Genomic DNA, 115,343 nt, shown 5'->3' with positions numbered 1-115,343 from the left:
GACTTTTTCTTTTTATAGAAGGAATTTTATATGCCTTATTTCCATCAAAAATGAAAAGTATGTTAAAAAAAATGGAGATGATAAAAGACTCACAATTAAGAAGTGGTGGGTTAATTTTTGCAGTTATAGGTTTTATAATTATTTGGTATATAAAAAGTTAAAATGAACAGAATTAAAGAATTATTTATTATATTTTTTGCAATAAGTTTTGCATCACAAGTATTAGCAAAAGACGCACCAGCATCATTTGCAGATCTGGCAGAAAAATTGATGCCCTCTGTTGTAAACATTTCTACAACGACAACAGTTACTACAAATTCTAATCCATTTCCTGGTTTTCAGTTTCCCCCAGGTTCACCTTTTGAAGATATGTTCAAAGAATTTGGAACACCTCAAACAAGGAAGTCTGCAGCATTAGGTTCAGGATTTATAATAGAAGAGAGTGGAATTGTAATCACTAACAATCATGTTATTCTAAATGCAGAAGATATTTTAGTTCGAGTTGATGGTGATAAAGAATATAAAGCAACGGTTGTTGGTGCTGATCCCTTATCTGATATTGCAGTCCTTCAAATAGATTCAAAAGAAAAATTTACACCAGTTAAATTTGGAAACTCTGATCAAGCGAGAATTGGTGATTGGGTTATCGCAATTGGTAATCCCTTTGGTTTAGGAGGAACGGTTACTGCAGGAATAATATCAGCAAGAAATAGATCAATCGGTCTGTCTCGTTATGAAGATTACATTCAAACTGATGCATCAATAAACTCAGGAAACTCAGGCGGACCCTTATTTGATATGAATGGTGATGTAATTGGAATTAACACAGCAATTTTGGGTAAAGGTGGCTCTATTGGGATAGGTTTTTCGATACCATCGAACGATGCAAAAAGAGTTGTAAATCAATTAATAGAATTTGGTGAAACTAAAAGAGGATGGCTGGGTGTTAGAATTCAGGTAGTTTCTGAAGAAATTGCTGAAGTTGAAAAATTAGATGAACCTAGAGGAGCATTAGTTGCTAGTGTTGCAGAAAATAGCCCATCTGACAAAGCAGGAATTAAAGCAGGAGACATTATATTAGAGTTTAATAATACTAAAATTAAAGAGATGAAAGAATTACCAATAATTGTTGCGCAAACAGAAGTTGGTAAAACTGTAGATGTTAAAATCTGGAGAAATAAAAGAGAGATTACTAAAAAAATTAAACTAGGAAGACTTGAAACTTCAGAGGATTTTAAAGTAGAAAAAAAAGAAACCAAAGAAGAAACACCTGAAATTTCTGAAATTAAATCTTTAAAAATAATTGTAAGACCATTGAATGATGAAGATATTGAGCAAAGAAAATTACCCAATCAAACAACAGGTTTAGTTATAACAAATATTGGAAAAAATAGCCCAATAGATTACTTAAATGTTGGAGATGTTATTGTTGAAGCTCAAAAGAAAAAAATAAAATCTACTAAAGATCTTGAAGATATTGTAGGCACTGTTTTAAAATCTAATCAAAAAACTATTTTGATTGTAATTTACAATAATCAAAACCAAAGAAGATATATTGGTGTTAAGCTAGATTAATAATGGACAAACAGTCCAAAATTATCTTAATTTCAGGACCGACTGCATCAGGTAAATCAAATTTTGCTGTTAAGATTGCAAAAAAAATTGAAGGAGAAATCATCAATGCTGACAGCATGCAGGTTTACAAAAAATTAAAAATATTAACTGCAAGACCCAACAAGCAAGAACAAAAAAATATTAAACATCATCTATATGGATTTGTTGATTTAAATGAAAAATTTTCAACTGGACAATGGTTAGAACTAACAATTAAAAAAATTAAAAATATTCAAAAAAAGAAAAAAATTCCAATTTTAGTTGGTGGAACAGGTCTATATTTTCAATCATTAATCGATGGATTAGTTAAAATTCCAGAGATACCTCTCAAGTTTAGAAACAAAGTTAGACTAATGTCTAAAAAAGAAGGACAAAAAAAATTTTATAAAAAACTTTTAAAACTTGATCCTAAAATCAAAGACAAATTTGATCCAAATGATACTCAAAGATCCATAAGAGCTTATGAGATTAAATCTTATACAAATATATCTATGTATGATTGGTTAGCTAAGACTAAATCTGAATTTAATGATAGTGATTTTTTAAAACTACATATTGATACAAAAAGAGAAAAGCTTATTGAAAAAATTAATTTAAGAACTTCTAGCATGCTAAATAATGGAGCCATTTCTGAAGTTAAAAAATTTCTTAAACTAAAAATTAAAAAAGATCAGAGTGTAAACAAGGTAATTGGGATTGCCGAATTGACACAGTATCTAAATGATAAAATTACCTTGGATGAAGCAGAAGAGTTAATATCAATTAAAACAAGACAATACGCTAAAAGACAAGCGACTTGGGCAAGAACTAGGATGACATCGTGGATTAAAATTGATCCAATCAAATTAGATGGTTATATAAAAAAATTAAAAAAATCTTCTCTTAAACTTGACCAATTAACATAAAGTCCGATAGATTGCCTGGATGCTAAAATTATATTCAGGAGCAGAGATAGTATTTAAGTGTCTTGAAGACCAAAAAGTTGAACATATTTTTGGATATCCAGGTGGAGCAGTTCTTCCTATCTATGATGAACTAAAAAATCATCCAACTATAAAACATATTTTAGTTAGGCATGAACAAGGAGCAGGTCATGCTGCAGAAGGTTATGCAAGATCAACTGGAAAACCAGGTGTTGTATTGGTTACTTCAGGACCAGGTGCAACAAATGTTGTAACTGCATTAACCGATGCATATATGGATTCAGTTCCTCTAGTTTGTATTTCAGGACAAGTACCTACACACTTAATTGGAACAGATGCTTTTCAAGAATGCGATACTACAGGAATTACAAGACCTTGCACCAAACATAACTGGTTAGTTAAAGATATAAATGATTTGCCAAGAATTATGCATGAAGCCTTTGAGGTTGCAACAACAGGAAGACCAGGGCCAGTATTAGTTGATATTCCAAAAGATATTCAATTTGCAAAAACAAAATACTCAAAACCAAATAAAGATAAAAAAGTTGTTACTAAAAATTTAAATAGATTTAATCAAAAAGACATAGATCAACTTATTGATTTAATGAGTAAGTCTAAAAAACCAATATTTTATACTGGTGGTGGAGTAATTAACTCAGGACCCAAAGCAAGTGAATTGTTAAGAGAACTAGTTTCTTTAACAGGATTTCCTATAACCTCAACTTTACAAGGCCTAGGTGCTTATCCTGGAAATGATAATCAATTTTTAGGAATGCTTGGAATGCACGGAACATATGAAGCTAATAATGCAATGCATGACTGTGACTTATTAATTAATATTGGTGCAAGGTTTGATGATAGGATTACAGGAAAAATAGATGAGTTCTCCCCTAAATCAAAAAAGGTTCATATTGATATAGATCCATCTTCAATCAATAAGATAGTTAAAGTTGATTTATCAATAGTTGGTGATGTATCGGATGTAATCAGTTCAACGACTAAAACATTAAAAAAGAAAAAATTAAATCTAGAAAAATCTAATAAACAAAAAATTTCAAACTGGTGGCTACAAATTGAAAAATGGCGTACTAAACAATCTTTAAGTTTTGTGAACAGCAATACAATTATTAAACCTCAGTATGCAGTTCAACGATTGTACGAATTAACAAAAAATAGTGACACTTATATTACAACTGAAGTCGGACAGCATCAAATGTGGGCAGCACAACATTATAAATTTGATAAACCTAATAGATGGATGACATCTGGGGGTCTTGGAACAATGGGCTATGGATTACCAGCAGCTATTGGTGTTCAGGTAGCTCATCCAAAAAAACTAGTGGTAGATATAGCAGGTGAAGCCTCAATTCTTATGAATATGCAGGAGATATCAACGGCAGTTCAGTATAATTTGCCAATAAAGATATTTATTTTAAATAACCAATATATGGGAATGGTTAGACAGTGGCAGGAGCTACTACATGAAAAAAATTATTCTGAAAGTTATTCAAAAGCTTTACCAGATTTCGTTAAATTAGCAGAAGCTTATGGATGTGTTGGTATTAGAGCAAAAGATCCAAGTGAATTAGATGAAAAAATTGAAGAAATGATTAACACAGATAGACCTGTTATTTTTGACTGTCTTGTAGACCAAGGAGAGAATTGTTTTCCAATGATCCCATCGGGAAAACCTCACAACCAAATGCTTTTAGGTCCAAAGGATCAGGATGCAAATAAAATTACAGGAAAAGGAAAAGCGTTAGTTTAAATGGTAAAATCTAAATCCGCATATAGCACACCGAGTAAATCTGGAAAAATTGATACACACATTATTGTTGTATGGGTTGATAACGAAGCAAGTGTTTTATCAAGAGTGGTAGGGCTATTTTCAGGTAGAGGATATAATATTGAATCCTTAGCAGTTGCTGAAATTGACCATAAAAAAAATCTTTCTAGAATTACTATTGTAACAACAGGGACACCACAAGTTATAGAACAAATTGTATTGCAGCTCAAAAAATTAGTTCCAGTGCATAATGTTGCTAATTTTAAAAGAGAAGATAAAAAAGTGATATTTAAAGAAATGGCCCTATTAAAAATTGTTGCAAATTCTATCAAAATTAAGAAAGCTTTAAATGCTTGTAAAAAGTATAATCCAGTTATATTAGATCACACAAATAAATCTGCTGTAATTCAAATAACAGCTTTAAGAAGAGAAATAGATAGTATGATAAAGAATTTAAAACCACTTGGTCTTGTCAGTGCCTCAAGAACGGGAGCGGTAGCAATGACCAGAGGTGCAGAAATTTTAAATTAATTACCAATAGGAGAAAAAAAATGAAAATGTTTTATGAAAAAGATGCAGATGTAGATTTAATTAAAAGTAAAAAAATAGCAATTTTTGGTTATGGAAGCCAAGGTCATGCGCATGCACTAAATTTAAAAGATAGTGGAGCCAAAGAAGTTGTTGTAGCCCTTAGAGATGGATCAGCAAGTAAAGCAAAAGCTGAGTCAAAAGGATTAAGAGTTATGAATATGTCAGATGCTGCTGAATGGGCAGAAGTTGCAATGATCTTAACACCTGATGAATTACAAGCTTCAATTTATAAAAATCATATTGAGCAAAGAATTAAACAAGGAACAAGTTTAGCTTTCGCTCATGGATTAAATATTCATTACAAGCTGATTGATGCTAGAAAAGATTTAGATGTATTTATGGTTGCTCCCAAAGGACCGGGCCACCTGGTTAGAAGTGAGTTTGAAAGAGGTGGTGGAGTTCCATGTTTATTTGCAGTTCATCAAAATGGAACAGGTAAAGCAAGAGACCTTGCATTATCATATGCCTCGGCAATAGGTGGAGGGAAATCTGGTATTATTGAAACTACCTTTAAAGATGAGTGTGAAACAGATTTATTTGGTGAACAATCAGTTTTATGTGGTGGATTAGTTGAGCTTATTAAAAATGGCTTTGAAACCCTAACTGAAGCTGGCTATGAACCAGAAATGGCATACTTTGAATGTCTACATGAAGTAAAGTTGATAGTAGACTTAATTTACGAAGGAGGAATTGCTAATATGAATTACTCAATTTCCAATACAGCAGAGTATGGAGAGTATGTATCTGGTAAAAAGGTTGTTGATAGTGAGAGCAAGAAAAGAATGAAAGAAGTTCTAGCTGATATTCAATCTGGTAAGTTCACAAAAGACTGGATGAAAGAGTGTGAAGGCGGCCAAAAGAACTTTTTAAAAATGAGAAAAGATCTTGCGGATCATCCAATTGAAAAGGTTGGTGCAGAACTTAGAGCCATGATGCCTTGGATTGGTAAGAAAAAATTAATAGATAGTGATAAGAGTTAATTTTTACTAAAAACCTAAATCGATCATAAATTATAACCAAAATATAACATTTATTTTGCAATCTCTATTATAGATTGTATTATAGATTTTCTAAAATTATTGGTTATGAGCGATAAAGATAAAGTTATTATATTTGATACTACGATGCGAGATGGTGAACAGTCACCTGGTGCATCAATGAGTATTGAAGAAAAAATTCAAATTGCAAGAATTTTTGATGAATTAGGCATAGATGTAATTGAAGCTGGTTTTCCAATTGCATCCCCTGGTGACTTTGAGGCTGTAACTGCAATAAGTAAAATTCTAAAAAATTCTATTCCATGTGGATTATCAAGAGCTAGTAAAAAGGATATAGATGCATGTCATGAAGCATTAAAAGCTTCACCAAGATTTAGAATTCATACTTTTATTTCCACAAGTCCACTACACATGAAGCACAAATTAAATAAAACTCCAGAACAAGTTTTGGATGCAATAAAAGAAAGTGTAACTTATGCAAGAAATTTAACAGATGATGTTGAGTGGTCTTGTGAAGATGGAACTAGAACAGACATGGATTTTATGTGTAAGATAGTTGAGACAGCAATCAGCAGTGGAGCCAAAACAATAAATATTCCTGACACTGTTGGTTATACAATTCCATCAGAATTTACTAAAATTATCACAACTTTGAAAAACAAAGTTCCAAATATAGATAAAGCTATTTTATCTGTTCACTGTCATAACGATTTAGGATTAGCAGTTGCAAATTCTTTGGCTGGAGTTCAGGCTGGTGCAAGACAAGTTGAATGTACAATTAATGGTATTGGTGAAAGAGCAGGTAATGCTGCACTTGAAGAAATTGTAATGGCGATAAGAACAAGAAATGATTTAATGCCTTTTACAACAGGAATTAAAACTGAATTATTAAGCAAAGCTTCAAAAGTTGTCTCTAATGCAACGTTTCCAGTTCAATTTAATAAGGCAATTGTTGGAAAAAATGCTTTTGCTCATGAAGCAGGTATTCATCAAGATGGAATGCTTAAAAATAGAGAAACCTATGAAATTATGACTCCTGAAAGTGTAGGAGTTAAAAAAACATCTCTTGTTATGGGTAAACATTCGGGGCGACATGCTTTTAAAGAAAAATTAAATGATCTTGGTTATGCAGATGTAACTGATGACGTAATCCAATCTGCTTTTGGTAAATTTAAAGTTTTAGCTGACAAGAAAAAACATGTTTATGATGATGATATTATGGCCTTAGTTGATGATAGTTTAATTTCAGACAATAAAATTAATGCAATAAATTTAAAGTCTTTAAAAGTTTTTGCAGGAACAGGTGAACCTCAAAAAGCAGAAATGACACTTGACGTTTATGGAGAAGTAAAATCAACATCAGAAACAGGTGATGGTCCTGTAGATGCTATTTTTAAATGTATAAAAGTTTTATATCCACACGACGTTAAATTACAACTTTATCAAGTACATGCGGTTACTGAGGGAACAGACGCTCAAGCTACAGTAAGTGTTAGAATTGAAGAAGAAGGCAAAACTACAGTTGGACAAGCTGCGGATACTGACACATTAGTAGCGTCAGCTAATGCTTATTTAAGTGCTTTAAATAAAATGATTATTAAAAGAAAAAAAACTGTTCCAATGGAGCATGAAACTCAGAAAGTGAAGGGAATATAAGATGGCTAATTGGTTTAAAAGTATAACTAACGTTTGGAGTCAAGATATGGCGATTGATCTTGGAACCGCTAATACACTTGTTGTTTTAAAAGGACAAGGAGTAGTTTTAAATGAACCCTCTGTAGTAGCCATTGCTGAGAATATGGGAAAAAAAACTGTGTTAGCTGTAGGTGATGAAGCAAAGACGATGCTTGGAAGAACACCTGGTAACATTAGTGCTATTAGACCTTTGAGAGACGGAGTGATTGCAGACTTTATAGTTACCGAGGAAATGATTAAACATTTTATAAAAAAAGTTCACAAAAATAAAACTTTTGCAAACCCAAGAATTTTAATTTGTGTTCCAACAGGGTCAACACCCGTTGAAAGAAAAGCCATTCAAGATAGTGCGTTAGCGGCGGGGGCCAGAAGAGTTCAGTTAATTGAAGAACCTATTGCTGCAGCAATTGGTGCAGGTCTACCAATCTCAGAAGCAACTGGATCAATGGTTGTTGATATTGGTGGAGGTACTACGGAAATAGCTGTTATGTCACTGGGAGGTCTTGTTTATTCTAAATCTTTAAGAGTTGCTGGAGATGCAATGGATACGGCTTTAGTAAATTATATGAGAAAAGAATACAATTTAATGATTGGAGATAGTACTGCTGAAAAAATAAAAAAAGAAATTGGTACTGCTATTCCGTCAAACAGTAATACTTATGCAGTTAAAGGTAGAGATTTAAGATCAGGAACACCTAAAGAAGTAAATATTACTGAAGAAGATACAGCAGAAGCTTTAAATGATATTTTAAAAGAAATGGTAAATGGGATAAAAGATGCTCTGGAAAATACTCCTCCTGAATTATCTGCTGATTTAGTGGATATGGGTTTAACGTTAACAGGTGGTGGGGCTTTATTAAAAAATATTGATAAAAGATTCTCAAAAGAAACTGGATTGCCAGTTTTTATAGCAGATGATCCTTTAGCATGTGTTGCAATTGGGACAGGAAAAGCGCTAGATCAAGAAGAAACATTCTCTACTATGTTATCTGAGTATTAGAAATAATGGAAACAAGCAGAGATGATTTTGTAATTGCATTAAGATCTGCTTTTTTAAAAAAAGGAACACAGCAAAGGTTCTCATTATTAAGTTTAATATTCTTTTCTATAGTTTTTTTAATTTTGGGCAGTTTTAACTTTAAAATTATAAACTATGTAAAAATAGGCATTAAGGAAGTAGTTTATAGATCGTCTTTTATAGTTTCTGTGCCAGAAAATTTATTAAAAGATAGTTATCTTACAATCCAAAATCACAAAAAACTTTATAAGGAAAATGAAAAAATTAAGTCTGAACTAGAGATTTTAAAAGCCAAAGATTTATTAAATGAATTTATAATTTCAGAAAACCAAAGATTAAAAAATATTGTTGATGATTATTTGGTTAAATCAGACACTATAATTGCTAAAGTTTTAAGTGATAAAAGTAGTCCATACTTAAGATCAATCATCATTAACAAAGGCAGTAAACATAAAATAAACCTTGGAATGGTTGTAATAGATGGTGAATATCTTGTTGGAAAAATTGTTGAGGTTAACTATTCATCATCTAGGGTATTATTACTTTCAGATTTGAATAGTAAAATTCCAGTCATAGTAGAGCCGAACACAGTATTTTCTATACTTTCAGGGACGGGTAAAGATTATGGGAAAATTCAGTATAGCAAAAAATATGAGGATATCAAAAATGAGTCCGTTATTTACACTTCGGGAGCAGGTAGTTTATTCAAGGCTGGAATACCTATAGGAAGAATGAATATTAATAACTTGAGTGATGAAAAAAAAGTAGATTTTTTTTCAGATTTTTCTCAATTAAAATTTGTAAAAGTTGTTTCATTTAAAAAAAGTGAGAACAAATGACAGGGTTAAGAAATAAAAATTTTATTAGAATAATATTATTAAATGTACCCTTAATTTTACTTTTCGTATCTGTTTTAAATGATTATGATTTTAATTATTTAGGTTTAAAATATTTTTCATTTAATTTTTCTTACATTTTAATTTTTTACTACAGTCTAAAAAAAACTGAAAGTTTAGGATATACCTATATTTTTATTGCAGGTTTGTTTAACGATGTTGTGATAGGAACTCCAATTGGATTAAGCAGTTTAATGTATTTAATACTTTGTGGAGCAGCATCCTATCTTAGAAATATTACTTTAAGACCAAGTTTACTAAAAGATGGTATATTTTTTCTTTTAACAATTTTAATTATAAATTCATTATTGTTTTTATCTTTAAAATTTATTTTTAATTATGAGTTAAATTATTTTGAACAAATAATAAATATTACATTTACTTTTTTGTTTTATTTTTTATTTTCAAATTTATTTAATTTTTTTGAAAATTATGTAGTGAGAAATAATAATGCTGGGTGAAGATTTTGGTGTAAAAAAAGTTCAAACTATTAATAGAAGAATGTTCATTATTGGTGTTGCCAAGTTAGTTGTATTTACTGGAATAATTACTCGATTATTTTCATTACAAATTACAGAGAATAAAAAATATTTAACTCTATCTGACAAAAATAGGTTACGTGAGTGGAGATTACCTCCAATTAGAGGTGAGTTTTTAGATTATTTTGGAAATATTATTGCTGGAAATTTAAAAGTGTATCAATTGCACGTAATTCCAGAGGAAGTAGAAAACTTTAAATATTTGATGGTAAGGTTAAAAGATATTTTATCAATAACTAATAGTGATTTTAAAAAAATAATAGACCAAAAAAATAAACAAAAACCCTGGGAAACTATAATCATTTCTAAAAATTTAACATGGGAGCAGTTTACAAAAATAAATTATTACTTACACGATTTAGTAGGAGCCAAACCAGTTCTATCTGTATCACGAAACTATCCCTTTAATGAAAGTTATACACATGTTTTGGGCTATGTTAGTGAAGCAAGTGAAAAAGATATTCTAAATAATGAAATTATAAGAAGCACACATGTACCAGGACTCAAAGTAGGAAAAAATGGTTTAGAAAAAACTTTTGAAGATGAATTAATTGGTACGAATGGTATCCAAAGGTATGAAGTTAATGCCTATGGAAAAAGAATTAGCCAACTTGATTATACCGATGGATTAAATGGCAAAACAATTAAACTCACTGTAGATACAGAAATTCAAAAGTTTTGTAATGAGCTTTTAAAAGGTGTAGCTGGCTCAATAAGTGTAATGGATATCTATACGGGTGAAATAGTTGCTATGCAATCTTCACCGTCATTTGACCCTAATTTATTTCTTTTTGGAATTAATCAAGATGATTGGCAGTTAATTAGAAATAATCCATTAAAACCATTAGTTAATAAAACTTTATCTGGTTTGTATTCACCAGGCTCAACATTCAAACCAATGGTAGCTTTATCAGCACTAGAAAATAAAATTATTGATGAAAATTTCAAAGTTAACTGTACAGGAAAAATTGAAATGTATGGTCAAACTTATCATTGTTGGAAAAAAAAAGGACATGGCATTGTAGATTTAAAGAGCGCAATGAAACAGTCTTGTGATACATATTTTTATGAGATTGCGAGAAAACTTGGTGTGGATCGATTAAAAGAAACATCTATAAAATTTGGCCTTGGTGAAAAAGTTTTAAATGAAACATTTAGTATTGAGAAAAAAGGGTTAATTCCTGACACTAAATGGAAAAAAAATAATTTAGGAAAAGGTTGGGTTATAGGTGAAACATTAATCACAGGTATTGGACAGGGCTATACTCAAACAACACCTCTACAATTATGCCAAATGACAGCTCAGCTTGCAAATGGAGGATTTAAGATTTATCCAAAAATAATAGTAGATGAGGATAGTAAAACTGCAGAAGAAATTAGATTCATAATGAATAAAAACAAAAAACAATTAAATAAAAAAGACAGTGGATTAAAAAATACAACAGAAGAACTTTTAGAGTTTTTAGATAAAAAAGAACATGAAACTTTATTTAAAAGTTCTAAAAATATAAACTTAGTTCGTGAAGCGATGTTTGCATCTACAAATGAGGTCAGAGGGACTTCTTATAATTCACGTATCGAAGATCCCAAATACCAATTTGCTGGAAAGACAGGAACATCACAGGTTAAAAGAATAACTGAAGCTGCAAGAGAACTAGATTTAAGTACTTCTGAAATTCCATATAATGAGAGGGATCACGCTTTATACATAGCTTTTGGTCCATATAAGAATCCAAGATACGCATTAAGTATTGTTATAGAGCATGGTGGATCAGGAAGCTCGACCGCTGCACCGATTGCAAAAAAACTATTTAAATTAATTGTAGATAGACATGAGCTAAGAGAGAAACAAACTAAACAAAATGATTTAAAAATATAAATGCAATACAACTCATTTAGTACACAAACCACTTTTTTTCAAAAATTAAGAAATTTTGATTACATTTTGTTAATTTGTATTTTATTGCTTGGGTTAATTAGTGCTTTGTCCATGTACTCAACAGATGGGGGGCAAATCTTATTTCATAGTAAAAGTCATATTTCAAAATTTTTAATTTTTTTCACAATGATGATTTTTATGTCATTTTTTAATATTAAATTTTGGCATTACTTTGCTTACTTTTTTTATATTGTAGTTTTATTTTTTCTAGTCTGGGCTTCTTTATATGGCATTAAAGCTTCAGGATCACAAAGATGGATCAATTTATATTTTATCAATTTACAGCCATCTGAATTAATGAAAATTGCAATAATAGTATGCCTTGCTAAATATTATCACCGTATACAATTGAATAAAGTTAATAGTTTTCAAGTTATGTTTGTTGCTTTGGTAATTTTAATTTTACCAATCATGCTTGTTATTACTCAACCTGATTTGGGAACTTCAATTTTAATTGCTTTAAGTGGATTAGTTGTCATATGGCTTGCAGGAATTAATATTAAATATTTTGTTTATTCATTTATAACTTTATTAATTTCAATGCCTTTTGCCATTGCTTTTTTACAACCTTATCAAAAGCTTAGAATTTTGACTTTTCTTAATCCAGATAGGGATCCTCTAGGTGCAGGTTACCAAATTATTCAATCTAAAATAGCAGTTGGATCTGGAGGTTTAATTGGTAAAGGTTTTTTAAAAGGAACTCAAAGTTATTTAGAATTTTTACCAGAAAAACATACAGATTTCATTTTCACTTTATTTGCTGAGGAGCATGGTTTTTTAGGTTCTCTAGTTTTATTGTTAATTTATATAATCATTATTTATAGAGTATTAAGAATTGGTGCAATCTCGAGGAGTTATTTCGCTAAACTTTTTTGCTACGGCTATGGGTCTGCAATATTTTTTTATGTAACAGTAAATATGTCAATGGTTTTAGGTTTACTTCCTATCGTTGGGTCTCCTTTGCCAATTATGTCATATGGAGGGTCTTCAATGCTTGCAACCATGATTGGATTTGCAATTGTCATGAGTGCTAAAATTAATCATAAACAGCTAATAGCGTAAGTATTTTAATGTTTTACTTGTCGAATTTGTCGCGAGAATATTTAATTTTAAGAATTATATAAAGTGTCATGGAAAAAAATTTAAAAATTGGAATTGTTGGTGCTGGTATACAAGGTATTTCGAATGCTTTATTTTTACAAAAAAAAGGTTTTAGTGTAACAATTTTTGATAGAGATGAACCAGGAAGTCCTGCTGCATCCTACGGTAATGCAGGTCACTTTTCTCCATATGCATCTGTTCCTATAAATAGACCTGATGTATTAACTGATGTCCCTGCAATGCTTTTAAGTTCTACAGGTCCACTTGCTTTAAAATGGAACTATGTTCCAAAAATGATGCCTTGGTTTTTACAATTTATAAGAAACTGTACTACAAAAAGAATGATGCATACCGCTAAAAATATGCATCAAATTTTAGATTTAGCATTACCTGCTTATGATGAATTATTTGATGAAGTAGAGCTTGGAGGATTGGTTGAAAAAAAAGGTATTTTATATATTTGGAACGATCAAAGTTTAAAAAGCAGAGAACTAGAGATTAAAGTTAGAAATGAACTGGGGGTTGATCAACAAGTAATTACTCCAAAAGAAATTCATGACTTAGAACCGAATATAAAACCTATCTATCATGGAGGTGTTTATTATCAATATGGTAGACATGCGAGAAACCCTAAGAAAATTCTTTTAAAACTCTATGATCTGTTTTTGAAAAAAGGTGGCAAGTTTTTAAAAATGAATATCAAAGACATAAATTTTAATGATGAAAAGCCAGTTATAAAAGCTGAAATGCAAAGCTTTTTATTTGATAAAATTGTTATTGCCTGTGGTTCATTTTCAAAAAAATTAACAGATAATTTAGATGAAAAAATACCTCTAGATACTGAAAGAGGGTATCATGTGCATTTTAAAAATTGCGATCATCTTTTAAGTAGACCGGTAATTTTCCAAAATAGAGGATTTGGTATTACACCCATGGAACAGGGACTTAGAGTTGTAGGTACAGTTGAATTTGGTGGATTAGACAACCCATTATCAAAATCAAGAGTTAAAAATTTAATTAATAATGCAAAATACATGATGGGTGATTTACCCGAACATGAAGATGAGTGGCTTGGTTTTAGACCTACATTACCAGACTACTTGCCTGTAATAGGACCTTCAAAAAAATATAAAAATGTTTTTTATTGCTTTGGTCATCATCATTTAGGATGGACATTAGGACCTATTTCAGGGAAAATAATCTCTGGAATGATTGCTGAAGAAAATACAAACTTAGATTTAAAGCCATATAGCTCTCTTAGGTTTAGCTAAGTGATAAATAAAAATAATGTTGCTTATATTTTTTTATTTTTAGCAGCTTTATTTTGGTCAGGAAATTTTTTAGTTGGAAAATTTGCTAGTCAATATCAAGTACCTCCATTTTCATTAAATTTTTATAGATGGCTTTTTGCTTGGTTGATCTTAGCTCCATTTACAATTCAAGAACTATTTAACAAAAGAAGTTATATTTTAGAAAATTATAAATATTATACAATTCTTGGAATAACGAGCGTCACCATCTTTAATTCAATTGTCTATTATTCTTTAAACTTTACGCAAGTAATCAGTGGAGTGTTGATGATATCAACAATACCAGTGATGATCATTTTCATTTCTTCAATTTTAAAAATTGAAAAAACTAATACTTTTCAAATAATGGGCGTTACATGTTCTTTTATTGGAGTTGTTTTAATTATAACCAAAGCAAATCTTGGAATATTAATGAATTTAGACTTTAACAAGGGTGATATCACGATGGTTTTTGGAATGCTTTCTTGGGCTACTTATTCAGCTCTTTTAAAGAAAAAAAAACACGAACTATCTCAACTAGGTTTACTAGAAGTAGTAATTTCATTTGGCTTTATTTTTTTAATACCAATTTACTTTATAGAGTATCAAATGGGCTTTAGAATTGTTTTAAATCAAAACTTTTACATGATTTTATTTTATGTAGTTCTATTTCCAGGTCTTGCTTCTTTTATTTTTTGGATAAAGGGAGTTGCTTTAATTGGTGCTAACAGAGCAGGTGTTTTTTTACATATGATGCCTATTTTAAGTGCAATTATGGCAATGATTATTTTTAATGAAAAATTTATGTTTTATCATATGTTGGGCGCAATATTTATTTTAACAGGAATTCTTTTATCAAACAGAAAGATTAAAAATGCTTAAAGTTGCTATCTTAGATGATTACCAAAACGTGTCTCACGAATTTGTTGATTTAAAAAAATTATCTGGCAAATATGAATTTAAAATATTCAGTGAACCCTTTGAAGATGAAGCAGATGCCATAGAGCAATTATCAGACTTTGAAGCATTATTGATAATGAGAGAGCGAACTCCTATTACTAAAAATTTAATCGATAATTTAAACGACCTTAAATATATCATCACAAGTGGTTCAAGAAATAAAGCAATAGACTTAGCTGCTGCTAAAAAGAGAAAAGTTACTGTGTGTGGAACAGACATTGATTTTGCAGGCACAACAGAATTAACCTGGGGTTTAATCTTAGGGTTAGCTAGAAATTTTAAAGAAGAAATTGACAATATGTACCAAGGTTACTGGCAAACCACTATTGGGTTTGAGCTTAAAGGAAAGATTTTGGGGTTAGTTGGACTTGGAAGAGTTGGTTCACAAGTTGCTAAAATTGCTAAAGCTTTTGGCATGGAAGTTATGGCTTGGAGTGAAAATTTAAACTTGGATACTTGTAAAGAACTTGGTGTTCTTCCATGTAGTAAAGAAGATTTATTTCAAAATTCTGATTTTTTATCAATCCATGTTCAAGGTGGAGAAAGATATAAAGAGTTAATAAAACTAAAAGAGTTAGATTCAATGAAAAAAACTGCTTTTTTAATTAATACATCTAGAGGATCAATTATTAATGAAGATGATTTAATTATAGCATTATCAACCAATGTTATTGCTGGAGCAGGACTTGATGTTTATGAAAAAGAACCTCTGCCAGAAGGTAACAAACTAAGATTTTTACCAAATGCATTATTAATGCCACATGTTGGCTATGTAACAGCAGAAAATTATAGTATATTTTATACACAGATGATTGAAGGATTAGAGGCATGTGTTGCAGGTAAACCCTTAAGAATATTAGAATAAACCATGACAAAAAAAATTAACAAAGACCTTACAGCTGAACAAAAATTAGTTCTATTTGAAGATGGTACAGAAGCGCCTGGTACAAGTGAATTAAATCACGAGAAGAGAGAAGGAAGCTATCATTGTGCTAATTGTGGTGAAAAATTATTTGACTCAAATGCCAAATATGAAAGTGGTTCAGGTTGGCCTTCATTTTATCAACCGTTACCGGATGCATTTGAAACTAAAACAGATACTCTATTAGGTTATGAGCGGGTAGAATATCATTGTAAAAAATGTGGTGGACATCATGGTCATATCTTTGAAGATGGACCTAAACCAACTGGTAAAAGATATTGTAATAATGGTGTTTGTCTGACTTTTAAACCTAAAAACTAGTTTATTTTAAAAGTTCTAGTAATTTATTTTCTTTTTCAAGAGCTCTAACATCATCGTAACCACCAATATGATTATCATCAAAAAAGATTTGTGGAATAGTTCTTTTTCCATTAGCTTTAGTAATCATTTCATCCATTGCTCCATCTACTGTTGCAATATTAATTTCTTTATATTCAACGTTGTTTCTAGCTAATAATCTTTTTGCTGCATCACAAAAATTACAAAGTGGACCTGTATAAATAGTTACATTTTTCATATCTTATAAATAATCATTCTTTTTAATTTTACTAGTAATTTCTTTTCTAGAGTATTCAAATTTTTTTCTATGTTTAATACTTTTTTGATTAACTCTTTTTCTCCACAATCTAAAAGAAACAGGCTTTATAGAACGCCTCATAATCTTGATTACTTCACCTTCTGTCTTTCCAGTTTTTTGCTCTATTTCTTCAAAGGTAATCCGGTCAGCCCAAGCAGCCCAGATGATCCATTCAGGATCTGATACATGAGGCTCTGGATTTTTAACCCTAGTTATAGGGGTGTGACCTTTTTTTTTCATAAATACCTTATATTTGAAAAAAATGGTTAATGCATTTTATTTCAGCTCATGATATTATCATTTCTAAGATAGTCCTATTTAGCCATCTTTAGCTCCCGGTTTTATTTAGGACTATCCAAACAACAAAATGCTTCCCTTAAATTATTTTCTTTTTTTACAGATTATTTTATTTTTATTTATCACTCCTGGCACACCTAGAATTGTAATCATTTCGTATTCCATGAATTATGGTGTTCAAAAATGTATCTGGACAGCTCTTGGAGATGTTACAGCAAATATTATTCAAGCCACTTTAGTAATTTTTGTTTTAGGATCTTTTTTTGTCGATAATCCAAACTTTCTAAATACTTTTAAGTGGATTGGTATAGCTTACTTACTTTATCTTGCTTATGATATTTATAATTCAAGACCAAAAGATATAAATTCAAATAATATTTCGTCAAAAAGCTTTTTTTCTTTTTTTAAAGATGGTTTTTTAGTTGCAGGAACAAGTCCAAAAGCTTGGATGTTTTTTCCTTTAATATTCCCACAGTTTATAGATTTTAATTCAAATTATATTGTCCAATTTATAATTTTAATTACAACATATGCAGTTTTAGATTTTTTATCTTTAATTGCTTATGCTGTTCTTGCTAGAAAATTAATTGTTTGGATAAAAGCAAACCCAAAAGTTATTAATACAATTTCAGCGTGTGTATTGATATTAATCGCTTTAATCATAGCATTTATTCAAAACTATTAGGTCACACTTTTGTCTTAAGGACTTGCGTGTAATTACATTTAAGGGTTAAATATTTATTTAAATTTAAAAACTAATAGAGGGAAATAAAAATGAAAATCAGAAATATAATTATTACTTTAGTTTCTGCAATTGCTCTTTTAATTTCAACTTCAACAATATCTTTCGCGAAGGTTGTTGGGGATAAAATTATTTTAGGTGCAGCTATTTCATTGACTGGAAAATACTCATCAAATGGTGTTCATACTCAAAACGGCTATAACTTAGCAGTTGACAGAATAAATGACATGGGTGGTATTAAGGTTGGTGGAAAAACTTACAAGTTTGAAATCATTTATTACGATGACGAGTCAAACTCTGGAAGGGCAGCACAACTTGCAGAAAGATTAATCCAACAAGATGGTGTTCAATACATGCTTGGACCTTATAGTTCAGGTTTGACTAAAGCTATGGCTCCTGTAACTGAAAAATATGGTATTCCTATGGTTGAAGCAAACGGCGCGTCTAGATCGTTATTCACTAAGGGTTATAAATATTTATTTGCAGTACTAGCTCCTGCGAACTTATATCTTGATGTAGCAATTGATCTTGCAGTTGAAAAAAACGGTGGAAAACCAGTTAAGATTGCAATGGCATTTGAACAAGATGCTTTCTCTCAAGATGTGAGATTAGGTATTCTTGATGCTGCTAAAAGAACAGGTTCTAAAATCATCATTGATGATAAGTTACCGAAAGAACTTAATGATATGGCTGCTACTTTATCTAAAGTAAAAGCTGTAAAACCAGATGTTCTTGTAGTTTCAGGTCACACAAAAGGAGCTTTAACAGCTGTTAGACAAATTTCAGAAATGAAAGTTGATGTTCCTATGTTAGCAATGACTCACTGTGATGCTGCTAAATTATCTAAGATGCATGGTAAAGCTTCTGAGTATGCACTTTGTGCTTCTCAATGGCACAAATCTCTATCTTACAAAGATAACTTCTTTAAAGATGGTTTGACTTATGATGCAGACTTTACTAAAGCATTTGGTTATGCACCGCCATACCAAGCTGCAGAGTCGTCAGCTGCTTTATTAGTATTTAAAGATGCATTCGAAAGAGCACAATCATTTGACACTAAAAAAGTTAGAGACGCATTAGCTGCAACTGATATGCAAACTTTTTATGGGAACATAAAATTTGCAGAAGGTGGGCAGAACGTATCAAAACCAATGGTACTTTTCCAAGTATCATGTAACGATGATGGTAGTAAGTGTGAAAACAAAGTTGTTGCTCCTACAAAATGGGCATCAGCTGAGTTGGTACACCCAATTCCATCTTGGTCAAAAAGATAATACCTAATATGTAAAATGCTCCCTAGAAATAGGGGGCATTTTTTTATAAACATTTAAATAATTTATGGATTTTCTAATTTTTCAAGCACCAATACTAATGGTCCAAGCCTCAATGGATGGAATACTTCTAGGTATTTTATTTGCATTAATTGCTTATGGAATGGCTCTGCAGTGGGGAGTAATGAATATAATAAACATTGCTCAAGGAGAATTAGTAATTATGGGTGGTTACATTGCTTACTTTATGTATCTCTCAGGAATTCATCCAGCCTTTGGTATAATTGTATCTCCAATTGTAATGTATTGTGTTGGATGGGGAATGTACAAGCTGGTTATTAATAAAGTGGTAGATAAAGATTTATTTACATCAATTCTTGCAACTTTTGGAATTAGTATTTTAGCACAACAGTTAATGAATTTTGCATTTGGTGCAGACGTAGTTGTTGCTCAATCAGATTTTGGAACAACAATGTTATTTAACGATATGGTTACAATTCCTAATGCTAAGTTATTTTCAGGAGCTGTTTGTGTCATATCTGCATTTATTTTGGTGATTTATATGAGAAAATCAAAATTAGGTAGAGCAATTAGAGCAACCGCACAAAATGCAAGAGCTGCTAAAATTTTAGGTGTAGATACAGAAAAAGTTTATGCTGCAACATTTGGAATAAATGCAGCACTATGTGGAATAGCAGGAGCTTGTGTTGCGATCACATTTACACTTCATCCATACACAGGATTGCCTTACACGGTAAGATCATTCATGATTGTAATCATTGCTGGACTTGGAAATTTACCAGCTGTTGCAATATCTGGTATGGGTCTTGGTATATTTGAAGAATGGGCAGATTATCTGCTTGGAACAGAATTTAGAATAGCAGCTGTATTCTCGTTACTCGTATTAATTCTTGTTTACAGAAGATTTAAATTATCAAGAAAAAGAGAATATCTAAAATAATGAATAAAAATACTCTTTTATACGCGGGTCTAATAATTTTTGGCTTAGCTGGTGCGTTTATATTTCCTGCTTACAAACTTCAGATGTCGTTTCTTTATATTTTAATCGTTCTTGCGATGACTTGGGACGTTCAAGGTGGGCAAATGGGATACAATACATTTGGAAATATTTTATTTTTTGGAGTTGGAATGTATGTTGCTTCAAGTACACAAATAGCAATGTTTTTTTCATTAGCTGAGTGGACGGATGCTGGTGGAGAAAAAACTTTTGTTCATACAGTTCCACAATTTTTTCAAGGGTTTGGAGTTGGAATATTGTTAGCAGGAATTATTCCAACAATAATTGCAGGAGTAATTGGTTATGGAATTTTAGGTTTAAGAGGGCATTACTTTGCAATTTGTACTTTAGCTTTAGGAATTGCTGCTGGCGAAATTGCAGGTGGAATTGAAATTATTGGAGCAGGACAAGGTATGACGGTTCCTGTTTGGCCAAAAGATTTAGGATCTAACGCATCATCATCACAGTTTATGTACTATTTAAGTTTTGGTTTAGCAGTTATAACTTTTATTACTTTAAAGTGGGCCTACAGTACAAGATTTGGATTAGTTTTAAATGCAATAAGAGATAACGAAGATAAAGCTGAAGCAATGGGCATTCACACTATGAGGTATAAAATTATAGGTTGGATGGTATCAGCGTTCTTTGTTGGAATTGCAGGAGGACTAATGGGTCATATTAATGGTTACATTGAACCTAATGAAATTGCATTTGCTGGACCTACATTTGGAGTGTTTATGGTGTTAATGGCAATTCTTGGTGGTAAAGGAACTTTATGGGGACCACTAGTTGGTGCTGTTTTATTTCATTTATTTAAAGAAGGATTTTGGACTTACTTTTTAGGATGGCAGTATGTAGCTCTTGGAGTTTTAATTATTGTAATCGTTGTTTATTTTCCTGAAGGTTTAATGGGATGGTTAAGAGAGAAATATCCTGAAAGATTTGGAGAAGTAATTGATGAAGCTGACCGAAAAGCACAGGTAGAATTAAAATAATGGCTATATTAGATATATCAAATGTAAGTAAATCTTTTGGCGGTGTTAAAGCCAACGTAGATATCTCTATGTCAGTTGAGCAAGGTTCAATAGTTGGATTAATTGGGCCAAATGGTTCTGGAAAAACTACTTTATTTAACTCAATAGTTGGAACTTATCCAATTGATGGGGGTTCAATTAAATTTAACAACAGAGAAGTCTCTGAGTTACCAGTACCTGTTATTGCTAAACTTGGATTACTTAGAACTTTTCAACAAACCCGAATTTATGGAAAATTAAACTGTATTCAAAATATGCTAATCAGCCACAAACCTGAAAATGATGGAATTTTAACAGTTTTCCAAAAAATACCTTCAGGTTTAACTGATAAAGCAGAAACATTATTAAAGTTTGTAGGACTTCATCAAAAAAGAAAACTTAGAGCAGGAGATCTTTCTTTTGGTCAGCAAAAATTATTAGAACTAGCAATGGCATTAATGAATGAGCCCAAAATGCTCTTGTTAGATGAGCCAACAGCTGGAATTAATCCAACATTAATTAATGGAATTATTGATCGTTTAATTAGTGTTAATAAAGATTATGGGATTACCCTGTTAGTTATAGAGCATAATATGAAAGTAGTTATGAATTTAGCACAAAGAGTTTTTTGTTTAGCACATGGTCAAATGTTGGCAAACGGAACTCCAGATGAAATTAAAAATGATAAGCGTGTGCTAGACGCTTACTTGGGAGCACAATAATGTCAAATCAATATGATGTATTAGGAAAAGCACCAGGACCTGAAGAATTAAAAAAACTATCTCCAGACAATAACCATGTAACGATTAAAAATTTATCTGCTGGTTATGGTAAGATGGAAATTCTACATGATTTTGATTTGTGTGTAAGTAAAGCTCAATCTCTATGTTTAATTGGTCCAAATGGTGCTGGAAAATCTACAATTCTTCACTCTATTTATGGATTTACAAATATCTTTTCAGGGCAAATAGAAATTGATGGTAAAGAAATTACGCATCTAACCCCAGCAGAAAAACTTAAGTCGTGTGGAATAGCATATATCTTACAAGATAATTCAGTCTTTCCAGATATGACGGTTGAAGAAAATTTACTAATGGGTGGTTATACTAAAGAAAACACAGACGAATCTTATCAAGAAGCTGAAAGAATTTTTGAAAAATATGAAAGATTAAGAAACAGAAGAAACCAACCAGCAAAAGTTTTATCTGGTGGTGAAAGAAGACTATTAGAAATTTCTAGAGCACTAGTTATGAAACCTTCTGTATTACTTGTTGATGAACCTTCAATTGGTTTAGAACCGAGATATATAGATATGGTTTTTGAAATATTAAGAGACCTTCAACAAACAGAAAAGAAAACTATTATCCTAGTGGAACAAAATGCTAAAAAAGGATTAGAGTTTGCTGATATAGGTTATGTTTTAGTATCAGGACAAACTGCTATTGCTGGCAAAGGGGACGATTTATTAAAAAATCCTGACGTTGGTAGATTATTCCTTGGTGGTTAATGATTAATAAAGAATTTTTCTTTAAAGGTTTCAAATCTATTTTAGCTCCAGATAGCCCAGCCCTTGCACTTGGATGCTGTTTTATAGCAATTGGGGCACTTCTTAAAAATTTAGGATTTAATATTCAAGAAAGTATTTTTTCAACGATGCTTACTTATGCTTTGCCTGGATCATTAGTTATGGCAGAGTCGTTATTAGTTGGAGCTTCATTATTAAATATTTTTTTAGCTGTTTGGTTTGTTAATGCTCGTCTTTATCCAATGGCTGTTTCTTTATTTCCATTAATGATGCACAAAAGCCAACCAAAATGGAAATATTACTTTTCATGTCATTTTATAGCAGTATCTGCATGGCTAATTATGAAAAGTAATTACAAAAGTATTGAAAAAAAACATAGAATTGATTTTTGGATTGGAATTGGTTGTGCTACGTGGACTACAGCAGTAATAGGAACTTTTATAGGATTTTATGCATCTGATTATTTGGATAAGAATATGATGATGGGCTTAGCAATTTTAAACCCAATTTATTTTTTATGCATGATGGTTGGGGCAATGAAAACTATTCAAATTACAGTTGCAGTAATTTTAGGTCTGATATTAGGACCAATTTTTTATTTTCTATCTCCCGAGTGGTCAATTTTATTGGGAGGACTTGTTGGTGGAACAATTGCTTATTTTATAGGAGAGCTAAATGTCAACTAGTGTATTTCTTGCAATCTTAGTCACGTCCCTTGCAACTTTCTCTTCAAGGTTTTTAGGTGCAATTTCTTCACAAGGAATAAAAGAAACTTCAAAATTATTTAAATGGTTTAATTGTCTTGCTTATTCAACTCTAGCCGCATTAATAGCAAGAACAATTATTTTTCCAGTAGGCGTTTTGTCTGATGCTAGTTATTTAAGTAGAGTTGCTGTAGTTTTATTTTGTTTATTCATATTTTTTATTTCAAAAAAAAATTTTGTTTATCCAACTGTTATTTCTGCTATTATGATGGCACTACTGGGTAATTATCTCTAATGGAAAATATCTCTGGAATATCAATAACCGAACATCAAAATTCAAAAAGAATAATTGATATTAGAATTGAAGATGAAATTTTAGATAAATTAATATTTCCATTCAATAAGTTTGATATTACTGCTTTAGAGTACAAACCATTTACTCGATTTACTATTGCTAAAAGTTTAGATGATTTAACTTCTAATAAATTAAGTAAACTACTTAATTCAATAATAAGAGATAGAGAAACAGGTTGTTTTATAATTGGACCAAAAAATGTAAGTGCAAAAATTAATGATATCTTTTTAGTAAAGCTATCAACGGCAATTGCCTATTTAATTGGCAATCCAAACTATGATGCCATGGCTGGAAAATATTATGCAAGATTTTTTGTAAAGCATGAAGATAAAAGTGACTCGTACTTAAGAAAAGCTTACACAAATATGGATCTCCATACAGATGGGACATATGTTAAAGAGATCACAGATTGGCTTTTGATGACTAAAATTGAAGAACAAAATGTCCAAGGAGGAGAAACAGCAATGTTGCATCTTGATGACTGGGAACATTGCGAGGATTTATTTAATGACCCCATTGGACAACAAAACTTTGTATGGGGATCTCCTAAAAGTAAAAATATAGAATATAAAGTTGAACATCCAGTTTTCACAACAGATGATAACGGTAAGCCAAATATTTCTTATATTGATCAATTTCCTGAACCAAAAAATATGGATCAAGGAATTTTTTTACAAAAATTATCAGACGCTTTAGAGGAGAGTAAGAATAAGGTAATCACTAAATTAGCACCGGGATCAACCATTGTGGCTAATAATTATTTTTGGCTACATGGAAGAAAACCTTTTAAGGAAAACAAAGAACTAAGTAGAGAGTTATTAAGAATCAGGGGCTCTTTTTTCAGTTAAAATTGAAAATTGCATGTAATTTGTTCAATTAATGATTGAATATTAACTTTATCTATTCAAATTAATTTTATTTATTAATAAGGCTTAATTTATAAGAGTTTTTTGTTGTAAAAATACAACATAATATTAATTTTTTTTTTATTTATAAAAAAAATTCCTAATTAAATAGAATTATTGTATATGTACAGTCTTATTAGCTAATATTAAAATTAAAAGAAGGAAATAAAATGAAAAAATTTACGATTATTGCAACAAGCATTATGCTTTTAGCATTTGCAAATGTTAATGCAGTTGAAAAAAGAATTGGACTAGCAGCTGGTCTTACAAATGTTGAGGGTGATGGTACTGAAACATTGAAAGACTCAGGCAAAAAAGCCTCAAAAACTGTTGATGATACTACTGTTATCCCATCAATCTTTTTGGAATTAGCAGGAGACAATGGATTTGGATTGGGTATAGAGCATGTTCCTGGGTCAGCAGATATTGGAACTGGATCAAGATCAGATGATGATGCGGAAACAAGTGGTGGTAACAAAGCATCAGCTGAAATTGATGGTCTTACTTCTTTGTATGCGATTAAAACATTTGATAATGGATTATTCTTAAAAGCAGGAATAACTCAAACTGATGTTGTAACAAAAGAAACGTTAAATACTGGATCAACTTACGGAAATAAATCAGTAGACGGCAAACTTATTGGAGTTGGTATTCACAAGGTTCGTGATACTGGAGTTTTCTTTAGAGCATCTGCAGAGTACACAGCTTATGACACAATTACATTGACTTCAGGCGTTGCTGATGCAGTTACTGGAACAACAAACAAAGTTGATGCTGATGTAGACACAATGGCGTTAAAAATTTCTATTGGTAAAGCATTTTAATTATTTACGAATAAAAAATAAAATTATAAAGCCCCATTAATGGGGCTTTTTTTTTGCACGTTATATAAAAAATTACTGCTATATTTACAAAATGAAATTAGGTTTTATTGGAAGTGGAAAAATAGCATCATCAGTAATTAATGGTATTTGTAGTTCAAAAATATCATTCACTAAAATTCATATATCTGCTCGAAATAAAAAAATAGCAAATCAGCTTCAGAAAAAATTCAAAAAAGTAGTAATTACAAAAGATAATCAAAAAATAGTGGACAATTGTGATTGGGTTTTTTTATCCATTACTCCAACAGTAGGAGAGAGAATTATTAAAGATCTTAATTTTAGACCTACTCAAACAATCATTAGTTTTATATCAACAATCACTTTATCAGAATTAAAAAAAGCAATTAAAGTAAAAGCAAAAATAGTTAGAGCCATACCATTACCGCCCATATCTTTAAAAAAAGGACCTGTTCCCATTTGTCCACCCAATAAAAAAGTAAAAAATTTTTTCAATAAAATTGGCACAACAATTGAAATTAAAAATGAAAAATCTTCAATAAATTTTTGGTCAACTTCTGGAATGATGGCACCCTTTTATGAATTACTAAGAGTAATGACAGACTGGTTAGTGAAAAGAGGAGTTAAACGAGATAATGCTCAAAAATATATAACATCTTTATTTTTAGCATTATCAGAAGATGCGGTTGCAAACTCTAAAAAAGATTTAAAATATTTAGTGAAAGAATCTCAAACACCAAAAGGATTGAATGAGCAAGGAGTTAAAGAGTTAACAAAAGCAGGTTTTTACAAATCTTTAGAAAAGACACTCAACAGTATACACAAAAGATTAAATAAATAAATTTCATGGATCAAGAACAGAATATTTTACAAATTGAAAATCTATCTAAATATTTTGGAGGGTTGGCAGCAGTTTCAGATTGTTCTTTAAAGATTAAAAAAGGATCTATTACAGGTATCATAGGACCTAACGGCTCGGGTAAAACTACCTTATTTAATTTAATTGCTGGCAATTTAAAATCTTCACAAGGAAAAGTATTATTTAATAATGAAGACGTGACCGATGTCCCTTCATATGAATTATTTTCTAAAGGAATTTTAAGAACTTTTCAAATAGCACATGAGTTCACAAATCTTTCAGTGCTTGAAAATTTAATGATGGTTCCTGCGAATCAGTCAGGTGAAAATTTAATGACAGCCTTACTGAAACCAAGTTTAGTTAGAACTGAAGAACTTAAAGTTAAACAAAAAGCTCAAGACGTAGTTGATTTTTTAAATCTGACGCATTTATCAAATGAATTAGCTGGTAACTTATCAGGTGGCCAAAAAAAATTATTAGAACTTGGAAGAACCATGATGGTTGATGCAAAACTAGTATTGCTTGATGAAGTAGGAGCTGGGGTTAATAGAACACTCCTTAAAGATCTAGGGACTGCAATTCTTAAGCTAAATAAGGAAGAAGGTTATACATTCTGTATGATTGAGCATGATATGGAATTTATAAGTAGATTATGTAACCCTGTTATTGTTATGGCAGAAGGTTCAGTTTTATTTGAAGGAACTGCTGAAGAAGCCAAGAAAGATGAAAAAGTTATAGAAAGCTATTTAGGTAGAGGATCAAAATTAAAGGATGAGAACTAATGGCTTTTTTTGAAGGTTTAAAAATGACGGGTGGCTATGGTACTGGACCCGATATCATCAACTCTTGTTCAGTTAATGTAAACAAAGGTGAAATAGTTTCAATTCTTGGACCTAATGGAGCTGGCAAATCAACGGCTATGAAAGCAATGCTAGGACTTTTAAATCTAAAATCAGGCTCAGTTATAATTGATGGTAAAGATATTTCAAAACTTTCACCACAAGATAGGGTGAGAGAAGGTATTTCATTTGTACCACAAACAAAAAATGTATTTTCTGGAATGAGCGTTGAAGAAAATTTAGAGATGGGTGCTTATTTAAGAGATGACAATTATCAAAATATTATAGAAGAAATTTATGAACTATTTCCAATACTTAAAGAAAAAAGAAATCAATTAGTTGGTGAATTATCTGGAGGTCAAAGACAACAAGTAGCTCTTGGAAGGGCATTAATGATAAAACCATCTGTGTTAATGTTAGATGAGCCTACTGCTGGAGTTTCTCCAATAGTAATGGATGAATTATTTGATCATATCATCAAAGTGAAAAGAACTAATGTGGCAATTTTAATGGTTGAGCAAAATGCTAAACAAGCTCTTAATATTTCTGATCGAGGATATGTGTTAGTTACAGGTGAAAATAAATATTCAGGAACAGGTCAAGAATTATTAAATGACCCAAGAGTAAGAAGTTCTTTTTTAGGTGGATAGTATGGAATTTTTAAACGCAATTATATTATTATTAAATTATATTTTTATGCCAGCACTTACGTATGGCTCTCAGTTAGCACTAGGTGCAATATTTGTAACTTTAATTTATGGAATTTTAAGGTTTGCTAATTTTGCAACTGGAGACATGATGGCTTTTGGTACGATGGTCACCATATTATTCACTTGGTATTTTCAATCACTTGGAATTTCATTAGGAGTTTTACCAACAGCATTACTTGCCATCCCTTTTGCAATTGTTTTAACAATTGGATACATGCTCTTAGTTGATAAATTTGTTTTTAGATATTATAGAGTAAGTAAAAGTCCTCCTGTTCAACTTGCAATGGTTAGTATTGGTGTGATGTTTGTAACTCAAGCTGTGGTTAGAATAATAATTGGTCCATCAGATCAGAGATTTTTTGATGGGGAAAAATTTATTATAAAAGCAGGTGAGTTTAAAGAAATGACAGGACTTAATGAAGGTTTAGCAATTAAATCTAGTCAGGTATTAACTATATTTGTGACAATTGTATTGGTTTCTATTTTATTTTGGTTTTTAAACAAAACTAAAACAGGAAAAAGCATGCGTGCTTATTCTGATAATGAGGATTTAGCTTTATTGTCAGGAATTGATCCTAAAAGAGTAGTTATGATTACTTGGATCATTGCAGGTATTTTAGCGACAATTGGAGGGGCTTTATATGGATTAGACAAAAGTTTTAAGCCATTTACCTACTTTAATAACATGCTGCCAATTTTTGCTGCAGCAATTGTTGGAGGTATTGGAAACCCGTTTGGAGCATTTTTAGGAGGATATGTCATAGCATTTTCTGAAATATTCCTAACTTATGCTTATAAAAAATTCTTTATGTATATTTTGCCAGCAAGCATGGAGCCAGAAACCTTAGTTCAGTTATTATCAACAGATTATAAATTTGCTGTCTCATTTTCTATACTGGTGATTGTCTTACTTTATAGACCTAATGGAATATTCAAAGGTAAGGTACTGTGAGAAAGCACTTAAATGTAATTATAGCTTACGCAATTATGTTGGGGCTTATTATTTTAGTTGGAATATTTCAATCTTGGAATGTAGCTCTATCAATTTTTAACATGTGTTTAATTTCTGCAGTAATGACAATGGGTGCAAATATTCAATGGGGGTATGCAGGGTTAATCAATTTTGGTCTAATGGGTTATGCAGCATTAGGTGGATTAGCTGCAGTTTTAATTTCTGTTGAGCCTGTACAAGAAGCATGGGTTGCGGGAGGTTTTAGTATTCTAATGTCTTTATGGTTAATAGTTGCAATGGTCCTTGCAATACGTTTTGTATTAAAAAATTTTGAAAAATCTAAAATTAGAACTTATGGTATTGCTACAATTATTATTGCTGGAATTATTATTATAAGAGTTACATCAGAGACAAGTATTGAGGCTATTGAAAATGTTAATCCTGCAACAACAGGGTTTCTTGGTGGATTAGGATTGCCAATTATGTTTTCTTGGATCGTAGGTGCATTTTTTGCGGCAGGTCTAGCATTTATAGTTGGTAAAGTTGCGTTAGGTTTACGTGCAGACTATTTAGCTATTGCCACACTATTAATATCAGAAATAGTTATAGCCATAATCAAGCATGAAGATTGGTTAACAAGAGGTGTTAAAAATGTAATTGGACTGGATCGACCAGTACCTTATGAAATTGAGCTCCAAACTAAAGAATGGTTTATAAATTTAGTTGCAAAATTTAATTCTGGGAAATTAGATTTAATCTCTAGTATTACCGATAAACAAGCTGCTCTTAACCAATTAGTAATTGAGGGATCATCAGTTTTTGTAAAACTTTGTTATTCAGGTTTATTTTTAATTGTTGTTATAGTCCTGTTAATAGTAACTCAAAAAGCCCTTTACTCTCCATGGGGAAGAATGATGCGTGCGATAAGAGACAATGAAGAAGCTGCTAATGCAATGGGAAAAAATGTCGTCAAGCAACATTTATTAATCTTTATTTTAGGCTCAGCTATAGTTGGAATTGCTGGCGCTATGTTAGTTACTCAAGATGGTTTATTTACTCCAGGTAGTTACCAGCCTATGAGGTATACTTTTTTAATCTGGGTTATGGTTATTGTTGGAGGAAGTGGGAATAATTTTGGAGCAATTTTAGGAGGTTTTGCAGTCTGGTTTTTATGGATCGAGGCGGCGCCAATTGCATTATTCTTAATTAATCTATTTACAGCAGGTTTAGCAGATACACATTCATTAAAAATTCATTTAACTGAAAGCGTTCCATACTTTAGATATTTAATGATGGGGATGGGGCTTCTGCTGATCATGAGGTATAGACCTAAAGGTATACTTCCTGAAAAAATCGAAATAAAATAAAGATATTATGAAATATATTATACTCGGAGCTGCAATAGCTTGGGCTATGTACATTGGTGATAAATATTTTTTTTAATGAATAAAAATTTATGGTTGCTGATTTTAAGCCAAATTTTTGCTTTTACAGCAGCACCTGTAACAGTTTTCTTAAGTGGAATAATTGGCTCTCAATTTAGTCCAGTAAAATCTTTAGCAACTTTACCGATGGCTTTATCAATTGTTGGTATTGCAATTTTTGCAATCTTTGCAGCAAAGGTTATGAGTATAATTGGTAGAAGAGCAGGCTTTATGTTTGCTTCTGTAGTGAGTTCCTTATCATCTGTTCTAGCTGCTTACTCAATAATTATTGAAAGTTTTATCCTTTTTAATTTTTCATGTTTTTTACTTGGTGCAGGAGTAGCCTTTAGTCATCAATATCGTTTTGCAGCAGTTGAGACTGTTAAAAAAGATATGGCACCAAAAGCTATTTCAATAATATTATTAGCAGGAATAGGTTCAGCGTTTATAGGACCAAATGTTGCTAATATAACAAAAGGTTTTATAGTCGAACATTTATATGCCGGATCTTATATTGCGCTTGCTGCTTTAACTCTTACTTCAACAATTTTTCTATTATTTTATGAAGATGGACATAAACCCAATCATGTTAACAAGAAAATTAAACGTAGTTATTTGGAGTTAATTTCTCAACCAAGATTTTTACAGGCATTAGTGGCTTCGGCATTTGCTTATGCGGTGATGTCATTTTTAATGACAGCCACACCAATAAGTATGCATGTAATGGAAAAAATAAGTTTAACTAAAACTGGTTTTGTAATTCAACTTCATATTGCAGCTATGTTTTTACCTTCATTGATAACAGGTAATTTGATAAAAAAATTTGGACATAGTAAAATAATGTATGCTGGTGTCTTTTTATTTTTAATAACAATTTTGACTAGTTTATTTGAGCAAAATTTTATTAATTATTTAATTGCATTAATATTTTTAGGATTTGGTTGGAACTTTTTATTTATATCTGGAACAAGTTTACTAGTTTTATCTTATAGAGAGGATGAAAAATTTAAGGCACAAGGCTTTAATGATTTAATTGTTTATTCTATTCAGGCAGTAGCAAGCTTATCGGCTGGAGTTTTTTTAACCTTAACAAGTTGGAAAACAATGAATTTAGTTTGTGTAATATTTTTAGTAATAATTGTTTTATCAACATTAAGAGCAGACTTTAAAGAAAGAAAATAGAGTGGATTTTTTATCTAATCTTCAACTGAGTTTAATTGAAATCTATTTTGTAATATTTACCGTATTTATTGCATCTATTATAAGAGGTTTTAATGGCTTTGGCTTTTCTGCAACATGTATTTCTAGCTTTTCTTTTATTCTTCCAGCAATAGAGATAGTCCCAATTATTCTAATACTTGAGGTTATTATTAGTATTTTTATGGTTCCATATATATGGAACAAAATAGACTGGAATTTTGTTTTAAAATTATTGATAGGAATACTCATTGGGTCACCTATTGGGCTTTATTTATTAAAATATTTATCTCCAGATACAACGCACCTGTCAGTTTGCGCATTAATTATATTTTTTTCATTTTTATTAATGAAAGGATATGAGAATAAAAAAATTAATAATAATTATGGAAAGCTTATTACTGGAATAGTCTCTGGAACATTAAATGGATTAACCACATTAGGTGGAATGCCTGTGGCACTTTTTTTATTAGTTACAAGTATTCAACCAGCAGTAATTAGAGGTTCATTAGCAGCCTTATTCTTTTTAACAGATATTTATGCATTTACTCTTAGTTTTTTTGCAGGAATTGTAGACCTGACAACTATTTATAGAACTATTCCATTGATTATTATTTTGCCAATAGGTGTTTATATTGGTGATAAATTTTTCGTTAAAAGCAAAGAGGAAACTTATAGAAAAGTTGTTTTTTATTTTCTTATATTAATTTCGATATTTGGTTTTTTTAGGATTATTAGTAATTTTTAAATAAAAAAAACCCCCAGCAATTTTCACTGCTGAGGGTTTTAAAATTAAGATTTTAATTATCTTTGTTTTTTATTTTTGAATTTTCCACCTTTGATTTCTTTTTCTAGGAAAGAACCTTCGGCTTCACCTACGTTAGTAAAAGTAACACCAGTTGCACCTTCGTAGTCAACTTTTTTACCTTTAGCTAGTAAGTCTAAACCTTTTTTAAGTTCACCTGGGTAAATCTTAGTACCAGGAGCATTAGCAACATCCATTACATTTTTTGCAATAGAAGCTCTATCTGCTGATCCACCTGCTTGCATCGCAAGAACGATCAAAGCTGCTGCATCATAAGATTCACCAGTGTATGGTCCAGAAGAATCAATTCCTGCTGCTTTAGCAACAGAGGCAAAAGTACCTGCTGTTTTTTTATTCATTGAACCAGGTATTGAACCAAAAGATTTATTTAAATCTTTTCCAAAAGCTTCAGTTAACGAGTCACCGATCATACCATCAGATAAAATAAATTTATCAAATGCGCCAGAGTCTAAAGAACCTTGAATAATTCCTTTTCCACCTTGGTCTAGGTAACCAATTACAGCTACGGCATCACCACCTGCTGAAGCTAAAGTTGCTACTTCAGATGAGTAATCTGCTTTACCATCTTCGTGTGCAGATACAGTTGTTACTTTAATACCATGAGCTTTTACAGCTGCTTCATAAACATCAGCCAAACCTTTTCCATAGTCATTGTTAGTGTAAGTAATTGCTACACTTTTGATTTTTCTGTCTTTAGTAATATCAGCTAAAATCTGACCACCTCTAGCATCTGATGGGGCTGTTCTAAAAAAGAAGCCTTTATCATCTAAAGCTGTAAGTCCTGGAGAAGTTGCTGAAGGTGAAATCATTACTACACCATTTGGTACAGCAACATTAGATGCGATAGCACCAGTCACACCTGAACAGTCAGCACCCATAATTGCTGCAACACCTTGTGCAATAACACCTTCTGCTGCTGCTGTTGCTGCTGCTGAATCAACACAAGTTGAATCTGCTCTTACTACTGAAATAGTTTCTCCACCTAATAGCGAACCTGAGTCAGAAGCTTCTTTAAATGCAAGCTCTGCAGATGCAGCCATAGCTGGTGTTAGAGATTCAATAGGTCCAGTAAATCCTAAAATGATCCCCATTTTAACTTCTGCGAATGTATTCGTTGTAAAAGTAGAAACGAATATAAAAGCAGCAATAAATAGTTTTTTCATTATTTTCCTCTTTGATTGTTAACAATTTATAAAAATCAAATTAAAGACTATTTAAATTAATTTTCAATAGAAGAATTATCTAATTTTTTGAAGCCTATATACCGAAAATATTATAATTAAACCGCCAATCGTACTAAGTAGAGTTGGAATTTCTCCAAATATAAAGAACGTTAGGATTAGGCCAAATACAGGAAATAAAGAATAAAAGGGCATAATTTTGTTTACTGAATAAAATTTATATAAATAAAATAATGAGGTGTGTGCAATTACAGAAACCATCACCCCATTATGGAGTAATAAAAGCCAAGTATAAAAATCAATATTTAGTAATTGATAAACTGTGTTTCCTTCAAAAAAAATAGAAAAAAGAAAAAGTAGTATAAAACCAGTAAAGCCCATAACTGTGTTTGTTAATTTCACATCTATATCTTTAATATATCTAGAAAACACATTCGCCACACCATAGAAAAAAGCAGATATTGCACAAAGAAAAATTGCAAAAATTTCACTTTTTAAATTTGGATCATAACCAATTAAAAAAATTCCAAAAAAAGAAATAAATATTAATCCCCACATTTTAGGAGTTACCTTTTCACCTAAAAATAAAGAGCTTGCAAGAACTGCAAAAGGTATTGCCAGTTGTGCTCCAATAATTATAGGAGCAACCATAGTTGCTTTTTGCAGAGATAAATTTAAAAAAATAAAAACGCCAAAGCCCATTGATAAAGAAAAACCTGCTAAAGGCAGATAGTATTTTTTGTTTGGGATTTTAAATTTACAAAAAGGAACAAGGCAAACAAAAAGTATAAACATTCTCAATGAGGCTGCCAATACAGGGGTGAGGGATGTATTTAATGCAAGTTTATTAATTGGATAAGAACTTCCAAAAAGAAACATGATAAATAAAACTAAAAAATAATGTCTGACAGTCAAAAAATTAACCCATTGTAAATGGATCAGTCATTGGTTTATCCGATGAATTTAACCATGTGGTTTTTATTCTTGTGTATTCTTTAATTGACTCAATTCCTGCTTCTTTTCCATATCCACTATCTTTAATTCCCCCAAATGGAGCCATGGGTGAAATTAACCTATAGGTATTTACAAAAGTAATTCCAGCTCTAATTGCTTTTGATACTCTCAAGCCTCTTCCAAAGTTAGAGGTATAAACTCCAGAAGATAAGCCATATTTATTATCATTCATTAATTTAATCACATCTTCTTCTGTTTCAAATTTCATAACAGATAAAACTGGACCAAATAATTCATTTTCTGCTGTAGGCAAATTATGATTTTCACACTCAATAATTGTAGCTGGAAAATAATAAGCTTTACTAGATATATTAGACCTTTTTCCACCGCATCTAATTTTCCCACCTTGCTCAACTGTTGCTTTGATATTTTTTTCTATATTTTCTAGTTGTTTATAGCTATTTAAAGGTCCCATTTGAGTTTCTTTATCCATAGGAGCTCCTAATTTTATTTTTTCTGCTTTAGCTATTAGCTTATTTAAAAAGTCATCATAAATTTTAGATTGTATGTAAAGTCGTGATCCTGCAATACAGCTTTGACCGCTTGCACCAAAGATACCAGCAGTAATTCCATTTAGTGCGTTCTCTTGCTCAGCATCATCGAATACGACAACAGGACTTTTTCCACCAAGTTCTAAGCTTACTTGCGATAAATTTTCTGCAGAATTTTTAACAATATGTTTTGCAGTTTCAGGACCACCTGTAAAAGCAATTCTTTCTACAAGGTCATGTGTAGTTAGAGCTTTACCACAAGGCTCACCTAGACCAGTAATTATATTTACAACACCTTTGGGTATACCTGATTTTTCAACTAGTTTTGCAAACTCTAATAATGTTACAGGAGCTAGTTCAGAAGCTTTTATTACTACTGTATTACCCATTGCTAATGCGGGTGCTAGTTTTACCGCAGTTAATAACATTTGGGAGTTCCAAGGAATTATTGCAGCAACAACACCAATAGGTATTCTAGTAGTTGTTACTTGCATGTCTGGTTTATCAATTGGTACAACTGTTCCTTCAACTTTATCGGCTAGTCCTGCAAAATAATCATAATATTCAGCAATATAGTTAGCTTGTGTCTTTGTTTCTCTAAAAATTTTTCCTGTATCAATTGTTTCTATAGTACCAAGATGTTCAGCATTTTGTCTTAATTGATCTGCAAGAGATCTTAAGTATTTAGCTCTTTCTCTTGGGTGTAAATTTGACCAAGATTTTTCAAAAGCATTTTGTGCAGCCTTAACTGCTTTATCTACATCCTTCTCGTTAGCTTCAGGAACAGTTGCCCAAACTTCGTTGTTTTCTGGGTTTACAGTTTCTATTGTTTTTCCAGACTCTGAATTAACCCACAGTCCATTTATATACATTTTAAAGTTTTGAATTTTTGTCATCTATCTATTAATAAAATTTTTAAGATTGATATTAACATCATCTGCACACTCTATACTACAAAGATGTTTTCCATTATTTATCTCAATAAAACTTGAGTTTATTAAATCATTAGATAAGGATTTTGACATCTCGACAGTAGATCCTGAGTCATTTGAACCTGTCATCACAAGGGTCCTAGTTTTAATATTTTTAATTATATCTTTATTATCCTCATGATAAGCAAATAACTTGTAAGCTTTTAAAAAGTTTAAATGATCTTTTTTATTTTTTGTCAAAATTTTTATAAATTGATTATAAGTTTCTGGATGGTCATTTAAGTATTGATCAGTAAACCATCTTTTTAGGGCTTGTTTTGAAATAGGTTTGTTTAATTTAGCCTGTTCAAATCTTTCTATAACTAAGGACCTTTGTTCTGAAGTTCTTTTATATGTTGTGCCCATTACAACAAGACTGTTTAGTTTGTCTTGAAATTTAGAGGCAAAATTTAGTGCAATTAAAGAGCCTAAAGAAAAACCGACAAGATTAATCTTACCCACTTTTAAATATTCTAATATTGATTTTAGTTGGTTTGAAAAATCATCTAATGTTACATCTTCTTTATCAAGAATAGTTTTTCCATGCCCCAATAAATCATATGTAATTATTGAATATTCTTTGAAAGCTTCAATTTGAGGTTCCCACATCCGCTGATCAAGTCCAACTCCATGAATAAAAACTATAGGAACTGTATTATTATCAATAAATGAATAATAATTTTGATTTGGATCAAAATTTTGAAACATTAATTTATTTGGGATCTATTCCCATTTCTTTCATGTCTTGATAACGATCACCTGTTCTAGCATGAGCTCTACCTGTGGAGGCTCCACCAATTGCTATAACAATTTCATCATCAAAAGGAGCATCATGAATTGTGAATTCATGAGTTAAATAATAAGGCCTTAGACCTGAATCTGTTTTATGCATCATTGGAATAGACATTTTTGATCCAGCAGGACCTCTGGTATTGGTAAAACTCAAATAAGATGTCCCCCCAACAGCATCTCTAAATTTATTACCAAATCTTAATGTATGAATAAATGCGGATGCATGTTCAATTTCACCATTTAAGCCAACAGTTCCAGCTTTTCCATATGCTAAAATTTTTTCAGGTGAGCCAATCTCTTTTATAAGCTCTGGAACTAAAATATCACCTAACTTAGGTGCTAAATCTAAAATGATTGGTTTAAGATCATCGACAAAACCTTTTCCACTCCATGGATTTTTAAATACAGCAGCAACAGAAACCATTAAAACTGGTTCTTTAGCTTCTTTACCGCCTTCAATAAAAGTCTTATCTACAAATTTTGTAAACTTTCTAAGTTCTAGTTTCATTAACTCGCTTTCTCTATATTTGAATTATCTAAATTAATCTTTGGTATAACCTCATCATTAAACAACTTTATACTTCTCATGCAAGCTTCATGATCTATTCCAGGAAAATTTGACCAAACTTGAAGATTTTGTAAATTTAATTCAGACTTTAATTCATTTATTTTATTAACAACATACTCTGGTGTCCCAAATAATAAATTTCTTTTATGTAGAAAGTCATAATTAAGCAAATCTAATTTGTGTTTTGTTTCTGGTAATTCTTCTCCTGGATCCATATGATTACCCAAGCCTCTCCAATGACAAACCCACTTCATGTAATTAATAATATGTTCGCTAGCTAATTTTTCAGCTTCTTCCATAGTTTCTGCAACAAACATATCTCTAACTAAAGATATACCTTCTCCAAGCGGCACTTCTCTATTTTCAGTTTTTGATTTTGCATCTCTATAAATTTCAAATCTAGTTTTTAAAGCTTTTACAGTTGGTATCCACATTATGGTGTTTAATCCATTTTGTGCTGCCCATTCAATTGATCTCGCACCATCAACAACCTGCCATATAGGTGGATGAGGTAGTTGTTTTGGTTTTGGTACTATACTAATTTTTTTTATTTCATTAGTTTTTGTATCAAGAAATTCTTCACTAGGTGGACTCATGTCGTGTTGCCAATTAAATCCAGGTGTAGGATAGTTATAAAATTCACCTTGGTGACTAAAAAATTTTTCAGTCCATGCTTTTTTCATTATGGTTAATGATTCATCAAACAATCTAAAATTTTTTGCCTGATCTTTTAAATCAGCCTCTTTGTTCATGTTGATAGCTTCTCTTCCATATATTCCTCTACCAATACCAACATCAACTCTTCCACCTGATAACTGGTCTAGTAAAGCAATGTCTTCTGCAAGACGGATAGGGTTATGAAATGTAATTACATTACAAGCTTGACCAATTCTGATTTGTTTAGTTCTTGCGGCTGCATCCACACCCATCATTAAAGGATTTGTACAAGATTCCATTCCTTCATGATTAAAGTGATGTTCGGTATACCAAATAGAGTCCCAATTATTTTCATCACAGTAAGTAGTGATTTCTTGGGTTTCATTTAATAATTGATCGTATGGTTTATGGTTCCAGTTAGTAGTATTACAAAAATATCCAAATTTCATTCAAACCCCCTTAAATAGTTAAATTTAAAGACGACTGATCCCACTTTCGCTAATGAATTATCTTTAGTCGACGAGTTATGTCACTCTCTTTATTAAAGAAACACTAGCACAATTTAAGACTTCTAGGAATACAGAAAATTCTCTAGCGATCTTGACGATGTTCAAAGATGATTATCTCCAAATTGTTAGCAAATTGTCAGCAAATAAAAACCCCCAGGTCTTTCAAAGTTATGGCAATGACACACCTGAGGGTTAAACGAAATGTTACTAATGATGGTTTAAATATAGTGGAATACTCTAGTAATTCAAAAGGTATCTATTTTAAGTGAATGGGTTATTGAAGAATTTAAAGAAATGGTTATGAAATCATTTAATTAATTGTGAAAATGTTTTTATATGAATAGAATTTCTTCAGTAGAACTACTAAGATTCATAAGCTCATTTATGATCTTAATTTGGCACTATCAACATTTTTTTTATCCATATAATAAATTTTCATCAATAAATATTTTTGATGATATTAAAGTTCAACCGCTATTTAACAATCTTTCTATTTTTTATGAATATGGTGACTTAGGTGTTCAAATTTTCTTTACAATATCTGGATTTGTTTTTTCATATATCTACCTACAACGTTCCGACAAACCATTACTAAAAGAATTTGCTGTTAATAGATTTGCAAGATTATACCCATTGCATTTTGTAACATTAATTGTTGTTTTGTTAGCTCAGATATATTCAATGAATAAATTTGGTAATTATCAAATTTATTCAGTCAACGATACTTATCATTTTATTTTAAATCTTTTTTTTATTAGTGGGTGGGGTTTTGAAAAGACTAGTTCTTTTAATGGTCCAATTTGGAGTGTTTCTATTGAATTAATTATTTATGTTTTTTTTATAATTAATATTCGAAGAAATAAATTTTATCATATATTTATAATTTTTATAACTTTTTTAATTTTAAGAAAAGCTAATATCCTTGATCAAATAAATCTTTTGAATTTTAATTCGATAATTGACTGTGGTACTTTATTTTATTCAGGTGTTTTGATAAATTTCTTCATTGATAAATATAAAAATAATAAAATACATTTAATTGCGGGTATTTTTTTAATCTTTTTATCTTTTATTGGAAATTTTAAAACCTTTTTATTCTGTCCAGGTTTATTATTATTATTTTTAAGCTTTGAAAAATATATAAATAACTACCTAAAAAAGATATTTAATATACTTGGAAATCTAACCTATGGTATGTATCTCTGTCACGTTCCATTACAAATTATTTGTATAATGCTGATATATAATTTTGATATAGATGCTAAAATATATTTGAATGTAAAATTCTTATTATCGTATCTAATTTTAGTTTCTTTTGTAGCGCTAATAAGTTTTATTTTTTTTGAGAAAAAATTTAATATTTTAATAAGAAAAAAACTTTTAAAATAACCAATTCAAGTCTCATTTCTTAAATAAATAATATTATTCTATATTTTTAGAAATTTACATTCAGATTGACCGAACTTAATGTTTAAATTTAATTTAGCAAAATAATTAGTGTAGATTTTATTGAGTAATGGTGCCCCTGCACGAAATCGAAATCCGCACCTATTGATTAAGAATCTTGTATCATTTCTCAAATAAATGTTGTTAAAAAATGATAAAAAGATTGTATGATTAATGCAGAAATTTCAAATAATATTGATGAGAGAATGTTAATAGCAATAAATTTAATTAACCATGGTTAAAATGAGTTTTTAAAAATAACAACTTTTTTAATATGAATAATCAAAAATTATATCAATCTATATTTGTGATTTTATTTTTTTTTGTAATAATTTATTTATTACATTCAGACATAGTGGGAAAATTTATTTGGAAGGGGGAAACTTTATTTGGAGATTTTAAGACTATTATAAGTTGGTTGGAATGTAATTATTTAGGATTTGATGTTTATAATCTAGAAGATACGAAAAATTGTCCCAGTTATGTTTCGGTACTTTTCTATGGTCACTTATGGCTTAACATTCCATTTAATGAAAATTTAAAATTTTTTTATTTAGATTATCTCCCATACATAACAATATTTTTATTTTTCATTAGTATTACATTTATAATTAATCCAAAATCTTTATTGGAATATTTTGTTTTAATATTAGCATTGTTAAATCCTTCGACAGTTTTATTATTTGAGAGATTAGGTTTTGATATTTTTGTATTTTTGTCAATAGTATTTATAACTTTTAACAGTTTTTATATTATAAATTGGTTTACAATATTTTGTTTAACATTTATTAAAATCTATCCAGCAATACTAGGGATAAATATTTTTATAGAAAATATTGATCGAAGTTTTAAAAAAAACTTATTAATAATTTTTTTATTAATCATGATTTCCGCAGTTTATAGCTATGTTAATTATGACAAGTATATGATTTCAATAATTGATGGAGGTTTAAATTCAGGCAAAGCAGGATACCATTACTTATTTTCTCTTAATTCACTTCCAAAAATATTCAAATATATCTTAAATTTTAATTATATATTATTATTAATAATATTCTATTCCTCATTTGTCCTACTGACAAAATTTTTTTATAAAAAAATAGATATAGATGATTTAAAAATTACAAAAAATTCTTTTTTAATAAGTGGCAAACTGTTTACACTTGGCGCAGGTATTACTTTATTTTGTTATGTAGCATTTTCAAATTATGCTTACAGAGAAGTTTTTATATTATTGCTACTTCCTCATATTATTTTTTTAAAAAAAGAAAATATAAATAACTTATTAAATATTTTATTTTTTTTAATAATTATTAGGTTTTTATTTTTGTTTCCATATTCTTATATAAATATTCATGATGGAATAAAACATATTGATAACGTAAGAATATTTTCAGAAAAATTCATAATAGCGATAACAATTAAAAGTATTTTAGATTTTGTAGTTATTTCACTTTCTACATCTATCTTATTTTTGCATATTAAAAATTTTTTTAGGTATAGAAAAATTATTGCTAATAAATAAACCTACTCTTTAGTAGTTAAATTAACCTTTAAGTGAAGCGCAATAAATATTAATATCAAAAAGTGAAAACTTAACTTTAAAATTTTTAAGGAAATTAAACTTAATTATAAATCTATGTAAGTACTTAAACATAGATATTTTGTGAGAGAGCTTTAAAAATAAGTAGTCCAAACTAACTATTCTTACATCATTTACAGTTTTATCTAGCTGAAAGTTGTTTTTTTCTAAATATTTTTTCATTGAATAATTTGTAAAATAGAACTTATGCATTGGTATTATCCATGGGTAGTATTTGCCTGTAATTTTTGCAAAAAAAGAGTCCATGTTCATAGTCGTAATTATCAATCTTCCATTCTGATTTAAATTTTTGGAACATATATTCATAACTGAAATAGGGTCATCTAAATGCTCTATTACATCGAACATGAATATAATATCAAATTTTTTTTCATTCAAATTTAAAAAATCAAAAATATTTTGATTACTAATATTTAAGTTAAAACTTTCTATTGCATATTTTGTTGCATAGGAGGAAAGTTCCAAGCCATTATAGTTATTTATTTTATTTATAATTTGCGACCCAAAAGCACCATAATAAGCTCCAATCTCTAAAACATTATCAGTTTTTTTAATTTTATCAGATATTTTGTTAATTAAATGATTAAAATATTGTTTTTTATTTTCTATTTGATCGACATATAATTGATCTTTTATATCATAATATTCTTCAAATTTAGTATCACATAATTCCGAAAATATAATTTCACATTTTTTACAATAAAAGAGATTTGGTTTTATTTCTTTATGAGCATCTGTTTCGGTTGATGTAAAGTTAAAATTACTATTTTTATTTTTGGTAGAGGACTTTAAATATAGGTCACTGGGATTTTTGCAGTAATAACAATTTTTTTTCATAATAGTCTAATTATATAATATCAATATCAGGTAAAGGAAATATTAATTTTCCCTTATTTTTGGAAAATTTTCTCTCCTTTCTAACTATATGATTTTTAAAATGCCAAGGTAAAACTAGGAAATAATCTGGATTTAAAGCTCTAGCCTTTCTTTCAGAGATTATCTTTATTTTTGATCCTGGAGTATATTTATTATATTTAAATTTATTTACCTCACCAATAAATGGAACTAAATTTGAATCGATGCCACAATATTGTAAAATTATATTACCTTTAGTTGAAGCTCCATAACCAATAACAGATTTTTTCATATCGTTTAAATTAAGTAATAATTCTTTAAATATTGTTCTATGTTTTTTTGTATTTTCAAAAAAATTTTTAAATGATTTCATTGAGTTATAGTTAAATAAATCTTCTTTTTTTAAAAGCCAATCTATTAAATATTTAACTTCTTTGAATTTTATATTTTTTTTCTTAGCAACAGTCAAAGCAAAGCTGCCACCATTTATTTCATTAAACTCTAAATCTACTATTTTAAATCCAACTTTATCAAAAATATATTTAATTGATCTTAACGAATAATATTCAAGATGTTCATGACAAATAGTGTCATAGGAGTTATTTTTTAACATCATAGGCATATAGCTTTGTTCTAAATGCCATAAGCCATTTTCATCTAAAATATCATAAATATCTTCAGCAAACTTTATAGTATCTTCTAAATCATAAAACATTGATATTGAAGTAATCAGTTTAACTTTTTTTGAAAAATTTCTTGTAATTAATTCTTTTGTAAAAAAATTAGGAAATTTATTTATATCTTTTCTATAAAGAGCACCTAATTTTTTAATTGTTGGGTCTATCCCAATCAAGTTAAATTTATTAGAAAAAAAACTTAAAAAAGTTCCATCATTACTACCTATATCTAACACTAAATCACCTTGTATAAGGTTAGTAATTTTTTTAAGATTAAATGCTTTTTTTTTTAAGTGCTGGATCATTGAATTATTTAATGCGGACATATAGCCATAATTGTTGCCATACATTGTGTTTGCATCAAATGAATTTTCTAATTGTAATAGCTTACAATTGTCGCAAAAAACCATTGCTAAGCTTCCTTCAGGGACATTTTTTTGAGTTTTATTATTAGGAAAAATTCCTGAAAGCTTTTGAGACCCCATATCAAAAGCAGCCTTTAAATTTTTATTGGAACATGATCTGCATTTTTTTCTTTTCATATTAGAAATGTATAGCATATAAATTTATAATATATATCTAATGCATAATAATAGAATAATTATTACGGGAGCACTTGGACAAGATGGTAGAATTTTATCAAAAATACTTGTTAGTTTTAAATATAAAGTATTTGGTTTTATTAAACCAAAAAATAATAAACTAAAGATAAAAAAAGTTATTTATAAAAAGATTGATCTACAAAATAAAAAAAAATTGTTGGATTTAATAAAAAATATAAATCCAAGTACTATTGTACATTTCGGATCAGATAATCCATCATATTTAGATCTAAAAACAAAAGATTTCTCAACAAATAATATACTATCAGCAAAAAATTTGATAGATGCCATAATTAAAACTAATTTAAAAATAAATTTTATATTTGCAAATACATCTCAAATTTATCTTAATAAAAAAAATAAAATAATCAATGAAAGTAGTAAAATATCCACACCAAATATTTACACAAAATTTAGAGTAAAAATAATTAATTATTTAAAAGAAAAAAAAAAATAAAAATTTTAAATATTCAAATTTAATACTTTTTAATCATGACTCTATTTATAGAAATAAGAAATTTCTTTTACCTAGACTAACCAAAGCTATAATTAATAATAATGAAAAATTTATAAATGAAATTTATGAAAGTAATATCCAGGGAGATTTTTCTCATGCTGAGGATATTTGTAATGCAATTTATTTATTGATAAAAAAAGAAATTAATTTTGATAATTTAATATTATCATCTTCAAAAAAAACTAAAATTAATTCAATTATAAACCATCTTATCAAAAAATATAATAAATCTATTAAAATTACAAAAAAACCAAAAAAAAATAAATTTTATATAATAGGTAATAACAAACTTGCCAAAAAGAAACTTAATTGGAAAATAAAAAAAAATATTTTTATTGCAGCTGATGAAATATTTAATATTAATAAAAAAAACTCATTATGACATCTTTCAAAAAAAATTGTTTAATAATAATACCCACTTATAATGAAAAAAATAATATTTATTTTATTTTAAATAAAATTTCAAAATATATTAAATTTAAACATGATATATTATTTGTAGATGATAATTCTTATGATGGAACCCTTGATCTTATTAAAAATATTAACTCTAAAAAAATTTTTCTTTTAAAAAGAAAAAAAAAATTAGGAATTGGATCTGCACATAAAGATGGAATAAAGTATGGATATAAAAATAAATATAGATATATAATTACAATGGACTGTGATGGCACTCATGATCCAAAATATATTAATAAAATGCTTAAATTAGCAAATACTGAAGACTTAATAATTACCAATCGTTTTGGTGTAAAAAATTCCTTGTCTGAATGGAACATTTTAAGGAAAATAATAACAAGTTTTCGATACTTTCTTGTTGCTTTTCTTTTTAATACAAAATTAGATTCATCTGGTGCTTATCGGCTCTACAATTGTAAGAGAATTAGACTTAAAGACATCCTTTTAGCTAAAAATGATGGTTACATTTTTTTTACTGAAAGTACTATAATTATTAATAAAATTTATAATGTTTCACAAATACCTGTTCTTTTGCCAAAAAGATATGCTGGTTCTTCAAAGATGACCTTTACAAATATTATTTTTGGTTTTTTTAATATTTTTTACATTTATTTAAGAATTCATTTGTTTAATCAAAAATAAATTCATATGTGCAAATTTAAAAAAATTATCTCAATTTTTTTTTAGATGAGTGTGATGTACCATATTCGTTGATAGTTTGTCAGTAGGTTTTTTCATTAATAGTCCTTAATCTTTAAAACATTTCTTAGGTGATTAGGAAAATTAGGTAGGAATAAGTAGTGTCAGGGGATGTTGAAGTAAGATGGGAGATTGCTATTTAGGGGAGACTGATCCCACTTTCGTATTTTTTAGTGTTTAAACCTTAGTAACGATGAGTTATGTTTGCTTTTTCAAACTTTATTTTAACTAGACTCCTAATTTAATATATATTTAATCCAAATATTACAGGTAATTTATGAAATTAAACAAGGTTGAGCCAAAATACATTTCAAAATCGAACCCAAGAATTGGTCTTATAACGCTGGGTAGTGATTTCAGAATTGAAAAGGATTTTAATAACGTGATCTATGGAAGAGATATAGATCTCTATGTTAACCGGATTCATTGTTATAACCCTCTAACCAATGAAACATTAGCTAAAATGGCTGATGACATTACCGATGTTACGAAAGATATTTTGCCAGATCAAAAAATAGATTGTGTAGCATATGGTTGTACGTCAGGGACAGTTGCTGCTGGATATGATGTGATAAAAGATAAAGTAAATTTAGCTAAGCCTGAAGCAAAAGTGACAACTCCCATAACTTCTGCAATTAAAGCTTTAAATGTAATGGGTATTAATAAAATTTCTATCTTTACACCTTATACAAAGACAATAAACGACTCTGTGGTTAGTTACTTTGAAAAAGAAAACGTATGCGTTAATTCTTTAACTTATTTTGATATTGCATCTGATTTAGATATTGGAAAAGTTGATGAAGACTATTTATTTGAAGTTTTATCCAAAATAGATCTAGAAGATAGTGATGCATTATTTGTGTCTTGCACTGCATTGCCAGTCTTATCAATAATAGATCAGCTTGAAAAAAAATTGAATAAGATAGTTTTATCAAGTAATCAAACATTAATTTGGGATGCTTTAAACCTAATTGGAAATAAAGGTCCAGTTGTTGGGTTTGGAAAAATTTTTGAAGTTAATTAGAAATATTGTTTAAAAGTTTCATTAATCGATAAGACACCATAATCATTTAATCCACCAATAATTAACTGAAGTGCTACTATTAAAATAAAACCTAACCCTACATAGGCTATCCATAAGTTTTTTTGAATATAATTAGCTAAATAAGTAGCTAATGCTCCAGTTAATACTACAGATAAAACAAGGCCAAATATCATGAAGCCAAAATGACCTTTTGCAGCACCAACTACCCCGATAACGTTATCAAAACTTATTGTAATATCTGCAAATAAAACTTTATAAATACTTTTTACAAATGAAGGTTCTGTTGATTTTTTTACTGGTGATTTAATCTTATTTTTCATTTCAACTAAATCTTTCCTTAAATCATTAACAATCCAAATTAGAAGTAGTCCACCTAAAATTTTAATATAATAAAATTCAAATAAGTAAGTAGCAAAAAGAGCAAAAATAATTTTAAAAACTAAAGCTCCAGCTACACCCCAGAGAATTATTTGCTTTCTATTTTTTGGTACAAAGTTAGCAGCAATTAATCCAATAATAATAGCATTATCAGCAGCTAAGATGATATCAATAAAGATGATTTGGGTTAAAATTATGAATTCTTCGATCAAGATTTTTTTATAATATTAAATAATTATTTTAATTCAATGTTTTAATATTTAGACTTCTTTGAACCGTCGATAATTTCTTTTAGCTCCTCATATTCTTCACAATTACAAGTTTTTAAAACTTCTAACCTTTCTTTAGCCATATCTATTCGGTTTGTAACCACATAAAGCTCACCAAGGTATTCATTTATTCCATTATGATTAGGTTCAATTTCTAGGCCTTGTAAGTAAAATTTTTCACCTCCTTCAAAATCTCCAAGTTTTCTAGTAGTAAAACCTAAATAATTTAAAGTATCTGCCTGCAGTGGTTTTTCATCATTAGATTTTAAAAGAAGCTTTTGTGCTTTAGCATATCTTTCTTGTGCTTTGTCAATTTTTCCTTTTTTTTCATATTTTTTAGCGTCGTTAATTAAATTTTTTGCTTTTGTGTAGTCTGAAGCTTTAGGTGTAGAATCGCTATCACTGCTACTTCCTGCTGCAAATAAATTATTAGTGAGTGCTATAATTATTAGTAAAGTATAAATAAGTTTTTTCATATTTTAATTAAATTTATCCATTTTATTTAAAGGTTTTAGTTCTAAGCCATTATCAACTAAATTATCTCTGATAGATTTTGCAGTTGCCAATGAGCTTTCATTATCACCATGTATACAAACCGAGTCAATCTCACAAGGTATCTGTTTACCACTGAGACAATTTATTGCCTGATTTTTAACCATGTTCAACACATGGTTTTTTGCTAATTGAGGGTCAGTGATTAAAGCGTTTGGTTTACTTCTAGAAATTAAATTTCCATTATCTTCATAATTTCTATCTGCAAAAATTTCACAAGCTATTTTCAAACCATTTTTCTTAGCAGCAACTTCCATTTGTGAACCCGTTGGTACCAGATAAATAATATCTTTATTAATCTCTTTAATGGCCACAGCTAGAGTTGTGGCTAATTCCAGGTCTTCACAAGCCATATTATTAAGAGCCCCATGGGGTTTAATATGAGTAACATTTTCATTATATTTCTGAGCAATTTTTTGTAATATTTCATATTGGTCGAAAATTAGTTTTTTTATTTCTAAGGAACTTAAATTCATTCTTTTTCTTCCAAAGTTTTCAGGATCTTTAAATGATGGATGGGCACCCAAGCTAACACCATTTTTTTTTGAAATTTGAATAACCATCTCCATTGTTTGTTCATCACCTGCATGGTAACCACATGCAATGTTGGCAGAATTTACAATATTGAGTAATTCTGGATCATTCTCGATAGAATGAAACTTAGATTTTTCTCCTAAATCACAATTGATATTAATTTCCATACTCTTTACTCTCTAGTATAACATGGCATGGTTAAAAATATATCAAATCTTGGTGATGCGGCAGTATATTGTGATTTTGGCTCAGAGGTTAATGAAAAAATAAATGCAAATGTCATAGATTATTTTCACCATATATCAAAATTAATAAAAGATAAAAAAATTGAAGGAATAATTAATTTAACACCTTCTTATAATAAATTAATCATTAATTTTGATTTATCTATAACCAACTATAAAAAAATCAAAAATTTTATAGAAGGTTTAACTATTATTAGAGATATTAAAGATAATAATCAAAAAATTAGAATACCAGTTTGTTGTGATGATGAGTATGGACTAGATTTTTTGAGGCTAACTAAAAAATTGAATATAGATAAAGATAAAATATTAGAACTATATTTTGGTAAGGAATATTTTTGCTACATGACAGGATTTATTGCTGGCATGCCTTTTCTAGGAGATATTAATAAAGGTATCAGATGCGATAGATTGGAAACGCCAAGAGTAAAAGTTCCAAAAGGCTCTGTGGCCATAACCGAACAATTTACAAATATTTACACTTTTGAAAGCCCTGGTGGCTGGAATATTATCGGCAACACACCAAAAAAGGTTTTTGATAAATCAAATTTATTAGATCCAACCTTAATTAAACCAGGTAACAAAGTGATCTTTTATCAAATTTCTAAGGAGGAGTATCTAGACTGGAATGAGTAATTCATATTTTGAAATTATAAGATCAGGAGTTAACACAACCATTCAGGATAGAGGAAGAAATCACATGTATTATGTGGGTATTACTGTAAGTGGGGCAATTGATCAAAGAAATTATAAACTAAGCAATAAGTTAGTTGGTAATAATTTAGATGAAGCTGTTATTGAATTTGCTTATCAGGGTCCACTTCTAAAATTAAAAAATGGGAAAATTAATCTTAGTGTTACTGGGGATGTGCTTTTCAAGATAATTAGAAAAAATTCAAACATTGAAAATGGTGTTTGTTATAAAAACTATATTTTAGAAGACGAAGATCAAATTGATTTAATATCAACAAAAAATACTGCTTATGGATATTTATCAATTAGTGGGGGTTTAGAATTGAACAAAACATGGAATAGTTATTCTATAAATACCAAGGCAAATGTTGGTCCAAATAATGGAAAAAAATATTCTATAAAAGATAAAATTTTTATAAAAAATTCAGATTTTAAAAAAATTGAAGAAACAGAAATTAATTATAAAGAAGTTCCAGATTATATAATTAGAGTTATTAAGGGTACTAATTTTGATTATTTTTCAACAGAGGCTCAAAATAATTTTTTTAACAAAGAATTTTCAGTTACTAAATTAGCAGATAGAATGGGTATTAGACTAAGTGGTCCCAAGTTAGAAAACATTGTTAGCTCTAATATAAAATCTGAAGGTCTTGTAAAAGGAGTAATACAAGTACCTGCTGATGGAAACCCTATTGTTATGTTGTCTGATCACGGAACTATAGGTGGATATCCCAAAATAGGTGTTGTTATTTCAGCAGACTTAGATCGAGTAGGTCAATTGACACCAGGCACTATTATAAATTTTAAGGAAGTAAGTCTTGAAGAAGCTCAGAATATATTTAAAGCATACATAGAAGATACAAATAAATATTTAAATGAATGTAATTAATAAAATTCCAGGTCCTATATTAGTTTTTATGGGAGCTTGCTGCTTAAGCTTTGGAGGCTTAATTGTTAAATCATTTGAAGGATCAACCTTATGGCAAATATTATTTTGGAGATCTTTATTTTTCTCGCTTACAGTCTTACTTTTTTTAATAATTACTTATAAAAAAAAATTATTTAAAGCGTTTTACGATTCAGGTTTACCAGGACTTATTGGCGGAGTTATTTTATCATTTGGTTTTTGTGGGTACGTCTTTGCGATGTATAATACAACTGTTGCCAATACTAATTTTATTATTTCGACGCAAATACTCTTTTTAGCAATATTTGGTTATTTATTTTTAAAAGAAACAATTTCATCTATTACTTTAGCTTCAATTATTTTAGCAATTACGGGTGTCCTATTAATGGTAGGTAATTCTTTATCACCAGGAGAGATGTCTGGAAACTTAGCGGCTTTTAGCATGCCAATTACATTTGCAGTCTTAATTATAATTGTTAGAAAATTTCCTACAGTTGACATGGTGCCAGCTCAATTTATAGCTGGTGTGAGTTCATGCTTTATTGGATTTTTATTATCTGAGAAGCTTATGATTTCTTCACATGATATATTTTTAGGTTTTACAGCAGGTTTTTTTCAAGTAGGATTTGGTTTTATATTTATAACTATGGGTGCACGTAGTACACCATCTGCAATGGTTGGTATAATCATGTTATCCGAATCTGTGTTGGGGCCAATGTGGGCCTTTTTATTTGCAGCTGAACGACCTTCTTTATTTACTTTAATCGGAGGAGGAGTAATTCTTTTTGCAGTATTATTGCAATTTTACTCACTACTTTTTTCAAATAAAAAAGAAAAAATTATTAATTGACTCTGTTACATATCTGGTAGATTATTCTTATATACGGGAGAGACTACAAACAATCGTAGCGCCGAAGGAGCAACCACCCAGGAATCTCTCAGGCAAAAGGACCGTAACATATTAACTCTGGAAAGAGATTAAGTTCTCGCCGACGGAATAAAACTCTCAGGCAAACATACAGATGGGTACAGTAAGTTAATATGGATATTTTAAAAACCGCACTTTACAGTTTACATCAAAAGCATGGAGCTAAGTTTGTTCCATTTGCTGGGTATCAAATGCCAATTCAATATTCTAAAGGAATTATTGAGGAACACAAAAGTACAAGAGAAAATGCAGGTATTTTTGATGTGTCCCATATGGGTCAGTTATTCATTAAAGGAGATGATAAGTTGGCAAAAGATCTTGAAAAAATTTTTCCAGCTGAATTGAGTAAGGCTAAATTAAATCAATCCAAATATAGTTTTTTAATGAATGATGAAGCAGGAATTTATGATGATTTGATTATCACAAAAGTTGAAGGTGGTTTTAACATTGTATTAAATGCTGCTTGTAAGAATACAGATTTTAAACTTTTAACTAAATTGTTAGAAGATAAGTATGAAATGATTTTAAGTGAAGAGCTATCGCTTATAGCAATTCAAGGTCCTAAAGCAGTCCAAATACTAGAAAAGATAATCAATGGAGTATCAGATCTAAAATTTATGAATGGCGATACGTTTAATTATCTTAAAGAAGATGTTTATATCACAAGATCAGGGTATACCGGTGAAGATGGATTTGAGATATCGATCAAAAATGAGAACGCAGAAGTGTTTGTGCAAAAACTCATAGATGAAGGGGCTAATTTAATTGGATTAGGTGCCAGAGATACCTTGAGACTGGAGGCGGGACTTTGTTTGTATGGTCATGACATGGATATTAATAAAAGCCCAGTAGAAGCAAATTTAAAATGGGCGATATCAAAAAATAGAATTCTTGAGGGTGGGTTTATTGGATGTGAAAAAATTAAATCTCAAATTGAGAAAGGAGTAAGCAAAATCCGCGTAGGTATTAAGCCAGAAGGAAGAATTATAGCCCGTGAAAAAACTTCAATATTTAGTGAGGATGATAAAAATATTGGGGAAATTACAAGTGGAACTTTTGGACCCAGCGTTCAGGCCCCAGTTGCAATGGGTTATGTAGAAAATTCATTTTCTAAAATTGATACTAAGGTTTTTTTAGAAGTGAGAGGAAAAAAATATCCGGCAATTATAAGTAATTTGCCATTTTATAAAAAAAGTTATGTGAAAGGAGCTAGCAAATGAGTGAAGTAAAATATTCTAAAGAACACGAGTGGATAAAGTTAGATGGAGACACTGCTATTGTAGGAATTACACAACATGCAACCGAAATGCTAGGAGATATTGTTTTCGTAGAGTTACCAGAAATAGGATCTTCTGTGGTTAAAGATGGCAATGCTGGAGTTGTAGAATCTACAAAGGCTGCAAGTGATATTTATACTCCTGTATCTGGAGAAATTATCGAAAATAACCAAGCCATTGTTGACGATCCTGCAAAAGTTAATTCTGATCCAGAAAATGAAGCATGGTTTTTTAAATTAAAAATTACTGATAAGTCTGAAATGGATTCATTAATGAATAAAGAAGAATACGAAAAATTTTCAAAAGAAAGTGGTAGTTAAATGTTAAAGAATGCTCAAAAAGATTTTATACAAAGACATATAGGTCCATCTATTGATGAACAAAATGTTATGCTTAAAGAGTTGGGATACCAAAATCTTGATGATTTAATAAAAGATACTGTACCAGAAAAAATTCTTCTTAAAGATGATTTGGATATTGGTGATCCAAATTCTGAATATAAAGCACTTAGAAAATTAAAAGATATTTCTAAAAAAAATAAGATTTATTCTAGCTTTATAGGAATGGGTTATTATGGAACTTATACTCCCTATGTAATACTTAGAAATATTTTAGAAAATCCAGGATGGTATACTTCTTATACCCCTTATCAGCCAGAAGTAGCACAAGGCAGATTGGAAATGTTATTAAATTTTCAACAAATGATAATTGACTTTACTGGAATGGATATCGCTAATGCCTCTCTTTTAGATGAAGGAACAGCTGCAGCGGAAGCTATGGGATTGAGTTATAGAATATCTAAGTCTGAATCTAAAAAAGTTTTTGTTTCAAAAAATTGTCATCCTCAAACAATTGATGTGATTAAAACAAGAGCTGAACCTTTAGGCCTAGAAATAATAGTTGGTGACGAAGATAAAGATATTAAAGAAAATATTATATGTGGTATCATTCAATATCCAGGAACTCTTGGAGATATTAAAGACCCAAGTGAGGCTATTAGTAAAATACATAAATTTAATGGAAAAGCAGTTTTAGCATGTGATTTGTTAGCACTCGCTAAACTAAAAACACCTGCTGAGTTAGGTGCCGATATTGCTGTCGGTAGCTCTCAACGTTTCGGAATTCCAATGGGTTATGGTGGTCCCCATGCAGCATTTTTTGCTACAAAAGATGAATATAAAAGATCAATGCCAGGCAGAATAGTAGGTGTGTCAGTAGATAGACATGGGAAAAAAGCATATAGACTTGCCCTTCAAACAAGAGAGCAACATATAAGAAGAGACAAAGCTACAAGTAATATTTGTACTGCACAAGCATTATTGGCAATAGTTTCTGCAGCATATGCGGTCTATCATGGTCCACAAGGAATTAAAAAAATTGCAGAAAGTGTCTCTCAATTAACTAAAAATTTTGCAGATAAACTAAAGCAATCTGGTTATGAACTTTATTCAAATGAATTTTTTGATACGGTAACAATAAAAACTCTAGATAAAACAGAGAAGATATACAAAAATGCTTTAGATCAAGGAGTGAACATCAGAAAAGTGAATTCTGAAATGTTAGCAGTATCTTTTGATGAGAGAAAAAATCTTTATAGAGCAAATCAGTTACTAAAAATCTTTAATTGTTCAGAAACAATTAAAGAAAATATGAATGAAAGTTTATCTAATATTCCAAAAAACCTATTAAGAACTTCAACTTATTTAGATCATCCAGTTTTTAATAGTTATCATTCGGAAACAGAAATGCTTAGATATTTAAAAAAATTAGAAGACTCTGACATTGCTTTAAATAAATCTATGATTGCCTTAGGCTCGTGCACTATGAAACTTAATGCAGTTGCAGAAATGATACCAGTTACCTGGAAAGAATTTTCACAGCCACATCCTTTTTCTCCTGTAGAGCAAATGGATGGTTATAGAGAATTATTTACAGATTTGAAAAACTGGTTGAGATCAATTACTGGATTTTATGGAGTTTCATTGCAACCAAATGCTGGTGCTCAAGGAGAGTTTGCTGGTCTAATGGTAATACGTAAATTTCATGAAAAAAATGGTGAAACGAATCGTAATGTTTGTTTAATTCCAAGTTCAGCGCATGGCACAAACCCGGCTAGTGCTCAAATGGTTGGTATGAAAGTAGTTGTTGTTAAATGTGATCAATATGGAAACGTAGACTATGAAGATTTAAAAAATAAAGCTGAAGAACATTCAGAAAATTTAGCTGCCCTTATGGTCACTTATCCATCAACACATGGTGTATTTGAAGAGAAAATAACTGACATATGTGAGTTAATTCATAATCATGGTGGGCAAGTTTACATGGATGGAGCTAACTTAAATGCATTAGTAGGTATTGCTAAACCAGGAAATTTTGGACCAGATGTTTGTCATATAAATTTGCATAAAACATTTTGTATACCTCATGGCGGTGGTGGACCTGGTATGGGACCAATAGCGTGTAAAAAACATTTAGAAATATTTTTGCCAAAACATTCTGTGATAAAAGATTGTGGTCCAGTGACTGGAATGGGAGCGGTATCTGCAGCTCCTTGGGGTAGCTCAAGTATCTTATCGATTTCATGGATGTATATAAAGATGATGGGTTCTGAAGGCTTAAGAAAAGCATCACAAGTTGCAATACTAAATGCAAATTATATTGCCCACAAATTAAAAGACTCTTTTCCAATTTTATATAAGGGTAAAAGTGGCAATGTAGCTCATGAATGTATCATTGATATTAGAACGATAAAAAGTGAAACAGGGATCACTGAAGAAGATATTGCAAAGCGATTGATTGATTTTGGCTACCATGCTCCAACAATGTCTTGGCCTGTTGCTGGTACAATGATGATTGAACCTACAGAAAGTGAAAGTTTGAGTGAAATTGATAAATTTTGTTCTACTCTTATAAAAATAAAACAAGAAATAGATAAAATTCAGTCGGGTGAATATGACAAGACTGACAACCCATTGAAGAATGCGCCACATACTCACGTTGAATTAACATCCAATAAGTGGGATCATAAGTATGAAAGAGAAGAGGCCGCTTATCCTTCAGAGTTTTTAAGAACAAATAAATATTGGCCTCCAGTTGGTAGAGTAGATAATGTTTATGGAGATAAAAACTTGTTTTGCACATGTCCATCTATGGAAGAGTACGAAGACACAGCTGCTTAGATATTTACTAAGATGAAAATTGCTGTAGTAGGTGCTGGTATATCAGGATTAAGTGCTGCTTATTACCTATCTAAAAAACATAAAGTTGATTTATTTGAAAAAGAAAATCAATTTGGGGGTCACGCAAATACAATAAAGGTTGCTTACAACCCTAACAAAGAAATTCCAATAGATATTGGATTTATGGTTTTTAATAAGCAAACATATCCAAATTTAATTAATTTTTTTTTAGAAAATAAAATAGAGATTGAAAAAAGTGATATGTCATTTTCTGTTACTGTAGAAAATAGTGGATTAGAATATTGTGGAAAAGGATTAGGTGGAATTTTTTCTAATAAAAAAAATTTATTTAATCCAAAATTCTTAAAAATGTTTTTTGAAATTTTAAGCTTTTATAAAAACTGTGAAAAAATAGAAATTAAAAAAATTAGTTCGATAACATTAGGGGAGTATTTAACAGAAATAAAAATTTCAGAATATTTTATTAATTATCATATTATACCAATGGTATCTGCTATATGGTCGATGCCTCCATATGAAGCAAAACAAATGCCATTATCTTTTTTTCTAAGCTTTTTCAAGAATCATGGACTGTTTAAAATTAAAGATAGACCTCAATGGTTTACGGTTACAAATCGAAGCAAAACTTATGTCGATAAGATAATAGGTCAAGTTAGTGGAGAACATTTTAAGAATTACAATATAAATAAAATCACTAGAAATGATTTAGGTGCTAAAATTTTTTATGGGGAGGAAAATGAGTTCTTTGAATATGATAAAGTTGTAATAGCAACTCATGCAGACGAAGCATTAAAGATAATTGATAATCCAACACTAGACGAGAAGTCAATATTAAGAAAATTTAAATATAGAGCAAACACTGCAGTAATACATTTTGATGAAAGTGTTATGCCTAAAAATAAAAAAGCATGGTGTGCTTGGAATTCTTCAATGGACTCAAATAATAATGAAAAGACAGCTGTAACATATTGGATAAATCAGTTACAAAATTTAAAGATAGATAGAAATATTTTTTTAACAATTAATCCATTTAAAGAAATTCCAAATGATAAGATATTTAAAAAAGTAGCATTTACTCACCCTTATTACGATACAGAAGCATTAACCAATCAAAGTAACCTGCATAAAATTCAAAATAAAAAACATATTTTATTTTGTGGTAGTTATTTTGGTTATGGTTTTCACGAGGATGGAATAAAGTCCTCTATTGATATGCTAAAAACACTTAATGATTAAAAATTCTTATATTTATACAGGAAATGTAATTCATAAAAGATTTAAGCCCAAAATTCATAGTTTTAATTACAATGTATTTTCACTTCTTATAGATTTATCGGAAATAGATTTACTACACAAAACTTTAAAGATATTTTCATACAATAAACTAAATATTATTAGTTTCTTTGATAAAGACCATGGAGCAAGAGATGGGAGCTCTCTTAAGGAATGGGTTTTAGATAATCTTAGAAAAAATAATATTGATACTAACGATGTTCATATTAAACTTTTATGTTACCCAAGAATATTTGGATATGTATTTAATCCATTAAGTGTTTTTTATGTCTACGACAAAAATTTTGATCTAATATCTATATTATATGAGGTAAAAAACACATTTGGCGAGCAACATGTTTATGTTTTTAAAACTGAAAAAGACCAAAATCTGATTCAACATATGTGTAAGAAGAAATTTCATGTATCTCCATTTATAGAAATGAATTGTATTTATTTTTTTAGACTATTGAAACCTGGTAATAAAATATCTGTAATAATTGATCTGAATGATCCAGTTGGCAAAGTATTATATGCTTCACAAGATGGTATTAAAAGTGAATTGACCAATAGAAACCTACTTAAAGCTTATTTAAAACATCCATTAATGACATTCAAAATCATTATAGCGATACATTATGAGGCATTTAAATTATGGACAAAAGGAATTAAATTTATAAAAAAAAAATTAAATATTAAGAATAATATTACTATCGAAAACTAATGTTAATTTACAAAATTTCAGATTTGATTGTGTTTAGTGCATTAAAAAATATTAAGCATGGTTTTCTTGAAATTAAAAAAGTAAATGGTGAAGTTTTAAAGTTTGGCAACCCTGATGAAAATTTAAAAGTTTTTTTAGAAATTAAAGATGAAAGCCTAAATTATAATTTGATTAAAAGTGGAAGTATTGGTTTGGGAGAGTCTTATATGAAAGATCTTTTTATAACAAATAATCTTTCTGATTTGATTGAGTTAACAGCAAAGAATATAAAAACTATTTATAAATTTTCTGGAATCTTCGATTTGCCTTTTATCAATTTTATTAAAAATAAAATTATAAAAAATACTAAAAATAGAAGTAAAGAAAATATTGCCAAACATTATGATTTAGGAAATGATTTTTTTTCATTATGGCTTGATAAAACTTTAACCTATTCCAGTGCTATATTTGAAAGCCCCAAACAAGAACTTTTTGAAGCTCAGAACAATAAATATCAAAAACTAATTGATCTTATAAGACCCTCAAGTGGTAATAAAATTTTAGAAATTGGTTGTGGTTGGGGTGGTTTTGCTGAGTATTTAGGTACTAATTATGATGTTAAATTAGATTGTATTACTATTTCCAAAAAACAATATGAATTTGCTAAAGAGAGAATTCATCGATGTGGACTTAATGAAAAAGTAAATATTCAAATTAAAGATTATAGAGATTTAAAGGATAAATATGATCATATTGCATCAATAGAAATGATTGAGGCTGTAGGTCAAAACTATTTAGACAGTTATTTTAATACGATTAAAAATAATCTAACACCCTCGGGTACGGTAGGTATTCAAGCCATAACTATCGATGATAGTTTATTTAATAGATATAAAAATAAAAAAGATTTTATACAACAATATATTTTCCCAGGTGGTTTTTTACCCTCAAAAAGTGAACTACAAAATTATGTTGATAAAAATGGATTAAAATTTGGTGAGTATAATTCATATGCCAATCATTACTCCGAGACTTTGATTATTTGGAGAGAAATATTTAATAAAAAATGGGACTTAATTAAAAAACAAGGCTTTGATTTAAAATTTAAAAAAATGTGGGAATTTTACCTTTCATATTGTGAAGCTGGTTTTAAATCAAAAAACATAGACTTAATTCAATTTTCACTACAAAATAAATAACTATAGGAGCTACATGATAAACTTAAAGATAATTAGATTAACAGTATTAATATTTGCTTTATTCTTTACAGCAAGTTGTATAAACAATAACTCTATGAAACCGACAGATTTTAAAAACACTGAACCAACTATGACTATAGAGCAATATTTTAATGGTCCGGTTAAAGCATGGGGTCTACTACAAGACCGTAGTGGTAAAGTTACTAGACAGTTTAAAGCTGATATGACAGGTAGTTTTGAGGGAGATATTTTAACTCTTAAAGAAGATTTTTATTGGACAGACGGAGAAAAACAAAATCGTATATGGAAAATCAAAAAGATTGATCAAAATTATTACGAAGGAACGGCACCCGATGTCGTGGGTACAGCTAAAGGTTATCAATATGGATCAGCTTTTAAATTTGAGTACGATTTAATGGTCCCATTTAAAGGAAAGAATATTAAAGTTTCTTTTGATGATTGGATTTTTAAACAGGATGAAGATGTTGCAATTAATCGAGCTACACTTACAAAGTTTGGATTTAAAGTTGGTGAATTGACAGTTTTCTTTAAAAAAAATTAATAATCAATCTTCTTCATACCTCTAGCAACTAGTTTAAAATATAAACTACTAGGTAGCATTTGAAGGAATTTTAAAAAATAGGTAAAGGCTTTGGGGAAATGTATTTCAAAACTTTTTTTGATTACTAATCCTTTATAAATTTCATCTGCAGCAAATTCTGGAGTTTTGATCATGGGCATTGGAAAATCATTTTGATCAGTCATAGGCGTTTTTATGAAACCAGGGCTGATTAACGAAACACGCACATTCTTCATTCTCATATCAAAGTTTAAGCTTTCAGCAAAGCTGGTAAGTGCTGATTTTGAAGCACAATATGCACCAGCTGCAGGCAATCCTCTATAGCCCGCAACAGAAGAAATTATAGATATTTGGCCATTTTTTTTCTCAGAAAAATAATCATAGATTGAATTAATTGAATTCATGGTTCCAAAAAAATTAACTTCCATTATTTCTCTTATCTTGTCTAAATTAAATTTTTTCTCTGATTTTGGATCATGCATGCCAGTACCGAACACACATATATCAATATTATTAAATTGTTTGATTATGTCTTTTGCGACTAATTTACATGCATCGACTTCAGTAACATCCAAGGGAAAAGGAAATATATTTTGATTAATTTTTTTAAGTTCATTTAATAAATTTTCACGTCTTGCAGATGCAGCAACCATCCACCCATTTTCTGCAAATTTGATTGCAAGAGCTTTACCAATTCCACTACTTGCACCCGTTATCCAAATAACTTTTTTATCTTCCATATTCTATTGTATAATAGAAATATGTTAAAAAACAAATTCTTATCTTTTTTATTATTTGCTCTTGTAACTTTTTCTGCATCGGCAATAGGAGGTTTAGCTACTGTAGGTTTTAAAGAGCCTTGGTATTCTTTAATCATCAAACCTTCATTTAATCCACCAGATTGGATTTTTGCACCAGTTTGGACAACACTCTATTTTTTTATGACAATTGCTATCTGGAAATTTTGGCATAGTAAAAATAGAGACATGAACACTATTTACCTTTATTTCATTCATTTAATTTTTAATACAACTTGGAGTATAGTTTTTTTTGTTTTTCATAAAATAGTTTTAGCTATGATTGTATTAGTAATTTTAATCTTATTGATAATTATTCTCATAATTAGATTTAAGCGTGTCAACTTGTATAGTTATTATTTAATGATTCCTTATTTACTTTGGTGTCTCTTTGCTTTACTTCTTAATATAAGTTTAATCATATTAAATTAAAATAAATTATGGATGATGTAGTAATAGTAGGTGGTGGAATAATTGGAACTGCTACAGCTTATTTTTTATCTAAAGAAGGTAGAAAAGTAAAAGTTATAGAAAGAGACCCAACTTATAAAACAGCTTCATTTCCATTGTCCCTTGGTGGATTTAGAAGACAGTTTTTTCAAAAAGAAAACATATTACTTGGAAAGTTTGCTAGAGAATTTATTTTTCAAATACCAGAATTACTTAAAACTGAAAAAAATCCAAATCCTACAGCAAGCATGGTTACAAATGGATACTTGTTAATGTTTGGTCCAGAGCATGCTGAGGAACAATATGAAGCCTTAAAAAATCATGAAGCTTGTGAAGCTGGAACTAAAAATATCAAAGGTTCTGAACTATCAAAAATATTTCCTTATATAAATAGTGAAGGTATTGAAACAGCAACTTATACTGACAACCAAAGTGAGGGATGGATTGATCCTTTCATGTTTCATAGCGCCTTAAAAAGTAAGGCAATTGAATTAGGCGCTGAATTTATTAAAGGCGAAGTAAAAAATATTTCTGATATCAAAGCTAAAACAATTATATCGGCAGCAGGATGTTGGACTAAAGAATTATTAAAAGATATTCCGGTAGTTCCACAAAAACACACAGTTTTTAGAGTTAAATGTCCTAAATATATTAAAGAAATGCCATTAACAGGAGATTTAACAACGGGCGTTTACTGGAGACCTGAGGGTGGAGAGTATTTAGCAGGTTCACCTAATTCAGTATTTGATGCTACTGATCTAGAACCAGCTTGGAATGATTTTGAAGAATTAGTATGGCCTGCATTAGCACAAAGAATTCCTGCTTTTGAAGAATTAAAATTAACTGGTGGATGGGCTGGTTATTATGATTGTAATAAATTAGACAACAATGCCGTAGTTGGTAAACACCCTAAATACGAAAATGTATATATGGCTTCAGGTTTTACCGGTAGAGGATTAATGCAAGCCCCTGGAATAGGAAGAGCATTAACCGAATTAATTTCTACAGGATCTTATCAAACGATTGATATTAGTGATTTTTCTGTTGAAAGAGTTCTTGATAACAATGCTAGACCAGAACCTTACGTTTTATAAATAATTTAAGTTCCACAAAAAGTTTGATACTTCACATGACTATGAGGAGCAGGGGACATTAATTCTAAATCATTTTCTTTAACCTGATATGGATTTTTCAAAATTTCAGTCAATTTATTAAACAAGGTTAAATCACCATTATTAGCTAACATTAAAGCCTCTTCAATTTTGTGATTACGAGGTATTACCATCGGGTTACAAGAACTCATTAAGTCCATAGATTTATTATGAGTGTTACCAAACATTACTAATCTTTTCATCCATTTAGTTTTCCATAAATTAAAGTCTGCATTATCATAAATTTCAGAATTTTTAATTGTCTTATTCATCAAAAAAATAAAAGTATTTGTATAATCTGCTTTTTTTTCATACATCCAATTTAATAACTCCATAATTAAATTTTTATCTTCTTTATCTTCACCATATAACCCAAGTTTATCTCTCATCATATTTAACCATTTTGTTTCATAATTTTGTTCAAATTTATCTAAAGCTTCTGTGGCTAATTTAATCGCTTCATCTTCATTGGCACTAATAAGAGGAATTAGACATTCAGCAAACCTTGTTAAATTCCATTTGGTAATTTTTGGTTGATTTTCATAGGCATACCTACCTAGTTGATCTATTGAACTAAAAACTGTTTTAGGATCATAAACATCCATAAAGGCGCAAGGACCATAATCTATTGTTTCACCAGAGATAGACATATTGTCAGTATTCATAACCCCATGAATAAAACCAACACGCATCCAATCAATTACAAGTTGGGTTTGTTTTTCGATTAAAACATTTAGTAAGTCTAATGCTTTATTCTTTGATGATTTTATATTGGGGTAGTACTTTTCAATTGTGTAATTAATTAAGATTTCTAAATCACTAATATTTTGTTTTGCAGCAATGTATTGAAATGTTCCAACTCTTAGATGGCCTAAGGCCACCCTTGTTAGAATTGCACCTTGTGAAATTTGTTCCCTAACCACATCTTCACCAGTTTTAACTACCGCTAAACTTCTAGTAGTAGGTATTTTTAAAAAATGCATTGCTTCACTAATTATATATTCTCTCAACATTGGGCCTAAAACAGCCCTACCGTCACCACTTCGTGAGAATGGAGTTCTACCAGAACCTTTGAATTGTATATCAAATCGTTCATTGTTTTTGGTCAGGTGTTCGCCGATTAAAACAGCTCTTCCATCACCAAGCATTGTAAAATGACCAAATTGGTGACCAGCATAAGCTTGCGCTATAGAGTTAGACCCTTCAGGCAATATATTTCCTGAAAAAATTTTTGATAAGTCGTCATCATTAATATTTGAAAAATCTAGATCTAATTTATTTGCCAGATCTTTATTTAATATTAATATTTCTGGTGCGTTTACTGCAACAGGATTGATATTTTCTTTGAATGTTTTTGGTAATCTTGAATAACTATTGTCGAAATGCCAACCAATTGTCATTTTATCGATTAGTTAACTTCTGCTTGATTTTCTTTTGGCTTGATTTCAGTTTTAAATTGGTTTGAGATTTTTTGAACTTCAACTGCTGACACTTTATATTCTGCACACATTGTTTCTTCATCTTTACCATGACCGGTTACCATATTAACCATGTGTTCTGGAAAATGGAATGTTGTGAATACTATGCCTTCTTTAACTTTATCTGTAACCTCTACTTTTAGAGCAACTTCTCCTCGTCCAGAATAAAGTCTTGCTATGTCACCTGTATTTAACTCTCTTTTGTTAGCATCATTTGGGTGAACTAATAATAAGTCTTCAGAAACTATATTGATGTTACTTGTACGTCTTGTCATTGTTGCAGCATTGTAATGTTGTAGAACTCTACTAGTTGTTAAAATTAATGGATATTCTTTTTTATTAGTTTCAATTTCTGTAGACTCTTTCCAATCAAAGTTTTTAAGACGTCCTTTTCCAAGTTTGAAAGTTTCTTGGTGTAAAATTTGAGTGTCTGTTCCATCTTCTTGAACTGGCCACTGTAATCCCATTTTACCAAGTCTTTCTCTTGTTACCCCTTTAAAGAAAGGAACAATATCTGCTATTTCTGCTAGAACTTGATCAGCGTCATATGTAGGTTGGTCAAAGCCTAATTTTTGCATCATGTCTGTTACAATTGTTCCATCAGTTTTAGTACCAGGTAGAGGAGGCACGGCTTGGTTAACTCTTTGAATTCTTCTTTCGGTATTAGTAAAAGTTCCATTTTTTTCTAAAAAAGTTGTTCCAGGCAATACTACTGTTGCAAGTTTTGCTGTTTCACTCATAAAAATTTCTTGAACTACTAATAATTCTAATGAGTTCATTGCCTGAACTACATGTGCACTATTTGGATCTGTTTGAACAATATCTTCTCCAATAATCCAGACTGCTTTAACTTCTTTATTAATAGCACCATCAAACATTTCTGGAATTTTTAATCCTGCTTTGGTTGGGTGAACCACTCCATATTTTTCAGTGTAGAAATTTTGAACTTTTTCATCAGCTACTTCAAAGTAACCAGCTCCTTGATGAGGTTGACAACCCATGTCAGCTGCACCTTGGACATTATTTTGTCCTCTTAATGGGTTAACTCCAACACCTTTTCTACCAATATTTCCAGTAATCATTGCAAGATCAGCAATTAACATCACCGTCTTAGATCCTTGTTCTTGTTCAGTAACTCCTAAACCGTGGAATTCCATAGAGTTTTTAGCTGTCGCATAAGCAATTGCTGCTTCTTTAACTAACTGTTTATCAACACCAGCGACTTTCGCTAGATGATCCATATCTTGTCTCTCAATTTCTTTAATAAAATTCGCAAAACCTTCAGTTCTATCTCTAACAAAATCTTTATCATAAAGGTTTGCTTTTAATATAAAATGTAACATCATATTTAAAACAGCCACATTTGTTCCTGGTCTAAGTTTAATATGATAATCAGCAAGTTTTGCTAATTCAGTAGTAATAGGATCTAAAACTATTAGTTTTTTTCCTTTCATTACTTGTTGTTTAATTTTTGCTCCAGTAACAGGGTGAGCATTTGTAGGATTTGCTCCTATAACCATAAATAAATCTGCGTGATAAATATCTTCTGTAGAATTAGTTGCAGCACCAGTTCCAAAAGTTTGTTGCATTCCCCAAGCTGTTGGTGAGTGACAAATTCTTGCACAACAATCAATATTATTAGTTCCAATTGCAGCTCTAATCATTTTTTGAAATACATAATTTTCTTCATTAGTACATCTTGCAGAAGAAATTCCAGCTACAGCATCAGGGCCACTTTCTTTTGTAATTCTATTTAATTCTTTTTTAATAAAGTCATATGCTTCATCCCATGATGCTTCTTCAAATTTTCCATTTTTTTTAATTAAAGGAGTTTTTAACCTATCTGGATGATCGTAAAATCCAAATGCATATCTTCCTTTAATACAAGTGTGACCTGCATTAACTTCAGATTCTTTAGGCGTAGATATTGCAACAACTTTATTATCTTTAATTGATGCTTCTAAATTACATCCAACACCACAGTAAGAGCAAGTTGTTCTAACTTTTTTATCTACTGCAACAGATTTTGATTGGTAAACATCAGAGATAGCATCTGTCGGACATGTGTGTGCACAAGCACCACAAGATACACAAGACGAATCTCCAAACAATGCATCGTTGTCAGTTGTGATTTTAGATTCAAATCCTCTACCACTCATTGTTAAAACAAAAGATCCTTGAATTTCGTCACAAGCACGAACACATCTTCCACAGTTAATACAGTTATCTAAATTCATTCTCATGTAATCATGAGAGGTGTCTCTTGGAATACCTTTATGTTGTTTTGGTGTGTTATATCTATGATCTGATATACCTAAATCATTTGCAACATCTTGTAGTTCACAATTATTATTTACTTCACAAGTTCCACATTCCATTGGGTGGTCAGTTAAAACTAGTTCAACAATATTTTTTCTTAAAGCCGTTAAATTTTCATTATTTGTAAAGATGTATTGGTTTTCACCAACTGGTGTATGGCATGATGCTACAACTTTAGTTGGACCATCTTTTACAAGAGCCACCTCTACAGAACAAACTCTACAAGCACCATAAGGGGCTAAATTTGGATCATCACAAAGAGTTGGAACTTTTTTTTCACCTAAATAACTTTTTACAAAATTTAAAACAGACGTATGGTTTGGACCAATTTCATATGGCTTTCCATCTATGTAGGCGATTTTTCTTTTTTCTGAGCTCATTAATTATCTTTCACCATATCATCCTTCATTTCATCACCAAAATATTTTAATATATTCATGATGGGAGTAGGAATTGCTCCACACAAAGCACATAAACAGCCTTTTTGCATAGTTACAAGCAGCTCATTTAGTAATTTTAATGGAATCTTAGCAGTTTTATTCTTTGCTTGATCAAACATTTCCTTACCTCTGTAAGAACCAAGTCTTCCAGGAAAGCATTTTCCACATGATTCTTCGGCAGAAAACTCAAATAAATGATGGATATATTCAATCATAGGAAAGTCTTTTGGAATACTTACTATACTTGCGTGTCCTAACATAAAACCTGCAGCAGTAAATTCTTGAAAATCTAAATTTAATTTTTCAATCTCGGTAATAGGAATTACACCTCCTAATGGACCTCCAATTTGTAATGCTTTAATGGGTTCTTTAAAACCACCACCAATATCATTTAAAACTTTTTTCATTGGTGTTCCCATTTCAACTTCATAAACACCTGGATTATTGAAAAAACTATCAAAGCAAACTAATTTGGTTCCAGCAGATTTTTTATTTCCAATTGCAGAAAACTTATCAGCTCCATTAATAAGTATACCCGTAGCTGCAGCTAATGTTTCAACATTATTTACAACTGTTGGTTTCTTGTAAAGACCTTCAGTGACAGGGAAGGGAGGTCTTACATCTACTTCAGCTCTTCTTCCTTCAATTGATGCAATCAATGCTGTTTCTTCTCCACAAATATAAGCACCTTGACCAATACAAATATTTAAATCAAAAGAAAATTTAGTTCCTAAAATATTTTCTCCAAGCAAGCCTGCTTTTTTTAAAGAATTAATTGCTCCATTTATTGCTTCTATAGATTTTGGGTACTCTCCTCTTATATATAAAACACCTTCATCACTACCAATAACATAACCACAAATAACCATTCCAAATAAAACTTTTAATGGTTGATCTTCTAATAAATATCTATCAGAGAAAGCACCTGAGTCACCTTCATCGGCATTACATATAACATATTTTTTTTCAGAAGGAGCTTTTCTACAAAAATCCCATTTCATACCAGTAGGAAAACCAGCACCACCTCTGCCAGTTAAATTAGAGTCTAGAAGGGATTTAGTTATTTCTTGTTTGTCAGTAGCAATAAATTTTTTTAATTGTTCCTTAAATTGATCTAAATTAGAAAGTTTGTCATCCATTAAAAAACTAGTTGAGGCATAACTTTTAGAAAAGAATTTTTCTTGAACTATGTCTTCACCTTTAATTATTTGATCAATCTTATTAATATCGTTTCCGGCATAATTCTCACCATCATAATGAAAAGCATTATTTTCATAGCAGTGACCAAGGCAAAACATTTCACCAACTTTATCGTCACCTAATTTTTCTTGTAATTTTTTTTTAAGCGGCTCTTGAGTACCAGCACACATGCAAGCACTTCCATTGCAAACAAAAGCTTTTTTTTCTCTATGAGAGGGTCTTAAAAATTCATAAAAACTTTCTGCACCATGAATAGTTGAGACACCCATGTTATATTCTTTTGCAATTTCCTTAATACCATCAGCATTATTTGATTTTAATGATCGTTCAGATATTTTTTCGAACAGATTATTCTTTAAACCTATTCTGCCGGATAAATTACTTATATTTTTTGACACTTATTAACCTTTAATTATCACTCTGTCTTCGTTACTATAAATATTAAAACTATCTTCTTTTACAAAACCTATCAATGTAATGTCAAACTTATTAGCTAAATCGATCGCTAGACTAGTTGGCGCACCAACTCCAATTAGAATACCAATATTGGTCATTAAAACCTTTTGAACTAGCTCAAAATTTAGTCTTCCAGAGCATGTTATAAATTGTGAAGAGGGGGTTAATAATCCCTTATTTAATGAATAACCAATTAATTTATCAAGAGCATTATGTCGACCAACATCCTCTTTTATACACACTATTCCACCATCGTTTGTAAATAGACCGCTAGCATGAATGCCACCTGTCTTAGAAAACTCTGATTGATTATCCCTTAGCACAGAAGGAGATTTGATAATTATTTCTTTAGAGATTTTAGGTAAAGATTTTAAGACCTTATCTTTTTTGATAATCTCTAATGAATCTAAAGAGGTTTTACCACAAACACCACAAGATGAATTTGTTAAAAAATTTCTTTTAATCTTATCAATATCTATGTTTTCAGAATTGTTTAATGTGACAACAATTTTATTTTGAAGTTTATATTCACCTACATAATCTCCAACACTCTCAATTTTCTCAATATATTCATTTTTTTCAATAATTTTTTCGTTGAAAAGAAAACCTCTAACTAGGTCTTCATCATTACCTGGCGTTCTCATTGTTATAGAGATTATATTTTGTATCCAAGTTTCTTTAGTTTTAAATTTGATTGAAATTTCTAAAGGTTCTTCAATAGAGATTAAGTCTTCTACATTATTTAAATTATTAGACTTATATTTTTGTATTTTATATTTTGAGTTCATTGGATTAACTTAAGGGGTAGTTCTTTTTTAAAATAAATTTATTTAAGATTATTCCAAAAATTAAAATTATTAGACAACCAAAAATTATAGGATTTATTAAATATTCAAATGAAACACCTCCAATGATGACCATAATAGGGTTTCCACCTGCTGGTGGATGAACAACATCTAACACAATCATAAAAAAAATACCGAACCCAACTGCCAAGGCAATATTTATAAATATTGGCAGATCAACATAGTTTATAAACAAAATTCCTATTAGTGCAGTTAAGAAATGACCAAAGAATATATTTTTAGGTTGAGCGAATGGGCTTTCAGGAAATCCGTATAGTAATACCATTGAAGAACCAAAAGAGGCCGCTAAAAATAACCCCATTGTAGTTTTATATGTGAGCAGCGTAAGAAACCCAATAGTAATAGTTGATAAAACTCCTGCAATAGATGCTTTTAAAAGTTTTTCTTTAGTAATGTTAATCATGATTAAAACTTCAATGCCTTCGATATTGTTTTAAATGGTAATAAAAGACATTCTTTTCTTGAGATATTATCTTTATTCATAATTTCTTTGAAATCATTCCATTTTTTTTCAATTTTAATATCTGTTTCATTAAACAAACCTTCAATTGAAATAATAAGAGACTTAATATCACTTATATTTTGATCAATAATCTTTTGAGACAGCATACTAACTGATGCCTGACAATACACACATGAACGGCACTGGTAACCCATATCCTTAATTTTATCATTTTTCACAATTAATCTGATTTCCATTTCGTCACCACACAAGGGGTTTTTATTTTTTGAGTGATGGGTATGATTTTTAACTATTTTGTGATTTGCTGTGTTAGATGCAATTTCGAGAATTCTTAGGTCCATTATAATTCTTTAATTAAGAGATTAATGTTTTATATTTTGATTTATGAATGATAACAATATTTTAGCTGTTGTACTAGCAGGTGGAAAATCAAAAAGATTTGGGCAAGATAAAAATTGCGTAAAACTTGGATCCAAAACATTGCTAGAGCATGTTTTGTTCAAAATTAGCAATAAATTTGAAGAAATATTGATTGTCTCAAGTAATCCATTGAAGATAGAAGAAGCAAAAAATACCACAGTAATTCCAGATTGTTTTAATGATCTAGGACCTTTAGCAGGAGTGCTAAGTTCCATGAAGTGGGTAAAAGAAAATAAAAAATCATACAAATGGATTGCAACTTTTCCATCTGATACTCCATTTTTTGATCCAATTATTATTGAAGAATACAAAGCAAGAATTGAACAAAGTAAAAGTAGTTTATATTTTGTTAAATCTAACAAAAAAAGACATAATATTTTTGGTTTATGGTCAATTGATTTAATGGAAAAATTAGAAGAAGATTTAATAATAAATAATTATCGAAAAGTTGAGGAATGGGCTAATAAAGTTGGTGTGAGCACAATTGATATTAAAATAAAAAATTACGATCCTTTTTTTAATATAAATACCAAAGAAGACCTTGATGTTGCTCAAACTATTTTAAATCTTGATAAAAATGATTGATTACAAAAAAGCAAAAAGTATTTTAATAAAATCAAAAATAAACATTAAAGATGAAGTTATAAACACATCAAAATCATTAAATAGAATTAATGTTCAAGATATTTATTGTCCTGTGAATTATCCTGCAGGAACTAATGCTGCATTTGACGGTTTTGCCATTAATTCTAAAGATACATCTACGATTAATAAAAAAAATCCTAAAGAATTTAAAATTTTAAAATCAATATCAGCGGGTGATAATCCTAAATTAAATAAAGTAAAAAAATTTCAAGCTGTTGAAGTGATGACGGGTGCTCTAATTCCTAAATATTTTGACACCATTATTCCCATAGAAAAAATTGTGTTTACTAACAATAAAAAGTCTATCGTAATAAATGAAAAGATTAAAACTAATCAACATATAAGACATGCAGGATCTGATTATAAAAAAAAGGAATTAGTTATTAATAAAGGAACTATTATTCAGCCATCGCATATCTTAGCCTTTAAAACATTAGGTATTAAAAGCATTAAGGTTAAAAAGAAGCTTAATATTTTATTTTTTTCAACAGGAAATGAAATTTCAAATAACGTAGATATTGCTGATTGGAAGGTTAGAAATTCAAACAGTCATTATATAAAATCTTTATCTAATAATTTTTTGTTTAATTATATAGAAGGTGGAATTTTGAGAGATAAAGATGAACATTTTTTTAAAAAACAAATTGATAAAAATCTTAGATCAAAAATAGATATCATAGTTACCTCAGGTGCTGTTTCAGCAGGTAAACATGATTTTATCCCCTCTGTAGTAAAAAAATTTAATTTATCAAATTTTTTCAAAGGGGTGGCTATTAGACCGGGTAAACCAATTTTATTTGCTAAATTTAAAGGAAGTGAAAAGGCTTTCTTTGGGCTTCCAGGTAATCCTATTTCTTCTTCCGCCTGCTTTAGATTTTTTGTATATCCCTATATTTTAAATGTCCTTGGAGTTAAGGAGGAAAAACCTTTTAAAGCTAAGTTAAAAAATTCTTTCTTTAAGAAAAAAAATTTTACTAGATTTATAAAAGCAAGGCTTACTACAACTCATAATGGAAATTTAGAAATCAAGGTCCTCAAAGGTCAAGAATCTTTTAGAATAAAATCTTTTGTAGAGTCTAATATTTGGGGCCTATTTAAACATGGTCAGTCAAATTTTAAAAAGAGCGAACTTATTGATTGCTATTCTCCAATTGGTTCAAATATTAATATTTTTAAATAGATCTCATTTTTATTGTAGTGCCAATTAATAAGCATTAAGTATCGAATTATGATTGAGCTAAAAAATGAAAAAATTGCAATTCCAGTAGTTTTATTAGCAGGTCTTATATGGTCCTTTGGACCTTTGGTTGTAAGATACATGGATCAACCCAATTTAGTCCCATGGCAATATATTTTTGCACGGGGTCTTACAATTTTTTTGATTTTAAATCTTTATCTATTTTTTGAAGAAGGAAAAGATTTTTATAAGAATTATTTAAAAATCGGAATGTCGGGTATCATTGGTGGAACTGGACTTGGAATTGCAATGATTACCTTTATTTATTCAATAACAAATACTAGTGCAGCTGTTACTTTACTCTGTTTAGCTGCAATGCCATTTTTTACAGCTTTATTAGGTTTCTTATTTTTAAAAGAAAAAATTTCACTTAATGTTTGGATAGCTATATTTATTGCAACAGTTGGAATAATAATTATAGCCATTGGTAATACTGAAAAAAATTCTTTATTAGGGCTTATTTTTGGAATGACTTCTTCAATTGGGTTTTCTGTTTTTTCAGTGACTTTAAGATGGAAAAAAGAAACTCCAAAATTTACAACAGTTGCTTTTGCAGGTCTTTTTTGCTTTGTAGTTGCTGCAATAGTTATTTTATCTAATGATATGGTTTTCTTGTCTTCAAGTTATAACGGAGCACTATTTTCTATACATGGAACGTTAGTTTGTATGGGTTTAATTTTATATTCTATTGGATCAAAAGCAATCCCTGCTGCAGAACTTACTTTATTGTCACTAACTGAAGTTATAGGAGGAATTTTTTGGGTATGGATTCCAATTTTAGGAATTAATGAGATCCCATCGACTAATACGATAATAGGTGGCTTCTTTCTTTTTATGTCTATCATTTATTATAGTCTTACAATTAAAACTAATAGACGATTTATTGCTCTAAACTAATCAAAAATGGAAAGACCAAATTTTTTTACTCTAAAGAATGGTGAAAAGGCCAAACTACCTTTTACAGATCAAGAATATCAAAGTCGATTAACTAAATTAAGAACCACAATGAGTAAAAATAATCTTGATATGATTATTTTAACTTCAATGCACAACATTGCTTACTATACAGGATTTATTTATTGTTCTTTTGGTAGACCTTATGGCTGTGTAGTAACTGCTAATAAAATTTCAACAATTTCAGCAAATATTGATGCTAGTCAACCTTGGCGTAGATCTCATAGTGATAATGTTATTTATACTGATTGGAAAAGAGATAATTTTTTAAAAGCAATTGTTTCAATTATTGGAAGAGACGAACCTCCTAAGAATATTGGTATTGAAAATGATCATGTAACCTTAGATGTTAAAGAAAAGCTTACGTCTATTTTTACTTTTTCAGTTTTCAGCGATGTTTCAAAAAATTTAATGCAACTTAGAATGATTAAATCTGCCGAAGAAATAGAAATTATTAAAAATGGTGCAAGAATTGCTGATCTTGGGGGCGAAGAAATTGTCAAAAATATTAAAGTTGGAGAAAGTGAGCTTGAAATTGCAATAGCCGGTAGAGATAGAATGGAGCGTGAAATTGCAAAAACGTACCCTGATGCAGAATATATGGATACCTGGGTTTGGTTTCAGTCGGGACTTAATACAGATGGTGCTCATAACCCCAAAACCAATAGAAAATTAAAATCAGGAGATATTCTTTCTTTAAATACTTTCCCCATGATCTCAGGGTACTACACAGCTTTAGAGAGAACTCTTTTTTTAGATAAAATTGATGATGCATCCTTAAAAGCTTGGGAAGCAAATGTTAAAGTCCATAAAAGAGGATTAGAGCTAATTAAACCAGGTGTAAAATGTTCTGATATTTGTCATGAGTTGAATGAACTATTTGCTGAGCTTGGTTATCTTCATTATCGAACATTTGGTTATGGTCATTCATTTGGTGTCTTATCTCATTTCTATGGAAGAGAAGCAGGATTAGAACTTCGTGAAGATATAGATACTGTTTTAGAGGAAAACATGGTGGTTTCTATGGAACCAATGATCATGATACCAGAGGGTAAACCAGGAGCTGGTGGATATAGAGAGCATGATATCTTGGTTATAGGAAAAGATAATGCTGAAAACATTACTAAGTTTCCTTTTGGTCCAGAACATAATATTATCAAATCATAAATCATGAGTGAAAAAACTGTAGTTAATAGTTGGAATGAATGGGATCCTTTAAAACATATAATTGTTGGCAAGGCTGATGGCACTTGTATTCCAGCACCAGAACCTGCATTAGATGCAAAAGTTCCAGAGGACAGTGACATGCGAGGTCAGTTTGGACCAAGAACAAAAGATACAGTTGATAAGGCAAATGAACTTTTAGACAATTTTTCAAACATGCTTGAAAAAAGAGGTATCAAGGTAGATAGACCAGACCCAATAGATTTTAGCCAAAAAACATCTACACCAGACTGGGAAGCGGAAACAATGTTTGGCTGCATGCCACCACGAGATGTGTTGTTAACTGTGGGTAGTGAAATTTTAGAAGCCACTATGAGTTATAGATGTAGATGGTTTGAGTACCTTTGTTACCGACCATTATTACAGAAATATTATAATGATGACCCTAATATGAGACACGAGTCTGCGCCAAAACCAAGGTTAACTGATGCAGATTATAGAAAAGATTATTTATCTGATAAAATTGGTATTCAAAAAAGATTAGAGTGGACTGAAGATAAGTTTTTTGTAACAACTGAAGAAGAACCATTATTTGATGCAGCAGATGTTTTAAGATTTGGAAAAGATTTAGTAGTTCAACATGGATTTACTACTAATCTTAAAGGAATTGATTGGCTTAAAAGACATTTTAAAGATCATAGAGTTCATGCTGTTAATTTTCCAGGTGATCCTTATCCAATTCATATCGATGCAACCTTTACTCCTATTAAAGAAGGATTAATCATTAACAACCCTCAAAGAAGACTACCAAAAGAACAAAGAAAATTATTTGAAAATAATGGATGGGAGATTATTGATAGCGCACAACCCGCACATAATGAGCCACCACCATTATGTTACTCTTCAACTTGGTTATCAATGAACGTTCTAGTATTAGATCCAAAAACAGTTTGTGTCGAAAAAAGTGAAGTATATCAGGCAGAACAATTAGATAAATTAGGAATGGAAGTAATCCCTGTTGAATTAAGAGATGCTTATGCATTTGGTGGAGGCCTTCATTGTTGTACAGCAGATGTGTACCGTGAAGGTGAATTAAAAGATTATTTTCCAAAACAATAAATATGGCAACAGTTAAAACAAAAAGAGAGCGAATAAAATTTGCTTCTGATAATGTAGCGGGTGCTTGTCCCGAGGTATTAGATGCGGTATTGAAAGCAAATGATGGTGATAGCACTCCATACGGTAATGACCAAATATCAGCTGAATTACAAAAGAAGTTTTCAGAACTATTTGAAAAAGATGTAATTGTTTTTCCAACAGCATCAGGAACGGCTGCTAATGCATTAGCTTTAGCAACAATGACCCCATCATATGGTAATATTTATTGTCATAAACTTTCTCATATTAATACAGATGAATGTGGGGCACCTGAGTTTTATACAGGGGGTGGAAAATTAGTTACTTTAAATGGAATAAATGGAAAAATAACACCTGAAGAATTAGATCAGTCTATTACCGGTAAAGGCATTGTGCATCATACTCAACCTGCTTCAGTAAGCATTACTCAAGTTTGTGAAACAGGAGAAGTATACCAATTAGATGAGATTAAAAAGATTTCTGAAATTACGCATAAGCATAACTTAAATATGCATATGGATGGAGCACGATTTGCAAACGCTTTAACTGCATTAAATTGTACTCCTGCTGAAATGACCTGGAAATCAGGCATTGATGTTTTATCATTTGGAGCAACCAAAAATGGTTGTCTTGCAGCTGAGGCAATAATTTTTTTTAACAAAGATCTAGTGGGTAATATTGCTTTTTTAATGAAAAGAGCAGGGCATTTATTGTCTAAGATGCGTTTTGTATCTGCTCAGCTTGATGCATATATTTCAAATGATATCTGGCTAAGAAATGCAAGACATGCAAATAAAATGGGAAAAAAATTAAGTGAAGGATTAGCAAAACATAATAGTATTAAACTAGCATACCCAACAGAAGCGAACGAAGTTTTTGCAAAATTTCCAAGAAATATGATTGAGCATTTAAATTCTGAAGGCTACAAGATGAATGAAGATGAGCTTGATGGACAAGCAGTTAGATTAGTTGCTGCCTGGAATACTCAAGAGAGTGATGTGGATCAATTATTAGAGACCTTAAAAAAATCTAACTAGGATTTTGTTTTAAAAATTCAATATATTTAACAACTTCATCAAATTGTTCGTCAGGTATATCTTTATAAGAGTTCTCAAACTTCTCTTTTACACATAGAGCAACATGAGCGTAAGGGTTTCTTCCTTTAGGATGATTTGGATGGCTTGGTAACTGACCCAGTAAATAATCGCCAGCTTCCTGTATCATTTTCCACAGTTTACTTGCGTTTTCTTTATTCATCAAAGTAAGATTAATCTCTAAAGTTTACAAATTCTACGGGCAAACCAATATCAATAGCAGTTATTGCTGACATTGCTTCTTGAAGGTCATCTCTTTTTTTTCCTTCAGCGCGTAACTCTTCTCCTTGAATTTTAATCTGAATTTTAAGCTTTAGTTTTTTTATTTCAGCAATAATTTTTTTTGCATTTTCTTGGCTAATACCTTCTTGGAGTTCACTAACCTGTCTAATCGATGAACCTGCAGCATTTTCTGAGTTTTTAATTGATAATACTCTTGGATCTACCTTTCGTCGTATAAGATGAACCTGTAATAATTCATTAACTTGTTTTAATTTTAGCTCATCGGGAGCTAATGTAGTGATAATCTTATCTTTTCTTTCAATTGAGATATGAAGTCCTTTAAAGTCAAATCGATTACCAATTTCTCTAAGGCAGTTTGCAAGAGCGTTATCAAACTCCGGGTAACTAACTTTACTGATTACATCAAATGAAGGCATAATTTTTTATTATCTAATGAATTGACCTTAACAAAAATTTTCATAATTGACTATTTGATTTATTTTGAAACTCTTTTAAGTTGCAATTATATGGAAGATTTAGTCAAAAAATTAGAAGAACAGATCAGCTTTCTTCAAAATGAAATATCGCAAATGAGTGATGAACTGTATTCTCAACAAAAAGAAGTATCAGTTTTAAAAAAACAAGTTTCAAATCTTGAAAAAAGAATTAACGAATTAGAGAGCAGTGATGAAGCGGGTATGGTTATGATTGATAAAAAACCCCCACATTATTAAACTTTATTATTAATCCATGACAGAACAATTTGATGTTATTGTAGTAGGTGCGGGTGCTGCTGGCATGATGAGTGCCATAGAAGCTGGCAAACGGGGACGAAAAGTTCTTTTAGTCGATCATGCAAAAAAAATAGGAGAAAAAATTAGAATATCAGGTGGTGGACGATGTAATTTTACCAACATACATACTCATCCTAGTAAGTTTATTTCAAACAATCCTAAATTTGTAATATCAGCTTTAAAACAATACACGCAAAATAATTTCATAGATTTAATAAAGAAACATAATATTAAATTTCATGAAAAAAAATTAGGACAGCTCTTTTGTGATGAAAGTGCTCAACAAATTATAGATATGCTACTTTTAGAGTGCGAGATGGCAAAAGTAGTTTTAAAAAAAGATACAATTATTGATGATATAGACAAACAAAATGATAAATATTTTATAGTTGTTGGAAGTGATAAATATTTCTGTCAGTCATTAATTATTGCAACAGGTGGGTTGTCTATTCCAAAAATTGGAGCAAGTAAATTTGGCTATGATATTGCTCAAAAATTTGGTTTAAAAGTTATTGAAACATTACCTGCACTAGTTCCATTAACATTTAGTGAAAAAATACTAGCAATTTGTAAGGAGCTTACTGGGTTATCTGTTGAAGCAGTTGTTTCATTTAAAAAAACTTTTTTTGAGGAAGGAATGTTATTTACTCATAGAGGTTTAAGTGGACCTTCCATATTGCAGATTTCTTCTTATTGGAAATTAGGAGATAATATCAAAGTTAACTTATCACCAAAGCTTGATGTAGATAAATTTCTAAATGATAGAAAGATCTCTAATCCTAAACAAGATATCAGCATTGCAGTTTCTGAAATTCTTCCTAAACGATTAGCTCATATAATCTGCAATGAAAATAATGTTAATGGAAATATATGTGAATTATCGAACAAAGTATTAACTAGTTTGAGTAATTCTATAAATGCGTGGGCGATAAATCCTACAGGAACTGAAGGTTATAGAACTGCTGAAGTAACTTTGGGTGGTATTGATACTGAGGAAATTTCTTCTAAAACAATGATGTCCAATAAACACCCTGGATTATTTTTTATTGGAGAAGTGGTTGATGTTACTGGTCATTTAGGCGGTTATAATTTCCAATGGGCTTGGTCTTCTGGATATGTTGCTGGCCAGTATGCTTAAAGGCTAGTTGTTGTTTGGGTATCTTCAGTTTTTTGAGGTTCATCAATAGGTTCTACTGTTGGACTTAACTCAATTCCAACAGGTGTGATAGAGGAGGGCATTGCAACGAATTGCGAGTCAGGATTATCAACCACATTTCTCACAGTATTTCTATAGATACCAAATGCTCCAATTAATATGTGAAAGAATATTAAAAAAACAAAAAACCCATTCAATCCAACTAAATTCATAAAGATAGAACACAAGAAAGGCCCACTCATTGCCCCCATACCAAACGTAAACTGTAAACTAGCACCAGCTGCAACGAATTGTTCTTTAGGTATAAAGTCATTTGTATGAGCAAGGATTAAAGAAAACATAGGAAGACTACATACTGAAAATAATATTAAGGATAAATAAAACCAAGTCCTACTAGTTGCTAAATCACCCGGTAAATACATTTGTCTTGATGCAATTATTGCACAAAAAGCAAAAAAAGCAGCTCCAAAAGTTGAATAGATAATTACTTTTCTTCTATCAAAAGAATCTGAAATTTTTCCTATGGGCCATTGTGATATAGCACCGGATATAGCTAATAAAAAAGTTACAAGTGAAATTTCAAAAATTGAAAAATTCATTGATGCAGCATAAACAGCAAGTAACGTAAATAAAGCAGACTGTATGGTTCCATAAAAAAATGAACTTACCATTCCAAACGGAGAAGCTTTATAAACTTCCTTTAAAGACATAGCTTTAATTTTTTTAAAATTAGGTGGTTTTTTTTTAGTAAGTAAAATTGGTATTAAACCTGCTGAAGTAAGCACTGAAATTAAAATAAATGGTTCAAATTTTAATGGATTGCTAAAGTTCAAAAGAAACATTCCAATTCCCATAGAAGTATATAAAATAACCATATATATAGAAAGAACACTTCCTCTATTTTTATTACTAGCCCTGTCATTTAACCAACTTTCAGTAACAGTATAAATCGAGACCAAACTTATCCCTGTAAAAATCCTTAAAAGAAACCAAGCAAATGGATGAATAAAAACTGAATGGAGTAAAATAACAAGTGAAGCAATAGATGCAAATGCAGCAAAAACTCTAATGTGTCCTACGCTGGCAATAATAACAGGTATAATTTTTGCACCAATAAAGTATCCAACAAAATAGCCAGACATCATGAAGCCAGTTGACATTAAACTAAAGTCTTCTGCTACCGCTCTTACACCGAGCAATGAGCCTTGGAACCCATGAGATATCATGAGAAAACTGATACCTGTAAATAGCGCCCAAGAGTTCTTTAAAACTTTATTCATAAAATTGACCGTACATATTTCTCATCTACTTTCAAATCAAGTCTTTATTATGATTAAACTATGAATTCTTTAGCTTAATAAAAGAGTGAATGGCAATTGCTGTAATGATAACGGCACCACCTTGGATAGTCTCCAGGCTAGGTTGTTCCTTAATAATTAACCATACCCAAATAGGACCAATTATAGTCTCCAGTAAGAAGAATAGGTTCACTTCAGCTGCTGGTATGAACCTTGGAGCTATAGTCACTAGCACAAAAGGTATAGCAACACACATAACACACATTAGAGGAACAATAATTAGATCACTATCAACTAGTGCAAAACTTTCAATGAACAGAAGTGCAAACATCGCTACAATTAATTTTCCAACAACAGCAGCTGGGATTAAGTTTTTATCCTTTGCGGATCTAATAGTAACCGCTCCAACAGCTAAACCTAAAGCAGTTATTAAGCCTAATATATCTCCAAAAAAGTTACCTAATTGTATTGAATCGTAGAATATATAAATAGCAGCAGTAAAAGTTACAAATATTGTAATCCATGTTTTTTTATCAGGTAATTCTTTTAAAAATATTGCACCAAGCACTGCAGATAACATAGGAGCCATTGCAATCATAACTAATGTGTTTGCAACATTGGTATTTTGTATTGAAACAACAAAGGTAATATTGGTTACAGAGAAAGTACCAATATAAAGTAAGCCATGATAGCCACTTGAAAAAAGCATTTTAAAGAAATTTAATTTATAAATTAATAACATTCCTAAAAATACAGTGACGAAAGGAATGAGGCCTCGATAAAAAACAAGCCCCCAAGTATCAACATTAGAAAGTCTTATAAATAAACTATCAGGAGTAATAAACATTACTGCAACAAATGCGAGTAAAGATCCTTTTTGCTGGTCGGATAATTTGTTCAAGCTTTTAATCCTTTCCAAAATGTTTTTGCAAGATTAATGCTTGTAAGATCATAAAAAGATTTTAATCCTGTAGGAGAAGTTACATTAATATCTCCATTTAGTTTTTGGTCGATAAAATCAATACCAGAAAAATAGATGTCATTTTTTTTAAGATCTTTACCAATTATATTTGAAATTTTATTTTCTAATTTTGTTAATTTAACCGAGATAGGTATGGCTCCTTTACTCATGTTGCTTAAAAAAGATCCTTTTTTTGGAACTCTAGAGATCGCACCGCAAACTTTACCATTAATTATAAAAACTCTTTTATCTCCAAACTTAATTTTAGGTAAAAACTTTTGACACATAATATGCCCATGTTTTTTTATGAAATTTGTAATCAATTTTGTATTTATTTTATTTTGAAATAAGTGAATATCATTGCCACTAAAACTATGAATAGGTTTTATAATCATTCTTTTATTTTTAGAAAAAAACTTATTAATTTCTTTTATATCTTTTGTGAAAATTGTATCTGGCATATATTTTTGAAAAGATGTTGAATATAGTTTTTCAGAGATATTTCTAATAGAGGTTGGATTATTAATAATTTTAACTTTATTTTTTATCTTATCTAAAATGTAAGTTGTTGAAATATATTCTAAATTAAAAGGAGGATCTTGCCGTATCAAAATATACTTACATTGTGTAAGCTCTAGTTTTTGTTGATTTAATATTTTAAAAAAACGTTTATTTGAATAATTAAACTCTACGTAAAATCCATTCGCTACGACCTTATCGTTAATAATTGAGAGCTCTTTAGGTTCATAATAAAAAATTTTGTATTTTAACCTTTGTGCTTCAATGGCAAGAAATATACTAGTATCCGTTAGAGGCTTTAGTTTTGAAGGATGATCACCTTGAATTGCAACTATCTTATTTGTCATATAAATCGTTTAAATTTTCATTCTTAGAAAATTTATCTATCATATGATCTGCGTTTGTTGTCTTATTATCAATCAGTTTATCTAAGTGATTTAAAAACTTAGCCTCATTATCATTAGATTTACTCAAAATGTCTCTGTTTAATAATCCTTTTCTAGAAATCCCAAGCAGCAATGACGCCCAATGTAATAGGTCTTTTCCCATTAACTCAGTGTTAAACCCTTTTTTAGGTGCTTCTAGGTAGGCATTAATTATTTTATTTTTATCCCACTTAGAAACCAATTCGTAAGCCTCATCTAAATTTCCATATAATATTCCAGTATTAAAAGCAGGTCCAGAACACAAACAGTCCCAACCACAAGTGTCCATTGATCTTAACTCTATATATTTCTTAAGTCTATTTTCTGTAAAAATTGTACTTAGGTGAGTGGTTAAATCATCTTCAGTTGGAAGTCGGTTGTTAATTTCTCTAATTTTTCCATTCATGAAATCTGAAAATGAATAATTACTTCCTGATAAATATTCTTTTTCGTTTTGAATAAATAATAAAGGAAAGTTTATTGAAAAATCTGCATATTTTTCAAAATCCATATTATCAAAAAAAACTTCAGGTAAACCTCCTCTCGATGTTTCTTGCCAAACTTTAGAACGATAAGAACTGAAACCACTATTTTTTTTTTCAACTATTGAAGAATTTGCAAATAGTGCGATAGATATTGGCACTATAGAATTAATTATTTTAAACTTCTTAATAAAATCTTTTTCAGAATCGTAATCCAAGTTAAGTTGCGTACCACAAGTTCTATACATCATATCTAAGCTTAAAGAACCACCATTAGGCATATCCTTAGTCATTACTTGATATCTTTGTTTTGGATTATTAGGAACTTCATTAAGGGATGAAATCGGATCAAAACCAGCACTAACAATTTTTAAATTTAATTTTTTTGTTACTTGCTGTAACTCAAATAAATAATCATGAGATTCAGCGCAAGCTTCATGGATATTATTTAGTTTATCACCTGATAACTCAATTTGATTTCCAGGCTCAAGAGTAATACTTTTTCCTTGTTTTTGTAATCCAATAATATTTTCTTTTTCCATTATTGGCTTCCAGCCAAATTCACCTAGAAGTAAAAACATTTTTAGGATAGTAGGGTAATCTACTCTTTTGTTTGTTTTTTCATCAAATAAAAATTTTTCATGCTCAATGCCAATTTTAAAATTTTTAACATCTTTAATTCCAGACTCAAAATATTTGATTATATGTTCTTTATGAGTGATCATTGATTTATATATAAGGATTTAAAGTTTATTTTAAAGTCTTTATGTTTAACGCTTCTGTTTGAAAGTTTTGTATAGATTGCTTTAGTTGTTCGAAGCGGTGCTTAGTAATGATAATTGAGTAATTTTATCATCCCCTAATTCATCTATAGGTTTAACAGGATATTCACCTGTAAAATAATGATCTGTTAATTGAGGATAATTATTATCTCTTTTGTTAAAACCCATTGCTCTATAAACACCTTCTAAAGATAAAAAATCTAATGATTTAGCACCAATATATTCACAAATTTCGTCATTAGTTTTATTTGCAGCAAGTAACTCTTTTTTAGTAGGAGTATCCACACCATAAAAATCAGGAAACCTAATTTCTGGACAGGCAATTTTTACATGAACTTCTTTGGCTCCTGCATCATATAACATTTTTACAATTTTATGAGAAGTTGTCCCTCTTACAAGCGAGTCATCTATTAAAATAATTATTTTATCTTTAATAGTAGATTGATTTGCATTTAATTTTAATTTCACACCAAGACTTCTAATTTTTTGACTGGGTTCAATAAAAGTTCGACCAACATAATGATTTCTAATCAAACCTAATTCAAAGTTAATTCCTAAATGTTGAGCAAAACCAAGGGCTGCTGCATTTCCAGAGTCTGGTACAGGAACTACAATATCTGCTTTGATTTTGTTTTCTTTTGCAAGTTCAATTCCAAATTGCTTTCTATGTTCATAAGCAGATTTACCATTTAGTAAACTGTCTGGTCTTGCAAAATAAATATACTCAAAAACACACGGACGAACTTCTCTAGCAGGGAAGGGTTTAATGCTTTTTAGTTCATTATTTTCTATATAAACAACCTCACCATTTTCTACATCTCTAATATATTTTGCACCAATTATATCTAGCGCACATGTTTCAGAAGCAAAGACATAGCTATCTTTGATTTTCCCAATCACTAATGGTCTGATACCATGAGGATCTCTTACGCCAATTAAAGTATTTTGTGTTAGCATGACAAGCGCGTAACCACCTTGTATTTGGAATATGGCATCTATAACTTTATCAATTGTTTTGTTTCTTTTTGATTTAGCAATTAATTGAACAATTGTTTCTGTGTCAGATGTAGTATGAAATATTGCACCATCTTGAACCAATCTATTTCGAAGAGTTATTGAATTAGTTAAATTTCCATTATGAGCTACACCGATACCTCCAGCATTTGTATCTGCAAAAAAAGGCTGTATATTTCTTAAAGTGTTTTCACCAGTTGTACTATATCTGTTATGACCTATAGCATAATTACCAGGCAAACTATTTAACACTTTCTCTTTATTAAAATTATCTCCAACTAAGCCAAATCTTTTTTCAGAGTAATATTTTTTTCCATCAAATGTAACTATTCCACAACCTTCTTGACCTCTATGTTGTAGAGCATGCAATCCTAAAGCGGTTAGTGCAGCTGAATCTTTATTGTTACTTACGCCAAAGACACCACATTCTTCTTTTAATTTGGGATTATAAATCTTGAATTTTTTCTTTGGAATCTTGATAGTTTTTTTCATTTGGAAACTCTTTCAATAAATAATTACTACCTTTTTCAATATATGGGAAGGCGTATGATTTATCAGTATTAATTGGCCATTTACTATAATTATACACAATATCTACAGCTGAAAATAAACAAATACAGATTACATAACTTCGGATAAATCCAAAAAATAACCCAAATAAGGAATCGAGTCTTCCTAGACCAACAAATTTTACCGTCTTACTAATGGCTTTATTTGTAATAAGAATAACAAAGATCACTAAAATAAAGATAGTTATGCCGAGCGCAATATCTAAAACATATTCACTATCAATTATATTTTTAAAATAAGGCTTAGCTTTTGGAAAAAGAAGTAAAGTTACAACATAAGCCAATACCCATTTTGAAGCTGATAATAAACTTAAAACAAAACCTTTACTATAACACTTGATAACTGAAAAAATTGTAATGATTAGAAATATTAGATCTATTAAAGACACCGCTTGATAAAAATCTTTTAAAGCATCAAGCATAATAATATTATTTTCCGAATGGTTTACTTATTAAAATAAGAGAGGGCAGCAAAGTTAATACTGAAATCATTGCAAGTAACATTGCTAAACCAGTAAATACACCAAAATAAATCGTGGGTATAAATTTAGAGAAAACCAAAATTGAAAAACCAAAGACAATGGTTATTGAAGTATTAAGGATTGCAACACCCACTGTTGAGTGACAAACTTTTAGTGTTTTATTATAGTCTTTAATTTTTAAAAACTCTTCTTTAAACCTATAAATGTAGTGAATACTATTATCTACTGCGATCCCTATTGTGATTGCAGCAATAGTAATAGTCATCATATCAAGGGGTATTCCAAGCAGGCCAATAATTCCTAAAATAAAGAAAGCTGCAATAAAATTAGGAACAACACCAATAAGAGATAGTTTAAAATTTCTAAATAAAATCATAAACATTGCAAAAATTCCAATCATTACTAAACCTAATGTGAGTATTTGAGATTTAAAAAGGCTTTGGAGTAAATTATTAAACAAAATTAAAACACCAGCTAGTTTAAACTCTTCTTTGCTAAGCTTTAATTCATTTTCAAGGTCATAATTTATTTGGTTTATTAAATCATTTCTTCTTAAACCATCCTGTGAATCAATAATTCTAAGGCTTATCCTAGCCTCATTATCTTTTATGGATATATAAGGATCTATAATATCTTTTTTTATAGTTTCTGGAATTTTTGAATAAAGCACACCCATTTCTAATGTTCCAAGGGGCTTGTTATTGTTTAACTGTGTAGCAACTTCAATAATTGAACTAAATGATAAAACCTTTCCAACTGCAGGAAGATTATCTAAATAATTATGAACATTTTGAATTTTTTCAATTTTGTCTTTTGTAAACCAGTATTTTTCATCATCTTTACTGCCTTCATCATCCCAGCTTTCAAATTCTTCATCTTCGCTAGTCTCTACTATGATATTTTCAGGAAATTTTAATATAACTTCTAAAGGTGTCGTGCCACCTAGTTTTTCATCAATAAGTTTCATACCTTTATAAATCTCAGTATTTTTATTAAAATAATTTATAAAACTATTTTCAACTTCAAGCTTACTTATTCCAACAACACTTAAGGCGATAACCAAACCTGTTACTAAAAAAATTATACTTTTATTGTTAATAGAAATTTTACCAAAAAAAGAAGTAATTTTAGAATCTGTATCTTCTTTAATCTTTACTTTATTGCTAGACATAAAGCTCAGTAGAGTAGGGAGTAAAGTAAATGTGATTATAAAAGAGGTTATTAATCCTAAAGTCATCATCCACCCAAAATCAATAATAGGTTTTATGCCACTAAATACTAAAGATAGAAAAGCACATATAGTTGTAAGAACTGTATAAATAATAGGCCAAAACATCTTGCTAGTTGTCATTATAATAATTTTTAAATTATCTAAATTCGGAAAATCTTCTCTTAATTGTAGAAACCGGGTGCTCATATGAATATTCATTGCCATAGTTAGAATTAACATTAAAGCAATAAAGTTTGAGGATATAACAGTAACCTTCCAGCCTAAAAGACCAAGTAGACCTGTCATAATTAAAACTGAAAAAAAGCAGCTACTAATTGGAACAATAATCCAAATTAGTTTTCTAAATATAAACCACAGAGTAGCAATAATAAATAAAAGAACTCCTAGACCAAAAACAATAATATCACTTTTAATAAATGACATCATGTCATCAGTGATCATTGGAATACCTCCTAAGTATATTTTTCCAACATCTCCATAGGACTTAATAACCTCTCTTATTTGGGTGATATTTTCATGATTTTTCTTTTTTAAAGTATCTTTATATTCTTCAATTTCTTGAGATGATTTATTTTCAATATCTTTTAGTTCATCTTTTTTTATATAAACAATTATGCCACTTGTTTTACCATCTTCACTTATTACAAAATTTCTAAAAACTGGACTATTTAATATTTCTTTAAATCCTCTTTCAGTATCGACACCTTCATCTTTTAAAGTTTTAAAACTTTCTAGTCTTTCTTGAAGAGGCGCTTCTGAATTATTTAATAAAGGGATATCAAGTAGTGTAATAACGCTATGAACCCAATCTAGACTTTGGATTTTATATTTTAAACTTAAAAGATTATTAATAGAAGATTCAGTAACCATTCCCTCATTGGGGGAATAAGTTAAGATTAAAAACTCTTTAGAGCCATATCTTTCAGTGACTTCTTTTAAATATTCAAGATCAGGATCCCCTTCGATTAACAGAGTATCAGATGAGGCATCTAGTCTAAAATCTTTAGAAAAATACCCAAAACTTAAGAGAGTAATTAACAGTAATATAAAAATTGATTTAGGATTCTTTAAAACAATATTTTGATAAAATAGAGACAGCATTCACAGCTAATATATTGGATATTAGTTAATTTGAGTATCTTTAAATTTGGTAAACATTGCTTCAAATTCTACCATAACATTACCCGTTGGACCGTGTCTTTGTTTTCCAATAATAAGCTCTGCTAGATTTGACACTTCATTCATTTTTGCTTGCCATTCAGCGTGCTCAACAGTTGCAGGTCTAGGTTCTTTTCTTTCTAAGTAATAGGCCTCTCTATATACAAACATTACAACATCAGCATCTTGTTCAATTGATCCAGATTCTCTTAAATCTGATAACTGAGGTTTATGATCATCTCTTTGTTCTACAGCTCTTGATAGCTGTGATAGAGCTATCACTGGAAGTTTAAGTTCTTTTGCCATTGCCTTAAGGCCTTGTGTAATTTCGGAAATTTCTTGAACTCTACCATCTCTATTATTTCCAGATCCTCTCATCAATTGAATATAATCTACAACAATCAAATCTAAACCAAATAATCTTTTAATACGTCTTGCTCTGTTACTCATAGCAGCGATACTGATAGCTGGCGTTTCATCTATATACAAAGGAAGTTCAGAAATATTTTTTGAAGTCTCAATAAATTTATCAAATTGCTCATCAGAAATTCTTCCACGTCTTATATCGTTTGATTTAATTCTAGATTGTTCTGCTAAAATTCTAGTTGATAATTGTTCAGAAGACATCTCTAATGAGAAGAAAGCAACTGCAGATTTTTTTCCACTTTCTTGTAGTTTTTGAGCAGCATTAAAAGCTATGTTTGTTGCTAAAGCAGTTTTACCCATTGAAGGTCTACCTGCAATAATAATTAAATCTGAATTATGAAGCCCACCCAGCCTATCATCTAAGTCTCTTAGACCAGTAGGTACACCCACAATGCCTTCATCATTTTGATAAGCAGCTGAGGCCATCTCAATAGTTTGTTTCATGGCTTCATCAAATTTAATAAGTGATGAATTGAAAGAACCTTTTTCAGCAAGATCAAATAATAATCTTTCTGAATTTTCAATTATATTTTGTCCATTAACATCAAGAGCATTTAATTTTGCAGCATCAATTGTATTTTCAGATATCTTAATTAGTTCACGTCTGACGAACATATCATAAATAATTCTTGAATATTCTATTGCTTGTCTTGGAGGAGTAGAAAATTTTGTAACTTTTACTAAATACTCAGGAACATTTAATTCGTCTTTTTCATTTTCAAAATAATTTTTTAAAGTTATGGGGTTTGCAAGCATCCCTTTGTAAATTAGGCTTTCAATTGCTGAAAAAATACTTTGATGCATTGGGTCATAAAAATTAACACTAGAAACAATAGTATTTATTTCATCAAATGTTTCATTTTGAACTAATATTGATCCAATTACAGCCTGCTCTGCTTCAATATTATTTGGAAGTTCTTTAAAAGTATCTTTAACTAGGCTGAGGTTATTTTCCATGAATAAATCTTATCTTAATTAAGGTTTAAAAAAATAACAAATATATGCTGGGGAAAAAATTGTATAATTATTGAATAGTATCAGCTGTAACTACATTAATAGTAATTTCAGAATCTACTTCAGAGTGTAGAATAACTTTAACCTTAAATTTACCAATTGATTTAATTTCAGTTATTGGTTGTATCATTGAAGGTTTAATATCTAGTTTGTCATTTTCTAATATCAGTTTTGAAATTTCAGTTGGTTTAACTGATCCATACAATTCTTTATTTTCAGTACTTAATTTTTTAATTTCGTACTCTTTATTGTTAATTTGTTCAGAAATTTTTTGAGCTTCTTTTTTCTTTTCAGTATCTTTTTTACTTAGCTCAGATTTAATCTTTTCAACTTCTGCAATATTTTCTTTTGAAGCATAAAGAGCTTTTTTATTTGATATTAAGAAGTTTCTAGCAAACCCTCTTTTAACATCTATGATTTCTCCAATAGATCCAATTCTTCTTAAGTTTTCTAAAAGGATAACTTTCATTTAAATTAACGCTAAATTTCTAGCTCTCTTGATAGACAGAGAAAGCTCTCTTTGTTTTTTTTGTGAAACATTTGTAATTCTTGATGGTAAAATTTTACCATTTTCGGACATATATTTTTTTAACAATCTGATGTTTTTATAATCAACTTCTGGAGCACCCTTAGCAGATAAAGGGCAAGTTTTTTTAAATTTGTATTTATTAGGTTGAAAAATACTTAGTTTTGCAAAGTTACTTTGACTACCTTTTTTTTTATTTCCTGCTCTTTTTTTTGATGGCATAATTAGTCTCTATTATATTCTTTTTTATATTCTTTTTTTTCGTACTCATCTTTCTTTGAAAAATATTTAGCCTCTAAATTAAACTTTTTAACCTTAACCGTCATATATCTTAGAAGATTTTTATCAATTGCTTCATTTTTTTCTAATTCATCAATAATTTTTCCAGGACCTTTAATCTTAAAGTGCATATAGATGCCTTTTTTATTCTTTTTAATAATGTAAGCTAAATTTAACAAACCCCAATCTTCAGTTTGTACTATTTCTCCCTCATTTTTTTCAACTATTTTAGAATATTTTTCAGTTAATTGCTTAACTTGCGCTGGGCTAGTATCTTGTCTAGCAACTATAGTGTGTTCGTATAAATTCATAATTGTTCTTTAATAAAAAGTGAGGATATACTATTATAATTATTGAATTACAACACTTAAAACCATAATAAACTTTAGATATTTAAATGTTTTCTGTTATTTTTCCAGGTCAAGGCTCACAATTAGTAGGAATGGGTAAAGACCTACATGCTAAATATAGCTTAGTTCAAGATCTATTCAAGGAAGCAGATGATACTCTTGGTTTCTCACTATCAAGCCTTATCTTAAATGGTCCCAAGGAAGAATTAGACTTAACTGAAAATACACAACCAGCAATATTTTTGCTCAGTTATTCAATATTTAAGTTAATCAAAGAAGAGTTTAAAATTGATTTAGATAAAGCAAAATTTTATGCAGGACATTCTTTAGGAGAGTACTCTGCATTGACCGCAGCTGGGTCATTGTCATTTTCAGATACTTTAAAGATATTAAAAATTAGAGGTAGTGCGATGCAAAACTCTGTTCCAAAAGGAGTGGGTGGAATGGTTGCAGTTTTGGGTTCTGAAATTGAAATAATAAAAAAAATTATTGATGAGAATAAAGATAAATACGAATGCTTTATTGCAAATGACAATTCTGTAGGCCAGATCGTTTTAAGTGGAAAAATTGAAGACCTGGAGAAAATTATGGTTGATTTGAAGGCTTCAAATATTAAAAATATTAAATTACCGGTTAGTGCTCCGTTTCATTGTAAATTGATGAATAATGCAACACTTGTGATGAAAGAAGAAATAGAAAAATTAAATTTTAATGAACCTAAAAACATCCTTATTTCAAATGTAACAGGAAAAGAAATATCTAATTCAAAGGAATTAAAAGAATTACTAGTTAAGCAAATTGAAAGTAGTGTTCGTTGGCGTGAGAGTGTTTTATTAATGATTGAGAAGGGCGTTACAGAGTTTATTGAAATAGGACCAGGCAAAGTTTTATCTGGATTAATAAAGAGAATTGACAAAAATGTTAAAGTTAGTGCAATAAATACAGAAGAGGATATAAAGTTAATTAATATCAATGAGTAGTTTAAAAGATAAAAATATTGTAGTCACAGGTGCTTCAGGTGGAATTGGTAATTCAATAGTTGAGAAGCTAAACCAAAATGGTGCAAATATTTTAGCTACGGGTACAAGAATTGAAAAACTAGAAGAGTTAAAAGAAAAATTTAATAATATAAAAATTCTTAAATTTGATATTTCTCAACATGATAAAATCGAGGAATTTATAGAAAATGCTACCAAAGAACTAGGTGGATCTTTAGATTGCATTGTTAATAATGCAGGCATTACAAAAGATAATTTAACTATTAGAATGAGCTTAGAAGAGTGGTCAAAAGTTATAAATATTAATTTAACTTCTACATTTCTAATGTGTAAATATTCGATTAAAAAGATGCTTAAAAATAAATCTGGAAAAATTATCAATATAACCTCTGTTGTTGGGCATACTGGTAATGTTGGACAAGCAAACTATACTGCATCTAAAGCAGGTATAGTTGCAATGTCAAAAAGCTTAGCAATTGAATATGCAAAAAAAAATATTAATGTTAATTGCATATCCCCAGGCTTTATTAGTACTGCTATGACAGACCAAATAGATGAAAAATTTAAAGAAACAATAATTGCTAAAATTCCATCTAATAGACTAGGTAAACCCGAAGATATTGCTAATGCTGTTAATTTCTTAAGTTCAGATCAGTCAGACTATATTAATGGAGAAACATTACATGTTAATGGTGGTATGTATTTGGGTTGACAAAACTACTTTTTGAACTATTAACGAAATATAACAAAAAGGAACATTATGTCAGAAGATATTTCAAGCAAAGTTAAAAAAATTGTAGCAGATCACTTAGGTATTGATGAAGCTAAAGTGTTGGACGATTCAAGCTTCATAGATGACCTTGGAGCAGATAGTTTAGATACAGTTGAGTTAGTAATGGCTTTTGAAGAGGAATTTGGTTCAGAAATTTCAGATAGTGAAGCTGAAAAAATTCTTACTGTAGGTGACGCTGTTAACTTTATAGCAGGAAAAGCAAACTAGAAATTAAATGTCCATAAAAAAAGATGGGATAATGGTAATTTTATCATCCCCATCTGGGGCAGGTAAAACAACCTTAGTAAAACTCCTCTCTAAAAATAAAAATTTTCATATTTCAGTTTCTCATACCACAAGAAAACCTAGACTAAACGAAATTGCAGACAAAGATTACTACTTTGTTGATCATGATAAATTCGAAAATTTAATAAAAAATGAAGAATTTTTAGAGTATGCAAAAGTATTTAATCACCTTTATGGGACAACTAGAACACCAGTTATTGAAAAATTAGAAAAAAGTGAAAATGTAATATTTGATATTGATTGGCAAGGAGCTGATCAAATCAAGAATAAAAAATTAAATTATAAATTAATCACTTTTTTTATTTTACCTCCTAGTAAAGAGATACTATTTGAAAGACTATCAAATAGAGACATGAAAGATAAACTGATAGTAGAAGAACGCATGAAAGAGTTTAGCAGAGATGTTTTGCATTGGATTAATTATGATTACGTAATTATTAATGACAATCTAGAAGAATGTTATTCTAAAATTAGCAGTTTAATTGATGCTGAAATTAACAATGGCTCAAAAGACTACGATAAAGATTTCATTAGAAAGCATGTTGAAAAACTAACCTCTTAAGTCTTCATATTCTTTTACAAGTTTAAAATATACTTCAGGCTCAAGGTTTTGAGGTCTAAGATTAAGATCAATACCAAATTTTTCTGCAACTTTTTTTCCATTATCAAAAACTTGGTTAAAGGGTTTTTTTAACATTTTCCTTCTTTGGCTGAAGAATATTCTAGTTATTTTTTCAAGATTTTTAGGATCCTTTAATTTAAAAAAATTCTCTTTGGGAGTGAATAAAAGTAAAGAACTATCTATTTTAGGTCTTGGTGAAAAGCTTTGTGGTTTAATATCTAATATCTTTTTTACATTTAATTTCCAACTTGATAAAATTGATAGTCTACCATAATTAGAGTTATTAAATTCAGATATAATCCTATCTGCAACTTCTTTTTGAAACATTAAAATGAGACTATCGAACCAAAAATTTGAGCCAATATTAAGAATCCATTTAGATAAGATTTCTGTCGATATATTATAAGGTAAATTACCAAAGACAGATAGTTTTTGCGCCGAGATATTACTTTCTGATACTTTTAAGATATCATCATTGATGATTTCAATTTCAGTATCAAACTTCTCTTTTAGCAATATAGCTAAATCATCATCTTTTTCCACAACATAGAGTTTCTTTGGTTTTTTTTTTAAAATATATGTCGTTAGATTTCCACTACCTGGTCCAATTTCCAAGACTTCCTTGTTAGTAATATCGGTTATGGATACAATTTTTTCAAGCACCTCTCTATCTATTAAGAAGTTTTGGCCAAGACTTTTTTTTGCTTTTATGAACACTTATTTGTCCAAAAATTTTAAGGCTTGAATTAAACTTTTTGGATCAGATAAATTCTTACCTAGCATTGAATAATTTGGGCCATGATCTGGAGAAATACGAGTAAATGGTAGACCTAAAGTAATATTAATTGCATCAAAACCAAATAAAGCCTTCATAGGAGAAAGTACTTGATCATGATACATACCAATAATTACATCATATTTATTTAAAAATGATTTTGTAAAGATAGTGTCAGCTGGAAATGGACCATTTATTTTATTATTTTTTAATCGCAATTTCTTAATAGCTGGAATTATCACTTTATCTTCTTCAGAATTTTTAAAATTACTCTCACAGTGTGGATTTAAACCAGTTATTGCTATCCTTGGCAGTTTATTAAATTTTGTTTTATAAAATTTATCAATAAGCTTAACATGTTGATATATCTTTTGTTTTGAGATTTGTTTGTGAACATCTTTTAAAGGTAAATGTGTTGTAAGTGGACTAACAGATAGTTTATTATTAAATATAAGCATCACAACTTTATTATTATTTTTTGTTTTTTTTGCTAAATACTCAGTAATACCTAAAGCTTTACCTTTTAAAAAAGATTTTTTTGAAATTGGTCCATTAATAAATTTAGATAATTTATTTCGCTTGATAATTTTTAATGCTAACTCAAAAGAGTTTTTTATGTAATCATTAGATTTACTAGAAATTTTTTCAAAGCAACTTTTAAATTTATACTCTACATTAATTAAGTTAATTTTTTTATTATCTAGTAAATTAAATTTTTTAAAATTTTGATCAATAGTATTGATTTCAAAAAAAAATCCTAATTTAATCATTTGTTGCTCAAGTAATTTTTTTGAAGCAATAATTATTAAAGGGCTTTTATAATGATGGGCTTGAATGCTTTTAAAAAATATTTCTAAAAAAATGCTATTTGGCTCACCTGCAACAATTAATATAGGTTTATAATTCATTTATGAAACTATTAATTTTTATTTTTTCATAAAATATTTTTGAAAATTGATCTAGTTGTTTGCTGGTCTCAAATTGAATCATCTTATTTAACTCTTCATCTTCATTGATTATCGTATTTTCATATTTAATTTCCTCTATCTTTAAAATTAAAAATGAAGAACCTACTAGCACAGGAGATGTGTATTGACCAACTTCTAGTGCTTTTAATTGTTCTAAAATTTTTGTTGATAATTTTTGTTCCTCTATCCATCCAATTTTACCTCCAAATTTTGAGCTGTCTGATATGCTGTATATATTGGCAGTGTTTTTAAATCCTATCTCGCTTATACTTTGATTAATATTTTCTAATTTTTTTTCAAAATTTGAGTTATTTTCTATGTTAAATAAAATCTCAGATAGAGAGTATTTTTTTTGCTTTTTTGTACTTGTTAATTTTTTTACTTTTTCTTTTAGTTGATCTGTATCAATATTAATTTGACCAATATATCGATTGTATATCAATTGATTCCATAATATTTCTATTTCAATTTTTTTTTGGACATAGCTTAATGATATATTATTACTTTGCAGGTATTCTTTAAATTCTTTTTTATTTTTGATATTTAAGTTTCTATAAAAATTTTCTAGATAATTATCAATATCTATATTTATTGTTTTTAAGTCAAAATATTTTATTAATTCTATTTTTTTAATTTTTTCTCGAAGTGCTGACTCTTTTGATAGTTCAATAATTTTTTGTTTTTCTAAATTTTTTAATTGATTATTAAGTGATACTAAATATCGGTATTCTTTTTCTATGTCAGAATTTGTTATAATTTCATTATTGACTTTGTATACGATGTAAAAATTTTCAGCAGTGCTTGATTTAAAACTTATTATTAGAAATAAAAACAAAAATAAAATAAATTTTACTTTAGGCATTATTTTTTAAGATTTGGAGACTTTGTCTCTCCAAATGGGATTATAGTTAAGTTTAGATATATACTTTCATTCGCTTTTAAATTTCTATCTGTATAATAATCTTTATTATATTGAATTGCTGCAATTAAGCAGTCATTTCTATATTGATACATTAAATTGTAAAACTCTGTTGCATTGGTCTTCTTGTTTTCTCTTGTTTCAAAAATCAAGCTACTTGTTTCTTTAAAATTATATGAAGTTTTATTTGATAAATAACTATCTTTATCTATACTGTTGTTTTCATTTAGATATTCAAAAGTAGTTACAAAATTATTAATTTTGAATTCATTTTTTAATATTTGATAACTTGTATCTTTTAAATTTTGATCTTGAGAAAATTTATAGTTAAGACTAAAAAACTCATTGGGGTTATAATTCAGTTCTCCCATTATATCTGAGGTTTTATTGCCCAGTGAACTATTTACAGGTAAATTTTGATCATCTTTTAATTTAAAAACGTTAGCAACTTTTAAGTTAAAAACCTCTCTATTAGAAGAATCGGTATTATAAAATTCAGTACCAAAGCTTAACGATCCACCTCCCTCAACGGAGTCACTTGATCCAAGTCTGTTAAGAGCAAAAACATTACTCACATCAATTCTTTTATCTTCATTTCTTGCATTCTTAGAATTGTTAGGACTATATCTAGCTGAAATAATAGGTTTGAGTATGTTTGAGTAATCGTTAGTCTTTTTTTCCATTGGATAAGAAGAATTAAACTCAATCAAAGCTGCTATTTTTGTATCTAAACTTTCTTTATAATTTTTAGAATTTTCACTATCTGTATTAATATTTTTAAATAAAATATTATAATTATTTTTTAAGCCCTTATTAGTAAATCTAGGATAAGAACTATAAAGAAAATCATTAACAATAACCTTTTCAAAAACATTAGTATCATAATTTTTAATGAAGCCACTTGAGTCTAAATTAAAGCTTCCGGATGTTAACATATCTGAGTAGAGATCTTTTTTAAGGTTGAAGCTAGGATAAACATATTCATATTTGTCTCCATCTGGTACATCACTTAGATTTTCGTAGACTATAAAATCAGCCTCCAAACTCAAATCTTCTTTTGATCCACTAAATTTAATTGAAGAAGTTAAAGTTCCAGTATCATTGTTAATAAGAGGAGAATCTAATTTATAATTTTTTAGATATGTATCCTTAGAAGTAAATTGTAAATCAGCTGATAAATCCAGATTATCAAAATACTTTGAGTTTAATTTTTTTTGACTATTTGAAAAAAAATGACTTTGAGAAGAATTATCTTTTTCACTTAACATACTTAAATCAATAGTATGTTTTGAAGTTGCATTAACTACCCTATATTCAGATTGTGCAAGTATTTTATTCGTTGAATAAAGTCTTGGAGTAAATGTTAAATCTTTATTGTTAGAAAGCACATGAAAATATGGCAGTGTAAATGCTGAGCCTGTAGAATTAGACCCTGTAAAAGAGGGCATCAAAAATCCAGATTGTCTTTTTACAGTCGGGTCAGGATGAAAAAATTTTGGAAAATAAAAAACAGGTTTATCATAAATTTTTAACCACGCATTTTCATAATTAATTGTCTTTTTTTTTTATCATGTGTAATTTTTGAAGCTAAAAATTCCCAGGGTGGACAATCGTCATTTTTTTTACAGGTTGTAAAAACACCTTTTTCTATAATAGTTTTATCATTGTCACTTTTAACAGTTTTACCCTTTATTCTTGGATCATTGTTTTCAGCTAAATTATTAAAATCTAAAAATATGTCCTTTCCAATTAATTTATTGGTTAATAAATTTATATATGCTTTTTCAATATAATATTTGTTATTTTGCACATCTAAAATATTTGCTCTAGATATCTTTAACAAACCATCATCTAAAGTATAACTAAACTTTTCTGAAGTAAAATTATTTAAAGCTTTATCATAAAAAGTTGATCTGACATTTGAAAAAATTGTTTCTTCTATTTTGTTATAAGAAACCTCTTTAGATTTAAATGTAACAATGTTTGCAAGGTCTTTAATTTCAACATTTCCTATTGCCTTAATTAATGAAATTTTTTGATCATAAATTAATTTATCTGCATTAATTTCAATATTTTTTTCAGGTAAAATAACCTTTGCTTTATTAGCAATTAATATTGACGAGCTTTTATCAAATTTAAAACTTTGACCATCAATTTTTATATTTGAAGACTTGGAGTATGCAGAACCTATTCCAGCATTTATAATACTTCCGTTATTTGTAATATTTAAATCTGAAGTGCTAAAAATAATTTCATTTGCGTAAGCTTTATTATTAATAATTAAAACTACAAAAAAAAATAAAAATATTAAAAATTTTGAGTTATTTTTCATTTAGCCTTACAATTCCAATTAAACTAATGAGTATCAATATCATAAATGGAAGATATGTTGATACTATAATTGGTATTTTACCATTTTCCCCCATTAGATAAGACAAATAAGACAAATAATAAACAATCACCGAAAATAATATCCCTGACAATAAATGAAAAATAATAGAAGTATTCCTTTTATTATTAAACATTATTATTGAAGAAAGAATTGTCATAATCGAGACAAATAATGGGAGAGAATAAAGCTTATGCAAATGAATATCAACTTCTCTGGTAGAATTTCCTAAAGAGCTGTAATCATTTCTTAATTTTAGTAATTGAAAAATATTTAAAGAGGACAAATTATCAAACAAACTATTTATTTTTTTAATATCAAAGTGTGTTTTAATAAAATATTTTTCATTAAGTTGCGTAGTTTTATTATCCTTAAAAAGCATTGGTTTAGATAAAATCCATTCATAACTGGAAATATCAATTTCTTCAGAATTAATAATATGAGTTAATTGAAAATTATTATCAAACTCATGAATCGAAACATTGATTAATGAATTATTTGATATTTCATCTGCATTAATAATATATATCTTATTATCAATCTCATCTTTAATCCAAAGACCACTTTCTTTAACAACTGCCAAATATTTATCATCATTTGAGTATGAATTTTTTATATCAAAATAAATAAACTGTAATTTAGCAGATATTGCATAAAATATAGTCATTAAAATAAAACCAAATAGAAGTGATGTAATAAATAATGTTTTTAAAATTCTGATATTGCTTAATCCATTAATCTTTAAGATCTCAAGCTCATTTTTATCAATTATATCTAGAAAAAAAAATTGAGTTCCAATTAAAAAAATAAAAGGAAAGATTTCAAAAAGAGTAGCTGGAGCATTTAAACTACTCAATATTATTGGAAAAAAAATGTTTGTTTGAAGATCTTTAAAAAAATTAATTTCTTCAAATAAATTAAGAATAAAAATTAATGCTAAGAAAATAAAAAAAACATTCAAAATTTTTTTTGTAAAAAGTAATATTAAATATAATTCAAAAGTTTTAATCATCAGTAATTTCTCTTTGATCTAATATATGCAAAAAAATACAAGCTAAGAATTGAGAAAATTGGAAAAATTATAAAAAAATATTGTCCAAAAATATTATTAGATGAATACCTTAAAGATATTTCAGAAATAATTATAACAACAATACCAATAAAAAATATTATATATCTATAAAGAGTAAATTTTTTATTTTCTTTTGAAATAAAAAAAATAAAACATGCTATTAGAGATAGTAGAAGCAAGTATATAGGCTTGTAAAACCTTTTAAAAAGTTCTTCTTTAATATTTTTAATAGAACTTTCCTGGCAAGTTAAAATCTCACTTTTGAATTGATTTACTTTATTTTGGTTGTAATAATTTAAACACTTTAGCAAAAGTCTACTGCTTAATTCCTGATTTTTGGGATAGGAAGTACTTTTACTTCCATACTGAGTTAAATTAAAATCTATTTTCTCAAATGAAAAATTGTTATTTTTGGATCCCTCTATATTAATTACACTTCCATCAGATAGCTCTAAATATTTTTTATTTTCAAATTCTTTTATAAAACCTCTCTTGGCATAAATAACTTTTGATGTTGAAGTACTTCTTTTATCTGTCTCTTTAAGATAAATATTATTATAAACTCCTTTTGGCTTTTCTTTCTCAATGAATATAGTTAGATTTTTTACCACATCTATGAATTTACCTTCTTGAAAAAGTGATGGAAAAAAATCAATATTAGAATTTCTTATGAAATTACGGGCTTTATCCTGACCACCAGGTGAAAGATATGCCCCTATAATTATTTGAAGAATAACAAAAATTAGTGAAAAAATCATAATTACCCTAATAAATTGAAATTTACTTATGCCTAGGGTCCAGAAGATAATTAATTCATTATTTAATTCATATCTGTTAATTTGATAAAACAAGGAAACAAAGAAAATAAAAGGTAAGATTCTATGAATAATTTTTGGAAAGTTAAATAAAGTATATGAGAGATAAACTTTAAAACTATGTCCGTCTTCTGTTATAAAATCTAGATAGTTAACTGCTTGAATTACCCATACAATTAAACCTAGAGATAAAGTCATTAATAAAAAAAAAAGAAGGTATCTTTTAAAAAATGAGCAAATAATAATTTTTTCATTGTAATATAATAAATTTATTCATATATAGCATTCATCTATCTCAGATTGTATTTAAAAATTTATGTCTATTAAGATTAATTATTTAGAAAAACTTGACAATAAACCATTTGAAAATCTTGTTTTATTTGTCGATGAAAATTTCAATATTAAAGATCTTAAAAAATATATTTCAAATTCTGAATTTTTATACATAGCTGACCTACTAAAAAATAGTGATTTAAAAAAAGATCTTCTTTTATTTAAAGTTAATTCAAAAAAAACAGTATTTTTAGTGTCTATTAAGAAAGATATAAAAATATCAGATATAGAAAATTTAGGAGCTAAATTTCACAGTTATATTAATAATGATAAGAAAAAAGAATACTTTGTAAATTCAGATACAATTAATAATAAAATTAAAAATTTCGTTGGTTACTTTCTGCATGGACTTAAATTAAAATCATATGAATTTAATATTTATAAATCTAAAAAAAACAAAGAAACTGTTTCCGTAAATGTTATAGGAAACAAAAATAAAATATCTACTCAAGATCATTTAAGATTTAAAGCTTTAGAAGAAGGAAGTTTTTTTGCAAGAGACCTTGTGTCTGAACCGGGAAATGTTTTGCACCCTGATGAATATGCAAAGAGAATAAATACACTTAAAAAGTTTGGATTAAAAATAAATATCTATGATGAAAAAAAATTAAAAAAACTTGGAATGAATGCTTTACTTGGTGTAGGGCAAGGTAGTATTAGAGGATCATATCTTGTAACAATAGAATGGAATGGTGCAAAAAATAATTCTAATCCCTTAGCTTTTGTTGGAAAAGGTGTTTGTTTTGACACTGGAGGTTACTCTTTAAAACCAGCAAAGTTTATGGAAGATATGACTTATGATATGGCAGGCTCAGCTACTGTAGTGGGTTTAATGAAAAATTTAGCAATAAGAAAAGCAAAAATAAATGCTGTTGGTGTTGTAGGGCTTGTTGAGAATATGGTTAGTGGAAACGCTCAAAGACCTGGTGACATTGTAAAATCTTATAGTGGCAAAACAATAGAGGTATTAAATACAGATGCTGAAGGTAGATTAGTTTTGGCTGATGCTTTAACTTTTACTGAGAAAAAATTTAAACCTAAGTTTATGATTGATCTAGCAACTTTAACAGGTGCTATTATAGTTTCATTAGGCTCTGAATATGCAGGTCTATTTTCAAACGATGATAAATTGTCAAAACAATTATTAGAAGCGGGTGATAAAGTTGAAGAAAAATTGTGGAGAATGCCATTGCATAAAAACTTTGACAAACTTATAGACTCAAAAAATGCAGATATGCAAAATATTAATTATGTAGGTGGCGCAGGATCTACAACCGCAGCACAATTTTTACAAAGATTTATTTTAAATAAAACACCTTGGGCCCACTTAGATATAGCTGGTATGGCATTTTCAAAATATGGAGGTGCTTTAAATTCAGGTGGTGCAACTAGCTATGGAGTAAGATTATTAAACCAACTAATAGAGGATAATTATGAGTAATTTAGAACAAACACTATCAATCATTAAACCTGATGCTGTTGAAAGAAATTTAGATAATGAAATCAAAGACATGTTTATAGATAAAGGTTTTAAAATTATCAAAGATAAAAAAATTCAGATAACAAAAGCAGAAGCGGAACAATTTTATAAAGTTCATGAAACTAAACCTTTTTATAATGATTTATGTGCTTATTTGTCTTCAGGACCGATAGTTGTGATGGTGTTAGAGAAAGAAAATGCAGTTTTAGGAAACAGAGAATTAATGGGTGCAACTAAACCAGAAGAAGCTGCAGAAGGAACTATAAGAAAAAAATATGGAATTTCTATTGATAAAAACTCTGTACATGGCTCTGATAGTGTTGAAAATGCTAAAATTGAAATTAATTTTTTCTTTAAAGATTAATTAAATAATTTTTTTATAGCCGCTGGATAGAGCTTGTGCTCTTGTTTTAAAACTTTTTTAGCTAAAGAAATAGAATTATCTTTTTTTGAAATTTTAACTTTCTTTTGCAGAATTATTTTTCCTGAATCAAGTTTTGCTGTTACAAAATGAACAGTACAACCAGCTACCTCATCTTTATTTTGTATTGCTTTTAAATGAGTATCAAGCCCCTTATATTTTGGCAGTAAAGAAGGATGTATATTAACTATTTTTCCACTAAATTTTTTAATAAAATCTTTAGATAAAATTTTCATAAAACCTGCAAGGCAAATAAACTTTATATTTTCTTTGTTTAATAAATTTAATATTTTTGCTTCAGCTATTCTATAGTTTTTAAAGCTTGATACATATTTTTTTATATTAAATTGATTTGAAAATTTTAAACCTTTGGCTTTTGAAGTATTTGAAAAAATTAAATCTACGGATATAGGTGAATTTTTTATTTTAGAAAATTTTATTAAATTTTTTAAATTACTTCCAGTTCCAGATATAAATACTGCTGTTTTAATCTTTTTAGGACCAGTCAATTTCACCATTAAGTTTAACTTTATATTTTCCTGTAGTTATTTTTCCAATAACATAGGGTTTAAATTCTTTTGTAAAAAATTTAGTAATTTTATTTAAGTTTTTAGGATTAACTATTAAACAAAAACCAACTCCACAGTTGAATGTTTTTAACATTTCCTTATCATCAATGTTATTTTGCTTCAACCATTTAAAAATTTTTTTAGTTCTAACTTTATTTAAATCTATATCAGCGACTAATTTATCTGGAATAACTCTCTTAATATTATCTGCTAGGCCACCTCCAGTAATATTTGCACATCCATTTAAAAGATTGTTATCAATTAAATTTAGAACTTCTTTGACATAAATTTTTGTAGGTCTTAGTAATTCTTTTTTTAAAAACGAATTATTTTTTAAATTAATCTTTTTTTTATTAAGCACGTGTCTAACTAAAGAATAACCATTTGAGTGAACACCACTAGATGGTATAGCCAGCACTAAGTCATTTTTTTTTATATTCTTCTTTGATAATATTTTTTTTTCATCAACCAAACCTACTGCAAAACCTGCTATATCAAATTTACCTTTTTCATAGGTACCTGGCATTTCTGCTGTTTCACCACCAACCAATTCACAGTTAGAAGTTTTGCAGCCTCTTACTATTCCTTTGAGGATCAATTTTAATTTATTTAAATCAATTTTATTAATAGAAATATAATCCAAAAATAAAAGTGGTCTTGCTCCTTGAACAATTAGGTCGTTTACACTCATAGCAACTAAATCAATGCCAATTGTATCGTATTTATTGAGTAAATTGGCAATCTCTACTTTTGTACCAACGCCATCAGTACAAGCAACAATTTTAGGATTTTTAAGATTTTTTGGAATATTAGTTATAGAGCCGAAGCCACCAATATTATTAAACTTTTTTTTGCCTTTATTATTTGATGATATTGACGATATAAATTTAACAAAATTGTCAGCAGCATTTATGTTTACACCGCTTTTTTCATAGGTAAATTTTTCTTTTTTCATTAGTATATTATATGCAAATAATTAATAAATTTTATAAATTACTGAATGTATATATTTCTTTTATTTTATTCTCTCTATTAATAGTATTTTTTTCCACAACTTATTCTAGTGCAAATGCATTTAGGGTACCTAATATTGAAATATCCTCTCCATTTGAATTAAATTTTGAAAAAAATAACGTAATTGACAAAGGATTTCAAACTTCCTTTTCTGATTTGATTTCAATGATTACAACCTCTGGTGATAGAAAAAAGATTAAAAATGTTTCTATAAAAGAAATTAAGAGGATGATCGACTCTTTCACTATTAGTGATGAAAAATTTATAAATAATGAGTATTTTGCAAATTTAGAAACAACATTTAATAAGAAAAAAATTCTTAAATTTTTAGAAAATAAAAATATTTTCCCATCCATACCCCAAATAAATAAGGTCTTATTATTTCCTATCCTTATAGAAACTAAAAATAACAATATATATCTTTTTAATAACAATATTTTTTACGATAAATGGAATGAACAAAAAAACTCATATGATTTGTTAGATTATTTATTACCAAGTGAAGATATTGAAGATTTGATAGAGCTACAAAAAATCTCAAAAGATATTGAAACTTATGATTTTTCAAATCTAATTAATAAATATGATATTAAAGATAGTATAATTTTAATAATATATAAAGAAAGCAACAGAGTAAGAACACTTTCAAAAATTAATTTAAATAATAACTTGAAAATTCAAAATAAGAACTATCCCAAATTAGATATTTTGAATAATAATGACTTTTCTAATATTGTTGAAAATTTAAAACAGCTTTATGAGGATCAATGGAAAAAAAATAATGAAATTAATACTTCCATAAAACTTCCTATAACAATATCTATTAATTCCAAAAAAACTAAAAAAATTAAAGAGTTGGAACAGGTACTTTATAGTTTAGATCTAGTTTCTGACTTTAGTATTTTGAATTTTAATAGTGAGGTTATTCAATATAAAATTACTTATAATGGCACACCTAATATATTTTTAAATGACATGAGAGAAAAAAACCTTGAATTCGAAATGAAGAATAATATGTGGATATTAAAATGAAAAATTTAAATCAATTATTATTAGATTTTAATTATGAACAAAACTTTAAAGATGATGATTTTTATGTTGGAAAGAGTAATTTTTATGCTTTTGAAATGATTAACAAATGGCCAAAGTGGGAAAAAAATTTTTTAAACATTAATGGTGAAAAATTTTCTGGAAAAAGCCACTTAGTTAATATTTTTTTGAAAAAATTTAATGGCATTAGGATTGATGTTAATTCATTAAATGACGAAAATATTAAATCCATTAAACCTTACCAAAATATTGTTTTAGAGGATTTAAATTTAAATATAAATGAGAAGCTGATTTACTCACTTTTTAATATAATAGATCAAGATAACAAATTTTTAATAGTCACATCAATAAAACCAATATCAGAGATTAATTTTAAACTTGAAGATTTTCGATCTAGAACAAAGAACTGTCTTTTTGCAAATATTCAAAACCCTGATGATGAGCTAATGTTTGCATTAATATTAAAAAATTTATCAGATAGGCAAATTACTTTAGATAAAAAGCTGATTAACTTTATTATTAAAAGAATTGAGAGATCGTATAGCAAAATATTTGAATTCATATATAAAATTGACAAGATTAGTTTAAAAAAAAAGAAATCTATCGATTTTAAAATTATTAATGAAGCTCTTGAGGAATAAGTGAATAAATATAGAACACATACATGTAGTGAGTTAACAATAGATAGTAGTGGTAAAGATGTTGTTTTATCAGGCTGGATAAACAAAAAAAGAGATCATGGAAATTTACTATTCATAGATTTAAGAGACAATTATGGAATGACTCAATGTATCATAGATAAAAGTAACGAAAATTTTAATTCATTAGAAAAAATTCAATTAGAAAGTGTAATTAAGATAAATGGTAAGGTTGTAGAGAGAACAAAAGAGACTATTAACACAGATCTTCAAACTGGAGAGATTGAGGTTAATATAAATTCATTTGAACTGTTGGGTACTTGCAAGGAGTTACCAATGCCAGTTTTTAGTGATCAAGAGTATGCTGAAGAAATTAGACTCAAGTATAGATTCTTAGATCTAAGAAGAAAAAAAATTCATGACAATATTATCTTAAGGTCAAAAGTTATCTCTTTTATTAGAAGCGAGATGTCTAAACTTGGGTTTTTGGAATTCCAAACACCAATATTAACATCCTCTAGCCCTGAAGGTGCAAGAGATTTTTTAGTACCAAGTAGACTAAATCCTGGAAAATTTTATGCACTGCCACAAGCTCCACAACAATTTAAACAACTTATAATGGTTTCTGGTTTTGATAAATATTTTCAAATCGCTCCATGCTTTAGAGACGAAGATGCAAGGGCAGATAGAAGTCCAGGAGAATTTTATCAGCTTGATTTAGAAATGTCTTTTGTTGAACAAGAAGATGTCTTTCAAGTTGTTGAAAAACTAATAGTCAATGTCTTTAAGAAATTTTCTGAAAAAAAATTGATGTATGAAAAATTTCCAAGAATACCTTATGAGGAATCTATGCTTAAGTATGGATCAGATAAGCCAGATTTAAGAAACCCATTAATAATTTCAGATTTATCAAGCATTTTTACACGTGATGATGTTACGTTTGAGATATTTAAAAAGCTTGTAAAATCTGGTTCTAAAGTGAGATGTATAGTAACAAAAAATACAAAAGATAAACCTAGAAGTTTTTTTGATAATATTGATAAGTGGGCAAAAGAACAAGGAGCGTCTGGTCTTGCTTATTTTACAATTGAAAAAGAAGAAAATATTTCAGCAAAAGGACCGGTTGGAAAATTTTTTTCTAAAGAAGCCCTAGAGGAAATTATGAAAATCACTGGAGCTGAGATAGGGGACAGTATATTTTTTGCTTGTGGCAAAATAAATGATGTTGAAAAAATAACCTCTCTAGCCAGAGATAAAATTGCTAAAGATTTAAAATTAATTGATGAAAATACTTTCGCATTTTGTTGGGTTGTTGATTATCCAATGTTTGAAAAAAACGAAGTAACTAATAAAATCGAATTTAGTCACAATCCATTTTCAATGCCTCAAGGAGACTTAAAAGATATTGATTTTGATAATCCTCTTAATATTAAAGCCTATCAGTACGATATTGTTTGCAATGGGATAGAGCTATCTTCTGGTGCAATTAGAAATCACGTGCCTGAATTGATGTATAAACTTTTCTCGATTGCTGGATATCAAAAAGAACAAGTTGATGAAAAATTTAGTGGAATGATCAATGCTTTGAGTTATGGAGCCCCACCTCATGGTGGTATAGCACCTGGTATTGATAGAATTGTAATGTTATTAGCAAATGAAAAGAATATTCGAGAAGTTACAATGTTCCCAATGAATCAAAATGCTCAAGACTTAATGATGAACGCTCCATCAAACGTTAACGAAGAGCAACTTAAAGAGCTTGGTTTAGCTTTAAAACTGAAAAAATAATATTACTTTTTACCTTTTAAGCTTATTTTAACATCAGATAAATCAACAAGATTTTTTTTGTAATTATTTCTAACAAAACCTTTGCTAGTAACATCTTTTATAATTTTAAGTAATTGATTTTGATCTTCAGTATTTTCTTCCTCAGGTAAAGATCTATCTGATCCACCAATTGATGGAGTGTGAGCAAGATCTTCTCTATTTTGATATGAAATTGCTAATTCTCTAAAAATATAATCAAGTATTGAAGAAGCACTCATTATTCTGTCATTACCGTGTACTTTTCCAGATGGTTCAAATTTAGTATCAACATAAGCACTGATGAACTCATCTAAAGGAACGCCATATTGAAGACCAAGTGAAATTGCTATTGCAAAATTGTTCATCAAAGCTTTTACCAGTTCACCCTCTTTACTTGTGTCTATGAAAATTTCTCCAATTTTACCATCTTCATATTCACCAGTGTGGAGATAAACTTTATGGTCGCCAATTGTCGCTTTTTGGATGTAACCTTTTCTTCTATCAGGCATACTAAATCTTTTACTGACACCTTCGTTAATTTTTTTAACAAAATTAGTATTATTTTCTTTTGAAATGACCTTAGGTTTGCTTTGTTCAGTAATAATATCTATTTTTTTAGTCTCGGTTACTTTATTATTTGAATCTAAACTTTTTGTTTTTCTTGTATCAAGTTTAACGTCTAAAACTTCAAATTTTCCATCGTCCCGTTTTTCAAGGTTTGCCAACTCTGTTTCATTAATATCATCTAGATAATGATTAACTTTAAAGCTACAAGTATAATAAGTTTCTACTAAATATTTTGCCATTTTTCCTTTAATTAATTTTTTATTTTGAATCGTAAGATAATTAATTTATATACAAATCCTTACTTTAGTCTAATTTAAATAATACAATTTAGGATTGAAGAATTAATAAAATAATATGTTGACACTTTTAAAAAAAATTTTCATTTGGTGGAACCAAGAAACACTAGGTACAAAATTAAAAACTATTTTTTACGGAAAACTTGCTGGAAAAGATTCGAGTGGCAACAAATATTACGAAAGTAAATCTGGAAACCGATGGGTGATTTACAATGATGAAATTGATGCATCAAAAATCCCTAATGAATGGTACTCTTGGATGCATTTCACTAATAATAGAATTGAAAACAATCATGAATTGAAAAAATATGATTGGCAAAAACCGCATCAATCAAATCAAACGGGTACTGAGAATGCCTATCATCCTAATAAAAATAATGATCCTATTAAAAAAAAATATACAATCTGGAAAAGTTAGTTTCTTATTTCTTTTAATTTATTTTTTTTTAAAAAGCTTATCATCACCCCTAGTAGCTAGTGAAAATAATGGAGGAAAATTTGTTGAAATAAAAATTTTAGATAAAGTAAGTTCAAAGACCGATCTTTTAAAATTAAAGATAGGAGAGGAGCTAAGATTTAAAAGTTTATTAATAAAAAGTCTCAAATGCAAAAACTCTGAATTTGATGACAGCCCAGAAATTACAGCTTATATTCAGGTTAAAGATACAATTAATAAAGATAACAACGAAGTGTTTATATTTAATGGGTGGACTTTTTCATCTAGTCCTGCAGTAAATCCTTTTGATCACCCAGTATATGATATTTGGTTAACAAGATGTTATTAGAATACTTTTTCATTGTCTAGCCAGCTAACATTAAAGTCTGACTCAACAAATTTTTTATGATTTAGTAGAATTTTATGAAGAGGTATTGTTGTTGTTATTCCTTCAATAACAAATTCATCTAAAGATCGATTCATTCTTTGTATTGCTTCAGTTCTATTTCTGCCATGAGTGATAACTTTACAAATCATACTATCGTAAAATGGTGTAACTTTATAACCTTGAAAAATTGCACCATCTACTCTTGTTCTAAAACCTGATGGTTGGTGACACATTCCTATAGTTCCTGGTGAAGGTTGAAAATTTTTACTCGCATCCTCTGCATTAATTCTACATTCTATTGCATGGCCCCTAGGATTAATGTCACTTTGTTTTAAAGCTGTTTCACCAGTGTAAGCTATCCAAATTTGCTCTTTAATAATATCAATACCAGTTACCATTTCAGTTACAGGATGCTCTACTTGAACTCGGGTGTTCATTTCTAGAAAATAAAATTTTCCATCTTCATATATAAATTCAACAGTTCCAGCACCCTCATAACCAATTTTACTAACCATATTTACAGTTCTTTCAAAAAGATCTTTTCTGATCTGATCTGTTAAAACTGGACTAGGAGTTTCTTCTATTAATTTTTGATGTCTTCTTTGAACTGAGCAGTCTCTTTCATGTAAATGTACTGTTCTATTTTTTCCAGATAATACCTGAACTTCAATATGTCTTGGATTTTGGAAAAATTTCTCAATATAAATTTCATCATTGCCAAAATATTTTTGTGCTTCAGACTTTGCTGTTGAAAATAATGTTTCAAATTCTTCTTCTTTACGAACGATTTTCATTCCCTTGCCACCACCACCTGCGGATGCTTTAATCAGAACTGGAAAGCCTATTTTTTTACAAAGTTCTTTGGCTGCCTTTATGTCTGTTATTCCGCCTTCAGAACCCTCAATAACAGGTAGACCATGTTCTTTTGCAATTTTTTTTGCTTGAATTTTATCTCCCATCATCTCTATGAGTTTTGAAGAAGCACCAATAAATTTAATATTATTTTCCTCTAGTACTTTAGCAAAATTTGCATTTTCAGATAAAAAACCATATCCAGGGTGAACCGCTTCTGCTTTTGTAAGTTCTATTGCTGACATCAAAGCTGGGATATTTAAATAGCTATTTGCAGGTTGGTGTGAGCCAATGCATACACTTTCATCCGCCAGTCTTACATGCATACTATCTTTATCAACATCAGAATGAACAGCGACAGTTGCTATACCCCATTCTTTGCAAGCTCTTATAACTCTGACTGCAATTTCCCCTCGGTTTGCAATTAGAATTTTTTTAAACATTACTCTACGATGATAATAGTTTGACCGTATTCAACAGGTTGGCCATCTTCTACACAGATTTCTTTTATAATTCCATCTGCTGTTGATGGAACATGGTTCATAGTTTTCATAGCCTCAACTATCATAACCGTTTCACCTTTTTTAATTTTTTTTCCAACTTCTACAAATTTTTTACCACCAGGTTCTGCCGCAAGATAAGCTGTACCAATAATAGGAGATTTAACTTCAGTTCCAGAAACAACAGTCGACTTAACGGTTTCAAGGGCTGGTGTTGAAGCAGCAACACTTACAGTTTGATTTGAATTAGCTGGATTCGATTTTGATACTTTTATCTTAGTATCTTTATCAGTGTACTCAATTTCAGTTAAATTGAATTCATTTAAGTAGTCAGTTAATTCTTTAATGATATTTTTATCTATTTTCATTTCTGTAACATGTTTTGCATTGCAATTATGGCTAAAATATAACCATTATCACCTAAACCAAAAATTCCACCAGTAGCAATGTCGCTGATTAAAGATTTGTGTCTAAATTCTTCCCTTTTATATATATTTGATATGTGAAGTTCAATAATTGGTTTTTTATAAATATCTAAAGCATCCCTGATAGCTACAGATGTATGCGTAAAACCTGCAGCATTAATAATTATACCATCAAATTTACTTTTAGCCTCTTGGATGGTTGTAACTATTTCACCCTCTATATTTGACTGGGAAAATTCTAAATTAATATTTAAATCTTTAGCTTTACCCAAACAGTTTTCTTTTAATTTGTCAAAAGTTATTGATCCATATTGTGATTGTTCTCTTTCACCTAATAGATTAAGATTAGGACCATTAATAATTATAATATTATTACTCATCAAATTCTTATACATTATGAAAAAAATAAAAAAAATAAAAATTAAATTAAATGGTAAATTTTCATCGATAAATGAAAATTTAAGCCTTTCTATTTTTTTAAAAGAGCTAAAAATACCTCTTAAAAAAGTAGCAATTGAATTAAATCAAGAAATAATAGATAAAAATAATTTAAAAACTATAAAACTAAAAAATAATGACAAAATAGAAATTGTTCATTTTATTGGAGGTGGATAAAATTGGTTAACGATAAATTAATAATTGATAAAAAAAAATTTAATTCCAGATTAATAGTTGGAACTGGAAAATATAAAAGTATGGCAGAATGTGCAAAAGCTATTAAATTATCTGGAGCAGAAATTGTCACTGTTGCTGTGAGAAGGGTAAACATTTCTGATAAAAAAAAACCTTTGTTGATGGACTACATTGATCCAAAAAAAATAACTTACTTACCAAACACTGCTGGCTGCTTTAATTCTGAAGAGGCTCTTAGAACTTTACGTTTAGCAAGAGAAATTGGTGGATGGAAACTGGTAAAACTTGAGGTCTTAGGAGATAGGAAAAATTTATTTCCAGATATGATTGAAACATTAAAATCTACAGAAGTTTTAACTAGAGAAGGGTTTAGAGTAATGGTTTACTGTAATGATGATCCTTTAATGGCTAAAAGATTAGAGAATGTAGGAGCTTGTGCGATTATGCCTCTCGCAGCACCTATAGGATCTGGACTGGGGATTCAAAATACAACAAACATAAAAATAATAAGAAGCCAAACAAAACTTCCTTTGATAATTGATGCTGGCTTAGGACAAGCGTCAGACGCAGCTATTGCCATGGAGTTAGGTTGTGATGGAGTATTGGCTAATACTGCAATCGCTAAAGCTAAAAAACCATTTCAAATGGCATTGGCATTTAAAAACGGAGTAATTGCAGGAAGACAATCTTATTTAGCAGGTCGTATAGAAAAATCTATTTACGGTAGCGCATCTTCTCCAAAAACTGGAATTATCTAAGCTACAGGTTTTTTAAAAAATTTCTTTTTAAAAAAAGGTTTTTTATAAGGCTTTTTTTTAATAGGACTTTCAAAAGATTTAACCTCTTTTTTTTGCTCTTCTAGATTTTTTAACTTTTCTATATGTTGAACTGTTTCTATTGTTTTTTTAGTTTTGTTTTGAAGATCAATTATGTATTCAGGAATAATAAGACTGTTATCCGCAATTATATCGATCTTAATTAAGTTTTTTTCTTCAAAATACTTTAAATCTTCAATAAAGTTTTCTTTCATAAAGTCTGATATCTTTTCACAAATCTTAAGTTCTACAAATTTTGCTTTTGTTAAAACAGCTTTAACCTCGACTAATTTAAGAATCTTCATTGCAAAAGACTCATCTGTAAGAGTAACTTTCCATTTTATAGCACTTTCCCTTAATCTTTGTCTGGACATTTCTAAAAGTCCAAATGTACTAATTCTTCCAATTTGAATTCTTGCCCTATCAGTTCTGCATTGTTCTTTAAGTTTTCTCTCAACCAACCTTCTATTTCCAAAACTCAACATATCAATAAAATCAATAATAATTAGACCAGACAGATCTCTTATTTTTATTTGTCGAGATATCTCTTCTGCTGCCTCAAGATTAGTGTCTAAAGCAGTACTTTCTACATTTTTTTGTTTAATAGAGCTTCCTGAATTTATATCAATTGAAACTAGCGCTTCAGTTGGATTTATAACTAGGTAACCTCCTGATTTTAGTTTTATTTCTGAGTCATAAATTTGATTTAATTTTTCTTCAATGTTCTCTTTAAAAAATAAAGGAACTTTTTCTCTATATTTTTTTATTTTTTTTACATGAGAGGGCATCATTAACTTCATAAAGTTTTGGGCTTTTTTATAACCTTCATTACCTTCAATGACGATACTATTTGTGCTTTCATCATACATATCTCTCAAAGTTCTTTTTATAATATCACTTTCTTGATGGATTAATGATGGAGCTATAGAGTTTAATGCATTTTCTTTAATTTCATTCCAAGTTTTAATCAAAGTTTGAAGATCATGATCAATATCATTTTTTGTTTTGTTTGATCCTGCAGTTCTTACAATAAGCCCCATTTCTTTTGGAATAACTATATCGTTTAAAATAGTTCTAATTTTTTTTCTTTCTCCTGGGTTAAATATTTTACGAGATATGCCACCACCTTTTGGTGTATTGGGCATTAGGACAATATATTTACCTGCTATAGAAATAAATGTACTCAACGCAGCACCTTTTTGTCCTCTTTCATCTTTTAAAACTTGTATTAAAATTACTTGGTTAGGTTTTATAACCTCTTGAATCTTATACCTTTTAGATCTAAATCTTATTTCAGGTTTTCTACCGTATAATGTGGGCGAAGTTTGTTCTTTATTTTCATCTACTTGAGCAGTATCTGTAATTGGAGCGTCACTCTCTTGTGTTGTCTGATCATCAGTTTCTAATTCAGATTCAGGTTTTACTTCAACTGGATCATTAATATCAAGATTGCCCTCGTTAATATTTTTTTGCTCTTCTAGTTCACTTTTTTTTAATAGTTCTTCTCTAGCTTTCTCTTCCTCTTCTTTTATTTTTGCTAAATCGCTCTGAGGTATTTGGTAATAGTCTGATTGAATATCATTAAAGGATAGAAAACCGTGTCTATCTCTTCCAAAATCAATAAATGCAGCTTGTAAAGATGGCTCTACACGGCTTACTTTGCCGAGGTAGATATTATTTTTTATTAAATTGTTTTTTAAGCCTTCGTACTCGTAGTCTTCAATGTTTTCACCTGACTTAAGTACAACTCTTGTTTCATTTGGATGCGAAGCATCAATGTATAAATTTTTTTCCATATATTTTTGATTAATTGTTTCATTTTATATTTAAATAATTTTAAATTTTGTTTGAATTCTGATGCCTTAACTTTAACAAATTCTTGTATATATTAAACTAAAATGCTTCGAATAATTAAAAATATATTTATAGTAGTTTTAAGTGTTGGTTTGTTATCTGCATTTTCTATATTAGCTGTTTTGTGGGCTTTTTCTAACAATTTACCAGATTATAAATTCCTCAAAAATTATAAACCATCAGTTTCTAGTAAAGTTTACTCAGGGGATGGTGAGTTGGTGAATGATTTTTCATCAGAAAAACGAATATTTGTACCCTATAAATCAATATCAGAAAAAGTGATTAATGCTTTTTTATCTGCAGAAGATAAAAATTTTTATTCGCATCCAGGTGTAGATGCCAAAGGAGTGTTAAGAGCAATAATTAATAACATTTCTAATGTAGTTGCATCAAGAAGATTGGAAGGCGCATCAACGATAACTCAACAAGTGGCAAAAAATTTTTTATTAACAAACGAAGTAAGCTTCAATAGAAAAATTAAAGAAGCAATTCTTGCCTTTAGAATAGAAAGAGCCCTTTCAAAAGAAAGAATATTAGAACTATACTTAAATCAAATATATCTGGGTGAAGGTACTTATGGCGTTGCATCTGCTAGCTTAGAATATTTTGATAAATCAATTAGTGAATTGAATTATGAGGAAGCAGCTTTATTAGCAGCTCTGCCAAAGGCTCCAAGTAGATATAACCCGTATAAAAATATAGAACTCGCAAAATTTAGAAGAGATTTAGTTATAAACAATTTGTTTGAAAATAATTATATAAGTAAACAAAATCAAAAAGAGCTTTTGTCGAAAAAAATAATATTAAAAAAAAGAAAAAAAATATTTACAGAAGATACTAGTTACTACGTAGAGGATATTAGAAAAGATGTGGTTGAAAAATTAGGATTTGATAAAGTTTACAAACAAGGATTAAATATAAGTACACCTATTAATATTAGCTTGCAAAAAATTGCAACTGACTCATTTAGACAAGGTCTTATTGAATACGATAAACGAAAAGGGTGGCGTGGTCCATTGACTAATATTAAAAATTTAGAGAAATGGAATAAAGATTTAGATAAATTTAGATTAGAAAGATCGATTAATTGGGATTTAGCAATAATTAAAAGGATTGATAAATTTTCAGTAGAAATTGAAACAGAATATGAAAAAAAAGGAATTATTAAGTATGAAAACATCTCTTGGATCAAAAAAGATTTTAAAGAAATATTAGAAATTGGAGATATTATTTATGTTGAAAACATAACAAAAAATATATTTGCCTTAAGGCAACTGCCAGTAGTTAATGGAGGAATTGTTGTTATGGACCCTTTTACTGGACGGGTATTAGCTCTAAGCGGAGGGTTTAGCTTTAAAAAAAGTGAATTTAATAGAGCCACACAAGCACTAAGGCAACCAGGTTCAGCTTTCAAACCTTTTGTTTATGCTTTAGCTCTTGAGAATGGATATACACCATCAACTTTAATTCTAGATGCACCACTAGTTTTAGAGCAAGGATCTGATTTAAAAATGTGGAAACCAGAAAATTATGGAAAAAAATTTTATGGACCATCAACACTAAGAATGGGGTTAGAAAAATCTAGAAACTTGATGACAGTTAGAATTGCACAAGATCTTGGGCTTAAAAAAATTATTAATTTCTCAAAAAAACTTGGTATTTATGAAAACCCCAGTGAGCTTTTATCAATTTCATTAGGTTCGGCAGAAACGACTTTATTGAAATTAACATCTGCATACTCTTCTTTTGTTAATGGAGGAAAATTAGTTAAACCAATAATGATAGACAGAATTCAAGATAGTGAAGGTAATACAATTTTTAATAATGAAATGAGAGAGTGTATAAATTGTGATCAAATATCTTACTTAAGTGACAATTATCCAAATATAAAGGACAGTTTTGAGCAAATATTTTCCCCAGAAACAGCATATCAAATGACCTCGATATTGGAGGGAACCGTTCAAAATGGAACGGGAAAAAATTTAAAAGATTTAAATTTGGATTTGGCTGGAAAAACAGGCACAACAAATGGAAATACAGATACATGGTTTATAGGATTTACTTCAAAATTAGTAATAGGAGTTTATGTAGGTTCAGACAATCCAAGATCACTTGGAAGGTTTGAAACAGGAGCAAAAACAGCATTACCAATTTTTAAAAGCTTTGTAAAAAAAGCTGTAAAAAAAGAAGATGCAAGACCGTTTAAAGTTGCAAAAAATATTTTAATGAAAGTTATTGATCCTATTACAGGAGAAAAAGCTGAAATTGGGACAAGAAGAACAATTATTGAAGCATATAAAGATATGAAAGTAGAAAATTTATTAAATAAAGATATTAATAATAGATTAAAAAATAATAATATATTAAGGTTCTACTAATGGACAATGAATATTTAAATTACAAATCTGAAATAGAAAAAATCAATCAAAGAGTTAAGGAGTACCTTTGAAAAAAATGATAT

General features: G+C 29.3%; 121 protein-coding genes and 1 riboswitch (2 of these 122 running past the window's edge). Of the genes, 74 read left to right on the top strand and 47 right to left on the bottom strand.

All coding sequences use genetic code 11. The features are described 5' to 3' along the window. The 16 genes from AC5SL3_RS05020 to msrB all read left to right on the top strand — a co-directional run. Nucleotides 1–161, top strand: the 3' portion of a protein-coding gene (locus AC5SL3_RS05020; protein ID WP_006997904.1) for a DUF2065 domain-containing protein. 25 nt of this gene lie to the left of the window's left edge; only the last 161 of its 186 coding nucleotides appear in the window; its start codon lies beyond the left edge, outside the window; the stop codon is at nucleotides 159–161. A 1-nt stretch (nucleotide 162) separates the two neighbouring features. Continuing rightward, the gene (locus AC5SL3_RS05015) at nucleotides 163–1,575 is read left to right on the top strand and encodes a Do family serine endopeptidase (RefSeq protein ID WP_494577734.1); all 1,413 of its coding nucleotides are present in this window, start codon (nucleotides 163–165) and stop codon (nucleotides 1,573–1,575) included. 2 nt (nucleotides 1,576–1,577) lie between these two features. After that, entirely contained in the window at nucleotides 1,578–2,519 is a 942-nt protein-coding gene (gene miaA / locus AC5SL3_RS05010) for a tRNA (adenosine(37)-N6)-dimethylallyltransferase MiaA (RefSeq protein WP_494577732.1), read from the top strand. 19 nt (nucleotides 2,520–2,538) lie between these two features. Beyond that, complete coding sequence (locus AC5SL3_RS05005) at nucleotides 2,539–4,305, top strand: acetolactate synthase 3 large subunit (protein ID WP_494577731.1); 1,767 nt, start codon at nucleotides 2,539–2,541, stop codon at nucleotides 4,303–4,305. Continuing rightward, nucleotides 4,306–4,854, top strand: coding sequence for an acetolactate synthase small subunit (gene ilvN / locus AC5SL3_RS05000; protein WP_271626994.1), 549 nt, complete (start codon nucleotides 4,306–4,308; stop codon nucleotides 4,852–4,854). It begins immediately after the preceding gene. A 20-nt stretch (nucleotides 4,855–4,874) separates the two neighbouring features. Beyond that, complete coding sequence (gene ilvC, locus AC5SL3_RS04995) at nucleotides 4,875–5,894, top strand: ketol-acid reductoisomerase (RefSeq protein ID WP_494576498.1); 1,020 nt, start codon at nucleotides 4,875–4,877, stop codon at nucleotides 5,892–5,894. Nucleotides 5,895–5,999: 105 nt separating this feature from the next. Further along, on the top strand, nucleotides 6,000–7,568 hold the full coding sequence (locus tag AC5SL3_RS04990; protein WP_006997910.1) for a 2-isopropylmalate synthase: 1,569 nt from the start codon (nucleotides 6,000–6,002) through the stop codon (nucleotides 7,566–7,568). Nucleotide 7,569: 1 nt separating this feature from the next. Continuing rightward, a complete protein-coding gene (locus AC5SL3_RS04985) occupies nucleotides 7,570–8,607 on the top strand; it encodes a rod shape-determining protein (protein WP_494576495.1) in 1,038 nt (345 codons plus the stop codon). A gap of 5 nt (nucleotides 8,608–8,612) precedes the next feature. Beyond that, nucleotides 8,613–9,464 carry a rod shape-determining protein MreC gene (gene mreC / locus AC5SL3_RS04980; RefSeq protein ID WP_494576493.1) on the top strand — a complete coding sequence of 284 codons (852 nt, stop codon included), beginning with the start codon at nucleotides 8,613–8,615 and terminating at the stop codon, nucleotides 9,462–9,464. Then, the gene (locus tag AC5SL3_RS04975) at nucleotides 9,461–9,982 is read left to right on the top strand and encodes a rod shape-determining protein MreD (protein WP_494576491.1); all 522 of its coding nucleotides are present in this window, start codon (nucleotides 9,461–9,463) and stop codon (nucleotides 9,980–9,982) included. The genes mreC and AC5SL3_RS04975 overlap by 4 nt, the downstream gene beginning before the upstream one ends. Beyond that, nucleotides 9,972–11,939, top strand: coding sequence for a penicillin-binding protein 2 (gene mrdA, locus AC5SL3_RS04970; protein ID WP_494576489.1), 1,968 nt, complete (start codon nucleotides 9,972–9,974; stop codon nucleotides 11,937–11,939). The genes AC5SL3_RS04975 and mrdA overlap by 11 nt, the downstream gene beginning before the upstream one ends. Then, entirely contained in the window at nucleotides 11,940–13,061 is a 1,122-nt protein-coding gene (rodA, locus tag AC5SL3_RS04965) for a rod shape-determining protein RodA (RefSeq protein WP_494577729.1), read from the top strand. It begins immediately after the preceding gene. A 68-nt stretch (nucleotides 13,062–13,129) separates the two neighbouring features. Next, nucleotides 13,130–14,371 carry an NAD(P)/FAD-dependent oxidoreductase gene (locus AC5SL3_RS04960; protein WP_494577728.1) on the top strand — a complete coding sequence of 414 codons (1,242 nt, stop codon included), beginning with the start codon at nucleotides 13,130–13,132 and terminating at the stop codon, nucleotides 14,369–14,371. Continuing rightward, nucleotides 14,372–15,271 carry a DMT family transporter gene (locus AC5SL3_RS04955; protein WP_006997917.1) on the top strand — a complete coding sequence of 300 codons (900 nt, stop codon included), beginning with the start codon at nucleotides 14,372–14,374 and terminating at the stop codon, nucleotides 15,269–15,271. Continuing rightward, nucleotides 15,264–16,214 carry a D-2-hydroxyacid dehydrogenase family protein gene (locus tag AC5SL3_RS04950; RefSeq protein ID WP_494577726.1) on the top strand — a complete coding sequence of 317 codons (951 nt, stop codon included), beginning with the start codon at nucleotides 15,264–15,266 and terminating at the stop codon, nucleotides 16,212–16,214. The genes AC5SL3_RS04955 and AC5SL3_RS04950 overlap by 8 nt, the downstream gene beginning before the upstream one ends. A 3-nt stretch (nucleotides 16,215–16,217) precedes the next feature. Then, on the top strand, nucleotides 16,218–16,592 hold the full coding sequence (gene msrB, locus AC5SL3_RS04945; protein WP_494577724.1) for a peptide-methionine (R)-S-oxide reductase MsrB: 375 nt from the start codon (nucleotides 16,218–16,220) through the stop codon (nucleotides 16,590–16,592). A 1-nt stretch (nucleotide 16,593) separates the two neighbouring features. Here the strand turns inward: msrB and grxC are convergent, their stop codons facing one another. Continuing rightward, the gene (grxC, locus tag AC5SL3_RS04940) at nucleotides 16,594–16,848 is read right to left on the bottom strand and encodes a glutaredoxin 3 (protein ID WP_006997920.1); all 255 of its coding nucleotides are present in this window, start codon (nucleotides 16,846–16,848) and stop codon (nucleotides 16,594–16,596) included. A 3-nt stretch (nucleotides 16,849–16,851) separates the two neighbouring features. Further along, nucleotides 16,852–17,148: a TIGR03643 family protein gene (locus AC5SL3_RS04935; RefSeq protein ID WP_006997921.1), complete on the bottom strand. Its 297-nt coding sequence runs from the start codon at nucleotides 17,146–17,148 to the stop codon at nucleotides 16,852–16,854. Between the two features lie 127 nt (nucleotides 17,149–17,275). Between AC5SL3_RS04935 and AC5SL3_RS04930 the strand changes: the two genes are divergently transcribed. From AC5SL3_RS04930 to AC5SL3_RS04850, 17 genes are all read left to right on the top strand, one after another. Beyond that, nucleotides 17,276–17,890, top strand: a complete 615-nt coding sequence (locus AC5SL3_RS04930; RefSeq protein ID WP_006997922.1) for a LysE family translocator — start codon at nucleotides 17,276–17,278, stop codon at nucleotides 17,888–17,890. A gap of 89 nt (nucleotides 17,891–17,979) precedes the next feature. Then, a complete protein-coding gene (locus AC5SL3_RS04925; RefSeq protein ID WP_494577722.1) occupies nucleotides 17,980–19,221 on the top strand; it encodes an amino acid ABC transporter substrate-binding protein in 1,242 nt (413 codons plus the stop codon). A 64-nt stretch (nucleotides 19,222–19,285) separates the two neighbouring features. Further along, nucleotides 19,286–20,179: a branched-chain amino acid ABC transporter permease gene (locus AC5SL3_RS04920; RefSeq protein ID WP_027307112.1), complete on the top strand. Its 894-nt coding sequence runs from the start codon at nucleotides 19,286–19,288 to the stop codon at nucleotides 20,177–20,179. Then, nucleotides 20,179–21,231 carry a branched-chain amino acid ABC transporter permease gene (locus AC5SL3_RS04915; protein ID WP_020169638.1) on the top strand — a complete coding sequence of 351 codons (1,053 nt, stop codon included), beginning with the start codon at nucleotides 20,179–20,181 and terminating at the stop codon, nucleotides 21,229–21,231. The genes AC5SL3_RS04920 and AC5SL3_RS04915 overlap by 1 nt, the downstream gene beginning before the upstream one ends. Next, nucleotides 21,231–21,971: an ABC transporter ATP-binding protein gene (locus AC5SL3_RS04910; protein WP_271766664.1), complete on the top strand. Its 741-nt coding sequence runs from the start codon at nucleotides 21,231–21,233 to the stop codon at nucleotides 21,969–21,971. The genes AC5SL3_RS04915 and AC5SL3_RS04910 overlap by 1 nt, the downstream gene beginning before the upstream one ends. Next, on the top strand, nucleotides 21,971–22,756 hold the full coding sequence (locus AC5SL3_RS04905) for an ABC transporter ATP-binding protein (protein WP_011282334.1): 786 nt from the start codon (nucleotides 21,971–21,973) through the stop codon (nucleotides 22,754–22,756). Before AC5SL3_RS04910 ends, AC5SL3_RS04905 begins: the two co-directional genes overlap by 1 nt. Then, the gene (locus AC5SL3_RS04900; protein ID WP_494577721.1) at nucleotides 22,756–23,460 is read left to right on the top strand and encodes an AzlC family ABC transporter permease; all 705 of its coding nucleotides are present in this window, start codon (nucleotides 22,756–22,758) and stop codon (nucleotides 23,458–23,460) included. The genes AC5SL3_RS04905 and AC5SL3_RS04900 overlap by 1 nt, the downstream gene beginning before the upstream one ends. Further along, entirely contained in the window at nucleotides 23,450–23,773 is a 324-nt protein-coding gene (locus AC5SL3_RS04895) for an AzlD domain-containing protein (RefSeq protein WP_494577719.1), read from the top strand. The genes AC5SL3_RS04900 and AC5SL3_RS04895 overlap by 11 nt, the downstream gene beginning before the upstream one ends. After that, a complete protein-coding gene (gene glaH / locus AC5SL3_RS04890; RefSeq protein ID WP_494577717.1) occupies nucleotides 23,773–24,681 on the top strand; it encodes a glutarate dioxygenase GlaH in 909 nt (302 codons plus the stop codon). Before AC5SL3_RS04895 ends, glaH begins: the two co-directional genes overlap by 1 nt. Nucleotides 24,682–24,908: 227 nt before the next feature. Continuing rightward, the gene (locus AC5SL3_RS04885; protein ID WP_494577715.1) at nucleotides 24,909–25,562 is read left to right on the top strand and encodes a hypothetical protein; all 654 of its coding nucleotides are present in this window, start codon (nucleotides 24,909–24,911) and stop codon (nucleotides 25,560–25,562) included. 91 nt (nucleotides 25,563–25,653) lie between these two features. Continuing rightward, nucleotides 25,654–26,421 carry a pyrroline-5-carboxylate reductase gene (locus tag AC5SL3_RS04880; protein ID WP_494577714.1) on the top strand — a complete coding sequence of 256 codons (768 nt, stop codon included), beginning with the start codon at nucleotides 25,654–25,656 and terminating at the stop codon, nucleotides 26,419–26,421. 5 nt (nucleotides 26,422–26,426) lie between these two features. Then, complete coding sequence (locus tag AC5SL3_RS04875; protein WP_494577713.1) at nucleotides 26,427–27,221, top strand: ABC transporter ATP-binding protein; 795 nt, start codon at nucleotides 26,427–26,429, stop codon at nucleotides 27,219–27,221. Then, a complete protein-coding gene (locus tag AC5SL3_RS04870; protein WP_494577712.1) occupies nucleotides 27,221–27,928 on the top strand; it encodes an ABC transporter ATP-binding protein in 708 nt (235 codons plus the stop codon). Before AC5SL3_RS04875 ends, AC5SL3_RS04870 begins: the two co-directional genes overlap by 1 nt. A 1-nt stretch (nucleotide 27,929) precedes the next feature. After that, nucleotides 27,930–28,940, top strand: a complete 1,011-nt coding sequence (locus tag AC5SL3_RS04865) for a branched-chain amino acid ABC transporter permease (protein ID WP_020169633.1) — start codon at nucleotides 27,930–27,932, stop codon at nucleotides 28,938–28,940. A gap of 35 nt (nucleotides 28,941–28,975) precedes the next feature. Next, the gene (locus AC5SL3_RS04860) at nucleotides 28,976–30,307 is read left to right on the top strand and encodes a branched-chain amino acid ABC transporter permease (RefSeq protein ID WP_494577711.1); all 1,332 of its coding nucleotides are present in this window, start codon (nucleotides 28,976–28,978) and stop codon (nucleotides 30,305–30,307) included. 75 nt (nucleotides 30,308–30,382) lie between these two features. Then, entirely contained in the window at nucleotides 30,383–31,546 is a 1,164-nt protein-coding gene (locus AC5SL3_RS04855) for an MFS transporter (protein ID WP_494577709.1), read from the top strand. A 1-nt stretch (nucleotide 31,547) separates the two neighbouring features. Next, a complete protein-coding gene (locus AC5SL3_RS04850; protein WP_494577707.1) occupies nucleotides 31,548–32,309 on the top strand; it encodes a sulfite exporter TauE/SafE family protein in 762 nt (253 codons plus the stop codon). A gap of 56 nt (nucleotides 32,310–32,365) precedes the next feature. Here AC5SL3_RS04850 and AC5SL3_RS04845 read toward each other — a convergent pair whose 3' ends face one another. The 6 genes from AC5SL3_RS04845 to AC5SL3_RS04820 all read right to left on the bottom strand — a co-directional run bounded on the left by AC5SL3_RS04845 (nucleotide 32,366) and on the right by AC5SL3_RS04820 (nucleotide 38,510). Further along, complete coding sequence (locus AC5SL3_RS04845; protein WP_006997938.1) at nucleotides 32,366–33,550, bottom strand: ABC transporter substrate-binding protein; 1,185 nt, start codon at nucleotides 33,548–33,550, stop codon at nucleotides 32,366–32,368. Between the two features lie 75 nt (nucleotides 33,551–33,625). Then, nucleotides 33,626–34,483 carry a DMT family transporter gene (locus AC5SL3_RS04840; RefSeq protein ID WP_271766687.1) on the bottom strand — a complete coding sequence of 286 codons (858 nt, stop codon included), beginning with the start codon at nucleotides 34,481–34,483 and terminating at the stop codon, nucleotides 33,626–33,628. A 4-nt stretch (nucleotides 34,484–34,487) separates the two neighbouring features. Beyond that, nucleotides 34,488–35,969: an aldehyde dehydrogenase gene (locus AC5SL3_RS04835; RefSeq protein WP_271766689.1), complete on the bottom strand. Its 1,482-nt coding sequence runs from the start codon at nucleotides 35,967–35,969 to the stop codon at nucleotides 34,488–34,490. Beyond that, nucleotides 35,970–36,752 (bottom strand): alpha/beta fold hydrolase, encoded by a 783-nt coding sequence (locus AC5SL3_RS04830; RefSeq protein ID WP_271486270.1) that lies wholly within the window; start codon nucleotides 36,750–36,752, stop codon nucleotides 35,970–35,972. A gap of 4 nt (nucleotides 36,753–36,756) precedes the next feature. Then, complete coding sequence (locus AC5SL3_RS04825; protein ID WP_020169626.1) at nucleotides 36,757–37,344, bottom strand: amino acid synthesis family protein; 588 nt, start codon at nucleotides 37,342–37,344, stop codon at nucleotides 36,757–36,759. Then, nucleotides 37,344–38,510 carry an LLM class flavin-dependent oxidoreductase gene (locus AC5SL3_RS04820; protein WP_494577704.1) on the bottom strand — a complete coding sequence of 389 codons (1,167 nt, stop codon included), beginning with the start codon at nucleotides 38,508–38,510 and terminating at the stop codon, nucleotides 37,344–37,346. Before AC5SL3_RS04820 ends, AC5SL3_RS04825 begins: the two co-directional genes overlap by 1 nt. A 396-nt stretch (nucleotides 38,511–38,906) precedes the next feature. Here AC5SL3_RS04820 and AC5SL3_RS04815 point away from each other — a divergent pair, with 396 nt between their 5' ends. Both AC5SL3_RS04815 and AC5SL3_RS04810 read left to right on the top strand, forming a co-directional pair. Further along, nucleotides 38,907–39,959 (top strand): acyltransferase family protein, encoded by a 1,053-nt coding sequence (locus AC5SL3_RS04815; protein ID WP_494577702.1) that lies wholly within the window; start codon nucleotides 38,907–38,909, stop codon nucleotides 39,957–39,959. A gap of 331 nt (nucleotides 39,960–40,290) precedes the next feature. Continuing rightward, entirely contained in the window at nucleotides 40,291–41,541 is a 1,251-nt protein-coding gene (locus AC5SL3_RS04810; protein WP_494577701.1) for a hypothetical protein, read from the top strand. Nucleotides 41,542–41,562: 21 nt separating this feature from the next. Here the strand turns inward: AC5SL3_RS04810 and AC5SL3_RS04805 are convergent, their stop codons facing one another. Continuing rightward, nucleotides 41,563–42,456: a class I SAM-dependent methyltransferase gene (locus AC5SL3_RS04805; RefSeq protein ID WP_494577699.1), complete on the bottom strand. Its 894-nt coding sequence runs from the start codon at nucleotides 42,454–42,456 to the stop codon at nucleotides 41,563–41,565. A gap of 10 nt (nucleotides 42,457–42,466) precedes the next feature. Continuing rightward, nucleotides 42,467–43,693, bottom strand: coding sequence for a class I SAM-dependent methyltransferase (locus AC5SL3_RS04800; protein ID WP_494577697.1), 1,227 nt, complete (start codon nucleotides 43,691–43,693; stop codon nucleotides 42,467–42,469). Between the two features lie 40 nt (nucleotides 43,694–43,733). Between AC5SL3_RS04800 and AC5SL3_RS04795 the strand changes: the two genes are divergently transcribed. From AC5SL3_RS04795 to AC5SL3_RS04780, 4 genes are all read left to right on the top strand, one after another. Then, entirely contained in the window at nucleotides 43,734–44,210 is a 477-nt protein-coding gene (locus AC5SL3_RS04795; protein WP_494577696.1) for an NAD-dependent epimerase/dehydratase family protein, read from the top strand. 22 nt (nucleotides 44,211–44,232) lie between these two features. Then, entirely contained in the window at nucleotides 44,233–44,652 is a 420-nt protein-coding gene (locus AC5SL3_RS04790; protein ID WP_494578787.1) for a GDP-mannose 4,6-dehydratase, read from the top strand. Beyond that, entirely contained in the window at nucleotides 44,649–45,371 is a 723-nt protein-coding gene (locus AC5SL3_RS04785) for a glycosyltransferase (protein ID WP_494577694.1), read from the top strand. Before AC5SL3_RS04790 ends, AC5SL3_RS04785 begins: the two co-directional genes overlap by 4 nt. Before the next feature lie 334 nt (nucleotides 45,372–45,705). Beyond that, entirely contained in the window at nucleotides 45,706–46,452 is a 747-nt protein-coding gene (locus AC5SL3_RS04780; RefSeq protein ID WP_271766716.1) for a maleate cis-trans isomerase family protein, read from the top strand. Here the strand turns inward: AC5SL3_RS04780 and AC5SL3_RS04775 are convergent. Genes AC5SL3_RS04775 through AC5SL3_RS04765 form a run of 3 tightly spaced genes read right to left on the bottom strand, consistent with a single transcriptional unit; the run spans nucleotide 46,449 to nucleotide 48,373 of the window. Beyond that, nucleotides 46,449–47,063 carry a YjbE family putative metal transport protein gene (locus AC5SL3_RS04775; RefSeq protein ID WP_006997251.1) on the bottom strand — a complete coding sequence of 205 codons (615 nt, stop codon included), beginning with the start codon at nucleotides 47,061–47,063 and terminating at the stop codon, nucleotides 46,449–46,451. The genes AC5SL3_RS04780 and AC5SL3_RS04775 overlap by 4 nt on opposite strands. 41 nt (nucleotides 47,064–47,104) lie before the next feature. Further along, complete coding sequence (locus AC5SL3_RS04770; RefSeq protein WP_494577692.1) at nucleotides 47,105–47,596, bottom strand: tetratricopeptide repeat protein; 492 nt, start codon at nucleotides 47,594–47,596, stop codon at nucleotides 47,105–47,107. Between the two features lie 3 nt (nucleotides 47,597–47,599). Further along, nucleotides 47,600–48,373, bottom strand: coding sequence for a 5-oxoprolinase subunit PxpA (locus AC5SL3_RS04765; protein ID WP_494577690.1), 774 nt, complete (start codon nucleotides 48,371–48,373; stop codon nucleotides 47,600–47,602). 27 nt (nucleotides 48,374–48,400) lie between these two features. Between AC5SL3_RS04765 and AC5SL3_RS04760 the strand changes: the two genes are divergently transcribed. From AC5SL3_RS04760 to AC5SL3_RS04715, 10 genes are all read left to right on the top strand, one after another. After that, nucleotides 48,401–49,087 carry a 5-oxoprolinase subunit B family protein gene (locus AC5SL3_RS04760; protein ID WP_494577688.1) on the top strand — a complete coding sequence of 229 codons (687 nt, stop codon included), beginning with the start codon at nucleotides 48,401–48,403 and terminating at the stop codon, nucleotides 49,085–49,087. Beyond that, the gene (locus AC5SL3_RS04755) at nucleotides 49,080–50,033 is read left to right on the top strand and encodes a 5-oxoprolinase subunit C family protein (protein WP_494577686.1); all 954 of its coding nucleotides are present in this window, start codon (nucleotides 49,080–49,082) and stop codon (nucleotides 50,031–50,033) included. Before AC5SL3_RS04760 ends, AC5SL3_RS04755 begins: the two co-directional genes overlap by 8 nt. Further along, the gene (locus AC5SL3_RS04750; protein ID WP_011281851.1) at nucleotides 50,020–50,901 is read left to right on the top strand and encodes a DMT family transporter; all 882 of its coding nucleotides are present in this window, start codon (nucleotides 50,020–50,022) and stop codon (nucleotides 50,899–50,901) included. The genes AC5SL3_RS04755 and AC5SL3_RS04750 overlap by 14 nt, the downstream gene beginning before the upstream one ends. Nucleotides 50,902–50,925: 24 nt before the next feature. Beyond that, a riboswitch (glycine riboswitch) is annotated at nucleotides 50,926–51,015 on the top strand. A gap of 77 nt (nucleotides 51,016–51,092) precedes the next feature. Then, nucleotides 51,093–52,199 carry a glycine cleavage system aminomethyltransferase GcvT gene (gcvT, locus tag AC5SL3_RS04745; RefSeq protein ID WP_027306688.1) on the top strand — a complete coding sequence of 369 codons (1,107 nt, stop codon included), beginning with the start codon at nucleotides 51,093–51,095 and terminating at the stop codon, nucleotides 52,197–52,199. Next, the gene (gene gcvH / locus AC5SL3_RS04740; protein WP_494577684.1) at nucleotides 52,196–52,576 is read left to right on the top strand and encodes a glycine cleavage system protein GcvH; all 381 of its coding nucleotides are present in this window, start codon (nucleotides 52,196–52,198) and stop codon (nucleotides 52,574–52,576) included. The genes gcvT and gcvH overlap by 4 nt, the downstream gene beginning before the upstream one ends. Then, entirely contained in the window at nucleotides 52,577–55,435 is a 2,859-nt protein-coding gene (gene gcvP / locus AC5SL3_RS04735) for an aminomethyl-transferring glycine dehydrogenase (protein WP_494577683.1), read from the top strand. A 12-nt stretch (nucleotides 55,436–55,447) separates the two neighbouring features. Further along, nucleotides 55,448–56,692, top strand: coding sequence for an NAD(P)/FAD-dependent oxidoreductase (locus tag AC5SL3_RS04730; RefSeq protein WP_271564715.1), 1,245 nt, complete (start codon nucleotides 55,448–55,450; stop codon nucleotides 56,690–56,692). Next, nucleotides 56,685–57,452, top strand: a complete 768-nt coding sequence (locus tag AC5SL3_RS04725) for a DUF1365 domain-containing protein (RefSeq protein WP_494577681.1) — start codon at nucleotides 56,685–56,687, stop codon at nucleotides 57,450–57,452. Before AC5SL3_RS04730 ends, AC5SL3_RS04725 begins: the two co-directional genes overlap by 8 nt. After that, nucleotides 57,452–58,630, top strand: a complete 1,179-nt coding sequence (locus AC5SL3_RS04720; protein WP_020169185.1) for an SAM-dependent methyltransferase — start codon at nucleotides 57,452–57,454, stop codon at nucleotides 58,628–58,630. Before AC5SL3_RS04725 ends, AC5SL3_RS04720 begins: the two co-directional genes overlap by 1 nt. 13 nt (nucleotides 58,631–58,643) lie before the next feature. Continuing rightward, complete coding sequence (locus tag AC5SL3_RS04715) at nucleotides 58,644–59,192, top strand: DUF3833 domain-containing protein (protein ID WP_018413933.1); 549 nt, start codon at nucleotides 58,644–58,646, stop codon at nucleotides 59,190–59,192. Here the strand turns inward: AC5SL3_RS04715 and AC5SL3_RS04710 are convergent. Beyond that, nucleotides 59,189–59,950, bottom strand: a complete 762-nt coding sequence (locus tag AC5SL3_RS04710; protein ID WP_494577680.1) for an SDR family NAD(P)-dependent oxidoreductase — start codon at nucleotides 59,948–59,950, stop codon at nucleotides 59,189–59,191. The genes AC5SL3_RS04715 and AC5SL3_RS04710 overlap by 4 nt on opposite strands. 21 nt (nucleotides 59,951–59,971) lie before the next feature. Between AC5SL3_RS04710 and AC5SL3_RS04705 the strand changes: the two genes are divergently transcribed. Both AC5SL3_RS04705 and AC5SL3_RS04700 read left to right on the top strand, forming a co-directional pair. Then, a complete protein-coding gene (locus tag AC5SL3_RS04705) occupies nucleotides 59,972–60,439 on the top strand; it encodes a TspO/MBR family protein (protein ID WP_011281859.1) in 468 nt (155 codons plus the stop codon). Between the two features lie 8 nt (nucleotides 60,440–60,447). Further along, complete coding sequence (locus tag AC5SL3_RS04700; RefSeq protein ID WP_011281860.1) at nucleotides 60,448–61,551, top strand: NAD(P)/FAD-dependent oxidoreductase; 1,104 nt, start codon at nucleotides 60,448–60,450, stop codon at nucleotides 61,549–61,551. A 5-nt stretch (nucleotides 61,552–61,556) separates the two neighbouring features. Here the strand turns inward: AC5SL3_RS04700 and AC5SL3_RS04695 are convergent, their stop codons facing one another. Genes AC5SL3_RS04695 through AC5SL3_RS04670 form a run of 6 tightly spaced genes read right to left on the bottom strand, consistent with a single transcriptional unit; the run spans nucleotide 61,557 to nucleotide 69,171 of the window. Then, complete coding sequence (locus AC5SL3_RS04695) at nucleotides 61,557–63,008, bottom strand: protein adenylyltransferase SelO (protein ID WP_494577678.1); 1,452 nt, start codon at nucleotides 63,006–63,008, stop codon at nucleotides 61,557–61,559. An 8-nt stretch (nucleotides 63,009–63,016) separates the two neighbouring features. Continuing rightward, complete coding sequence (fdhF, locus tag AC5SL3_RS04690; RefSeq protein ID WP_494577676.1) at nucleotides 63,017–65,785, bottom strand: formate dehydrogenase subunit alpha; 2,769 nt, start codon at nucleotides 65,783–65,785, stop codon at nucleotides 63,017–63,019. Beyond that, nucleotides 65,785–67,443, bottom strand: coding sequence for an NADH-ubiquinone oxidoreductase-F iron-sulfur binding region domain-containing protein (locus AC5SL3_RS04685; RefSeq protein ID WP_006997232.1), 1,659 nt, complete (start codon nucleotides 67,441–67,443; stop codon nucleotides 65,785–65,787). The genes fdhF and AC5SL3_RS04685 overlap by 1 nt, the downstream gene beginning before the upstream one ends. 3 nt (nucleotides 67,444–67,446) lie before the next feature. Continuing rightward, entirely contained in the window at nucleotides 67,447–68,289 is an 843-nt protein-coding gene (gene fdhD / locus AC5SL3_RS04680; RefSeq protein ID WP_006997231.1) for a formate dehydrogenase accessory sulfurtransferase FdhD, read from the bottom strand. 4 nt (nucleotides 68,290–68,293) lie between these two features. Then, nucleotides 68,294–68,770, bottom strand: coding sequence for an HPP family protein (locus AC5SL3_RS04675; protein WP_020169192.1), 477 nt, complete (start codon nucleotides 68,768–68,770; stop codon nucleotides 68,294–68,296). A 2-nt stretch (nucleotides 68,771–68,772) separates the two neighbouring features. Continuing rightward, on the bottom strand, nucleotides 68,773–69,171 hold the full coding sequence (locus AC5SL3_RS04670) for an iron-sulfur cluster assembly scaffold protein (RefSeq protein WP_006997229.1): 399 nt from the start codon (nucleotides 69,169–69,171) through the stop codon (nucleotides 68,773–68,775). Nucleotides 69,172–69,214: 43 nt separating this feature from the next. Between AC5SL3_RS04670 and AC5SL3_RS04665 the strand changes: the two genes are divergently transcribed. From AC5SL3_RS04665 to AC5SL3_RS04640, 6 genes are read left to right on the top strand one after another with little or no spacing between them, the layout of a single operon-like run. Then, entirely contained in the window at nucleotides 69,215–69,835 is a 621-nt protein-coding gene (locus AC5SL3_RS04665; RefSeq protein WP_027306676.1) for a molybdenum cofactor guanylyltransferase, read from the top strand. Further along, nucleotides 69,828–71,075 (top strand): molybdopterin molybdotransferase MoeA, encoded by a 1,248-nt coding sequence (locus AC5SL3_RS04660; RefSeq protein ID WP_027306675.1) that lies wholly within the window; start codon nucleotides 69,828–69,830, stop codon nucleotides 71,073–71,075. The genes AC5SL3_RS04665 and AC5SL3_RS04660 overlap by 8 nt, the downstream gene beginning before the upstream one ends. A gap of 48 nt (nucleotides 71,076–71,123) precedes the next feature. Continuing rightward, entirely contained in the window at nucleotides 71,124–72,029 is a 906-nt protein-coding gene (locus AC5SL3_RS04655) for a DMT family transporter (protein ID WP_271564170.1), read from the top strand. A 6-nt stretch (nucleotides 72,030–72,035) separates the two neighbouring features. Beyond that, nucleotides 72,036–73,253, top strand: a complete 1,218-nt coding sequence (locus AC5SL3_RS04650; RefSeq protein ID WP_494577674.1) for an aminopeptidase P family protein — start codon at nucleotides 72,036–72,038, stop codon at nucleotides 73,251–73,253. Nucleotides 73,254–73,256: 3 nt separating this feature from the next. Further along, complete coding sequence (locus AC5SL3_RS04645) at nucleotides 73,257–74,369, top strand: serine/threonine protein kinase (protein ID WP_494577672.1); 1,113 nt, start codon at nucleotides 73,257–73,259, stop codon at nucleotides 74,367–74,369. A gap of 2 nt (nucleotides 74,370–74,371) precedes the next feature. Further along, a complete protein-coding gene (locus tag AC5SL3_RS04640; protein WP_494577670.1) occupies nucleotides 74,372–75,424 on the top strand; it encodes a threonine aldolase family protein in 1,053 nt (350 codons plus the stop codon). Here the strand turns inward: AC5SL3_RS04640 and AC5SL3_RS04635 are convergent. Both AC5SL3_RS04635 and AC5SL3_RS04630 read right to left on the bottom strand, forming a co-directional pair. Then, nucleotides 75,417–75,644 (bottom strand): hypothetical protein, encoded by a 228-nt coding sequence (locus tag AC5SL3_RS04635; protein WP_271564172.1) that lies wholly within the window; start codon nucleotides 75,642–75,644, stop codon nucleotides 75,417–75,419. The genes AC5SL3_RS04640 and AC5SL3_RS04635 overlap by 8 nt on opposite strands. A gap of 10 nt (nucleotides 75,645–75,654) precedes the next feature. After that, complete coding sequence (locus AC5SL3_RS04630; RefSeq protein ID WP_006997221.1) at nucleotides 75,655–76,140, bottom strand: YajQ family cyclic di-GMP-binding protein; 486 nt, start codon at nucleotides 76,138–76,140, stop codon at nucleotides 75,655–75,657. 90 nt (nucleotides 76,141–76,230) lie between these two features. On the opposite strand from AC5SL3_RS04630, the gene AC5SL3_RS04625 reads away from it, so the two are divergent. Both AC5SL3_RS04625 and AC5SL3_RS04620 read left to right on the top strand, forming a co-directional pair. Further along, nucleotides 76,231–76,437 (top strand): SlyX family protein, encoded by a 207-nt coding sequence (locus tag AC5SL3_RS04625; protein ID WP_271564174.1) that lies wholly within the window; start codon nucleotides 76,231–76,233, stop codon nucleotides 76,435–76,437. A 16-nt stretch (nucleotides 76,438–76,453) separates the two neighbouring features. Then, on the top strand, nucleotides 76,454–77,635 hold the full coding sequence (locus tag AC5SL3_RS04620; RefSeq protein WP_494577668.1) for a BaiN/RdsA family NAD(P)/FAD-dependent oxidoreductase: 1,182 nt from the start codon (nucleotides 76,454–76,456) through the stop codon (nucleotides 77,633–77,635). Here the strand turns inward: AC5SL3_RS04620 and AC5SL3_RS04615 are convergent. The 11 genes from AC5SL3_RS04615 to rpsF form a co-directional block, all read right to left on the bottom strand. Next, entirely contained in the window at nucleotides 77,632–78,933 is a 1,302-nt protein-coding gene (locus AC5SL3_RS04615) for an MFS transporter (RefSeq protein ID WP_494577666.1), read from the bottom strand. The genes AC5SL3_RS04620 and AC5SL3_RS04615 overlap by 4 nt on opposite strands. Nucleotides 78,934–78,991: 58 nt before the next feature. Further along, nucleotides 78,992–79,852 carry a DMT family transporter gene (locus AC5SL3_RS04610; protein WP_494577664.1) on the bottom strand — a complete coding sequence of 287 codons (861 nt, stop codon included), beginning with the start codon at nucleotides 79,850–79,852 and terminating at the stop codon, nucleotides 78,992–78,994. Continuing rightward, entirely contained in the window at nucleotides 79,849–80,778 is a 930-nt protein-coding gene (gene gshB / locus AC5SL3_RS04605) for a glutathione synthase (RefSeq protein ID WP_494577663.1), read from the bottom strand. The genes AC5SL3_RS04610 and gshB overlap by 4 nt, the downstream gene beginning before the upstream one ends. After that, nucleotides 80,768–82,063, bottom strand: a complete 1,296-nt coding sequence (locus AC5SL3_RS04600) for a glutamate--cysteine ligase (protein ID WP_494577662.1) — start codon at nucleotides 82,061–82,063, stop codon at nucleotides 80,768–80,770. The genes gshB and AC5SL3_RS04600 overlap by 11 nt, the downstream gene beginning before the upstream one ends. Nucleotides 82,064–82,144: 81 nt before the next feature. Then, nucleotides 82,145–83,626 (bottom strand): amidophosphoribosyltransferase, encoded by a 1,482-nt coding sequence (purF, locus tag AC5SL3_RS04595; RefSeq protein WP_494576389.1) that lies wholly within the window; start codon nucleotides 83,624–83,626, stop codon nucleotides 82,145–82,147. Continuing rightward, nucleotides 83,580–84,125 carry a CvpA family protein gene (locus AC5SL3_RS04590; RefSeq protein ID WP_271564321.1) on the bottom strand — a complete coding sequence of 182 codons (546 nt, stop codon included), beginning with the start codon at nucleotides 84,123–84,125 and terminating at the stop codon, nucleotides 83,580–83,582. The genes purF and AC5SL3_RS04590 overlap by 47 nt, the downstream gene beginning before the upstream one ends. Nucleotides 84,126–84,132: 7 nt before the next feature. After that, a complete protein-coding gene (locus AC5SL3_RS04585; RefSeq protein WP_494576387.1) occupies nucleotides 84,133–86,517 on the bottom strand; it encodes an efflux RND transporter permease subunit in 2,385 nt (794 codons plus the stop codon). Nucleotides 86,518–86,538: 21 nt separating this feature from the next. Further along, complete coding sequence (locus AC5SL3_RS04580; protein ID WP_006997211.1) at nucleotides 86,539–87,957, bottom strand: replicative DNA helicase; 1,419 nt, start codon at nucleotides 87,955–87,957, stop codon at nucleotides 86,539–86,541. Nucleotides 87,958–88,024: 67 nt separating this feature from the next. Next, nucleotides 88,025–88,483, bottom strand: coding sequence for a 50S ribosomal protein L9 (rplI, locus tag AC5SL3_RS04575; RefSeq protein WP_271741424.1), 459 nt, complete (start codon nucleotides 88,481–88,483; stop codon nucleotides 88,025–88,027). After that, the gene (rpsR, locus tag AC5SL3_RS04570) at nucleotides 88,484–88,762 is read right to left on the bottom strand and encodes a 30S ribosomal protein S18 (RefSeq protein WP_006997209.1); all 279 of its coding nucleotides are present in this window, start codon (nucleotides 88,760–88,762) and stop codon (nucleotides 88,484–88,486) included. Nucleotides 88,763–88,764: 2 nt separating this feature from the next. After that, nucleotides 88,765–89,130, bottom strand: coding sequence for a 30S ribosomal protein S6 (gene rpsF, locus AC5SL3_RS04565; protein WP_006997208.1), 366 nt, complete (start codon nucleotides 89,128–89,130; stop codon nucleotides 88,765–88,767). Between the two features lie 86 nt (nucleotides 89,131–89,216). Between rpsF and fabD the strand changes: the two genes are divergently transcribed. From fabD to gmk, 4 genes are read left to right on the top strand one after another with little or no spacing between them, the layout of a single operon-like run. After that, entirely contained in the window at nucleotides 89,217–90,149 is a 933-nt protein-coding gene (gene fabD / locus AC5SL3_RS04560; RefSeq protein WP_494577661.1) for an ACP S-malonyltransferase, read from the top strand. Continuing rightward, nucleotides 90,142–90,879, top strand: coding sequence for a 3-oxoacyl-[acyl-carrier-protein] reductase (fabG, locus tag AC5SL3_RS04555; protein ID WP_494577660.1), 738 nt, complete (start codon nucleotides 90,142–90,144; stop codon nucleotides 90,877–90,879). The genes fabD and fabG overlap by 8 nt, the downstream gene beginning before the upstream one ends. Nucleotides 90,880–90,927: 48 nt before the next feature. Further along, nucleotides 90,928–91,167 (top strand): acyl carrier protein, encoded by a 240-nt coding sequence (locus AC5SL3_RS04550; RefSeq protein WP_006997205.1) that lies wholly within the window; start codon nucleotides 90,928–90,930, stop codon nucleotides 91,165–91,167. 7 nt (nucleotides 91,168–91,174) lie between these two features. Next, nucleotides 91,175–91,807, top strand: a complete 633-nt coding sequence (gene gmk, locus AC5SL3_RS04545; RefSeq protein ID WP_271486705.1) for a guanylate kinase — start codon at nucleotides 91,175–91,177, stop codon at nucleotides 91,805–91,807. On the opposite strand, the gene rsmA is transcribed toward gmk, so the two are convergent. The 7 genes from rsmA to AC5SL3_RS04510 form a co-directional block, all read right to left on the bottom strand. Next, entirely contained in the window at nucleotides 91,796–92,584 is a 789-nt protein-coding gene (gene rsmA, locus AC5SL3_RS04540) for a 16S rRNA (adenine(1518)-N(6)/adenine(1519)-N(6))-dimethyltransferase RsmA (protein ID WP_494577659.1), read from the bottom strand. The genes gmk and rsmA overlap by 12 nt on opposite strands. After that, nucleotides 92,585–93,550 (bottom strand): 4-hydroxythreonine-4-phosphate dehydrogenase PdxA, encoded by a 966-nt coding sequence (locus AC5SL3_RS04535; RefSeq protein ID WP_494577657.1) that lies wholly within the window; start codon nucleotides 93,548–93,550, stop codon nucleotides 92,585–92,587. It lies immediately after the preceding gene. Next, nucleotides 93,540–94,472, bottom strand: coding sequence for a peptidylprolyl isomerase (locus AC5SL3_RS04530; RefSeq protein ID WP_494577656.1), 933 nt, complete (start codon nucleotides 94,470–94,472; stop codon nucleotides 93,540–93,542). The genes AC5SL3_RS04535 and AC5SL3_RS04530 overlap by 11 nt, the downstream gene beginning before the upstream one ends. Next, the gene (locus tag AC5SL3_RS04525; protein ID WP_494577655.1) at nucleotides 94,472–95,977 is read right to left on the bottom strand and encodes an LPS-assembly protein LptD; all 1,506 of its coding nucleotides are present in this window, start codon (nucleotides 95,975–95,977) and stop codon (nucleotides 94,472–94,474) included. Before AC5SL3_RS04525 ends, AC5SL3_RS04530 begins: the two co-directional genes overlap by 1 nt. Nucleotides 95,978–96,057: 80 nt before the next feature. Then, a complete protein-coding gene (locus AC5SL3_RS04520; protein WP_494577653.1) occupies nucleotides 96,058–96,861 on the bottom strand; it encodes a hypothetical protein in 804 nt (267 codons plus the stop codon). After that, nucleotides 96,851–97,930, bottom strand: a complete 1,080-nt coding sequence (locus AC5SL3_RS04515) for an LptF/LptG family permease (protein ID WP_494577651.1) — start codon at nucleotides 97,928–97,930, stop codon at nucleotides 96,851–96,853. The genes AC5SL3_RS04520 and AC5SL3_RS04515 overlap by 11 nt, the downstream gene beginning before the upstream one ends. Further along, a complete protein-coding gene (locus AC5SL3_RS04510; RefSeq protein ID WP_494578785.1) occupies nucleotides 97,930–99,045 on the bottom strand; it encodes an LptF/LptG family permease in 1,116 nt (371 codons plus the stop codon). The genes AC5SL3_RS04515 and AC5SL3_RS04510 overlap by 1 nt, the downstream gene beginning before the upstream one ends. Nucleotides 99,046–99,121: 76 nt before the next feature. Here AC5SL3_RS04510 and AC5SL3_RS04505 point away from each other — a divergent pair, with 76 nt between their 5' ends. Both AC5SL3_RS04505 and ndk read left to right on the top strand, forming a co-directional pair. Continuing rightward, nucleotides 99,122–100,579, top strand: coding sequence for a leucyl aminopeptidase (locus tag AC5SL3_RS04505; protein WP_494577649.1), 1,458 nt, complete (start codon nucleotides 99,122–99,124; stop codon nucleotides 100,577–100,579). Then, nucleotides 100,572–100,982 (top strand): nucleoside-diphosphate kinase, encoded by a 411-nt coding sequence (gene ndk, locus AC5SL3_RS04500; RefSeq protein WP_494577647.1) that lies wholly within the window; start codon nucleotides 100,572–100,574, stop codon nucleotides 100,980–100,982. Before AC5SL3_RS04505 ends, ndk begins: the two co-directional genes overlap by 8 nt. On the opposite strand, the gene purN is transcribed toward ndk, so the two are convergent. After that, nucleotides 100,979–101,557 (bottom strand): phosphoribosylglycinamide formyltransferase, encoded by a 579-nt coding sequence (gene purN / locus AC5SL3_RS04495; protein WP_494577645.1) that lies wholly within the window; start codon nucleotides 101,555–101,557, stop codon nucleotides 100,979–100,981. The two genes, ndk and purN, sit on opposite strands and share 4 nt — an antisense overlap. Next, nucleotides 101,535–102,563, bottom strand: coding sequence for a phosphoribosylformylglycinamidine cyclo-ligase (gene purM / locus AC5SL3_RS04490; RefSeq protein WP_494577644.1), 1,029 nt, complete (start codon nucleotides 102,561–102,563; stop codon nucleotides 101,535–101,537). The genes purN and purM overlap by 23 nt, the downstream gene beginning before the upstream one ends. Nucleotides 102,564–102,574: 11 nt before the next feature. Here purM and AC5SL3_RS04485 point away from each other — a divergent pair, with 11 nt between their 5' ends. The 3 genes from AC5SL3_RS04485 to aspS are packed head-to-tail and all read left to right on the top strand — an operon-like array spanning nucleotide 102,575 to nucleotide 106,098. Further along, nucleotides 102,575–103,654 carry a hypothetical protein gene (locus AC5SL3_RS04485; protein ID WP_494577643.1) on the top strand — a complete coding sequence of 360 codons (1,080 nt, stop codon included), beginning with the start codon at nucleotides 102,575–102,577 and terminating at the stop codon, nucleotides 103,652–103,654. Further along, entirely contained in the window at nucleotides 103,651–104,313 is a 663-nt protein-coding gene (locus tag AC5SL3_RS04480) for an HdaA/DnaA family protein (RefSeq protein WP_494577641.1), read from the top strand. The genes AC5SL3_RS04485 and AC5SL3_RS04480 overlap by 4 nt, the downstream gene beginning before the upstream one ends. After that, complete coding sequence (gene aspS, locus AC5SL3_RS04475; protein ID WP_494577640.1) at nucleotides 104,314–106,098, top strand: aspartate--tRNA ligase; 1,785 nt, start codon at nucleotides 104,314–104,316, stop codon at nucleotides 106,096–106,098. A gap of 2 nt (nucleotides 106,099–106,100) precedes the next feature. Here aspS and AC5SL3_RS04470 read toward each other — a convergent pair whose 3' ends face one another. Then, complete coding sequence (locus AC5SL3_RS04470; RefSeq protein WP_494576355.1) at nucleotides 106,101–106,922, bottom strand: TSCPD domain-containing protein; 822 nt, start codon at nucleotides 106,920–106,922, stop codon at nucleotides 106,101–106,103. Nucleotides 106,923–107,037: 115 nt separating this feature from the next. Here AC5SL3_RS04470 and AC5SL3_RS04465 point away from each other — a divergent pair, with 115 nt between their 5' ends. Together AC5SL3_RS04465 and AC5SL3_RS04460 are read left to right on the top strand one after the other, a co-directional pair. Then, nucleotides 107,038–107,397 carry an NADH-ubiquinone oxidoreductase subunit NDUFA12 family protein gene (locus tag AC5SL3_RS04465; RefSeq protein WP_494577638.1) on the top strand — a complete coding sequence of 120 codons (360 nt, stop codon included), beginning with the start codon at nucleotides 107,038–107,040 and terminating at the stop codon, nucleotides 107,395–107,397. Continuing rightward, on the top strand, nucleotides 107,357–107,764 hold the full coding sequence (locus tag AC5SL3_RS04460) for a DUF2155 domain-containing protein (protein WP_494577636.1): 408 nt from the start codon (nucleotides 107,357–107,359) through the stop codon (nucleotides 107,762–107,764). Before AC5SL3_RS04465 ends, AC5SL3_RS04460 begins: the two co-directional genes overlap by 41 nt. Here AC5SL3_RS04460 and accC read toward each other — a convergent pair. The 3 genes from accC to aroQ are packed head-to-tail and all read right to left on the bottom strand — an operon-like array spanning nucleotide 107,761 to nucleotide 109,960. Continuing rightward, nucleotides 107,761–109,098: an acetyl-CoA carboxylase biotin carboxylase subunit gene (gene accC, locus AC5SL3_RS04455; protein WP_271487288.1), complete on the bottom strand. Its 1,338-nt coding sequence runs from the start codon at nucleotides 109,096–109,098 to the stop codon at nucleotides 107,761–107,763. The two genes, AC5SL3_RS04460 and accC, sit on opposite strands and share 4 nt — an antisense overlap. After that, nucleotides 109,098–109,523 (bottom strand): acetyl-CoA carboxylase biotin carboxyl carrier protein, encoded by a 426-nt coding sequence (locus AC5SL3_RS04450; RefSeq protein ID WP_494577634.1) that lies wholly within the window; start codon nucleotides 109,521–109,523, stop codon nucleotides 109,098–109,100. The genes accC and AC5SL3_RS04450 overlap by 1 nt, the downstream gene beginning before the upstream one ends. After that, nucleotides 109,520–109,960 carry a type II 3-dehydroquinate dehydratase gene (gene aroQ, locus AC5SL3_RS04445; protein WP_494576347.1) on the bottom strand — a complete coding sequence of 147 codons (441 nt, stop codon included), beginning with the start codon at nucleotides 109,958–109,960 and terminating at the stop codon, nucleotides 109,520–109,522. Before aroQ ends, AC5SL3_RS04450 begins: the two co-directional genes overlap by 4 nt. A 16-nt stretch (nucleotides 109,961–109,976) precedes the next feature. Between aroQ and thiS the strand changes: the two genes are divergently transcribed. After that, a complete protein-coding gene (gene thiS, locus AC5SL3_RS04440) occupies nucleotides 109,977–110,195 on the top strand; it encodes a sulfur carrier protein ThiS (protein WP_494577633.1) in 219 nt (72 codons plus the stop codon). 2 nt (nucleotides 110,196–110,197) lie between these two features. After that, nucleotides 110,198–110,971 (top strand): thiazole synthase, encoded by a 774-nt coding sequence (locus AC5SL3_RS04435; protein WP_494577631.1) that lies wholly within the window; start codon nucleotides 110,198–110,200, stop codon nucleotides 110,969–110,971. Here AC5SL3_RS04435 and AC5SL3_RS04430 read toward each other — a convergent pair. Continuing rightward, nucleotides 110,968–112,824 carry an Rne/Rng family ribonuclease gene (locus tag AC5SL3_RS04430; protein WP_494577630.1) on the bottom strand — a complete coding sequence of 619 codons (1,857 nt, stop codon included), beginning with the start codon at nucleotides 112,822–112,824 and terminating at the stop codon, nucleotides 110,968–110,970. The genes AC5SL3_RS04435 and AC5SL3_RS04430 overlap by 4 nt on opposite strands. 102 nt (nucleotides 112,825–112,926) lie before the next feature. On the opposite strand from AC5SL3_RS04430, the gene AC5SL3_RS04425 reads away from it, so the two are divergent. Both AC5SL3_RS04425 and prfB read left to right on the top strand, forming a co-directional pair. After that, nucleotides 112,927–115,260, top strand: coding sequence for a penicillin-binding protein 1A (locus AC5SL3_RS04425; RefSeq protein ID WP_494577629.1), 2,334 nt, complete (start codon nucleotides 112,927–112,929; stop codon nucleotides 115,258–115,260). 45 nt (nucleotides 115,261–115,305) lie between these two features. Further along, nucleotides 115,306–115,343 carry the beginning of a peptide chain release factor 2 gene (prfB, locus tag AC5SL3_RS04420; protein WP_494578783.1) on the top strand. 1,012 nt of this gene lie beyond the right edge of the window, so the window shows 38 of its 1,050 coding nt (coding positions 1–38); the start codon lies at nucleotides 115,306–115,308; its stop codon lies off the right edge, out of view.

The organism is Candidatus Pelagibacter sp. PS_34 (assembly GCF_059417845.1).
This window is presented reverse-complemented; position numbering and strand designations above follow the sequence as displayed.

Excerpts from the sequence above, each read along its gene's own strand:
- AC5SL3_RS05015 (WP_494577734.1), top strand. The coding sequence starts at position 163 with ATGAACAGAATTAAAGAATTATTTATTATATTTTTTGCAATAAGTTTT.
- miaA (WP_494577732.1), top strand. The coding sequence starts at position 1,578 with ATGGACAAACAGTCCAAAATTATCTTAATTTCAGGACCGACTGCATCA.
- AC5SL3_RS05005 (WP_494577731.1), top strand. The coding sequence starts at position 2,539 with ATGCTAAAATTATATTCAGGAGCAGAGATAGTATTTAAGTGTCTTGAA.
- ilvN (WP_271626994.1), top strand. The coding sequence starts at position 4,306 with ATGGTAAAATCTAAATCCGCATATAGCACACCGAGTAAATCTGGAAAA.
- ilvC (WP_494576498.1), top strand. The coding sequence starts at position 4,875 with ATGAAAATGTTTTATGAAAAAGATGCAGATGTAGATTTAATTAAAAGT.
- AC5SL3_RS04990 (WP_006997910.1), top strand. The coding sequence starts at position 6,000 with ATGAGCGATAAAGATAAAGTTATTATATTTGATACTACGATGCGAGAT.
- AC5SL3_RS04985 (WP_494576495.1), top strand. The coding sequence starts at position 7,570 with ATGGCTAATTGGTTTAAAAGTATAACTAACGTTTGGAGTCAAGATATG.
- mreC (WP_494576493.1), top strand. The coding sequence starts at position 8,613 with ATGGAAACAAGCAGAGATGATTTTGTAATTGCATTAAGATCTGCTTTT.
- AC5SL3_RS04975 (WP_494576491.1), top strand. The coding sequence starts at position 9,461 with ATGACAGGGTTAAGAAATAAAAATTTTATTAGAATAATATTATTAAAT.
- mrdA (WP_494576489.1), top strand. The coding sequence starts at position 9,972 with ATGCTGGGTGAAGATTTTGGTGTAAAAAAAGTTCAAACTATTAATAGA.
- rodA (WP_494577729.1), top strand. The coding sequence starts at position 11,940 with ATGCAATACAACTCATTTAGTACACAAACCACTTTTTTTCAAAAATTA.
- AC5SL3_RS04960 (WP_494577728.1), top strand. The coding sequence starts at position 13,130 with ATGGAAAAAAATTTAAAAATTGGAATTGTTGGTGCTGGTATACAAGGT.
- AC5SL3_RS04950 (WP_494577726.1), top strand. The coding sequence starts at position 15,264 with ATGCTTAAAGTTGCTATCTTAGATGATTACCAAAACGTGTCTCACGAA.
- msrB (WP_494577724.1), top strand. The coding sequence starts at position 16,218 with ATGACAAAAAAAATTAACAAAGACCTTACAGCTGAACAAAAATTAGTT.
- grxC (WP_006997920.1), bottom strand. The coding sequence starts at position 16,848 with ATGAAAAATGTAACTATTTATACAGGTCCACTTTGTAATTTTTGTGAT.
- AC5SL3_RS04935 (WP_006997921.1), bottom strand. The coding sequence starts at position 17,148 with ATGAAAAAAAAAGGTCACACCCCTATAACTAGGGTTAAAAATCCAGAG.
- AC5SL3_RS04930 (WP_006997922.1), top strand. The coding sequence starts at position 17,276 with ATGCTTCCCTTAAATTATTTTCTTTTTTTACAGATTATTTTATTTTTA.
- AC5SL3_RS04925 (WP_494577722.1), top strand. The coding sequence starts at position 17,980 with ATGAAAATCAGAAATATAATTATTACTTTAGTTTCTGCAATTGCTCTT.
- AC5SL3_RS04920 (WP_027307112.1), top strand. The coding sequence starts at position 19,286 with ATGGATTTTCTAATTTTTCAAGCACCAATACTAATGGTCCAAGCCTCA.
- AC5SL3_RS04915 (WP_020169638.1), top strand. The coding sequence starts at position 20,179 with ATGAATAAAAATACTCTTTTATACGCGGGTCTAATAATTTTTGGCTTA.
- AC5SL3_RS04910 (WP_271766664.1), top strand. The coding sequence starts at position 21,231 with ATGGCTATATTAGATATATCAAATGTAAGTAAATCTTTTGGCGGTGTT.
- AC5SL3_RS04905 (WP_011282334.1), top strand. The coding sequence starts at position 21,971 with ATGTCAAATCAATATGATGTATTAGGAAAAGCACCAGGACCTGAAGAA.
- AC5SL3_RS04900 (WP_494577721.1), top strand. The coding sequence starts at position 22,756 with ATGATTAATAAAGAATTTTTCTTTAAAGGTTTCAAATCTATTTTAGCT.
- AC5SL3_RS04895 (WP_494577719.1), top strand. The coding sequence starts at position 23,450 with ATGTCAACTAGTGTATTTCTTGCAATCTTAGTCACGTCCCTTGCAACT.
- glaH (WP_494577717.1), top strand. The coding sequence starts at position 23,773 with ATGGAAAATATCTCTGGAATATCAATAACCGAACATCAAAATTCAAAA.
- AC5SL3_RS04885 (WP_494577715.1), top strand. The coding sequence starts at position 24,909 with ATGAAAAAATTTACGATTATTGCAACAAGCATTATGCTTTTAGCATTT.
- AC5SL3_RS04880 (WP_494577714.1), top strand. The coding sequence starts at position 25,654 with ATGAAATTAGGTTTTATTGGAAGTGGAAAAATAGCATCATCAGTAATT.
- AC5SL3_RS04875 (WP_494577713.1), top strand. The coding sequence starts at position 26,427 with ATGGATCAAGAACAGAATATTTTACAAATTGAAAATCTATCTAAATAT.
- AC5SL3_RS04870 (WP_494577712.1), top strand. The coding sequence starts at position 27,221 with ATGGCTTTTTTTGAAGGTTTAAAAATGACGGGTGGCTATGGTACTGGA.
- AC5SL3_RS04865 (WP_020169633.1), top strand. The coding sequence starts at position 27,930 with ATGGAATTTTTAAACGCAATTATATTATTATTAAATTATATTTTTATG.
- AC5SL3_RS04860 (WP_494577711.1), top strand. The coding sequence starts at position 28,976 with ATGTTGGGGCTTATTATTTTAGTTGGAATATTTCAATCTTGGAATGTA.
- AC5SL3_RS04855 (WP_494577709.1), top strand. The coding sequence starts at position 30,383 with ATGAATAAAAATTTATGGTTGCTGATTTTAAGCCAAATTTTTGCTTTT.
- AC5SL3_RS04845 (WP_006997938.1), bottom strand. The coding sequence starts at position 33,550 with ATGAAAAAACTATTTATTGCTGCTTTTATATTCGTTTCTACTTTTACA.
- AC5SL3_RS04835 (WP_271766689.1), bottom strand. The coding sequence starts at position 35,969 with ATGACAAAAATTCAAAACTTTAAAATGTATATAAATGGACTGTGGGTT.
- AC5SL3_RS04830 (WP_271486270.1), bottom strand. The coding sequence starts at position 36,752 with ATGTTTCAAAATTTTGATCCAAATCAAAATTATTATTCATTTATTGAT.
- AC5SL3_RS04825 (WP_020169626.1), bottom strand. The coding sequence starts at position 37,344 with ATGAAACTAGAACTTAGAAAGTTTACAAAATTTGTAGATAAGACTTTT.
- AC5SL3_RS04820 (WP_494577704.1), bottom strand. The coding sequence starts at position 38,510 with ATGAAATTTGGATATTTTTGTAATACTACTAACTGGAACCATAAACCA.
- AC5SL3_RS04815 (WP_494577702.1), top strand. The coding sequence starts at position 38,907 with ATGAATAGAATTTCTTCAGTAGAACTACTAAGATTCATAAGCTCATTT.
- AC5SL3_RS04810 (WP_494577701.1), top strand. The coding sequence starts at position 40,291 with ATGAATAATCAAAAATTATATCAATCTATATTTGTGATTTTATTTTTT.
- AC5SL3_RS04805 (WP_494577699.1), bottom strand. The coding sequence starts at position 42,456 with ATGAAAAAAAATTGTTATTACTGCAAAAATCCCAGTGACCTATATTTA.
- AC5SL3_RS04800 (WP_494577697.1), bottom strand. The coding sequence starts at position 43,693 with ATGAAAAGAAAAAAATGCAGATCATGTTCCAATAAAAATTTAAAGGCT.
- AC5SL3_RS04795 (WP_494577696.1), top strand. The coding sequence starts at position 43,734 with ATGCATAATAATAGAATAATTATTACGGGAGCACTTGGACAAGATGGT.
- AC5SL3_RS04785 (WP_494577694.1), top strand. The coding sequence starts at position 44,649 with ATGACATCTTTCAAAAAAAATTGTTTAATAATAATACCCACTTATAAT.
- AC5SL3_RS04780 (WP_271766716.1), top strand. The coding sequence starts at position 45,706 with ATGAAATTAAACAAGGTTGAGCCAAAATACATTTCAAAATCGAACCCA.
- AC5SL3_RS04770 (WP_494577692.1), bottom strand. The coding sequence starts at position 47,596 with ATGAAAAAACTTATTTATACTTTACTAATAATTATAGCACTCACTAAT.
- AC5SL3_RS04765 (WP_494577690.1), bottom strand. The coding sequence starts at position 48,373 with ATGGAAATTAATATCAATTGTGATTTAGGAGAAAAATCTAAGTTTCAT.
- AC5SL3_RS04760 (WP_494577688.1), top strand. The coding sequence starts at position 48,401 with ATGGTTAAAAATATATCAAATCTTGGTGATGCGGCAGTATATTGTGAT.
- AC5SL3_RS04755 (WP_494577686.1), top strand. The coding sequence starts at position 49,080 with ATGAGTAATTCATATTTTGAAATTATAAGATCAGGAGTTAACACAACC.
- AC5SL3_RS04750 (WP_011281851.1), top strand. The coding sequence starts at position 50,020 with ATGAATGTAATTAATAAAATTCCAGGTCCTATATTAGTTTTTATGGGA.
- gcvT (WP_027306688.1), top strand. The coding sequence starts at position 51,093 with ATGGATATTTTAAAAACCGCACTTTACAGTTTACATCAAAAGCATGGA.
- gcvH (WP_494577684.1), top strand. The coding sequence starts at position 52,196 with ATGAGTGAAGTAAAATATTCTAAAGAACACGAGTGGATAAAGTTAGAT.
- gcvP (WP_494577683.1), top strand. The coding sequence starts at position 52,577 with ATGTTAAAGAATGCTCAAAAAGATTTTATACAAAGACATATAGGTCCA.
- AC5SL3_RS04730 (WP_271564715.1), top strand. The coding sequence starts at position 55,448 with ATGAAAATTGCTGTAGTAGGTGCTGGTATATCAGGATTAAGTGCTGCT.
- AC5SL3_RS04725 (WP_494577681.1), top strand. The coding sequence starts at position 56,685 with ATGATTAAAAATTCTTATATTTATACAGGAAATGTAATTCATAAAAGA.
- AC5SL3_RS04720 (WP_020169185.1), top strand. The coding sequence starts at position 57,452 with ATGTTAATTTACAAAATTTCAGATTTGATTGTGTTTAGTGCATTAAAA.
- AC5SL3_RS04715 (WP_018413933.1), top strand. The coding sequence starts at position 58,644 with ATGATAAACTTAAAGATAATTAGATTAACAGTATTAATATTTGCTTTA.
- AC5SL3_RS04710 (WP_494577680.1), bottom strand. The coding sequence starts at position 59,950 with ATGGAAGATAAAAAAGTTATTTGGATAACGGGTGCAAGTAGTGGAATT.
- AC5SL3_RS04705 (WP_011281859.1), top strand. The coding sequence starts at position 59,972 with ATGTTAAAAAACAAATTCTTATCTTTTTTATTATTTGCTCTTGTAACT.
- AC5SL3_RS04700 (WP_011281860.1), top strand. The coding sequence starts at position 60,448 with ATGGATGATGTAGTAATAGTAGGTGGTGGAATAATTGGAACTGCTACA.
- AC5SL3_RS04695 (WP_494577678.1), bottom strand. The coding sequence starts at position 63,008 with ATGACAATTGGTTGGCATTTCGACAATAGTTATTCAAGATTACCAAAA.
- fdhF (WP_494577676.1), bottom strand. The coding sequence starts at position 65,785 with ATGAGCTCAGAAAAAAGAAAAATCGCCTACATAGATGGAAAGCCATAT.
- fdhD (WP_006997231.1), bottom strand. The coding sequence starts at position 68,289 with ATGAACTCAAAATATAAAATACAAAAATATAAGTCTAATAATTTAAAT.
- AC5SL3_RS04675 (WP_020169192.1), bottom strand. The coding sequence starts at position 68,770 with ATGATTAACATTACTAAAGAAAAACTTTTAAAAGCATCTATTGCAGGA.
- AC5SL3_RS04670 (WP_006997229.1), bottom strand. The coding sequence starts at position 69,171 with ATGGACCTAAGAATTCTCGAAATTGCATCTAACACAGCAAATCACAAA.
- AC5SL3_RS04665 (WP_027306676.1), top strand. The coding sequence starts at position 69,215 with ATGAATGATAACAATATTTTAGCTGTTGTACTAGCAGGTGGAAAATCA.
- AC5SL3_RS04660 (WP_027306675.1), top strand. The coding sequence starts at position 69,828 with ATGATTGATTACAAAAAAGCAAAAAGTATTTTAATAAAATCAAAAATA.
- AC5SL3_RS04655 (WP_271564170.1), top strand. The coding sequence starts at position 71,124 with ATGATTGAGCTAAAAAATGAAAAAATTGCAATTCCAGTAGTTTTATTA.
- AC5SL3_RS04650 (WP_494577674.1), top strand. The coding sequence starts at position 72,036 with ATGGAAAGACCAAATTTTTTTACTCTAAAGAATGGTGAAAAGGCCAAA.
- AC5SL3_RS04645 (WP_494577672.1), top strand. The coding sequence starts at position 73,257 with ATGAGTGAAAAAACTGTAGTTAATAGTTGGAATGAATGGGATCCTTTA.
- AC5SL3_RS04640 (WP_494577670.1), top strand. The coding sequence starts at position 74,372 with ATGGCAACAGTTAAAACAAAAAGAGAGCGAATAAAATTTGCTTCTGAT.
- AC5SL3_RS04635 (WP_271564172.1), bottom strand. The coding sequence starts at position 75,644 with ATGAATAAAGAAAACGCAAGTAAACTGTGGAAAATGATACAGGAAGCT.
- AC5SL3_RS04630 (WP_006997221.1), bottom strand. The coding sequence starts at position 76,140 with ATGCCTTCATTTGATGTAATCAGTAAAGTTAGTTACCCGGAGTTTGAT.
- AC5SL3_RS04625 (WP_271564174.1), top strand. The coding sequence starts at position 76,231 with ATGGAAGATTTAGTCAAAAAATTAGAAGAACAGATCAGCTTTCTTCAA.
- AC5SL3_RS04620 (WP_494577668.1), top strand. The coding sequence starts at position 76,454 with ATGACAGAACAATTTGATGTTATTGTAGTAGGTGCGGGTGCTGCTGGC.
- AC5SL3_RS04615 (WP_494577666.1), bottom strand. The coding sequence starts at position 78,933 with ATGAATAAAGTTTTAAAGAACTCTTGGGCGCTATTTACAGGTATCAGT.
- gshB (WP_494577663.1), bottom strand. The coding sequence starts at position 80,778 with ATGACAAATAAGATAGTTGCAATTCAAGGTGATCATCCTTCAAAACTA.
- AC5SL3_RS04600 (WP_494577662.1), bottom strand. The coding sequence starts at position 82,063 with ATGATCACTCATAAAGAACATATAATCAAATATTTTGAGTCTGGAATT.
- purF (WP_494576389.1), bottom strand. The coding sequence starts at position 83,626 with ATGAAAAAAACTATCAAGATTCCAAAGAAAAAATTCAAGATTTATAAT.
- AC5SL3_RS04590 (WP_271564321.1), bottom strand. The coding sequence starts at position 84,125 with ATGCTTGATGCTTTAAAAGATTTTTATCAAGCGGTGTCTTTAATAGAT.
- AC5SL3_RS04585 (WP_494576387.1), bottom strand. The coding sequence starts at position 86,517 with ATGCTGTCTCTATTTTATCAAAATATTGTTTTAAAGAATCCTAAATCA.
- AC5SL3_RS04580 (WP_006997211.1), bottom strand. The coding sequence starts at position 87,957 with ATGGAAAATAACCTCAGCCTAGTTAAAGATACTTTTAAAGAACTTCCA.
- rplI (WP_271741424.1), bottom strand. The coding sequence starts at position 88,483 with ATGAAAGTTATCCTTTTAGAAAACTTAAGAAGAATTGGATCTATTGGA.
- rpsR (WP_006997209.1), bottom strand. The coding sequence starts at position 88,762 with ATGCCATCAAAAAAAAGAGCAGGAAATAAAAAAAAAGGTAGTCAAAGT.
- rpsF (WP_006997208.1), bottom strand. The coding sequence starts at position 89,130 with ATGAATTTATACGAACACACTATAGTTGCTAGACAAGATACTAGCCCA.
- fabD (WP_494577661.1), top strand. The coding sequence starts at position 89,217 with ATGTTTTCTGTTATTTTTCCAGGTCAAGGCTCACAATTAGTAGGAATG.
- fabG (WP_494577660.1), top strand. The coding sequence starts at position 90,142 with ATGAGTAGTTTAAAAGATAAAAATATTGTAGTCACAGGTGCTTCAGGT.
- AC5SL3_RS04550 (WP_006997205.1), top strand. The coding sequence starts at position 90,928 with ATGTCAGAAGATATTTCAAGCAAAGTTAAAAAAATTGTAGCAGATCAC.
- gmk (WP_271486705.1), top strand. The coding sequence starts at position 91,175 with ATGTCCATAAAAAAAGATGGGATAATGGTAATTTTATCATCCCCATCT.
- AC5SL3_RS04535 (WP_494577657.1), bottom strand. The coding sequence starts at position 93,550 with ATGAATTATAAACCTATATTAATTGTTGCAGGTGAGCCAAATAGCATT.
- AC5SL3_RS04530 (WP_494577656.1), bottom strand. The coding sequence starts at position 94,472 with ATGCCTAAAGTAAAATTTATTTTATTTTTGTTTTTATTTCTAATAATA.
- AC5SL3_RS04525 (WP_494577655.1), bottom strand. The coding sequence starts at position 95,977 with ATGCCCTCTTTTACAGGGTCTAATTCTACAGGCTCAGCATTTACACTG.
- AC5SL3_RS04520 (WP_494577653.1), bottom strand. The coding sequence starts at position 96,861 with ATGAAAAATAACTCAAAATTTTTAATATTTTTATTTTTTTTTGTAGTT.
- AC5SL3_RS04515 (WP_494577651.1), bottom strand. The coding sequence starts at position 97,930 with ATGATTAAAACTTTTGAATTATATTTAATATTACTTTTTACAAAAAAA.
- AC5SL3_RS04505 (WP_494577649.1), top strand. The coding sequence starts at position 99,122 with ATGTCTATTAAGATTAATTATTTAGAAAAACTTGACAATAAACCATTT.
- ndk (WP_494577647.1), top strand. The coding sequence starts at position 100,572 with ATGAGTAATTTAGAACAAACACTATCAATCATTAAACCTGATGCTGTT.
- purN (WP_494577645.1), bottom strand. The coding sequence starts at position 101,557 with ATGGTGAAATTGACTGGTCCTAAAAAGATTAAAACAGCAGTATTTATA.
- purM (WP_494577644.1), bottom strand. The coding sequence starts at position 102,563 with ATGAAAAAAGAAAAATTTACCTATGAAAAAAGCGGTGTAAACATAAAT.
- AC5SL3_RS04485 (WP_494577643.1), top strand. The coding sequence starts at position 102,575 with ATGCAAATAATTAATAAATTTTATAAATTACTGAATGTATATATTTCT.
- AC5SL3_RS04480 (WP_494577641.1), top strand. The coding sequence starts at position 103,651 with ATGAAAAATTTAAATCAATTATTATTAGATTTTAATTATGAACAAAAC.
- AC5SL3_RS04470 (WP_494576355.1), bottom strand. The coding sequence starts at position 106,922 with ATGGCAAAATATTTAGTAGAAACTTATTATACTTGTAGCTTTAAAGTT.
- AC5SL3_RS04465 (WP_494577638.1), top strand. The coding sequence starts at position 107,038 with ATGTTGACACTTTTAAAAAAAATTTTCATTTGGTGGAACCAAGAAACA.
- AC5SL3_RS04460 (WP_494577636.1), top strand. The coding sequence starts at position 107,357 with ATGATCCTATTAAAAAAAAATATACAATCTGGAAAAGTTAGTTTCTTA.
- accC (WP_271487288.1), bottom strand. The coding sequence starts at position 109,098 with ATGTTTAAAAAAATTCTAATTGCAAACCGAGGGGAAATTGCAGTCAGA.
- AC5SL3_RS04450 (WP_494577634.1), bottom strand. The coding sequence starts at position 109,523 with ATGAAAATAGATAAAAATATCATTAAAGAATTAACTGACTACTTAAAT.
- aroQ (WP_494576347.1), bottom strand. The coding sequence starts at position 109,960 with ATGAGTAATAATATTATAATTATTAATGGTCCTAATCTTAATCTATTA.
- thiS (WP_494577633.1), top strand. The coding sequence starts at position 109,977 with ATGAAAAAAATAAAAAAAATAAAAATTAAATTAAATGGTAAATTTTCA.
- AC5SL3_RS04430 (WP_494577630.1), bottom strand. The coding sequence starts at position 112,824 with ATGGAAAAAAATTTATACATTGATGCTTCGCATCCAAATGAAACAAGA.
- AC5SL3_RS04425 (WP_494577629.1), top strand. The coding sequence starts at position 112,927 with ATGCTTCGAATAATTAAAAATATATTTATAGTAGTTTTAAGTGTTGGT.